Raw genomic sequence first — 115343 nt, 5'->3', positions numbered from 1 at the left:
CGCCACCCGGCCCCTGCCTCCCCAGGCCGGGGAGCCCAGGACCACAGCCGCGGAGCCCACGACCGCGGCCGCGAGGGCCGGGACGGCCGCAGATCCCGGGGCCGGGGGGGACGCGGGCGGGACCCTTCGCGGGTCGGCCCGGCCGCGTCGGGCGGGGGAGACGGCGTGAAGGTCTACGTCCTGGTCGCCCTCATTGCCGCCGCCGTCACCTACCTGTCGGTTCCCGTGGTACGCCACATTGCGCTGGTGGCCAACGCGCTGTCCCCGGTGCGCTCGCGGGACGTGCACGTCACCCCCGTCCCGCGCCTGGGCGGGCTGGCCATGTACGCGGGCTTCACCGTCGCCATTACCGTCGCCAGCCACATCCCCTACCTGGCCGGGGTCATGAACTCCAGCGCCTGGGCGGTGGTCCTGGGGGCGGGGCTGGTGTGCCTCCTGGGCGTCATCGACGACCTGTGGGAGCTGGACTGGATGACCAAGCTGGCCGGGCAGGTGCTGGCCGCCGGGGTCATGGCCTGGAAGGGCGTCCAGCTCATTACCTTCCCTATCGGCGGGCTGACCATCGGCTCGGCCAACCTGAGCCTGGGGACCACGATCGTGGTGGTCCTGGTGGCCATTAACGCCGTGAACTTCATTGACGGCCTGGACGGCCTGGCGGCGGGCGTCATCGGGATCGGCGCCACTGCCTTCTTCCTGTACGTCTACGTGCTCACGCGCTTTACCTCCCCGGGATCCTTCAGCTCCCAGGCCGCCACCCTGGTGTGCGCCCTCATAGGGATCTGCGTGGGCTTCCTGCCCCACAACTTCAACCCCGCCACCATCTTCATGGGCGACTCCGGCTCCATGCAGCTGGGCCTGATCTCGGCGGCCGTGACCATTATCGTCACCGGCCAGGTGGACCCCGCCAGCCTGCCGACCACCAGCGCGGTGGGCGTGTTCCTGCCCATTATCATCCCGGTGGCGGTGCTCCTGCTGCCCCTGACGGACATGGTCATGGCGGTGGTGCGCCGTACCCGGGCCGGGCTCAGCCCCTTCCACCCCGACCGCATGCACATGCACCACCGGCTCCTGGCCCGGGGCCACTCCCACCGCCGTGCCGTCCTGGTCATGTACATGTGGACGGCGATCACCGCCTTCTCGGTGGCCTCCCTGTCCTTCTTCCCGGCCCCGGCGGTCGGGGCGGCGACGGTGGGGGCGGTGCTGGTGGCCGTCCCCCTGACCAGCAACCTCGTACCCGGCCTGTTCCTGCCGCTGCCGCGCAGCATGCCCGGCCGGCACGCCCCGCCCCGCACGGGGCGCCGCACCCACCCGGCCAAGGAGAGACAATGACAAAGCCCACCACCCGGTCCCAGGACGCCCGGGCCACCCAGACCGCCCGGACCGCTACCGGGACCGGCACCGGGCTCGGTGCGGGGCCCGGCGCCGGACCTGGTGCCGCCCGCCCGGCCCTGACCGGGGCCGTGGCCCGCCTGCGGCGCCTGCTGCTGGGAGCCTCCTGCGTCCTGGTCGCCGCGCAGGTGGCCTGGACCCTGCTGGGAGAGCCGCGCCGCCCGCTGCCCACCCTCCTGGTGTCCGCCGTGGCCACCACGGCGCTGCTGTCCTCCATCTGGCTGGTCCTGGGGCGGATGGTGCGCTCCGGTACCGGGCTCGTGCCAGCCTGGGTGGCGGCTGGCTACGTCCTGCGCCTGGGGATCCTGGCGGCGGCCGTGGTGGTCGGGAAGGTCGCAGGCCTGGGCACCCGGATGATCGGTACCTCACTCATTGTCGCGGTCCTTACGGGGCTGCTCGCCGAGACCGTCGTGCTGGCACGCACGCGGATCCTCGTGGTGGAGCCTGACGCGGGCCCCCGCCCCTGAGCGACGCCCTGGCAGGCGAGGCAGGGCTGGCCCCCACGCCAGGCCCGCTCGGCCCCTGAGCGCCCCCGGGCGGGGCCAGGCGAGCCCACCGAGTGCCCGGGGCCAGCCGGTGTCCGCCTCGCCGCGGGCCAGGCCCTGGCTCTGCCCAATTTATCCTTCCCGGTGCCAATTATCCGTTTCAGTGAATGCGCGGACGCCGAGGCTGGTACCATGGGGGCCGACACACGACCTGGACCCAGGCCCGACTCGTAGACTCAGGAGGACGTCCTGTCCATGCAGACAGTCACCGACGATACCGTGACACCTCGGGTGGTACCCAAGGCGTATGCTAAGCCACGCTGGTACTGGGTCCTCGTGGTCCTCCTGTGCGCGGTCATCGTCGTCACGGCCGTGCCGGCCTTCAGCACCCAGCCGCACAGCCCCAGCGTGGAGGACTTCTTCCCCCACGCCATCGTGGGCGAGGGGACCTTCTACGAGCTCAACCGCCTGATCCTGGCGCGGATCGTCATGGGCCTGGCCCTGTGCCTGGTGGTGGTCCTGGGGGTGCGTCGCCTGACCATGGTCCCCGGCCGGGGGCAGGCGGTGCTGGAGCTCGCGGCCGACTTCGTGCGCGGCGGTATCGCCGTCCAGCTCCTGGGTCCCAGGAACGGCAAGCGCTTCGCCCCTATCCTGGCCACCCTGTTCTGGGCGGTGCTCGCCATGAACATCGCGGGCATTGTCCCGGGCATTGACATTGCCGCCTCCTCGGTGGTGGCCGTGCCCATGACCTTCGCGGCCCTGACCTACGTGGTCTTCATTGGCGCGGGCATCCGCGAGCGGGGGCTGGGCCGCTTCCTGGCCTCCCAGCTCTTCCCCCCGGGCCTGCCCAAGGGCATGTACCTGCTCATCACCCCCATCGAGTTCCTCTCCAACCTGGTGGTGCGGCCGGTCACCCTCACCCTGCGTCTGCTGTGCAACATGGTCTCGGGCCACCTGCTGCTGGGCATCACCTACTTCGGCACCACCAGCCTGCTGCTCCACCTCCAGGCCACCTCGCCCCTGGGCGCCCTGACCGGTGCGGCCATGGTCATCATGACCCTCTTTGAGGCCTTTGTGGCCGTCTTGCAGGCGTATATTTTCACCATCCTGTCCGGCGTCTACATCAAGCTCTCCATCGAGGCCCACTGACGTCGGCGGCTGGCGGCCCACCGACCTCACCAGCCGTCCCTACTGTCCAACCCAACACCCACCCACGGGTGGGGCAACACAAGGAGGAACTACATGAACGGCGTTAACCTTGTGGCCGCCTTTGCGTACATTGGCTACGGCCTGGCCACCCTGGGGCCCGCCCTGGGCATCGGCGTCCTCGTGGGCAAGACCCAGGAGGCCACCGCCCGCCAGCCCGAGGTCGGAGGCCGCCTGTTCACCAACATGATCATTGGCGCCGGCATGGTCGAGGCCCTGGGCCTGATCGGCTTCGTGCTGCCGCTCATTGTCAAGTGATGCTCCCGGTCATTGCCGCCGCCGCCGCGGAGGAGAGCGGGGGGACGGCGTTCATCCTGCCTCCCGCCTACGAGATCTTCTGGGCCGCCGTCGTCCTGCTGCTCATTGTCCTGGTGGTGGGCAGGTACGGCCTGCCGCGCATCTACCGGCTCCTCGACGAGCGCGCCGAGCGCATTGAGAAGGGCCTGGAGCTGGCGGCAAAGGCCGAGGAGGGGCAGGCCGACGCCGAGAAGCGTGCCGAGCGCCTGGTCCAGGAGGCCCGCCTGGAGGCGGCCCACATCCGACAGGACGCCCAGAACCAGGCCAAGGAGATTATCGCCCAGGCGCGCCAGGCCGCCCAGGTCGACGCCGCCGCCATCCAGGAGGGCGCCAGCCGCCAGATCCTGGCTGAGAAGCAGGCTGCCCAGATCTCCCTGCGCACCGACGTCGGTCTGCTCGCCACCGCCCTGGCCGAGCGGATCGTGGGCGAGCAGCTGCGTGACACGGACCTGAGCGCCCGGGTCATTGACCGCTTCCTCGACGAGCTCGAGAAGGCCCCGACCTCCCACGGCATTGACAACGGGGCCGCGGTGGAGGAGCTGCGGTGAACACCGGGACCGCCGCCACCCGTGCGACCGTGCGCCAGGCCTGGGCCCCGGTACTGCGCTCCGCCGGGGCGCAGGGCCAGGAGCTGGGCCAGCAGATCCTCGACGTCGCCCACCAGGTGGCCGTCGCCCCGCTGCGCGGCCCCCTGACCGACCCCGGACGCAAGCCCGACGACAAGGCCGACCTGGCCCGACGGCTCTTCACCGGCAAGGTCGACGACCGGGTGGTGGACCTGCTCCAGGCCATGGTGCGCGGGCGCTGGTCCCGCCCGGTGGACCTCATCTCCGCCCTGCACGACCTGGGGATCGAGGCCATCCTCATTGGCGCCCACGCCGACGGCACGGTGGGCGACATTGAGCAGGAGGTCTTCGCCGTCGCCGACCTGCTGGCGGCCGACCCCGCCCTGCGCCAGGCCCTCCAGCCCTCCAAGCGCACCAGCACCGAGGCGCGCGTACGCCTGGCCGAGCGGGTCTTCGCCGCCCACGTCTCCGCGCCCGCCATGAGCCTGGTGCGCTGGTGCGTGCGCCACCAGCCGGAGATCGCGGTCGGCGGGGTGCCCTACAACCTGCGCCGGGTGGCCGAGCGCGCGGCCGCCATCGAGCACCGCACCATCGCCGACGTGGTCACCGCCCAGCCCATGACCACGGCCCAGGAGAGGCGCCTGCGCCTTATCCTGACCCGCAGGCTGGGCACCGCCGTGGATCTCAACACGGTGGTGGACCCCGCGGTCATCGGGGGGGCGCGCATTACCGTCAAGAGCCACGTCATCGACCACACCGTACGCGGCACCATCGCCGACGTGCGCGCCCGCCTGGCGGGATGAGCCCGCCCGGTCGCGCCGCCGGTACCCAGACCACACACCAGTACACTCAAGGAGACGACAGATGGCAGAGCTGACCATCAGGCCCGAGGAGATCCGCTCGGCCCTGAACGAGTTCGCCGCGTCCTACAGGCCCGCGCAGGTTGCTGCCGAGGAGGTCGGGCACGTTGTCTTCGCCGCCGACGGCATCGCCCACGTCGAGGGCCTTCCCGGCGTCATGGCCAACGAGCTGCTCACCTTCGAGGACGGCACCGCCGGGCTGGCCATGAACCTCGACGAGCGCCAGATCGGCGTCGTGGTCCTGGGCAACTTCGGCGGCATCGACGAGGGCCAGGTGGTGCGCCGCACCGGTGAGGTCCTGTCCGTGCCCGTGGGCGACGCCTACCTGGGGCGCGTGGTGGACCCCCTGGGCAGGCCCATTGACGGCCTGGGGGAGATTCAAGCCGAGGGGCGTCGCGCCCTGGAGCTCCAGGCGCCCGGGGTCATGTCCCGCAAGTCTGTCCACGAGCCCCTCCAGACCGGGCTCAAGGCTATTGACTCCATGATCCCCATCGGCCGCGGGCAGCGCCAGCTCATTATCGGTGACCGCCAGACCGGCAAGACGGCCGTCGCCCTGGACACCATCCTCAACCAGAAGGCGGCCTGGGACAGCGGGGACCCGGACAAGCAGGTGCGCTGCATCTACGTGGCCACCGGGCAGAAGGGCTCCACCATCGCCGCCGTGCGCGGCGCCCTGGAGGAGCGCGGCGCCCTGGAGTACACCACCATCGTGGCCTCCCCGGCCTCCGACCCGGCCGGCTTCAAGTACCTGTCGCCCTACACCGGCTCCGCCATCGGGCAGCACTGGATGTACTCCGGCAAGCACGTCCTGATCGTCTTCGACGACCTGTCCAAGCAGGCCGAGGCCTACCGGGCCGTCTCCCTGCTGCTGCGCCGCCCACCGGGCCGTGAGGCCTACCCCGGCGACGTCTTCTACCTGCACTCCCGCCTGCTGGAACGCTGCGCCAAGCTCTCCGACGACCTGGGGGCCGGGTCAATGACCGGCCTGCCGGTCATTGAGACCAAGGCCAATGATGTCTCGGCCTACATCCCCACCAACGTCATCTCCATCACCGACGGGCAGATCTTCCTCCAGTCCGACCTGTTCAACTCCGACCAGCGCCCGGCCGTGGACGTGGGCATCTCGGTGTCCCGCGTGGGCGGTGCCGCCCAGGTCAAGGCCATGAAGCAGGTGGCCGGCACGCTCAAGCTCACCCTGGCCCAGTACCGCTCCATGCAGGCCTTCGCCATATTCGCCTCCGACCTGGACGCCGCCACCCGCGCCCAGCTCACCCGCGGCGAGCGCCTCATGGAGCTGCTCAAGCAGCCCCAGTACACGCCCTACCCGGTCGAGGAGCAGGTCGCCAGCGTGTGGACCGGCACCAACGGCTACCTCGACGACCTGGAGGTCTCCGATGTGCTGACCTTCGAGGCCTCCCTGCTGGACCACCTGCGCCGCAACTCCACGGTGCTGGAGACCGTCCGGAGCACCGGCGTGCTGGACAAGGACACCGAGGAGGCGCTGCGCCAGGCCGTGGAGTCCTTCCGCACCAGCTACCTGTCCGGAGGCCAGATGCTCGGCGCCCAGGCCGCCGCCCCCGAGGAGCCCGCGGGGGCCGAGCACACGGTCGAGCAGATCGTCGTGAGCAGGAGCTGACGTGGCCGGCAACCAGCGCGTCTACAAGCAGCGTATCCGCTCCACCCAGACCCTCCAGAAGGTCTTCCGGGCCATGGAGCTCATTGCCTCCTCCCGGATCGGGGCGGCACGCCGCAACGCGCAGGAGGCGGGGCCCTACGACGACGCCCTGAGCCAGGCGGTGGCCGCCCTGGGCACCTACTCCCACCTCGACGACCACCCCATCACCCGCAGGCGCACCGACACCCAGCGGGTGGCGGTCCTGGTGGTCACCTCCGACCGCGGCATGGCCGGGGCCTACTCGGCCACCATCCTGAGGGAGTCCGAGAAGCTCCTGGAGCAGCTGAGCGCGTCGGGCAGGGAGCCGATGGTCTTCACCTTCGGGCGCCGCGCCCAGAGCTACTTCTCCTTCCTCGGGCGGGCGGTGGAGTACTCCTGGGTGGGGGAGTCCGACCGCCCCAGCGACCACTCCATCGACGAGCTGGCCAGGGTGCTCCTGGAGTACTTCCTGGCCCCCGTCTCCGCCGGCGGGGTGGCCGAGCTGCACATCGTCTTCACCCGCTACGTCTCCATGGTCACCCAGGTGCCCGAGGTGCGTCGTATGCTGCCGCTGAAGATCGTGGACGTCACCGGCCCCGGCGAGCTCGACCGCTCCGAGGACGCCGACGCCCAGACCTTCGACTCCTCCCCGCTGTACGAGTTCGAGCCCAGTCAGGACGCCGTCCTGGACGCCCTGTTGACCCGCTACGTGTGCTCACGCATCCGCAACGCCCTCCTCCAGGCCGCCGCCAGTGAGCTCGCCAGCCGCCAGCAGGCCATGCACACGGCCACCGACAACGCCGAGGAACTCATCACCACCTACACGCGCCTGGCCAACGCCGCCCGCCAGAGCGACATCACCCAGGAGATCACCGAGATCGTCTCGGGGGCGGACTCCCTGGGCCCGGAGTAGCCGAGCGGGGCGCGCCGCTCAGCCGGGCGCCCGGCGTCGGGCCCCTCAGACCTACCTGCCACAACGGACACGGAAGAACGCACCATGGCTGACACCACCTCACCGACCCCGGGAACGGGGCACATCACCCGGATCATCGGCGCCGTCGTCGACGTCGAGTTCCCCCCCGAGGCGATCCCCGCGATGTACAACGCCCTCAAGGTGACCGTCCAGGCCACCGGTGAGGGCACCCACGCGCACGAGATCACCCTGGAGGTGGCCCAGCACCTGGGCGACAACATTGTGCGCACCATCTCCCTGAACCCCACCGACGGGCTGGTCCGCGGCACCCAGGTGCGTGACACCGGCGCCCCCATCTCCGTGCCGGTGGGCGACGTCACCAAGGGGCACGTCTTCAACGTCACCGGCGACGTGCTCAACCTGGCGCCCGGCGAGGTCCTGGAGGTCAGTGAGCGCTGGCCCATCCACCGCCAGCCCCCGGCCTTCGACCAGCTGGAGTCCAAGGAGCAGATGCTGGAGACCGGCATTAAGGTCATCGACCTGCTCACCCCCTACGTCCAGGGCGGCAAGATCGGCCTGTTCGGTGGCGCCGGCGTGGGCAAGACGGTCCTCATCCAGGAGATGATCCAGCGTGTGGCCCTCAACCACGGCGGCGTGTCGGTGTTCGCCGGCGTGGGCGAGCGCACCCGTGAGGGCAACGACCTCATTGTGGAGATGGGGGAGGCGGGGGTCTTCGACAAGACCGCCATGGTGTTCGGCCAGATGGACGAGCCGCCGGGCACGCGCCTGCGGGTGGCCCTGAGCGCCCTGACCATGGCCGAGTACTTCCGTGACGTCCAGCACCAGGACGTGCTGCTGTTCATTGACAATATCTTCCGCTTCACCCAGGCCGGCTCAGAGGTCTCCACCCTGCTGGGGCGCATGCCCTCCGCGGTGGGCTACCAGCCCAACCTGGCCGACGAGATGGGTCTGCTCCAGGAGCGCATCACCAGCGCCGGCGGGCACTCCATCACCTCCCTGCAGGCCATCTACGTGCCCGCCGACGACTACACCGACCCGGCCCCGGCCACCACCTTCGCCCACCTGGACGCCACCACCGAGCTGAGCCGTGAGATCGCCTCCAAGGGCATCTACCCGGCCGTGGACCCGCTGGCCTCCACCTCCCGCCTGCTGGCGCCCCAGTACGTGGGCCAGGAGCACTACGACGTGGCCACCCGGGTGAAGTCCATCCTCCAGAAGAACAAGGAGCTCCAGGACATTATCGCCATCCTGGGCGTGGACGAGCTGGGCGAGGAGGACAAGGTCACGGTGGCCCGGGCCCGACGCCTGGAGCAGTTCCTGTCCCAGAACCTCTACATGGGAGAGAAGTTCACCGGGGTGGCCGGCTCCACGGTGCCCCTGTCGGAGACCGTCGAGGCCTTTAAGCGCATTGCCGACGGCGACTACGACCACCTGCCCGAGCAGGCCTTCTTCAATATCGGTGGCGTCGAGGACCTGGAACGCCGCGCCGCCGAGCTGGAGAAGGGGTGAGCGCCGTGGCCCTGAGCGTCCAGATCGTCTCCCGGTCCAAGGGCGTGGCCTGGAGCGGGGAGGTCTCGCAGGTCTCCGTGCCCCTGGTCGACGGCGAGCTCGGGGTGCTGCCCGGGCGCGCCCCCATTGTGGCTATCCTGGGCACCGGGCGGGTCCGCCTGACCCCGCTGGAGGGTGAGGCGGTCGCCGTCCCTGTCCGGGGAGGCTTCTGCTCGGTGGACCACGACACGGTCACGGTGGCGGCGGACGAGGCCGGTGACGAGGCGATGGCCCCCGAGCCGTCCCCGGCATCGGGAACGGAACCGGCCTCAGGCGAGGCCTACTGAGAGGAGAGCGGTCATGAGCAGTCAGGCGTGGTTGGGTACGGTCCTCGCCCTCGCCCTGCTGGTGCTGCTCGCCCTGCTCTTCGTCGTCCGCCTGCGCTCGGTGGCCGGGCGGCTGGGCTCCTTTGAGTGCGCCTGGAGACCGTCCCACACCACCCGCTGGAGCAGCGGGGTCGCCATGTTCACCAATGACGCCCTGCGCTGGTACCGGCTCATGTCGCTGGCGCCGTCCCCGGCGCGCATATGGGCGCGCGGCTACCTGGAGATGGGCCCGGCCAGGCGCCGGGGGGCCGGTTCCAAGGTCGTGGAGGTGCCCTGTACCTCGGGGGACGTCGTCTTCGAGCTGGCCATGCACGAGGACTCCCACTCCGCCCTGGTGGCCTGGCTGGAGTCCACGGCACCCAGGTAGGTGGGGTCAGCCGCCAGGGACCGCGCCCTCCTCAGCCCGTCGAGCCCGCAGTGCCCAGGTTAGGTGGGGTCAGTGAGTCCGGTCCCACCGTCAGGGCGCGTACTCCCCGGTCCCAGGCAGGCGTCGGCGCTGTCCTGCGCGTGGGTTCGGGGGCAGGGTAGAGCCGGCCCTGGCCTGCCCTGCTCCGGTCTGCCCTGGGTGCGTAGGGCCAGCTCCGAGCGCGACAGCCTCAGTACGGCGACGGGTCCGGGTGCGTGGGCCCGGGTCCCTCCCGCTAGAGTGGCCTGGTGCGTGTCGTCATTGCCTCCTGCTCCGTGGACTACTCCGGGCGCCTGGACGCCCACCTGCCCCGGGCCACCCGCCTCATTATGATCAAGGCGGACGGCTCCGTCCTGGTCCACTCCGACGGCGGCTCCTACAAGCCCCTGAACTGGATGAGCCCGCCCGCGCACATGACCGAGACGCAGCCCGACGCCGACGACGTCAGGGCGGGGGTGAGGGCGTGCTGGGAGGTGAGCGCCGCCAGGACCGACGACCGCCTGGTCATCCGCCTCTACGAGATCCTCTCCGACGTCAGCTACGACCTGGGCGTGGACCCGGGGCTGACCAAGGACGGGGTGGAGGCCCACCTCCAGGAGCTCCTGGCCGAGCAGATCGAGCTCCTGGGGCCCGGGTACCGCCTGGTGCGTCGGGAGTTCCCCACCGCCATCGGGCCGGTGGACATTATGGCCAAGGACCCCTCGGGCGGGAGCGTGGCGGTGGAGATCAAGCGCGTGGGCGGCATCGACGGCGTCGAGCAGCTGACCCGCTACCTGGAGCTGCTGGGCCGCGACCCCCTGCTGGCGCCCGTCCAGGGGGTCTTCGCGGCCCAGACCCTGAGACCGCAGGCGCGCGTCCTGGCCCAGGACCGGGGCATCCGCTGCGTGGTGCTGGACTACGACGCCATGCGGGGCATGGACGACCCTAGCTCCCGCCTCTTCTGACGGGCTGCCGTTCGTCGGGCTGCCGGGGGCGTGCGTTGGCCGGTGGGCTGCCGTTTGTCGGGCCGCCGGGGACGTACGTTGGCCGGTGGGGACGTACGTTAGTCACCGAGGACGTACCCTTAAGGCACGTCCCCGCCAACGAAGGTACGTCGTCGCCGATGAGGGTACGTCGTCGTCGGTACGCCAGCCCCGCCGTCCGCGGCCTGCCGGGAAGGCCCAGCTAGAATCCTGCCCCGCACCAGAGGACACTCCGTGAGAGGACGCACCCGTGCCGGTCTCCCTGCGCGACATGAGCCTGGCCCGCATACTGGCCCAGGGGCTGGTGGCCGCCACCACCGCCCCCACCCCCGTCGAGGCGGTGCGCCGCCAGCTCGCCGTCCAGGGCCAGCAGGTCTCCGCCGTGCCCCACGCCCTGGTGGCGCGCTGCGCGGGCGCGGGCGGCAGCGACGTCGAGGCGGCCTTTGAGGCCGGTGAGCTGGTGCGGTCCTGGCCCATGCGCGGCACCGTCCACGTCACCACCGCCGCCGACCACCACTGGCTGCGTGCCACCCTCATGCACCGCAGCGACGCCTGGACCAGGCGCACCGAGGCCGAGCTCGGCATGGACGAGGCCCTGTGCACCCGGGCCGCGCAGGTCGCCCTGGAGCTCCTGGCCGAGCACGGGCCGCTGCCGCGCGCGGTGCTGCTCCAGGCCTGGGGCCAGGCCGGGCTCATGGGGTCCGCCGAGGAGCGGGACGTCATCTCCTACCGACGCCGCCACCTGCTGGTACGTCTTCAGCGTGAGGGCGTCCTGGTCCAGGGCCCCAGGCGCGGTAACGAGCACCTGGTGGTGGACGCCCGCTCCCTGCCCGACGCCGACCACGGTCCCGCGGGTGCGGACGTGCGTCACGGGGGCGCCGGGCACCGTGCCGCCTGCGCCGAGATCGCCCGCCGCTACGCCCTCGGGCACGGGCCGGTCAGCGTCGCCGACCTGGCCCGGTGGACCGGCCTGCCCCGCTCGCAGGCCGCCCAGGCCCTGGAGGACGCCGTCGAGCTCACGAGTTCAGCCGCCTACACCACCGACACGGCCAGCGGACAGGTGCCGGTAGTGCGGGTGGACACGGCCCTGCGGCCCCTGCCCGCGGTGACCGGCAGGAGGCCCGCACCCGGTACCTGCTACGCGCGCGCCGACCTGCCTGACCTCCTGGCCGCGCACCGCCGCAGTGCCCAGGCCACCCTGTTTCTGCCCTCCTTCGACGAGCTCCACGTGGGCTACCAGGACCGTACCTGCCTGACCGACGCCGCCGGTGAGCGCCTGATCTGCCCCGCGTCCAACGGCATGTTCCGGCCCCTGCTGGTGGACCGGGGCAGGCTCGTGGCCGTGGCCCCGGTGGCCCAGGGGCTGACCTGGCTGGGCGGGTCCCCGCCGTCGGCCCGGGTGGAACGTGACGTAGCCCGGGCCCTGGAGCGTGTGCGCAGGCGCCTGGCCGCCTGAGATGGGCAGGCGGCTGCGGCTGCCATGGCATGGTCGCCCCTGACTCCGCCCGCTGGTCGGGCGCTCGCGGCGGCTACGGGTGGGGTGGGCCCGTGCCGCGGCTCCGCAGTCCCGACCCGCGGGACCGCCGGCAGGGACGTAGGACGTCTGACAATGCCAGGGCGTCGCGCTAGCATGACCCCATGAGCAGCGTTGCCACGACCGCCTTGCGCGGACGAGTCGTCACCCCCCACGAGATCCTTGACGACGGACTGGTCGTCGTCACCGACCGTCATATTGCCTGGGTCGGCCGGGCCCAGGATGCCCGGGGCGCCGGGTTCGGCCGGGCCCTGGAGACCGCCTCCCCCGCCCCCGAGGGCGGCTACCTCCTGCCGGGCCTGGTGGACGTCCACTGCCACGGCGGCGGCGGGGAGTCCTTCCCCAATGCCGAGACCGCCGAGCAGGCCATGACCGCCGTCCTGGAGCACCGCCGCCACGGCACCACCAGCCTGGTGGCCTCCTGCGTCACCGCCAGCGGCGAGGTGCTGCGCGAGCGCACGCGGGTGCTGGCGGACCTGTGCGAGGCCGGGGAGCTGGCGGGCATCCACTTCGAGGGCCCCTTTGTCTCGGTGGAGCGCTGCGGCGCCCAGGACCCCACCTACATTGTCGACCCCGACGCGGCCCTGACCCGCGAGCTCATTGAGCTGGGGCGCGGGCACGTGGCCACCATGACCATCGCCCCGGAGAAGCCGGGCGTCACCGGTGACGACGGCGTCGTGGCCGCGCTGATCGACGGAGGAGCCCTGCCCTCCTTCGGGCACACCGACTCCGACGCCGCCCCCGTGCGCGCCGCCCTGGCCGACGCCGCCGCGCGTATTGCCGCCCGCCAGGAGGCGGGTCTGCCGGTGCGCTCGCCCCGCTCCACGGCCACCCACCTGTTCAACGGCATGCGCCCCATGCACCACCGCACCCCCGGCCCGGTGCCGGAGTTCCTGGCGGCGGCCCGGCGCGGGGAGTGCGTGGTGGAGATGATCGGCGACGGCGTCCACCTGGACCCCGCCATCGTCCTGGACATGTTCGAGACCCTGGGGCGGGACGACGTCGTCCTCATTACCGACGCCATGGCCGCGGCCGGCATGCCCGACGGCGACTACGTCCTGGGCTCCCAGCCGGTCACCGTCACGCACGGGGTGGCGCGGCTGACCCAGGGCGGCTCGATCGCCGGGGGCACCGCCCACCTCCTGGACGTGGTCCGTACCACCTGGAGGAACGGGGTGGGCCTGGTCGACGCCGTCTACGCGGCCAGCGTCCAGGGCGCGAGGATCCTGGGCGACCCCAGCATTGGCGCCCTCCTGCCGGGCCTGTGGGGCGACGTGGTGGTCACCGACGCCGACCTGGCCCCGGTGCGGGTCCTGCGACGCGGGCAGGACGTGGACCTGACCAGCCCGGCGGCCTGAGGGCCGTGGTCTGTCGGGTCCCGGCTCCGTCCGCCAGGGCTCCCGTGCCCGGGAGGACGTAACCTGCCTGGCTCCAGACCAAACCCCGCGCGTGGGGGCCTGCCCTGCTGGGAAGCCCGAGCTCCCGACCGGGCAGAGACCAAACCCTGCGCGTGGGGGCCTGCCCTGCTGGGAAGCCCGAGCTCCCGACCGGGCAGAGACCAAACCCTGCGCGTGGGGTTTGCCCACCTCCGGGTACGGGTGGGTGAACTTCAGGCCAGCCCGCACGTGGGGCCTGCCCGGGACCTGCTCCTGTCCAATAGCCTGCGTGGCCCGAGGGACGGCGATAGACCCGTTGCGCTCGGACCTGGCCGTACGCACGTCCTGCTGGCATGGCGGTAGGTGTGCGGCCCGGCGTGTCCGCCAGCGGGTGCTGGCCCGGGGTCGGGTGCTGACCGGGATGCTGCCCGGCCTCCTACCCGGTGGGGCCGGGAGCGCTGGGGGCACCAGGGACACCGGGTCCGCCAGCTGGCTCCCCTACCCGGTGGGGCCAGGGCTTGGTGGGGGCGGGCTGGAGGTATTAGGGCTACTGGCTCCCCTACCCGGTGGGGCCGGGGGCCTGCGAGGTACCTCGGATCCGGACCTGCACATTCATTTTACGATCAGCGATCATAAAATGGCGGGATCATGCGGATCCTTGTAGTGGTGTCGGGTCCGAGAACCAGGATGAATGTGCAACGGCGGCCGAGTTGCACATTCATCCTGTCCCAGGGTCCTGCTCGGGGAGGTAAAACGTTGAAATGACGCCAGCGCTCCGTCGGCACCTCCAGGATGAATGTGCAACACCGCCGGCCGCGGCCCCGTGCGGGACAGGGCGACGAGCACCCGAACGCTGGGTGAGGGTCCGGGCGCGCTCAGCCCTGGCGGGCCTTGAACCGGGGGTTCCTCCTGTTAATGACGTAGGTGTGGCCGCGGCGGCGCACCACTGTGGAGCCGGGCTGCCTGGCCAGGGACCGGATTGAGGCGCGGACTTTCATAAGTTCTCCTTATCTGTGCGACCAGTACGGTGCTGTCGAGGGGACGTGGTGGCTCAGCGCCTGCGCTTCCCGTAGCGGCGCTCGAACTTCTCCACCCGCCCGGCGGTGTCCAGGATGCGGCCCTGTCCGGTCCAGAAGGGGTGGGAGGCGCTGGAGACGTCCACGTCCACCACCGGGTAGGTCCTGCCGTCCTCCCACTGGATGGTCTGGGAGGAGGTCATGGTGGAGCGGGTCAGGAAGGCGAAGTTCGCGCTCTTGTCGCGAAAGACGACAGGATGGTAGTCGGGGTGGATACCGGGTTTCATAAGGTTCCTTCGTGGGTACGGACGGAGTGGTGGGCTGGGCGTGGGTACGGGCGGGCCGGAGGGGCCGGAGCGGGCGGCGGGCAGGGGCCGGAGGCGGCCGAGGTGGTGGCTGCTGGCGGGGTGGCCAGCCTGCTGCCGCACGGCGGAACCGGAGTGTTGACTCCGTGGGGTGGGCCGGGTGGCGGCCCACAAGTATGGGTATGACGCGGTCTGGCCCGTCGCCCGCGGGGCTGGTGCCCTACCAGGAGGACTTGACGATGCCGGGGAGCTGGCCGTGCAGCGCCATCTGGCGGAAGCGCACCCGCGAGGTGCCGGTGACCCGCAGGTAGCCGCGGGGTCGGCCGTCCACGGCGTCGCGGTTGCGCAGACGTGTGGGGGAGGCGTCGCGGGGCAGGGCGTGCAGGGCGGCCATGGCCGCGTCCCGCTCGGCCTGGGTCAGGTGGGGGCTGACCGAGGCCCTCCTCAGCTCGGCCCGTCGCTCGGCGTAGCGGGCGACCACTTTCTGGCGCCGCAGCTCGGCGGCAATCTTGGACTTCTTGGCCATTAGCGGGTCTCCTTGTACTCCACGTGGCGGCGTACGACCGGGTCGAACTTGCGCAGGACCAGGCGCTCGGGGGTGTTGCGGCGGTTCTTGCGGGTCACGTAGGTGTGGCCGGTGCCGGCGGTGGAGACCAGCCTGATCACGGGGCGCAGGTCCTTGGACTTGGTGGCCACTAGATCCTCTCCCCACGTGCCAGCATCTGGGCCACGACGACGTCGATGCCCTTGGCGTCAATGATCCTGATGCCCTGGGTGCTCACCGTCAGGCGGACCGTCCGGCCCAGCGAGGGGACCCAGTAGCGCTTGGACTGGAGGTTGGGGTTCCAGCGTCGACTCACCCGGCGGTGGGAGTGGGAGACGCTCTTCCCGAACACCGGGCGCTTGCCCGTGACTTGGCAGTACGTGGTCATGCAGTGCATGATAAGAATGGTTATCATTCATGGTCAACTTGGAGGTCCCGTGAGCCGCCCCACCGTCCACCGTCTGGCCCTGGTCAGCGCCGTCGACCCGGTGCTGCTCGACCTGACCGCCCTGAGCCTGTCCGGCCAGGAAGCCCTGGTCCTGACCGCCACCCTCCACAGCGGCCAGCGCCCTGACCAGGACGGCCTGACGGGCCCTGGTGCGTGGGATGCGTCTGCGCGCGGCCAGCGTGCGGACCCGCCCCAGGTGACGGGCCCTGGTGCGTGGGATACCTCCGGGCAGGAGGCCGAATGGCTGGGAGCGGACCAGGAGGTGCCCGGCCGGGAGGGGGCCGGCTGGGAGGAGGCCGGACCCCGTGACAGCGGTGGCTGGGACGTCCCCGGCTGGGAGGAGGGGCCCGGCTACGGCGTGGTGCGGCTGACCGGGGGCGCCTGGCATGAGCCGGTCCACCTGGACCTGCCCATGCGCCACGCCTGCCTCACCTGCTCCCTGCGTGACGCCCTGGCGGAGCTCGCCTGCTCCCGCGCCCAGGACGACCCCGGTGGCGCCACCATCGTCCTGCTGCCGCCCACCGTCGAGCTGCCCCACCTGGTGCCCGGGCTCGCCCACGCGCTGGAGGAGGAGCCGGGGGTGGCCCTGGCCGGGGTCGCCCACGTCATTGACACCCAGCGGGCCGTGGCTGACGTCCTGGGGCACCAGAGCCTGTCCGAGCTCGGTCTGGCCCTGACAGAGGGGGACCAGCGCTGCACCGGCGAGGTGCACCTGGTCAACCTCGGCTACGCCGACGTCATCCTGGCCCTGGGAGCCCAGGAGCCCGGCCGCGCCACGGGGGCGCGAGTACGACCAGTAACCGCACCCGTTAGCGAGCCAAAGTTCGGCCGCGCCACGGGGGCGCGAGGCGGGAGCAGGGGGACCGGGGAGCCCGACAGGGCCGGGTGCGAGTCTGTGGCCGGGTCCGGGTGCGGGTCTGGGCGTGAGTCTGAGGCCGGGTGCGGGGCTGGGTATGAGTTTGTGGCCGAGACTGAGGCCGGGTGCGGGTCTGGGCGCGAGTCTGTAGCCGAGATCGAGATCGAGATCGAGGTCGGGGCCGGGGCCGGGTGCGAGTCCGTAGCCGAGGCTGGGTGCGGGTCTGGGCGCGAGTCTGGGGCCAAGGCCGGGTCTGGATCCGGGGCCGAGGCCGGGCGCGAGTCTGTCGCCGGGTGCGGGTCTGGGACTGGCTCGAGGTCAGGCCCCGGCCAGGTAAGGGGTGGGGGACGGAAGGACGGAGGGTCCGGAGCCGGGTCCGCGCAGGCTGTACGGGCCGAAGATCCCGGGGCGGGGAGCTCGGCGGGGGCCGAGCTCGTGGAGCACCTGCGCCCCCACGACACCCTCCTCCTGCCCGGCCTGGAGCACCCCCTCGCCCAGGTCCTGCTGTCCCTGCGACACGATGCGACGGCGGCCCTGGCCCGCGTCCACCCGGCCACCACCCAGGCCTGGGGCGGGCCGCAGGTGCACGGGGCCTGGACCCTGGACCTGTCCTCCAGCCTGCCCTTCCACCCCGGGCGCCTGCGCGAGCTCGTCGCCGACCTGGCTGGCCAGGGCGTGTGCGCCCGCGGATGCTTCTGGCTGCCCAGCCGCCCCGGGCGGGTGTGCGTCTGGGAGCTCGCCGGGGGCGCCCTGACCGTGGGCGACGCCGGGACCTGGAATGACGTACCGCTGCGTGAGGGCCAGGAGCCTGGTGAGCCCCGCTGTCACCTGGTGGTCACCGGTCTGGGCAACCCCGGGGTCCGCGACCGGGTCCGGTGGGCCTTTGAGAGGATCCTCCTGCGCCAGGACGAGCTCGCCCTGGCCATGAGCTGGATCGGGGCCGACGACGGCCTGGGGGACTGGTTCGGGGACCGGTAGCCCGGCCGGGGGCGGTTAGCCCGGCCGGGGGGCGGGTAGCAGCCGGGGACAGGTAGCCCGGCTCCCGGCGCTGTGGGGCTCGGTGCCGTGGAGTGCGGTGCGGACCTGTTTGGCCCGGGCGGCCAGGGGGCACCCTGCTGGTGGGCCCGGTAGCGGCGTCTGCTGGTACCGGTTCCCACGGCGCAGGCCCACCGGCTCCGGACACCGTTGTGAGCGCGCGGTGTCAGCCCTCCAGGCCCAGCAGGCGCCGGGAGTAGACGGCCTGACCCGAGTGCTGGGCGGCGTCGTCGACAATGGAGACCAGGCGCGTGATCCGGGTGACGGGAGGGTTCCAGGAGGTGTCGATGACCTCCTCCAGGCAGGCCGGATCCAGGGTGCGCAGGTAGTCCTCAGCCAGGGCGTAGGCAGCATCCAGGTACTCCGTGAGGAGGGAGGTGCTGGTGACCCGGACCTGGGCCGCCAGGTCGGGGGTGTGGTGCCAGTCCTCGGTGTCGTCGGGCAGGGGGAGGGCAAAGCGCTGACTGAACCCCGCGGCGGTCCACAGCGGCTCGGTGCCTCGCAGGTCGCTGACCTGGAGGTCGATCTCGCGGGCGGTGTGCCACGCCAGCCAGGCCAGGGAGTCGATCCGGGGTGCCTTCAGGGGCTCGGGCTGGGTGTTCGCCTGCTCGGCGGTCACCCCGTCGAGCGCCCGGCCCAGGCGCTCCCGGGAGCGGGACAGGGAGTCAATGAGGACGTTCTTAAGGCTCATGGGACCAACCATAGGAGATCCGTGCCACTGGGCGGGGTCGCGACGCCGCTGGCGGGGTCGCGACGCTGCCGGGGCCGGGGACGGCTCAGGACGCTCTGCTGTTGTCTGCGCCAGACCAGGAGCCCCTGGCCAGCTAGGACCAGCCCGGGGGCGCCTGCGCCTACCGGGGTCGTCATGGAAGCCGGGCGGATGATCGCGTCGGTGTGGGGGGCGCCTGCGCCTACCGGGGTCGTCACCATGGGTTGAGACCGGAGGTTGAGGCCGGACCAGCCGGAACCGGTCTGGCGCCTGCTCGCCGGGGCGGCCAGGCCTGTTCGCGCTGTACCACCGGGCGAGGCCCGGCGTCGGTCAGCCTCCCCTACAGAATCTGACCGACGCCGGGGTGGTGCGCGGACAACCCCGGATGTGTCCGCACGCCACGACTGTGCTCGCCAGCCCCGCGCCCTAGGGCCTCAGGTCGTGCTGGCGGCGTAGATGCTCTCAATGGTGGAGGCCAGGGCGGCGTCGAAGGTCTCCTGGTCCTGGGAGTCGGCCAGGTCCTCCAGCAGCGCCCGCGAGAAGCTGGCAATGAGGCCGGGGTTACGGGCCAGGCGCTCGTTGGCCTCCTGACGGGGGTAGCCGCCGGAGAGCGCCACCACGCGCACCACCCGCGGGTGCTCCATGAGCGGGGTGTAGAGGCCGTCCACGGTGGGGATGGAGACCTTGAGCAGGACGTCGCGGCCCTCGGGCAGGGCGTCCAGGTGCCTGGTAATGGCCGCGCGCAGCAGCTCCTCGGCCTCCGCCTTGTCCGGGGCGTGGATGTCCACCTCCGGCTCGATAATGGGTGCCAGACCCGCGTCGAGGATCTGGGAGGCCACCTCGAACTGCTGGTCCACCACCTGGTCCACGCCCGCGGGGTCGGCCCCCAGGATGACCGAACGCATCTTGGTGCCGAAGATGTGGGCTGCCACGGCCCGCTCCAGCAGGGCGTCCAGGCCCTCGATAGGACGCATGAGGCGGACGTTGTGCTCGGGGTCGGCCAGGCCCTTGTCCACCTTGAGGAAGGGCACGATGCCCTTGACGTCCCACAGGTAGTCGGCCGTCGGGCGGCCCTCGACCTGGGAGTCCATGGTGCGCTCGAACAGGATCGCCCCCAGGATGCGCTTAGAGGTGAAGGCCGGGCTGGTGATGACGCGGGCGCGCATGGCGTGGACCAGGGCGAACATCTCCTCGTCCGTGGAGTAGCGCTCCGGGCCGATCCCGTACCCCTTCAGGGCGCGGGGCGTGGATCCTCCCGACTGGTCCAGGGCTGCGATAAAGCCGGCGCCGGTACGCATCCGGTCCAGCTGCTGGGTGTTCACGGTTCCTCCTGTGCGACGTGGTGTCGAGTGGGTGACGGTGTGGATACCATCAGTATAGTTGATAATCATTATCGAGCAAAGTGTGAGATGTGACATATTGAGATGGTGGGTCGGGCGTGTCGAGGTGGTCTGCCTGTATACGGTGCGTCCTCCCTTGCCCGTGGGGTGGTGGCCGCCTGGCTGGCTGACTGCCGCTGGCGGGCCGCCGCCCCCGGCTGGCCGCCGCTGGCCGCCGCCCTGGAGGCCTGTATTCGTTCGCGGGGCGGTCGGCTCGCGCAGGTCGGCCAGGCCCGGGCGGCCGTCGGTCCGCCCTCGCCCGTGGGGTGGTGGCCGCCAGCGCGACAGCCGTCCGCCCTCGCCCGCGAACTCGGCTCGGATGCTGGCGCGGGGTCGGCTTCGGGGCTGTCCTGCTGAGTGCGCTCCTCGTCATGGGTCTCGCGCCGCGTCCGCCAGGGGTCCGGCGTCGCCCTGGGTATGGTCCTCCTCAGTCTGTGGACGTCTGGGCGTGCGCCGGGGCCGCTCGCGCCGGGCTCGCTCGAGCTGGACGCGCTTAAGGCCGGGTGAACGTGCTCTTGCGTATATGAACGCTGCCAGGAGGCACGTTCACCCCAGCGACAGCGCGTTCACCTGCTCTGAGGCGCGTTCACCTGGGTGGCAGCGCGTTCACCCCCGCTGGGCGCGCGGTACCGTTGTCCCCGCCCGGGCTGCGGGAGGGCTGCTCGGTCGCCACCGCACGCTCACGCCGCTGGCGCGCTCGCCCGGGCTGCGGGGGTGCTTGCGCGCCGTCGTCCAGTTTGCCCGAGGTCAGCCCGATGGTCGCACCTCTGCGGATCCTGGTACCGTGGATCTCCGACCCGTGACCGGGGCGGTATCCGGTGCGGGCGCTCAGGGCGGAGTCAGGAGCTGATGACCAGGACCGGAGCCAGAAGGCCCTACCACGTCGGCCTCACGCCTACGGCGATTATCGACGTCGCCGTCGAGGCCACGCGCGGTACCGGGCTCGATTCGTGGTCGGTGCGCGATCTGGCCGGGCGCCTCGGTGTGGCCACCTCGACGCTGTACCACCACGTCGGCGGGCAGGAGCTGCTGCGTCAGCACGTCGTGGAGCGGGTTCTGGCTATGGTCGGCTTCCCTACGACGGTCCTGCCCTGGCGGTGCCGGGCGGATGTTTTGTCGCAATCTGAGGATCAGAGCCGACCCCACCCCGTCCCAGGCTTTGTGCGCCCAATGTCCACGCAGGTCAGAAGCCTGAGCCTCGACACGCCTGAGGGTGCCTACCTCCCTGATCCTCAGATTGCGACACGCATGCGGATCCGGGGCGGCAAGCGCGTGGGAAAATACCCGAGGTGCCGCATAAACCAGGCTTATGCCGGGAGACACGGCGGGCACCCGACGCCCCTTCCGTTCTCGCGAGCAATAAGTACCGTTCTCGCGGCGAATAAGTACCGTTCTCGCGGAGGAGGGGGCGGGAGGAGGGGGCGGGGCGGGCGGTCGCCCTCAGGCGAAGACGACGGTGCGCTGGCCGTTGAGCAGCACGCGGTGCTCGGCGTGCCAGCGCACCGCCTGGGCCAGCACCCGGCGCTCCACGTCCTGCCCCTTGGCACGCAGGGACGCCACCGAGTCCTCGTGGGTGGCCCGGGTAACGTCCTGCTCGATAATGGGGCCCTCGTCCAGGTCCGCCGTCACGTAGTGGGCGGTGGCCCCAATGAGCTTCACCCCCCGCTGGTGGGCCTGACGGTAGGGGTTGGCGCCCTTGAAGCTGGGCAGGAAGGAGTGGTGGATATTGATCACGCCCCCGTGCAGCCGCTCGCACAGGGCGGGGGAGAGGATCTGCATGTAGCGGGCCAGGACCACCAGCTCGACGCCGAGGCCGTCCACCAGCCCCAGCAGCTCGGCCTCAGCCGCCTCCCTCGTGTCCCGCGTGACGGGCACGCAGGTGAAGGGCGCCCCGTAGAACTCCGCGACGTCCCGCAGGTCCTCGTGGTTGCCCACCACGCCCACCACGTCAATCGGCAGCCCCTGGCTGCGGGCCCGGAACAGCAGGTCGGTCAGGCAGTGCCCCTCCCTGCTCACCATGACCAGGGTGCGCAGGGGGCGGCCGACCTCGTCCAGGCTCCAGGTCATCTGGTAGGCCCCGGCGAGCTCGGCGAGGTCCTTCTCCAGCTCTGCGCGAGGCACGGTGGTCAGGACCTGGACGCGCATAAAGAACAGGCCGGAGTCCTCGTCGCCGAACTGCTTGGACTCGGTAATGTTCCCGCCACGGCGGGCCAGGGCCCCGGAGACGGCGTGGACGATGCCGGGCCGGTCAGGGCAGGACAGTGACAGGACCAGGTGGCAGGCGGGGTCAGACATGGCCCTAAGCCTATCCGTCCCGCTGCGTGGTCAGTCGCCCGCGGGCCCCGGGGGCTGGCCAGGGAGGGGGCACGCAGCTGGGTGGGCCCTCGCAGTCGGGGGTGCAGGGCCGCAGAGAGGCCCTCTGCCTGGGGTCGGCGGCGGTCGCCCTCGGCCCCGCGGGCTGGGCCCTGGGGGAGGCGGGCCTGACCATGCACGCGGCAGTCGCCCTCGGGCCCCGGGGCGCAGGCCCGACGCTGCCGTCCTCCTGGTCGCGGAGCGTGAGCCGGCCGCCGTCGGGCGCCCAGCTCGGCCGGACGGGCCGCTGGCAGGATGAGCCGGCCGCCGTCGGGCGCCCCGTGACACGCGATACCCTGTGCCCCCGCCCCTGAGGCTAGGATGGCCCTGCCGGCGCGACTGGCGAGGGTGGTCCACCACCGGGGAGCGGCGGCAGCGGGGGCGCCTGGCCGTGCCCGTGCACCGGGGTACCTGGCCGCCCGCCTGGGCCGAGGCCCGCCGCGAGTCACCAAGGAGAACCATGACCGCTTCCGGCAACAGTCCTGTCAACAACCAGCCCCTGGCCGAGCTCGACCCCGAGATCGCCGAGGTCCTCACCGGCGAGCTCACCCGCCAGCGCGAGACCCTGGAGATGATCGCCTCGGAGAACTTCGTGCCCCGCGCGGTCCTGGAGTGCCAGGGCTCGGTCCTGACCAACAAGTACGCCGAGGGCTACCCCGGGCGGCGCTACTACGGCGGCTGCGAGGTGGTGGACGTGGCCGAGAACCTGGCGATCGAGCGCGCCAAGGCCGTCTTCGACGCCGAGTACGTCAACGTCCAGCCCCACTCCGGGGCCCAGGCCAACGCCGCCGTCCTCCACGCCCTGGCCACCCCCGGCGACACCCTCCTGGGCCTGTCCCTGGCCCACGGCGGCCACCTCACCCACGGCATGAGGATCAACTTCTCCGGCAAGAACTACCACGCCACCGCCTACGGCGTGGACGAGACCAGCATGCGCATTGAGATGGACCAGGTGCGCCAGGCCGCCCTGCGCGAGCGCCCCACCGTGCTCATCGCCGGGTGGTCCGCCTACCCCCGCCACCTGGACTTTGCCGCCTTCCGCTCCATCGCCGACGAGGTCGGCGCCGCCCTGTGGGTGGACATGGCCCACTTCGCCGGGCTCGTGGCCGCTGGACTGCACCCCTCCCCGCTGCCCTACGCCGACGTGGTGTCCACCACCGTCCACAAGACCCTGGGCGGCCCCCGCTCCGGCATGATCCTGTCCAACCGGGCCGAGCAGTGGGGGAGGAAGCTCAACTCCGCCGTCTTCCCCGGCCAGCAGGGCGGCCCCCTCATGCACGTCATCGCCGCCAAGGCCGTGGCCATGAAGATCGCCGGCACCCAGGAGTTCCGCGAGCGCCAGGAGCGCACCGTGCGCGGCGCCCGCCTCCTCGCCGAGCGCCTGGGGGCCGACGACGTGCGCACCGCCGGGATCCGCCTGGTCACCGGCGGCACCGACGTCCACCTGGTGCTCGTGGACCTGCGCGAGGCCGCCCTGGACGGCCAGCAGGCCGAGGACCTGCTCCACGCCGCCGGCATTACCGTCAACCGCAACGCCGTCCCCTTCGACCCCCGCCCCCCGCGCGTGACCTCCGGGCTGCGCATCGGTACGCCGGCGCTGGCCACCCGCGGCTTCGGGGAGGCCGAGTTCACCGAGGTCGCCGACATTATCGCCACCACCCTGGTGGCCGGTGCCGCCGGGAGGGCCGACGAGGAGGTCCTGGCCGGCCTGCGCGGGCGGGTCAGGACACTCACCGACGCCTTCCCCCTCTACCCGGGACTGGGCCAGTGAGGGCCCCCTGGGCCGGTCCGGCCCGGGTCCTGGACGGGGCGGCCACCGCCGCCGCCCTCAAGGCCGAGCTGCGCACCCGCGTGGAGGCGCTGCGCGAGCGTGGTCTCACCCCGGGCCTGGGCACGGTCCTGGTGGGCCAGGACCCCGGCAGCCTCAAGTACGTGGCCGGCAAGCACGCCGACTGCGCCGAGGTGGGCATCGCCTCCATCCGTACCGACCTGCCCGCCACCGCCACCCAGGCCCAGGTGGAGGCCGCCGTCGACCGTCTCAACGCCGACGACGCCTGCACCGGCTACATCGTCCAGCTGCCCCTGCCCGCGGGGATCGACACCAACGCCGTCCTGGAGCGCGTCGACCCGGCCAAGGACGCCGACGGGCTGCACCCCACCAACCTGGGACGCCTGGTGCTGCGGTCCTCCGGCCCCATTACCTCGCCCCTGCCGTGCACGCCCCGGGCCTGCATCGAGCTCATGACCCGCCACGGCATCGACCTGGCGGGGGCGGACGTGTGCGTCGTGGGGCGCGGGATCACCGTGGGCCGCTCCATCGGCCTGCTGCTGGGGCGCAAGGACGTCAACGCCACCGTGGACGTGTGCCACACCGGGACCCGGGACCTGGCCGCCCACGTGCGCCGGGCCGACGTCGTCATCGCGGCCGCCGGCAGGCCCGGTATTGTGACGGCGGACATGGTGGCGCCCGGTGCCGTGGTCCTGGACGTGGGCGTCTCACGCGTCGTGGACCCGGCCACCGGCAGGGGCCGGATCGCCGGGGACGTGGCCGACGGCGTGGACGAGGTCGCGGCCTGGCTCTCCCCCAACCCGGGCGGGGTGGGGCCCATGACCCGGGCCCTGCTGCTGGCCAATGTGGTGGAGGCCGCCGAGCGTCGCCTGGCCAGCCGCGACCAGGGCTGAGACGGGGCCGGTCCACCCGCGGCCCACGTCGCGCAGGGCAGGATAGTGCTGGCGCAGCTTGGGCAGGCTCAGGATGCGCGGCCCACGTCGCGCGGGGGGCAGGAACTGGTCTCCCCAGGGGCTCGATTCCGCTCTGGGCGGGTGCTTGGATATGCCCATGACCCACATCCCCGGCTCAACCGGTCCCGGGCAGACGGCTGAGCAGTCCCTTGACCACCTCATCGCGGAGGCCGCGTCGGCGTCCGATACCCGCAGACGGCGTCGACGTCGTCCCAGGCCGCTGGTGGTGGTCCTGGTCATGGCGCTGCTCGCCGGCCTGGGAGCGGGCACGGGCTGGCTGGTGGGCAGGTTCGTGCCCCGGGGCAGCCTCCAGGACCCGCCCACCGTGGTCTCCATTGTCGACTTCTCCATGGTGGGAGACGGCGAGCAGATCGAGGCCACCGGTGACCCGGTGCTGCGCTCAGGGAGCACCGCGGTCATGCGTCTGCGCGACGGCGAGCGGGATCTGCTCAGCGCCGTGGACGTGGCGGGCTTAACCAGCTACCCCCGGTGGACCGCGCCCCTTCCCGCGAACGCGGGCCCGTGCGCGCTGGACGGGACGGTCGTGCGCTGCGGCGAGGGCTTTGCCCTGGACGTGGACAGGGGCCGCCCCCAGGCCTCTGGTGGTAACGCCTCCGCCCCAACGTCCCCCGGAAGCTCCACCCCCGCTCCGCGCCATGCGCCCTCCGTCCCGACGGCTGCCAGCAGCTCCACCCCCGCCTCGGCAGCCTCCGGCAACGCTACTTCAGCCCCGGGAAGCGCTACTCCGGCCCCGGTAGTCCCGGGAAGCGCCACCCTGGCGGGGGCGGCCAGCGACCAGGTCCCCTACGCCCTGGGGGCCGACGGCTCGGTGACGGACCGGTCAGGCGCCGTCGTGAGCGGCCTGAGGCTGGGATCCCCCGCCTGGGTGCTGCCGGCCCAGGCGCCGCGGAGCCTGGGAGCCGTGCCCCTGCCGGGGAAGCGTGACGTCTGGGTCGTGTGCGACGGCACCACCCTGGCCGCGCTCGAGGGCGCCGACGTGCTGTGGACGGTCACCCTGCCCGAGGGCACGGCGCAGGTCAGCGGGTTCACCGAGGGCGGCTCCCCGCACTGGCTGGTGGGTGACACCCTGGTGGTGGGCACACCCTCGGGCGTGGTGGCCCGGGACCTGGCCGACGGCAGTGAGTCCTGGAGGGTTGACGTCCCCTTGAGGTCGTGGACCTCGGACGACCAGTACCTCTACCTGTGGTCCCACAGCTCCCTGAGCGTTGCCGACCTGACCCGGCCCGTCGACGCCTCGGTCACCCAGGTCACTGCCGTCGCCCAGCACCAGGGGGAGCCGGACCGGGCCCCGAGCGCCGAGGAGCTGAGGAACGCCACCCTGGAGGTCCCCGAGCGCTGCGGCCTGCGGGTCTCACCCAGCCAGGCCTCCGAGCAGGGCCGGGAGCGGGTGACCTTCGTGGACGGCCAGGCCTCCGGCGGCTCCCAGCAGAACGCGAGGACGACCATTAAGGAGGTCGTCACCACGGTCTTCGAGGGGCGGCCCGCGGCGGTGGTCCGGGCCAACTGCTCCTACGGCGGCGCCTACGAGGACGACTTCATTATGGTCTACGACCCCGACCACAAGCTCGTGGCCGCCCTGGACCCCGTCCCCCACAAGCAGGAGCTCGGCGGCAGTATCTCCGACTTCACCATTACCTCCCTGAGCGTGTTCGGGGGGTCCCTCCACCTGTCCTGGAACAATATCGCCCTGTACGGGGACGAGGACTACCACGCCAGCCGCAAGTCCGGCAGCGCCGACGGCGACTTCGTCTGGGACGGACAGAGGTTCGTGGCCACCGACCTCGTCTTCCACACCGGGCAGGGCGACGTGCGCCTGCCCCGCCTGGAGGCGGTACAGGACTTCGTGGACGCGGTGGTCGCCCATGACGACGCCAGGGCCGCGCAGTGGGCCGTACCGAGTCTCATGAGCGCCCTGGACCGCAACGCCCCCTACAGCGGCTTCACCGTCCGGGAGTCCTACTTCCCGAAGGGGTCCACGGTCGGGGAGTGCATCCTCCTGCCCGCCGTCGGGTCGCCCAACATGCTCGGCATGAGCACCGTGTACTTCGGCAACGGCCGCAAGGCCTCGATCCGTGCCGGTGACGCCTCCCAGATCGTCCAGGAGGGCCCCTACCGGTCCGGCGACATTATGTGCGGGCTGGACCGTTCGGCCGACCACTCCGACAGGTTCAGCACCTGGATTATGCTCCGTGGCAGACCGGACGGCAGCGTGGAGGTCTACACCCCCGGACCCGGCAGCGACTGAGGCCCCGGGCCCGCTGGCGGGGCCCCTGCCGGCCTCCAGGCCGCATCCTGACCGCCCGGCTCCCCGGCCCCGCTGGCGGGGCCTACACTGTGTGGCTGGCGCACGCTCAGGTCACCCCGGCTTCCCGGGGCCGCTGGCGGGGCCGGTGGTGGCTGAGGCTGCCGCCCCGGATCCTGGGACGTGCCGGCAGTAGGTTACGGTGGCGCCCATGGAACGACTTGCCGGAGCCCGCCAGCGCTACGACTGGGGCTCGACGACGGCCGTCTTCGACTTCCTGGGCCAGGAGCCGGACGGCCAGCCGTGGGCCGAGCTGTGGCTGGGCGCCCACCCCAACGGGCCCACCCACCTGGTGGACGCCTCGGGGCACGCCTCGCCCACCACCTTGGAGCAGCTCGTCGCCGCCGAGCCCCAGCGGCTCCTGGGCGCCGACGTGGTGCGCCGCTTCGGCCCCCAGCTGCCCTACCTGCTCAAGGTGATCGCCCCCGGCCAGGTGCTCTCCCTCCAGGTGCACCCCTCCCTGGAGCAGGCCGCCGAGGGCTACGCCCTGGAGAACGAGGCCGGGATAGCCCCCTCCCACCCTCTGCGCAACTACAAGGACCCCAACCACAAGCCCGAGATGGTCCTGGCCCTGGAGCACTTCGAGGCCGTGGCCGGGTTCCGGGCGCCACGGCGTGCCGCGGAGGTCCTGGCGGGCCTGGAGTCGCGCCTGGCACGGCGGATGCGCCGCTCCCTCGTCCTCAACCCCACCCGCTTCGGCATCCGCCAGGTCTTCTCCGACCTGGTCTCCGTCGGGTCGCGGCCCACCAGCCAGGAGGTCGACGACCTGGCCGCCGAGCTCGCGGGACGTCTGGGGCGGGGGGAGTCCCCCTCCCGGCGGGTGGACGCCAACGCCGTCGCCATGGCCCGCACCTTCCCCGGCGACCCCGGAATCGCGGCGGCGCTCCTGCTCAACCCGGTCACCCTGCGGCCCGGTGAGGCGCTGTTCGTGCCCGCCGGCAGCGTGCACGCCTACGTCTCCGGCCTGGGCGTGGAGATCATGGCCTCCTCGGACAACGTGCTGCGCGCGGGCCTGACCACCAAGCACGTCGACGTCCCGGCCATGCTGGCCTGCGTGGACTACGTGGCGGCCCCGCCGGTGCGCCCCGCCCCCGAGTACCTCTCCCACGCCACCCGGGCCTACTACGCCCCCGTGGACGACTTCGAGCTGCTGGTCACCGACGTGGTCCAGGCTGACGGGCGGGTGCAGGTCCCCGGCCGCGGGCCCCGCATCGTCCTGGGCCTGGCCGGGAGCGTGACGGTGACGACGCCGTCGGGCCAGGAGGTCCTGGCCCGCGGCCAGGCGGTGTTCGTGGGTGCCGACGAGCGCACCCTGGCCGTCGAGGGGCAGGGGACGGTGGTCCAGGCCGACGTGCCGTGAGCGCCGTCCCCGGCCTCCTGGGGCCCTGCCCGGGCCAGTCTGCCTCCCGCCCGGGGGTCAGCCTGCCCCCTGCCCGGGGGTCAGCCGTCACCGATCAGCGCCTGCCCCTTGGTGATCGCTCAGGCTGCCCCCGCCCCGGCTCAGCCCACCAGCTCCTGGCGACGCGCTGCTGCCAGGACGTCCTCACCGGCCTGGGGCGACACCAGGACGGCGGCGCGCCGCTGCCGCCAGGCGCCCAGGACCAGGGGCAGCGCCTGGTCCAGGGGGCCGGTGCGGGTGAGGGGGACCCGCTCCGGGCCCCCCGACGGCCCCTGCGCCAGGGTCGCGCGGTCCAGCCGGGTGACGGCCCGGGGCGGGGCGTCCCCGGGACCAGCCCCGGAGCCGGCGAGGGGGCCGGGACCAGCCCCGGGGCCGGCGCCGGCGTCGGCCAGCACGGTCAGGGCGGGCGCCCGGCCCTGCGCCGCTGCTGGCGGGCAGTAGTCGGGGTAGGCCATGACGTCGGCGACGCCGTCGAGCACCAGCGGCGGCAGCTCACGCACCTCGCCCCCGCCGCCGTCCCAGCGCAGGGCCAGCGGCGAGCCGGGCAGGAGCACCTGGAGCTCGGCCTGCGCCAGGTCGTCGGGGACGAGGGCGACCGACAGGCCCACCTCCACCACGCCGGCGTCCACCGCCCGGGTGACCGTCCCGGCCCGGCCCAGGACCACCTCGCGGCCCGCCCACCAGGCCCCGGCGCACCACAGGACGGTCCTCCAGTGGGTCGCGCCGCCCACGTGGACCGCGCTGCCGGGCCAGGTCTGCTCCTCCAGGAGCCCGGCCGCCTTGCACACCCACATGGCGGCCACGTGACCGGTCAGCTCCACGCGCTCCCCGCCGGGCCCGTACCACACCAGCCAGGGTCGGTCCTTGTCCGCTTTGGACGGAATCTGTGAGGCGAGCAGGTCGGGTCCCATGGCCTGATTCAAGCACGACCGCGCCCCTGAACCCGGAGACGGAACCGCGTCGGCCTGCGGTTTTGTGACCATACTGTGACCTGCGCCAGGGTATGGTGGGGGCTGTTGAGCGGCCCGGGGACCACCCGGAGCCGCTGCGTGAGACGCCCCTCCTTGGCTTGACGAAACCGGTCGGCGCCCGTGTAATTCTCAGTAGTTCGTTGTCCTCAATACTGCGAAGGGACGCCATCGTGTGGAACATTCTCGGCGACGGTCCGCTCACCCGGCCTGAGCCCGCCGCCGACGCCGAGATCCTGGCGATCTTTGGTGAGGTCAGGGAGAGTGGCCCGCTGGCCTGGCAGGAGCGGGCCCTGTGCGCCCAGACCGACCCGGAGGCCTTCTTCCCGGAGAAGGGCGGTTCCACCCGTGAGGCCAAGCGCGTGTGCGCCGCCTGCGAGGTCCGTGAGGAGTGCCTGGCCTACGCCCTGGCCAACGACGAGCGCTTCGGCATCTGGGGGGGCCTGTCCGAGCGGGAGCGCCGCAAGCTCAAGCGCCGTGCGGTCTGAGCGCCCCGGAGTGGTGAGGCGGGCATGAGCTCAGGGCGCACGGGCGTCCTCGCCGTCCTGGTCACGGCGGGCAACACCCCCTACCTACGGCGTACCCTGGTCGCGCTGGCCCGCCAGGAGGTGCCGGCCAGCGCGGTCCTGGTGGTGGACGTCGCCTCCCGGCGCAACGGCCTGGGGGACGGTACCCCGGTGGAGGACGTGGTCGAGCTCTCCGGGATCGACGCGGTCAGCCGGGCGCGCATCCTCCACGTCAGCGAGGCCTTCTCCTTCGGTGACGCCGTGCGTCGCGGCCTGCTCGCCCTCCAGGAGGACGGGCGCCTGCCAGCGCCCTCCCACCCCTACCTCTGGCTGCTCCACGACGACTCCGCCCCCGCCCCCGGGTGCCTGGCCAGTCTGCTCAACGCCGTGACCTCGGCCCGCTCGGTGGCCCTGGCCGGGCCCAAGCAGGTGGACTGGGACAACCCCGAGCAGCTGCTCGAGGTGGGTCTGCGCACCACCGCCTCGGCGCGGCGGGCCAACGACATCGTCCCGGGGGAGATCGACCAGGGCCAGCACGACGGCCGCTCCGACGTCCTGGCGGTAGGCACTGCCGGGGCGCTCGTCGACCGCGCGGTGTTCGACGAGATAGGTGGCATATCACCGGCCTTCGGTGCCTTCGGTGACGGCCTGGAGCTGTCTCGTGCCGTCCGTCTGGCCGGGCACCGGGTGGTCGTGGTCCCCGACGCCGTGGTCGCCCACCGCCGGGCCGCCTTCCTGGGGCGGCGGGGCGTGCGCCACGGCCTGCGCAGGGACCCGCAGGACACCGAGGGGCTCTCCTGGCAGGAGGCGACGGCGCGCAGCTACCGCGCCCGCCGCACCGCCCAGCTGCGCGCCTGGGCCACCTTCTCCTCCCGCCCGGTGTGGCTGCTGCTGTCCTGGTTCCTCCTCCTGGCCTGCCTGCGGGCCCCCTGGCGCCTGCTGACCAACTCCGTGGTCCGCGCCAGCGACGAGATGGGCGCGGCCCTGGCCGTGGCCTCCCGCCCCGGCCTGATCCGCCGAGGACGACGCCGTCTGGCCGCCCACGCCACCGTCCCCCGCTCCGTGCTGACCCGCCTGTACGTGGACAGCGCCGAGATCCGGGCCCTGCGCCGTGACCTGGTGCGTCAGGAGCGGGAGCGGGCCGCCCGCGAGGAGGCCCCCAGCGAGCTCGAGCTCCACGAGCTGCGGGCCCTGGCCCGCCGACGCCGCTACGTGCTGACGGCGGTCCTGCTTCTCACGGCGGGGGCCGGGCTGCTCGCCCTGGGGGGGACCCTGGCCAGCCGGGGCCTGACCGGGGGCGCCCTGCCCAGCCTGGACACCGCTCCCGGCCGTCTGTGGGAGGCGGCCTGGAGCACCTGGGCTGCCTCCGGGGACGGCTACGACTCCCCCCTGAGCCCCTTCCTGGCGGTCCTGGCCCTGCCGGTGGCCCTGGGACGGGTCGTGGGCCTGGACGGGCCCCTCATGCTCCACGCCCTGGTCCTGGTGGCGGTGCCGCTGGGGGCTCTGGGCGCCTGGGCCGCGGCCGGGACCGTGACCCGGCGGACCCACCTGAGGGCCTGGGTGGCCCTGACCTGGGCCCTGGCCCCGGCCGGGCTGCTGGCCGTGGGGCAGGGGCGCCTGGGTCCTCTCCTGGTCCACGTCCTCCTGCCCTGGGCCCTGACGGCCCTCATGCGAGGCCTGGGGGCGGACCGGCGCGACGTGGTCCTCTCCGGGATGGTCGGCGCCCACCACCTGACCGACAGCGAGCGCGCCGAGCTCGACCGCCTCTCCCTCCCGGCCGACCTCCCCCGACAGGGGGCGGCCGGCGCCCAGGGGACTGACGCCGACGGCCTCAGGGGCACCGAGCCCGACGGCGCTGAGGACGGTGGCGTCAGGGGCGCTGAGCCCGACGGCGAGGACGGCGACGGCGCCGAGGAGGCTGCCGAGGACGGCGGGGACGTGACGGGCACCGGGACCGCCGAGGCCCCGGACGCAGGAACCACCCTGGACGCAGGAACCACCCCGGGGAGCCCCGGGGAGCCCCGGGACGCCTCCCGGGCCGAGGCACGCGCCGCCCGGGCCCTGACCGGGGTGCCGGCCGAGGCGGACCACGACGGGAGCACAGGCCACGACGGGGGCGCGGACCACCTGGACCAGGAGGCGCCCGCGACCATCTCCTGGGACGAGGACGAGGAGCGCCAGGCGTCAGCCGACGCCGAGCCCGCTGGCGCCGAGCCCACCAGCACCGGGTCCGCCGAGTCCCCCGAGCCCGCCGGTGCTGAGTCGGCTGAGTCCCCCGAGCCCGCCGGCGCCGACTCCGCCGAGTCCGGCGCCGGGCCGGACGCCCGGGGGGACCAGGAGGACGACCAGGATCCCGCCGCGCAGGAGGACGAGTCCCCCAGCGAGCGCTCCCTGGCCCGTGCCGCCGCCGTACGGGCCGCCGCCACCGAGCAGTACGGGCCCGGCTCCCCGCGCGCCGCCGCCCTGGCCGGGCTCCTGGGGGCCGGGATCGTGGCCGCCGTGCCGGCCACCGCCGTCGTGCTGCTGCCAGCCCTGGTCCTGCTCATGGTGCGCCTGCCCCGACGGGCCGGGCGCCTGGCCCTGACCGTCCTGCCCGTCCTGGTGACCGCCCTGCCGGTGTGGTGGGGCGCCTGGCACATTGCCCACTCCCTGACCGGCACCGCCCGCCTGCTCCTGGCGGACACCGGCGTCCCGCTGGGCGCCCCCGCCCCCAGCGCCACCGAGGCCCTGCTGGGGCTGCCCCAGGGCCTGGACACCCTCCTCCCGGCCTCCTGGCTGGCCGGGGTCGTCATGGTGCTCCTGGCCGTCCCCCACGTCCTGGCGCTGGTGGGACTGGCTGCCCCCGGCCGCCTGGGGGCGCGGGCCCGCGGCGGCGTCCTGCTGTTCCTGGGAGGGCTGGCCCTGGCCCTGGTGGCCCCCCGCGTCGTGGTGGCCCTGGGCACCGGCCTGGAGGGGACCGGCAGCCAGCTCGTGGCCGCCTGGCCCGGACCGGGTGCCTCCCTGGCACTGGCCGGGCTCCTGGGGGCCGGCGCGGTGGGCCTGGACGCCGGCGGGGTCAGGCTCCTGGAGGCCCGGGCGTGGTGGCGCACCGCCCTGGTACGTGGCGTCGGCACCCTGGTCCTGGTGGCCCCCCTGGCGCTGGGAGGTGGCTGGGCGGTAGCCGTGGCCACACGGGCCTCCTCCCCCCTGATGCTCCTGCGCCCGGCCACGTCCCAGGTGCCCCTGATCGCCCTGGAGATGGAGACCGCCCCGGCCGCGGGCCGCGTTTTGGCGCTGGCGAGCACCGACACCTCCGAGGGGACCGTCCTGAGCGTCTCCCTGTGGCGGGGCGCGGGCACCCAGGTCACCGACGTCGTCCCCGGGGTCCTGGCCTCCCAGCTCACCGACAGGATCAAGGACGCGGGCTCCCCGGACGCCGCCGACGTCTCCGGCTCCCCGGGCCTGGTGCGCCAGGAGCTCAGCGACGCCGCCGACGCCGAGCTCGCCCACCTGGTCACCCGCATGACCACGACCTCCGCCAAGGACGCGGCGGGGGCGCTGGCCAGGCACGGCATCTCCGTGGTGGTCCTGGCCGACCGCGACGGTGACGAGCTCACCTCCACGACCAGGGCCGCCCTGAGCTCGACCCCCGGCATGGAGGACCTCGCCCGTACCGCCACCGGCACCGCCTGGCGGGTCTCGCCCGACGGCGCCGAGGTGGCCCGCGCGGCCCTGGTCGGCCCCGACGGGACGAGCCTGACCCTGCCCTTTAACGGCACCGCCGTGCGTACCGGTATTGAGGCGGGGGCGGCCGGGCGCACCCTGGTACTGGCTGAGCGCACCAGCTGGCGCTGGCGGGCCACGCTCGACGGCGTCGCCCTGGAGCCCACCACCCTGCGGGAGGGGGCCTGGCGGCAGGCCTTCACCGTGCCGGCCTCCGGCGGCCAGCTCGTCGTCACCCCGGACCGCCCGACCACCTCCCTGGCATCCTGGCTCGTGCGGGCCACCTGGGCGCTGACGGCCGTGGTGGCGGTCCTGGCCAGGCCCCGTCGTCGCTCCCGGAGGATCCCATGAGCAGTACGCGACCACCCGCCCCCGCCTGGCGGCACCGGCTCTACCAGGCCTTCCGCGTGGTGTCGGCGCTCGTGCTCCTGTCCGCCGCCGCCGTCCTGACCCGGTGGGGCGCCGCCCCGGCAGCCCCCAGGGCGGACGTCGGCGGCCTGACCCTGGACGCGCCGAGCACCGACGTCCTCCTGACCTGCCCGGCCGCCCCCGCCAACACCCTGGAGGCGGTCAACCTGGGGACCACCACCACCCGCACCACCGTCACGCCCCTGGGGGACTCCCAGGTGAACCTGGACGGCAGCGCCCTGGCCGTGGGCGCCCCCACCTCCACCGACACCGCCAGGGGCGGCGTCCTGACCGTCCCGGCGGCCCACCGCACGGGTTCCGGCGCCCTGGGCCTGGTGACCACCTCCACGCCCGACGGGGACCTGCGCGGGCTCACCGCCGCAGCCTGCGTGCCGCCCTCCACCGTCTCCTGGATCGTGGGCGGCTCGGGGGCCGTGGGCTCCTCCGCCGAGCTGCGCCTGACCAACCCCGGCACCACCACCGTCACCGCCCGGATCAGGCTCTACGGCTCCACCGGTGAGCGCCCGCTGCCCGCCCGCGGCCAGATCAGCCTGGCCGCCGGCAAGAGCGGCTCGGTGCTCCTGGAGACGGCCGGGGCTGACGAGCGCCTGGCCGTGTCCGTGGAGGCCACCGGCGGCTCCCTGGGTGTGGTCATGGTCACCGAGTCCCTGGACGGGGAGACCCCCACCGGGGTCGAGGTCCTCACCCCAGGACCGGCCCCCTCCACCGACCAGACCGTCCCCGGCGTCGTCCTGACCGCCCCCGAGAGCCAGGGGGAGGTCGCCGACGCCACCACCGGGGCCGTCTCCTCCCAGGCCCCCGTGCTGCGGGTGGTCAACCCCGGTACGGGTACCGCCACCGTGTCGGTGTCCCTGGTGGGGGCTGACGGGCAGACCCCCCTGCCCGGGGCCCAGGAGGTGCGTATCGACCCCGGTGCCGTCTTCGACACCTCCCTGGCCGGCTCGGCCCCCGGGCCCTACGGTGTGCGTGTCACCTCCGACCAGCCGGTGGGGGCCGCCGTGCGCCTGGTGCGCAGCGCGGGGGAGTACCCGGCCAAGTCCGGTGCCCTGGCCGGTGACGTGGCCTGGATCCAGGCCGGCCACGACGGCGCCGTCACCTCCGGGACCCTGGTCGTCCCCCAGGGTGAGGGGCTGACGAGCCAGGTGGTGGTGACCAACAGCGCCACCACGGAGGCCACGGTGACCCTGACCTCGGCCGACGGGACCTGGAGCCAGGACGTGACCGTCCCCGCCTCCACCACCCTCGTGCCCGACGTCCCCACCACCGTGGCGGCGCTGACGCTGTCCTCCCCGGCGCAGGGCCCCTCCCTGAGCGCCGCCGTGGTCACCACCCAGGAGGTCGGCGGGGACGTGCCGGGGACGCTCATTGCCGCCCTGCCGGCCGTACCGGACTCCGCCGTCCTGGCCCAGCGCACCCTCCTCATGCGCTAGGGCCGCCGTGACCAGCGCCGGGACCAGGGTGCGCCAGCCTCGGCAGCCCCACGCGCCAGGGCCGGCGTGCCCTAGGCGTCAGGGTCGATCTCCTCAGGACGGCGTCCCAGCATGAGCGCCACCTGCTCCACGACCACCTGGTGCACCAGGGCGGGGAGGTCCTGGGTCCCCCGCGCCCGGGAGGTGATGGGACGCCGGTAGAGCACCACCCGCGCGGGCAGGCCCGCCCGCGGCTCGGCCTGGAAGCCCCGCCCCAGGACCACGCCCCGTTCCCAGGGCGCCGGGTCCGAGGGCGGGACGTCCTCGACGGCGAACTGGACGGCCTCCACCTGCGGCCAGCGCCTGGCCAGCTCGCTGGCACTGGCTACCACCATCTCGTCAAAGCGCTCGGCGCGGGTGCGCCAGGCGGGCAGCGCGGGCGGCAGCAGGGGTCCCCGCAGGCCCCGGCCGTGCCGGTCACGACGGTGGACGGCGGGCGAGGTGGGGACCGGAGCGGGGGAGGACGGCACGGTGCACACCCTATTCGCTCCGCGGTTCGCTCCTGGCCTTCATACTGGGGCGTCGGTAGGGCCTCCACCCTGCGTACACGGTAGCCTGCTAGAGTGCGAAGTGTCAGACCGTGCCGACGATCCGGCTGTGAGAACCCCGCTGTGGCGACCCTCACCAGCGTCTACGCCGACTCGACAATCGTCCTGGGGCCTTTGTCCACCGAACGTGAGCCGGAGGCCTACGACCTGTGCCAGAAGCACGTGGACTCCTTTACCGCCCCCCGCGGCTGGCAGGTCATCCGCCTGGCCACGGACCTCGCCCCGGCCCCGCCCAGTGAGGACGACCTCCTGGCCCTGGCCGACGCCGTCCGGGAGGCCTCCCGGACCCCCCGCCCCGTGCCCAGGCGCGCCGAGCGCAGCTCACGCGGCGGGATCTCCCCCGTGCCGCTGACCGAGGTGGCTGACACCCTCCCCTGCCAGGTCCGGGACATGCCGGGGATCACCTCCCCCGGCAGCGAGGACGAGATCATCCGCCGCGGGCACCTGCGCGTACTGCGCGGACACAAGGAGGGCTGAGGTGGGAGACGTCACGTCCCGGGCCGGTTCGGTGCCCCAGCCGGGGCAGGCCGTGGCCCCCTGGCTGCGCGCCCTCCTGCGCTGCCCGGTCACCGGCCAGGAGCTGCTCGACGTCGTCCTGCCCGGTGCGGGGCCCTGCCTGCTGTCACCCGGTGCCCGCCTGGCCTACCCGGTGCGCGACGGCGTGCCGGTGCTCCTGGTCGACCAGGCCCTGCCCGCGCCCGCGGGGGCCGGCCAAGCGGGAGCCAGCCGAGCAGGGGCCGCCTGAGCACAGCTGAGCGGGGGCCGGCCCAGCAGGAGCTGGCCGAGCAGGAGTAGTCGAGCGGGGCCGCCAGCCGCCCCGGCGCCCCCCGGTAGTACCCGGCGCGGCGCCCCCCGGTAGCGTCGCGGGGAGCCAGGCTGGCCCGGACGCCGGTGAGCCCGCCGTGGTACGCACCCGGCTCACAGCAGGGACGGGACGGTCTCCTCCTCGGCCTGCCGCTCCTGGAGCTCCATGAGGAGCTCGCGGTCCCGGCGCTCGGCCAGGACCGCGGCCAGGAAGCGCTCGGGGTGGGTGCGCGGCGGCGGGGGAGGGCTCACGCAGGTGGCGACCTGCGCCGCCAGCTCGGTGGCCAGGTGCGCCCGCACCGCCGGCTGGAAGGAGGTGGTCCGCGACAGGAACGTGCGCACCACCAGGGCGAGGTGGCCCGGGAGCCCGCGGATGTCGGCCTGACGGGCCCACGCCGCCAGCTCGGGGGGCATGAGTACGGGCGGGGTACGGCGGGCGGCGGCGCGCTCCTGGATGACGTAGGTGCCGGCCAGCACGTCACCCAGGCGCTTGTTCCGCCTCGTGGCCACGCACGTGATCAGGCACAGGACCCCCTGGGTGAACCACACCTCGATGACGCTGAGCAGGACCCGCACCAGGCTGTGGCGCAGCCGCACGCTCCCGCCGTCGTCGCGCACCACCCGGGTGCCCATGACCAGGCGCCCCAGGCTGCGCCCGTTGCTGGCCGACTCAATGAGCAGGGGCAGAGCGACCAGCCAGGTGAAGACCACCAGGGAGAGCACGGCGGCCAGGCGCGCCGTGGTCATGGAGTAGTCGTTCTCGACGGCCAGCGAGAACGTCGCCAGGGACAGGACCAGCCCCACCAGCATCGTGCCGTAGTCAATGATCCCTGACAGCAGGCGCGACCCGAGAGAGGCCGGGACGACCTCCAGGGCCACGGCCTCCCCGATGACCATGAGATCCTGTTCAATCCTCCGCTCGGAGGAGGACGGTTCGGTACTCACGGTGTCACACTCCTGAGGTGGATATCGATGCCTTCGTCGCGGCGCACCAGGACCAGTGGGAGCGCCTTGACACCCTGGTAGACAGACGCCGTCTGAGCGGGGCGCAGGCTGACGAGCTGGTGGGCCTGTACCGGGCCGCCGCCCGGCACCTGGCGCAGGTGACGGCGCAGGCCCCCGACCCCGTCGTGCTCGCCGAGCTCTCCACCCGGGTGGTGCGGGCGCGCGGGCGCGTGACCGCCGCCTCCTCCTCGTGGGTCACGGGTCTGACCCACCTGGTGGCGGTGAGCATGCCCGCGGCCCTGTACCGGGTGCGCTGGTGGACGCTGGGGGTGAGCGCGGTGGGCCTCGCCCTGGCGGTGGTCACGGCCCTGTGGACCCTGCACTCGCCTGAGGCCATGGCCTCCCTGGGCAGTCCCGCCAAGCTCGACCATTACGCGGACCACGCCTTCTCCTCCTACTACTCCACCTACGACCCCCAGGACTTCGCCGCCCAGGTGTGGACCAACAACGCCCGTATCGCGGCCCTGTGCGTGGCCGGGGGGATCACCGGGGTGCTGCCGGCGGCCGTGCTCTGGTTCAATGTCGTGCACCTCGGCCAGGTGGCGGCCATTATGGCCGACCACCACGCCCTGCCCCAGTTCCTCTCCCTCATCGCCCCCCACGGGCTGCTGGAGCTCACCAGCGTCTTCGTGGCCGGGGGCGCCGGCCTGAAGCTGTTCTGGACCCTCCTGGTCCCGGGCCCGCGCCCCCGGGGCCGGGCCCTGGCCAGCGAGGCCCGTTCCCTCATGACGGTGTCCGTGGCCCTGACCGTGGCCCTGGCCGTCTCCGGGCTCATTGAGGCCTTCGTGACCCCGGCGCCCATTCCGTGGGCGGTCAAGGTCGCGGTGGGCGTCCTGGCCCTGGCGCTGCTGTGGGCCTACACCATCGCCCTGGGCCGGCGCGCCGTGGCCACCGGGGTGACCGGTGACCTGGACGAGCACGACGCCGGCTACCAGCTCCCCGTGGCGGCCTGAGGGCCGCGCTACCGCCCTCACAGGCGCCCCGCGGCCTTGAGCGCCAGGTAGGCGTCCGCCAGGGACGGGGCCAGGGCGTCGGGGTCGGACTGGACCACCTTGGCACCTGCGCGCTGGAGGAGCTCGGCCACCCGGTCGCGCTCGTGCTGCTCGGCCTGGGCGGCTGCCGCCACGTAGACCTCCTCGGCGGTGGAGTGCCGCGAGCGCAGGACCTCCAGGTCGGGGTCGGTGGCGGAGGCCACCAGCAGGGTGTGCTCGCGGGCCAGGGGCGCCAGGGCCCGCGTCATGCCCACCCCCGCGCCGTCCAGGCCCGCCAGGACGACCACGAGCGCGCGCTGGGGCAGGGCCTGGCGCACCGTGGCGCTGACGGTGCGCCAGTCCGTCTCGGTCAGCTCGCTGTCCAGGGGGGCCAGGGCCTGGGCCAGGGCGCTCATGAGGGCCGGTCCCGCCTGGCCGCTGAGGCGGGCACGCACCCGGGTGTCCATGGCCAGGATGCTGACCCGGTCCCCGGCGTGGGTGGCCAGGGCGGCCAGGAGCAGGGCGGCCTCGATCTGCGCCTCGAGCCGGGGGGCGTCCCCCAGGCGGGCGGCGGCCAGGCGGCCGGTGTCCACCACGATGAGGACCCGGCGGTCCCGCTCCGGGCGCCAGGTGCGCACCACCACGTCCCCGCGCCGCGCCGTCGAGCGCCAGTCGATGGAGCGTACGTCGTCGCCTACCACGTACTCGCGCAGGGAGTCGAACTCGGTGCCGGCGCCGCGCACCATGACGGCGCTGCGCCCGTCGAGCTCGCGCAGGCGCGCCAGGCGGCTGGGCAGGTGGCGGCGCGAGGAGAAGGCGGGCAGGACCCGCAGGCGGGCGGGGCAGCTCAGGGAGACCTGGCGGCCCGCGAGCCCCAGCGGCCCCCGGCTGCGGACGGTCACCAGGTCCGCCTGGCGGTCCCCGCGGCGCGTGGGGGTCAGCGTGGTGCGGTGCCGACGCCGCTGGCCGGGCGGCAGGCTGACGGTGGCGCGCTCCCCGACGGCCCCTGCCGAGGGGACCCAGGCGTCACGCAGTTCCACGTGGAACGCCCGGGCCGTGGGGTTGTGCAGGGTCAGGGTGTCCGTGGTGGACTGCCCCAGGCGCACGGAGCGCGAGACCCGCCGCTCGGCGCGCAGCTCACGCGGGGAGGGGGCCAGGATGACGTCCACCGCCACGGCGGTGAGCACCACCAGCACCCAGATCCCCACGGTCAGCGGGCGCGGCCAGGCCAGGACGGGGACCGCGCCGGCGGCGAGCAGCCAGACGGTGCGCATCCTGAGGAACACGGCTCCTCCTCACAGGTGGTTCGACGCCGTCGCCGCGGCGACGGCCGGCCCCGCGGGGCCAGGGGGTCAGCGGGGGACGGTGACGGTGCGCAGGACCCCGTTGACGACGGACTCGGTGGTGACCCCCTCCATCTCCGCCTCGGCGCGCAGGGTGATGCGGTGGCGCAGGGTGGGCAGGGCGAGGGCCTTGACGTCGTCGGGGGTCACGAAGGCCCGTCCCCCCAGCCAGGCCCAGGCGCGGGCGGAGGCCAGCAGCGCCGTCGCCCCGCGGGGGGAGACCCCCAGGGCCACCGACGGCGAGCTGCGGGTGGCGCGCACCAGGTCCACGATGTAGCCCAGGACCTCCGGGGAGGCCCCCACGGTGCGCACCTGGGCGCGGGCCGCGGCCAGGTCCGCCCCCGAGGCCACGGGCCCCAGCCCGGCCCCGGCCAGGTCGCGCGGATCGAAGCCGGAGGCGTGGCGGGAGAGCACCTCGACCTCCTGGGCCCGCTCGGGCACGGGCAGGACGAGCTTGAGCAGGAACCGGTCCAGCTGGGCCTCGGGCAGGGGGTAGGTGCCCTCGTACTCCACGGGGTTCTGGGTGGCGATGACCATGAAGGGGTCGGGCAGCGGGCGGGGGCGGCCGTCGACGGACACCTGCCGTTCCTCCATGGCCTCCAGGAGGGCGGCCTGGGTCTTGGGAGGGGTGCGGTTGACCTCGTCGGCCAGGAGGAGGTTGGTGAACACCGGCCCGGGGCGGAAGGAGAACTCGGCGCTGCGGGCGTCGTAGACCAGGGAGCCGGTCACGTCACCGGGCATGAGGTCGGGGGTGAACTGGATGCGGGTGGTCCCCACCTCCAGGGCCCGGGCCAGGGCGCGCACCAGGAGGGTCTTGGCCACCCCCGGCACCCCCTCCAGGAGCACGTGGCCGCCGGAGAGCAGGGCGATGACCAGGCCGGTGACGGCGGCGTCCTGGCCCACGACCGCCTTGGAGACCTCACCGCGTACCGCCACCAGCCGCCCGCGCGGGTCGGCCCGGCCCGGGGCGTCGGGCGGTGCGGCGGGGTGGGCGTCGGGGTCCTGCCCGTAGGGGGTGGAGCTCATGAGTGAACCTCGCTCTCAAGGTGGTCGAGCTGGGAGGCCAGGTCGGTCAGGGCCTGGTTGTCGTGTGGTGGGGGACCGGCCAGGAGCTGGTCCAGGTAGGGCTCGGGCAGGCCGGTGACCCGGGCGGCGGCCTGGGCCACGAGGGCCGTCTCGCAGTGGCGGGGCAGGCCCAGGCGGGGACGGAGCCGGGCCAGGGTACCGGCCCGCAGGACCCCGGCGGCGTGGGCGTGGTCGTGGGCGCGCCGGTAGAGGTGCCCGCGCCCCAGCGTGGTCTCGGTGGAGCGCACGACCACCGGCAGGGGGTCGGGCACCAGACGCCCCATGCGTCGCCCCCGCACCCCGGCCAGCGCCGCCAGGACCGCCAGGGACAGCAGGACCAGGACGGGCAGCTGGCGGGGCAGGTCGGGGGAGTCCCACAGGCTGGTCGCGTCACGGTAGTCGGCGTCGAACCAGACGACCTCACGGTGGTGCCCCAGGGCCCGTACGGCCAGGGCGGCCGCGCCCTGCTGGGCCAGGGTGGCGTTGGTGACCAGCTGGTTGTCGGCGATGACCCGCAGCGTCGCGCCCGAGGGCAGGGGGGCGGTGAGGTAGGCGTAGGAGTGCTGGGAGGAGCCGGCGGAGGGGCCCAGGGGGAAGCAGCCGGTGGCGCCGGGGATCTGGTGGCCGGACGTGTCGGTGGCGGTCACCGAGCCGCGGACCCCCGGCAGGCGGGCGGCGGCCAGGGCGTCGGGGTCCTGGCAGCCGGCCTCCAGGACGGTGTCCTTGGATGTCGAGGCCCCTGTGACGGTGGCCTGGGTGAGCCCGGCCAGGCTCTGGTACAGGTCGGACAGGACCACGACGTCCCCGCCGGCGCGGGCCAGGTCCTCCCGCTCGTCGGGGCTCAGGGACTTAGGTGAGACCAGTGCGAGCGTGGCCCCGTCCTGGGAGGCGGTCAGGGCGTCGGACCAGGAGCTGGTGGAGCGCACCGAGACGCCCTGGGCGCGCAGGAGCTCGGCCAGGGCCATGGCGCCCGTGGAGGTGGGGTTGTCGATCGCCAGGGGGACCTTGGAGACCTGGGGACGCAGGCTCAGGGTGCCCAGGACGACGGCGGTCAGCAGGAGCAGGGCCAGGACCACGGGACGGGCGCGGCGCAGGCGGGTGCCCAGGGGGTCGCCCACGGCCTGGCTGGTACCTGCTGGCCGGTTCGTCCCGGCCCCGGCGGCGGGAGCGGTCCTGGTGTCGGTAGCGGGGGCCGGGCTCATACCTGTCCCTTCTGGGTCTGCGTCGGGCGCAGGGAGGCCACCTGGCCTGCCAGCTGGCGTATCCACTCGTCCTGCTGCCTGGTGGCCTGGACGTGCCCGTAGCGCACCGAGTCGAACAGGGCGGCGGCCTGGAGCAGCTCCTGCCTCAGCGACCGCAGGGCCCGGGCGGCCAGGGTGGCGGCCTCCCGGGCGGTCATACCGGGGTAGTCCTCAATGAGCCCGCGCTCGTCCAGGGAGCGGATAATGGCCCGGAAGCGCTCGACGACGGCGGTGGCCCAGTCGCCCGTCCCGGCCGCGGCGTCGGCGGCCCGGGTCAGGGAGGCGGCGTCACGGGGGTCCTCGAAGAGGCGCCTGGAGCCGAGCCGGGCCCGTCTGGCCCAGGTCAGGTACCTGAGGACGTAGACCAGGCCGGCCAGCAGGGCCAGGGCCGCGACCAGGGTGACGACCACCGAGACCCAGGCTGGCACCCCGGGCACCAGGTGGGTGGGGGACAGGTGCTCCTGGAGCCAGTCCCAGATGAGCTGGGCGAGGCTGGGGCGCTCCTGGTAGACGGCCTTGGAGAGCTCCTCCTGGGCGGCGCGCCGGGCCTCCTCCGCGCTGGGGGTGGCGGGCACGTCCACGGGCCCGGGCGCCGCCAGGGGCGTCAGGGCCAGGCAGGCCGCCAGGAGGCCCGGCGTCCCCCGACGGCTGCCGCCGGCGCTACTGTGCGGCGGCACGACGCAGCTCAATGTCCAGGCCCTCCTTGCGCATCCGCAGGTCGATGTAGATCAGGGCGGCCACGGAGGCGGTAAAGGGCATGACCAGGGCGGTGGCGAGGGTGGAGGCGAGCATGACGACCGAGGCGGCCACGGTGGCGGACCCGGGCTGGAGGACCGTCACCACGCCAGCTCCGACCCCGGCCACGATGCCGATGGCCCCGGCCACCAGCCAGGCGATGAGCCCCATGAGCACGAGGGCTCCCAGGACCCGCCAGAAGGAGCCCCGGGTCAGGGTCCAGGAGCGCCGGATCGAGCTGGCCACCGAGGTGTTCTCCAGGATGAGCGCGGCGGGGGCCAGGAAGAGGCGGACCACGAGGAAGACCGTGATGAGGACCCAGACCAGCAGCACGAGCAGGATGACGAGGATCACCAGGAGGACCTCCCCCGACGAGCCGGTGTCGACCGTCCTGTCCCCCAGGAGCTGGCGCAGCAGCGCCGTGGCGCCCAGGGTGGCGCCAGCGGGTGGGACCGTCTCGATGAGGGTGATCAGGAGCGCCTGCCCCAGCAGCGCCCAGATGCGTCCCCTGGTCTGCGCCCAGGCCTGGCCCGGGCTGGCCACCCGCCCCAGGACCGCCCGTGAGACCGTGACGATGAGCAGGCCGGTCAGCAGCCCGTTGGCGACAATGGACACGACGGTCGCGATCAGGGTCGAGGGGCTCAGCGTGACGAGGGCCGGCAGGATGAGGAGCGTCTCGGCCGCCCCCTGCGTCGTGCGGCCGTCCAGGTTGATCAGAGTGGCGCTCTGCAGGGCGTAGGTCAGCACGGCGCTGACCCCGCCCAGGACGCCCATGACCAGCAGGGCGGGCAGGAACATGGCCCGGGGGTTGGCCCGCAGGGCGGCGAAGGCCCCGCCGATGATCTCCGAGACGGTCAGGGGGCGCAGGGGGATGATCCCGGGCTTGGGGGCCAGGAGGAAGTCGGTGGGGACGCCGTAGCCCGGGACCCCGAAGGCGGGTGCCCGCTCCGGCCTCATCCCCTGGACGTTCTCTGCCGGGGCCTCCGGCTCCTGGGGGGGCTGGTCGTCGAGCGGCTGGGAGGGGGGCTGCCAGCCGTCGGGGGGCGGTGCGCTCATGGCCCCATGCTGACACGTCAGGGGGGTCGGGGTCCTCCCCCTCCAGGAGGAGATCGGCCCTGGGGGGTACCCCGCCGGCCAGGGGCCGATCGGGGGAGAGCCGACCAGGTGAGGGGCCTGGGACCCGTTGTGACTGACGTAGCGTGCCCGGCGTGCCAAGATAGGACACATGACCGTGCGTATCCTCGTTGTTGACGACGACCCCGCGATCTCCGAGATGCTGAGCATCTTGTTGGAGAGCGAGGGGTACACGCCAGTCACCTGTGACACCGGTGACGGTGCTCTGGCCCTCTTCCGCGCCCACCACCCCTCCCTGGTCCTGCTTGACCTCATGCTCCCGGGGATCGACGGGGTGGAGGTCTGCCGCCAGATCCGCCGCCTGTCCGACGTCCCGGTCATTATGCTCACGGCCCGTACCGACACCGAGGACGTCGTGGCGGGGCTGGAGGCCGGGGCCGACGACTACGTCACCAAGCCCTTCCAGACCACCGAGCTCCTGGCCCGGGTGCGGGCGCGCCTGCGCCACCTGTCCACCGCCGTCACCCCGGAGGTGCTGCGCGCCGGGGACCTGGACATTGACGTCGCCGCCCACCGCGTCCTGCGCGGGGCCCAGACCATTGCGGTGACCCCGCTGGAGTTCGACCTGCTGACCACCCTGGCCCGCTCGCCCTGGAAGGCCTTCACCCGCGAGGAGCTCCTGGACGCGGTGTGGGGCTACCAGCACGGCGCGGACACCCGCCTGGTCAACGTCCACGTCCAGCGCCTGCGCTCCAAGGTGGAGCCGGACCCGGAGCGCCCCCGCATCGTGGTGACGGTCCGGGGCGTGGGCTACCGCATTGGCGACGCGGTCTGAGCCCGGGCGCCGGTCCCCCGTGGCCGGCCTGGCGGGCCTGCGGGCGCTCATGCGGCGCTCCCTTATCCTGCGGGTCACCGTGGCGGCCCTGGTGGCGGGGGCCGTGCTCATCACCGTCCTGCTCGGGGTGGTCACGGTCACCATCCGCGAGTCGGTCTTCAGCGACAAGCGTGACGCCGTGCTGGCTGACGCCATGGAGCGGGTCAGGACGGCCCAGGCGGTTCTGGACGCCGCCACCGTCACCAGCCCCGACGAGGTGGCCTTCCTGGCCCAGACGCAGGTGACCTCCATCCGGGGCTCCTCGGCCGGGGCCGGCGGGGTCGGCGTCGCCCTGCGCCGCAGCGGCAGCGAGTCCTCCTCGGTGGCCATTAACGACCTGTCCACGGACGCGGCCATGGACGCCCTGGTCACCCACGACATTACCCAGGCCGTGGAGGACGCCCCCGCCGGGACGCTGGCCTGGCGGCCCACGCAGGTCCCCGCCAGCATCGGCACGCAGGGCGGGTCGGGCCAGGAGCCGGGGGTCCTGGTGGGCACCCGCCTGAGCCTGCCCGTGGCCGGCCAGTACGACGTCTACGTCCTGTACACCCTGGCCCCCGAGCAGCGCCTGGTGACCGTGGCCTCCCGCGCCGTGATTACCGCGGGCGTCGGCTTCGCCCTGGTGACCGTGCTGGGGGTCTGGACCGTCACCGCCAGGGTCCTGCGGCCGGTGCGCCAGACCTCCCTGGCCGCCCAGCGCCTGGCCTCGGGCACGCTCTCGGAGCGCATTGAGGTCCGCGGCGAGGACGAGCTGGCGGGGCTGGCCACCTCCTTCAACACCATGGCCGCCTCCCTCCAGGCCCAGATCGAGCGCTACGCCGCCCTGTCCACCGTGCAGCGCCTGTTCGTCTCCGACGTCTCCCACGAGCTGCGCACCCCCCTGACCACCATCCGCATGGCCTCCGACCAGCTCTACGCCGCCCGCACCGAGATCGAGGACCCCCTGGCGCGGCGCTCGGCCGAGCTGCTCAACGACCAGGTGGACCGCTTCCAGACCATGCTGACCGACCTGCTGGAGATCTCCCGGATCGACTCGGGCCGGGTGGAGCTGCGGGTCAGCCAGGAGGACCTGCGTGAGGTGGTCCGGCGGGTCCTGTCTGCCGTCGAGGTCCACGTCACCGCCTCAGGGGCCCAGGTCCACCTCGACCTGGGCGACCAGCCCGCCACCGCCCAGATGGACGTCACCCGCGTGGAGCGGATCGTGCGCAACCTGGTCACCAACGCCATTGAGCACGCCGAGGGCAGCGTCATCGACGTCACCGTGGCCACCTCCTCCAACGCCGTCGCCCTACGGGTACGTGACCACGGGGTGGGTATGAGCCCCGACGTCGTGGCCAAGGTCTTCGACCGCTTCTACCGGGCCGAGCCCTCGCGCCGACGCACCCTGGGAGGCACCGGGCTGGGGCTGTCCATCGCCCTGGAGGACGCCCACCTCCACGGCGGCACGCTGACGGCCTGGGGGTGGCCTGCCGACGGCTCCTCCTTCCTGCTGGTCCTGCCCCGGGTCCTGGGGGAGGACGGGACCCCGGGGACCCTGACGGGGGCCCCGCCCCTGGAGGTGGTGCCGCCCGACGCCCCCGCCGTGGCGCGCACCAGCGCGGGGCACACCAGCGCGGGCCAGTGGCCCGGGCCCGTCTCCCGGCGGACCGGGCAGCCCGGCAAGAGCGCCCGACGCCTGAACTCCACCCTGCCGGACCCGGCCGTGCGCCGGCGGGGCCCCCTCCAGCCCCTGGACGGCGGCGCGGGCCAGGACGGGGCCCGGCCCCAGGAGGGCCGGCCCGGGCAGGAGGAGGGGCAGTGAGCCCGGTGGACCGGTACGCGCCCGGCCGGGCCCGCGGGGCCGTCCGGCACCTGAGCCGTCGCGCCCTGCTGGCGGCTCTGGGCGCCCTGGCCTGCGGCTGCGCCCGCCTGCCCACCTCCGGGGCCGTCCACACCGCCACCGTGCCGGGGGCCGACCCCGACTCCCTGGTCCAGACCGCCCCCGGACCCACCGAGGGGGCGGGCCCCGAGCTCATTGTCACCGGCTTCCTGCGGGCGTGCACCGCGGGCTTCTCCGACGACTTCGCCACCGCCAGGTCCTTCCTGCTGCCTGACGTCGCCGCCCGCTGGAGCCCGCGCGACCTGGTGCGCGTCTACCAGGAGGCCGACGCGCCGGTGGTGGCCCGGGCCCCGGACGGCTCGGTGAGCGTCAGCACCACCGTCATCGGCACGATCGCGCCCTCGGGGGCCATGACCCGGGCCCCGCTGACCCACACCGAGACCAGGTTTTCCCTGGCCCGGGACGTGGCCGGCCAGTGGCGCGTGGCCGAGCCCCCCGAGGGGACCCTGCTCGCCGACTCCACGGTCCGCCTGAGCTACGCCGCCCGGTGGCTGTGCTTCCCGTCCTGGGACGGGCGGCGCCTGGTCCCCGAGCTGCGCTGGGTCCCGTCGGGCTGCGAGCTGGAACGGCTCGTGGAGCTGGTGGTGGCCGGCCCCTCGGACTGGCTGGCCCAGGGTGTGGACAGCGCCCTCCCCGCCGGGACCACGGCCGAGGTCAGCCAGTCCGGGCAGGTGGTCACGGTGCGGCTGACCGGCACGGGGTCGGCCCTGGAGGGCGCCCGGGGCGACCTGGCCGTGGCCCAGCTGCGTGAGACCCTGCTCCAGGTCAGCTCCGTCAGCTCCGTGCGGGTCCTGGCCGAGGACCGGGACCTGGGCTCGGGCGCCAGCCTGCAGGCCGTCCTGAGGGCCCCGGGTGACGTGCTGGGTATGAGCGGGGGCGACGTCGTACGCGGTACCGGGACCGCCCGCACCGTCCTGGCCCGGGCCCAGGTCCTGGGCAGCGCCAGCGGGCGCTGGCCCTTCCTGGGCCAGGACGGGCGGCTCACGGTCGTCTCCGGGCCCAGCCTGGTCCAGGTCCCCTCCGGGGCCGGGAGCGCCTCGGTGATCCTGTCGGCCGGTACCGGCACCGGCGGCGGGCTGACCGCCCCCGTGGCGGACCGGACCGGCTGGGTGTGGACCGCCGAGGACGGGGTGCTGGTGGCCGTGGACGCCGCCGGGCTGCGGGCGCCCCTGACGGCCACCTGGCTCCAGGGACGCACGGTCCTGGCCGTGGACGTCTCCGCCGAGGGCGAGCGCCTGGTGGTGCACCACCGGGGGGAGGGCCAGGACCAGGTGGACGTGGCCGTCATTGTGCGCGACGCCAGCGGGCGCCCTACCGCCCTGGGCCGGGCCCTGGCGCTGCTCCCCGAGGGGGCCCCGACCGTCCTGGGGGCCCCGTGCTGGTACGACCCGGTCAACGTGGCCCTGCTCCTGCCCGCCCAGGACGAGGGCGGCGCCCCCCGTATCCACCACCTCCAGGTGGGGGGCCTGAGCAGTGACCAGACCGGCGCCCTGGGCGCCACCCAGGTCGCGGCCAACCGGGTGGACGGCACGCTGAGCCTGACGGACGCCTCCCAGCAGGTCTGGCAGCGCTCGGGAGCCACCTGGCGCGTGGTGGACACCGACCTGACGGACCTGTCCTACCCGCTTCCCTGAGCGCGTCGCCCCGGGGATAGCGACCTGCCCGGGACGAGCCCTGCCTCTGGGCGCTCCGCCTCTGGGCGGGAGCCCGGGCCCCGGGGCCGCGCCGCGTCCGGGGACAGGGCGCGGCCCCGGGGAGCGCCTAGCTCACGGTGACGTCCAGGCGGATGACGCCGTAGGTCCAGCCGTGGCGGCGGTAGACCGCGCAGGGCTGCCCGGTCTCCTTGTCAATGAACAGGTAGAAGGGGTGGCCCACCAGCTCCATCTGGTCCAGGGCCTCGCCGATGGTCATGGGGCTGGCCGGGTAGAGCTTCTGGCGCACGATCACCGGGGAGTCGCCCAGCTGGGCCTCCACCGCCACCCCGCGCTCGGTGGGGGCGTGGGGGGAGTCCTCGATGGGGGCGTCGTCGGTGTCGGGGATCTCGGGCTCGGGCACCGGTGCCACGGCGGCCTCCTCCGGGCGCAGGACCACGGCGTAGCGGTGGTGGTCCTTGACGCGGTCGCGCGCGCGGCGCAGGCGCTCGGTCAGCTTGCCCATGGCGATGTCCACGGCGGCGTAGCGGTCCGAGGAGCTGGCCTCGGCCCGGATGACCGGGCCCTTGGAGATGACGGTGATCTCGACGCGCTCGGCGGTGTCGGCCTGGCGCGGGTTGCGCTCGTGGGTGACCTCGACCTCCACGCGCTGGACGCGGGGGTCGAACTGCTCGACCTTGGCGGTCTTCTCCTCGACGTAGTCGCGCAGGCGAGAGCTGATCTCGGCGTTGCGACCGACGACGGTGACGTCCATGACGGACCCTCATTTCTGTAAGTCATGATCCGGGCTCAGCGGATCGTTGGGACGGGTGCCCGTCGCCTCGGTGCGGCGGGCCCTGGGAGTGCCTGACCACCTCCTCGGCGACAGGGACGGAAGGCCCGTCCCCACACGACTTCCGTGTGTCCTGTGACACACAAACTACACTATCTCCCGGGGCTGTGCACGCATTACACCGCTGGTCAGAGGCGTTATCGCCGTCGGCGGACGCGGTGCCACCCGGTACCGTCCCCACCGGCGCCAGCAGGCTGCGGCGTCGCCGGGGCGCGGGCGTGGCGGCCAGGGTCAGGGCCGCCAGGACCCGGGCGCCGCCGCGGGTCAGGGCGCGCTGGCAGGCGGCCAGGGTCGCCCCGGTGGTGACGACGTCGTCCACCAGCAGGACGGCCCGGCCCTCCACGCCGGCGAGCAGGCGCAGGTCCCCGGAGCGGTTGCGCCGCCGCCCCCGGCTGGAGCTGCCCGCCTGGTGGGCCCGTCCCGCGCCCAGCAGGGGGCGGCGCAGGAGGTCGACGCTGCACACCCTCAGCCTCGTGCCGGTCAGCCCGTGGGCCACCCCGCGGGCGACGCCGTCAGCCAGGCGGGAGGCGACCAGGCGTCCGGCCAGGCGCCGTCTGAGCCCCGAGGGGGCGGGCACCACCAGCAGCCCGCCGCACCCGGCCAGGAGGTCCACGGTCCCCGGGTCCAGCCCCGCCGCCCAGGTGAGCCCCGCGCGCCGGCCGGCACCGACCATGGCCTCCTCCAGATCCTCACGGGCCCCGTTCTTCCAGGCCAGGACCAGGCGGCGGGCCACGCCCCGGTAGCTGGCCAGGGCCCACACGGGCAGGTCCCCCAGGGCCTGGGCGTGCGGCACCGGCCGCAGGGGGCCGGCCAGCACGGCGCGGCAGGAAGGGCACAGGCGGGTCTCCCAGGTCCCGCAGCCCGCGCAGGAGGACGGCAGGACCAGCCTCAGGCACGGTCCCGCCAGACGGTTCCACCAGGCGCGAAGCCAGGACAGGTAGCGGCGCACGCCTCCAGGGTGGACCCGCCGGCCCCCGCGCGCCGCGACTGTCCACAGAACGTTGTGAGGCCAGCCTCAGCGGGGCCTCCTGTGGGCTGAGCGGGCCCCGGAACGACGCCGCTTCGAAGGGCGGGCGGCCCGCGGGGCGGGGCGGGGGCGCACCACGAGGGCGGTAACGTCTACTAGCATGAGGCCGGTGCGCGCCCACGGCGCCCCGGCGCCCGGCCCACCGCCGCACCACACGTCAACAGCCAGGGAGAAGCCAGCGTGTCGATCTTCGACTGGATCCTTCGTATCGGTGAGAGCCGTACCGTCAACAAGCTCGACTCCCTGGCCGACCAGGTCGAGGAGCTCGCCGAGACCTACCGTGACCTCAGCGACGAGGATCTCAGGGAGATGACCGACGAGCTCAGGGAGCGCTACGAGAAGGGCGAGACCCTGGACGCCCTCCTGCCCGAGGCCTTCGCCACGGTGGTGGAGGCCGCCGACCGGGTCCTGGGGATGCGCCCCTTCCACGTCCAGATCATGGGCGGTGCCGCCCTCCACCTGGGCAATATCGCGGAGATGAAGACCGGTGAGGGCAAGACCCTGGTGGCCACCATGCCCTCCTACCTGCGGGCCCTGACCGGCAAGGGCGTGCACGTGGTGACCGTCAACGACTACCTGGCCGAGTACCAGTCCGACCTCATGGGGCGCGTCCACCGCTTCCTGGGCCTGACCACCGGCTGCATCCTGGTGGGGCAGACCCCCGCCGAGCGTCGCGAGCAGTACGCGATGGACATCACCTACGGCACCAACAACGAGTTCGGCTTCGACTTCCTGCGCGACAACATGGCCCAGCGCCCTGAGGACCTGGTCCAGAGGGGCCACGCCTTCGTCATCGTCGACGAGGTGGACTCCATCCTCATTGACGAGGCCCGCACCCCCCTCATTATCTCTGGGCCGGCTGGCGGGGACGTCAACAAGTGGTACAAGGAGTTCGCCGTCATCGCCGAGCGCCTGCGCCGGGAGCGGGACTACGAGGTCGACGAGAAGAAGCGCACCGTGGGGGTGCTGGCCCCCGGCATCGAGCGGGTCGAGGACTACCTGGGTATCGACAACCTCTACGAGTCCGAGAACACCCCGCTCATTGGCTTCCTCAACAACGCCCTGCGCGCCAAGGAGCTCTTCCACCTGGACAAGGACTACATTGTGCGCGACGGCGAGGTGCTCATCGTGGACGAGCACACCGGGCGCGTGCTGCCCGGGCGCCGTTACAACGAGGGCATGCACCAGGCCATCGAGGCCAAGGAGAAGGTGGAGATCAAGGCCGAGAACCAGACCCTGGCCACCATCACCCTGCAGAACTACTTCCGCCTCTACCCCGAGGGCTCGCGCTGCGGCATGACGGGCACGGCCGAGACCGAGGCCGCCGAGTTCGCGGGCACCTACAAGATCGGCGTGGTGCCCATCCCCACCAACAGGGACATGCAGCGTGAGGACTGCCCGGACCTGGTCTACTCCACCAGGGCCGCCAAGCTGGCCGCCGTCGTGGACGACATCGCCGAGTGCCACGAGACCGGCCAGCCGGTCCTGGTGGGTACCACCAGCGTGGAGAAGTCCGAGGAGCTCTCGGCCCTGCTGACCAGGCGGGGCATCGAGCACACCGTGCTCAACGCCAAGCAGCACGCCCGCGAGGCCGGGGTGGTGGCCATGGCCGGCCGCAAGGGGGCCGTGACGGTGGCCACCAATATGGCCGGGCGCGGTACCGACATTATGCTGGGCGGCAACGCCGAGTACATTGCCGTGGCCGCCCTCAAGGAGGCCGGGCTGGATCCGGAGGAGACCCCCGAGGAGTACGACGCCGCCTGGCCCGAGGCCCTGGCCGCCGCCAAGGAGTCCTGCGCCGCCGAGCACGAGGAGGTCGTTGAGCTGGGGGGCCTGTACGTGCTGGGCACCGAGCGCCACGAGTCGCGGCGTATCGACAACCAGCTGCGCGGCCGCTCCGGGCGCCAGGGGGACCCCGGGCGCTCCCGGTTCTACCTGTCCATGGAGGACGACCTCATGCGCATGTTCGCCTCGGCGGTGGCCCAGCGCCTCATGGCCTCGGGCGCCTACCCCGACGACGTCCCCCTGGAGTCCAAGGTGGTCACCCGCGCCATCGCCTCCGCCCAGAGGCAGGTCGAGGCGCGCAACTACGAGATCCGCAAGAACGTCCTGAAGTACGACGACGTCATGACCGAGCAGCGTGAGAAGGTCTACTCCGAGCGCCGCCGCGTCCTGGAGGGCGAGGACCTCGAGCCCCAGCTGGAGCACTTCCGCGCCCAGGTGGTGCGCACCGTGGTGGCCTCTCGGACCTCCGAGGGCCGCCCTGACGAGTGGGACCTGGACGCCCTGTGGGACGACCTGGCCCACATCTACCCCGTCTCCCTGACCAAGGACGACGTCGTGGACGCCGCCGGCGGCATCGACCTGCTCACCCCGCAGGCCCTGACCGAGGCCCTGACCGGCGACGCCGCCCTGGCCTACGAGCAGGCCCAGGAGCACCTGGACGCCAACCCGCTGGCCCGGGCCCAGCTCGGCGAGGAGCCGATGCGGACCCTGGAGCGGCGGGTCCTGCTGAGCGTGGTGGACAAGCGCTGGCGCGAGCACCTCTACGAGATGGACTACCTCAAGGAGGGCATCGGCCTGCGCGCCATGGCCCAGAGGGACCCGCTGGTGGAGTACGCCAACGAGGGGGCGCACATGTTCCGTGCCATGATGGAGGGCATCCGCGAGGAGACCGTCGAGCAGGTCTTCGCCAACGCGGGCCGCTTCGAGGCGGCCGCCAGGCGCGCCGAGGCCGAGGGCACCCTGGAGGCGGCCCGCACGGTGGCGGACTCCGACGGACGCGCCGCCGCAGGCGTCTCGCTGGGGCGCACCGGGCGGCGTGCCGCCGGCTCCGTCCTGGGCGACACCGGTCAGGAGTCCATGAGCCGGCGGGTGACCTACTCAGGTCCTGCCGAGGACGGTGGGACCAGCGAGTCGGGGCCCGACGCCTCTACCGGTAGCCCTGCCTCCGCCGGTAGCCCTGCCTCGGCTGGCACCTCCGCCTCCCCCCTGGGCCCCCGGCGCTCCGGGAAGCTGGCACAGGCGGCCCAGGGCAACCGCGCCCAGCGTCGCCGCCGCTCCAAGCGCAGGCACTGAGGGCCCCGCCGCCCCCCACCGCGAGAACGGTACTTATTGCTCGCGAGAACGGTACTTGTTCGTCGCGAGAACGGTACTTGTTCGCCGCCAGGGCGGAGGCGCTCAGGTCCGGGACCCTGAGCGCGTGGACGCAGTCCAGGTGAACGGCCCGAAGCCCGCGGGCAGTGGCCGGGCCGTGGCCTGTGGTGGTCGGCGCGTACGCGTGGTGCCGAAGCCCGCGGGCAGTGGCCGGGCCCCTGGGGCGCGTGGACGTAGTGGGGCGTGAGGGCCCGGCCTCCTGCACCGGGCGCCCTCCTCGCCGACTGCGCCAGCTCCTCCTTAGAGGCCGGTGAAGGTGAGGACGAGGGCGGTGATGCCCTGGGTGACCTGGGAAGGACCGGCGGAGGCGGGGACGAGGGCCCTCAGGCCATCTCCAGGTTGGTCAGCAGCCAGTGCCCGTTGCAGGGCTCCAGGCGCGCCGCGGCCGCGTGGACCCGGGTGCCGTCGTCGAGGACCACCACGACCTCCCTGGCGCCCCCGGCCAGGGCCTGGACATGGGTGGAGCGTGCCCGCATACGGGGCGCCGCCTCCCGGCCCAGGATCCTGCGGGCCAGTCCGGCGCGCCGGGTCAGGGCCTCCATGAGCGCCGGCGTCGTCCAGCGTGCCAGGTGCTCGACCGGGCGGCGTCCGGCCAGCACCTCGCAGGCGGCGCACACCACCACCCGGGCGTGCCGGGCCACGTCCGGCAGGGGGCGCGTGGGCTGCTCCAGGGCCGCCCCCGGGCCCAGGGCGGCCTCCGGGGACGGGCCGGGCCACCGCCTGGCGGGCGCCGGGGAGAGACAGGTCCGGGGCGGGTGGAGGCGTACGACGTTCCAGCCGGGGGCCTGGGCCCCGCTGAGGGGCTCGCGCCTCAGGGGCCGCCCGTCCCCGGGGCGGGCGGTGCCCCGGGACGGGGCGGCTGGTCGTGGTGCCGGGGCGCGACGGCGGCCCCTGGCCTCGCCGGGGCGACGTGACAGACGGGGGGTGGCGGTGGTGACGGCGCTCATGACAGCTCCTGGTGGTGCGTGGTCGGTCGCGAACAGGACGGCGGCCAGCTCATAGGCCGCTGGTGGTGCGTGGTCGGTCGGTGGGTGGCCGGGTCGTTCCCGGGCCGGTGGGGCGGGCGGCGGGCGGCTGCGCCCGCGAGGGGGTCGTTGTTCCCGGGCCGGTGGGGGGGACCGGGTGGCCCCAGGCCCAGGCCAGAGGCCGGGGCGGCGGACGTAAGGTCCCGGTCGCGGTCCTCAGGCCGGGAGGAGGGCCTCGGGGACCTGGAGGACCGTGCCGGGGCGGATGAGCCCGGGGTCGCGCCCGACCACCACCCGGTTGGCGGCCCACAGCGTGGGCCAGGCCGAGGCAATGGCACCCCGGTCGGTGGTGTGCAGCAGGTCGGCGGTAATGGACCACAGGGACTCCCCGGGACGGACCGTGTGCGAGCCGGTGGCCCGGGTGCCGTGGGACGCCCCGGTTCCCGCGGGCGCCGACGCGGTGGCCTCCTCCTCGGCCCCGGGGGCGGGCGACCCCTGTGCCCCCGGTGCACCCGATGCCCCCGGATACCCCGGTGCCCCCGGTGCCCCGGGTGGGGCGCCCTGCGGCCCCGGGGCGGTGGGCGCTGAGGTGACGGTCCCAGACGGGACGCCCCCAGGCGGCGCGGCCCCGCCCGGGGCCGTCCCCGGGGCCGCCGGGTCGGCGGGGGAGGGGCCCGCGGTGTCCTCAGGGGCCGGCCCGGTAGCAGGATCCCCGGCGGCAGGATCCCCGGTAGCCACGTCGTCCGCGGCCTGCGGGGCGGGCGCCGGCGCGGACTGCGTAGGCCGCCAGCCGAGGTCGTCAGGGGTGGGCACCGCCGCGAGGGCGGGTGCGGTGACCGCGCTCAGGCTGAGCGTGCCCACCAGGATCCGCCGTACCCACGGGGCGCCCCACCGCGCCAGGAGACGCTGGGCGGGTGCTGCCGCGCGACGTCGCCCGCGGGCGGGCAGGACCAGCAGGGCCAGGAGGGCGGACAGGGCGTGCCAGGCGGCTCCCGCCGCCCCGGCGGCGCTGGCCAGGGCCACCAGGGCGGCGGAGAGCTGGCTGGGGCCCCACCAGGACGTGGGGACGGCGACCAGCGCGGAGACCGCCTGCAGGCAGGTGAGGACCAGGGCGAGGGCCAGCAGCGAGGCGGCGGTGGCGAGGACCAGAAGACGAGGACGGGCGCTCATGAGGGGCTCCAACGACGGTGGTGGTGTGAGAAGAGCATGCCTGAGTCTAGAGGTTCTGTCAAGCGTTTACGTCATGTTTAGGCATCTTGTCCCTGTGGGCGAACTGTGCTGAGGTTAGGCCTGTGGACTGGGATGTCATGCTCGCGGACCTGGAGAACCGTTTTGAGGCCGAGCAGCGCACGCAGGTCGTGGCCCAGAGCCTGGACCTGGCGGAGGCGGAGGCCTCTGCCGTGCGCCTGGTGGACCGGCTGCGGGCCGCTACCGGGCAGTGCCTCAGCCTGCGGACCCGCTCGGGGGCGCAGCTGGAGGGGGTGCTGCGCCGGTGCGAGAGCGCCTACCTGCTCCTGGAGGAGGAGGTGGGCCTCCAGGCCCTCGTCCCCGTGGCGGCCCTGGCGGTCGTCTCCCCGCTAGGCAGGCCGGCCCCGGGGGTGCAGGGGCGTCGGGCCGTGAGCCTGCCCATGGCCCTGCGGGAGATGGTCAGGCGCGGCACCCGGGTGCGGGTGGTCCTCCTGGGCGGGGAGGTCGTGGGCCGCCTGGCCTGGGTCGGGGCGGACCACCTCGACGTCATCGTCGACGGCGTGGGCGGGCGCGGGGCGTGGGCCCCCGGCTCCTCGGCCCCGGGGGTGCGGCGGCGTGTGAGTGTGCTCCTGGAGAGCATCGAGGTCATGCGCAGCCGGTAGCACCGATAACTCTGTCTTATTAATCACAGGTGCAAAAGCGTTCGCTCATAGATGAAAATCCTGGTCCGGACAGACAGAGTCGGCCTCCTGTCTGGCACAGTGGTGTGCCAGACAGGAGGCTGTGGATCAGGACACGTCACGGGCCCGGCGGGCCCGCGACCAGGACGGGTCAGGCCTCGTCCGGCAGGCCACCTGCGGTGACCTTGGTACGAGTACTGGCCAGCTGCCGCTCAATGTACTCATCCAGGGCGGTGTCCTCGATGCGCCACAGGTGGCGGGCTCCGACCTGGATCGCGGGGAGGTCCCCGGAGTGGATGAGCGCGCGTACGGCCTGCGTCGAGAGCTGGAGGCTCTCGGCGACGTCGGCGATTGTCAGAAAGTTCCGTGCCATGAACCAATATTCCCATAGTTCTAGCCCTACGCGCCACCTCTGACGTAATCTGTGGATACCCAAACCCCGGCAACGGACGTTGAGGTCCGTGCAGTGGCTCAGGAGAGAACGTGACCACCAGCCTTGCGGGATCCCGCACCCCCGTCCCATCCACCCCGACCGTCCGCTGGCGCCGTGCGACGTGGCGCGACCCCCGCCTGGCCGGCGGCCTGGCCCTCGTGGGCTGCGCCGTCGCGCTGGGGGCCTGGGCGGTGGACGCCGCCTCCGACACCCAGCAGATCTACGTCCTGGCCCGCGACGTCGCCCCGGGCACCGACCTGACCGCCGAGGGCGTCCTGACCCTGGTCGCCTCCCACCCGGGCAGCGGCTCCTACGTCAAGGAGGGTGACCTGCCCCAGGAGGCCGTCGCCACCCGCTCCATGGTAGCCGGGGAGCTCCTGCCCACCGCGGGGGTGGGCAGGGCCTCCGACGTCTCCCTGCGGTCGGTGGTGCTGACCGTGGCGGGCGGTCTGCCCGCCACGACCGGTACCGGTGACACGGTGGAGCTGTGGCGCCTGCCCACCGTGCAGGAGAACAGCCGGGTCCCCTCCGCCGCCCAGGAGGCCTCGGCCGACCAGACCCAGGGGTCCACCCCGGTCAAGGCGCAGTCCGTCGCCTCCGGGCTCGTCGTCGTCACCGTCAAGGAGTCCGGCTCCAGCCTCATTGGCGCGGCCACCACCACCGTGGAGGTCCTGGTGCCCCCCGAGTCCCTGGAGCAGGTCCTCACCGCGGTCGGCAGCGGCGCCCCGCTCGTCCTGGTCCCCACGGGGCAGGGCACGTGAGCGCCGCGGTGGACCAGGGGGTCCTGCTCGCGCTCAGCGGCGAGGACGCCCCGCTGGTGCGCTCCCTGGACGCCACGGGCAGCGGCCTGCGGGTCGTGCGCCGGTGCGCGGACCTGCCCGAGCTCCTCAGCGCCGGCCTGGCCGGCCTGGCCTGCCTGGCCGTCGTGGACGCCGCCTTCGCCGACGTGGACCGCACCGTCCTGGACCGCCTGGGGCGTGCCGGGATGCGCGGCGTCCTCCTGGTGCCCGATCCCGACAGCGCGCCCGTGCTCGACGACGGCTGGGTCGCCATGTGGCGGGGGGCGGATCCCCAGCAGATCCGCTCCCGGCTCCAGGGCCTGGTGCGTCAGGACGGCGCTCTCGCGCCCCCGGCGTCCGCACGCCCCGGGGACGTGGTGACCACTCCGACGGGGACGGCCTCGCCTCCGGCCCCCACCGACCCCTGGGTGGAGCAGTGGGAGGAGACCTGGCGCACCTCCGTTGGTGACGACGACGACATCGGCGGCCTCCCCTGGGGCGGCAGCCTCCCGGGAGGTCCCGCACCCGGTCGGCTCCCTGCCGGTAGCGCCGACGGCCGGCCCGGTCAGGGCGGTCGCCTGGTGGTGGTGTGGGGGCCGCACGGCGCGCCGGGCCGGACCACGGTGGCGGCCTCGCTGGCGCACGGCCTGGCCCGCGGCGGCCAGGCGCTGCTGGTGGACGCCGACCTGGAGGCCCCGAGCCTGGTACAGGTCCTGGGCATGCCGGAGGACTCCTCGGCGCTGGCCACCGCCGCCCGGCTGGCCACCCACGCGCGCCTGGACGCGGAGGCCTTCGAGCGGATCCTGGCCCCTGCCGGACCAGGGACACGTCTCCTGTCGGGCCTGGGACGCGGCGGACGCTGGCGTGAGCTCCCTCCCGCCTCCATGGCCGAGGTCTGGCGCCGGTGCCGGCAGACCGCCCCCTGGACGGTCGTGGACGTGGCCGGGGGCCAGGCCGTGGACGATGTCGACGACTTCACCCTGGAGCCCGGGCGCACGGCCATGGTCGCCGCGCTGCTCAAGGAGGCCGACGTCGTGGTGGTGGTGGGGGCCGGTGACCCGGTGGGGGTCCGCCGCCTCATTGCGCACCTGGCGGACGCCGAGACCGGGACGTGGAGGGGACGGGTCGAGGTCGTCGTCAACCGGGTGCGCGCCTCCGTGGCGGGCCCCTCGCCCGAGCGGGCCGTCCGCGAGGCCCTGGGCCGTTTTGGGGGCGTGGTCAGCCCCGTCCTCCTGCCTGACGACCAGGCCAGCGCCGACCGCTGCCTGCTGGAGGGCTCCAGCGTCCTGGAGGGCGCCCCCGGCAGCGCGCTCGGCGCGGCGCTGGCGGCGCTCGTGGACCGGGTGGATCCCGGGGCGCGGTGCGTTGACTCCCTGTCACGCTCACGTCGGGGTCTGTGGCGACGCCGGGGCGGCGGGAGGAAGACGGAGCCTGCCCGCACCCGGGACGGTCGGGGTGGCCGGGGTGCCCAAGGCGGCCGGGACCCCCGGGACGCCCAGGCCGGTCGGAACCCCCAGGTCGGTCAGGACGCCCAAGGCGGCCGGGACGGCCGGGACCAGAGGGCGGTGCCGCTCCCGCCTCGTGGACCGCAGCAGACTCCGGCCCAAGGGGCGCAGACTCCGGCTCAGAGCGCGCAGCAGGGACTGCCCCAGGGGGTGCAGCAGGTTCTGGCCCGTGGGCCTCAGCAGGCTCCGGCCCAGGGTGCGCAGGGCCCGGGAGCCTCCGCCCTCCCGCCGGAGCTCCAGGACACGGTGGTACGCAGGCCGGCCCGCAGGACGCCCGGGGGCCCGGCCCAGCCGGCCGCGGCCCAGCAGGCCCAGTTCCCTGCCCAGGTGCCCGGCCCCGCCCGCAGCCCGCTCCCGCCGCCAGCACCTGCGCTGCCGGGTGGGGCAGCGCCCCAGGTGCCAGGTGGGTCGGCGCCCCAGGTGCCGGGCTGGGTCCCGGCCCCGCCCGGGTGGACCGCCCAGGAGCCGCCCCCACCGCCCCCGCCGACCGGGGCGGCCCCGGCCCCCGAGGACCCCGGCTCCTCCCGACGGTCAGCCCGTCACCGCGCCTCCCGGGCCGGTAAGAGGGACCGCCGTCGCCGTCACTAGGAACCGGCTGCCTGCCGTCTACGGGTGCTGGCTGCGGGCCCCGCCCCGGGCGTCGTGGCAGGATGCCACGGGGGGCGCCTGGCAGACTGGGGTCATGCGTGTCTACCTGCCTGCTACCGCCGCCGACCTGACGGCACCGGCTCTCTCACCGCGGACGGCCCACGCCCCCACCGCCGCCCTGGCTGCCGCCCTGCCCGAGGAGGACCAGGAGGGCCTGGAGGTCTCCGCCAGCCTGTGCGCGGCCGACTCCTCCCTCGTGCGCCTGTCCCGCCCGGAGGCCGACGGCCTGGCGGACCGGCGCGTGGTTGTCGCCGCCGACGTCGTCCCTGAGCACGTCAGGGAGCTAGCCCCTGACGAGGACGTGCTCCCCGGCACCGTCCAGGTGACCGCGCCGGTGCCCTGGGACGATGTCGCCTCCCTCCTGGTGGACGAGGCCGCCGCCGAGGCGGACGTACGGGCGGCCCGGGGAGGGGACGAGGCCGCCTTCGAGCGTGCCGCCGAGGCGGACCTGCTCTGGTACGACGTCTGCGAGCGGGAGCACCTGGCGGCTGGCCTTACCCGGCGCCCCTAGCCGCGGCGTCCTCAGGGCACGTCCCGGACCGCCCTCACGCCTCTCCCACTCCTGTCGTGCTGCCCGCACTGCCTGCCCCGGCCCCACCGTCCGCCCCGCCCGCCCTGGCCTGGCAGTAGTGCAGGACGGCGGCGAAGCTCAGGGTCAGGACGCCCATGGCGCCGCTGTAGGCCAGGGCCGCCCCGAGCAGGGCGTGGGCGGGCACCAGGGTCAGGCACAGCGCGGTCATGACCAGGGCGGCCAGGGCGTACCCCAGGAATATGGTCCTCTGCAGGCGCATGGTGGCCAGGGCGTAGTAGAGGACCACGCTGGCGGCGTTCATGGCCCCGCCGGCCACGAGCACCATGAGCTCGACCGAGAAGGCGGACACGTCCTTGCCGAACACGAGGGCGAGCAGCGGGGGCCCGGCCACGTAGGTAATGAGCGCCACGACCCCGAAGGCCGCCAGGGCGCTGACCAGGCCGCGCCTGACGAGCCGGGTGAACGCCGGGCGCGCGCCCCTGGCCCACAACGCCGCCATGGGCGTCAGCAGGGGCCGGAAGATGACCAGGGACATGAGGTTAATGGTGACGGCGGGCATGAACAGGATCGCGAAGTAGCCCTGCTGGGTGGGGTCCAGGTAGCGGTCGATGGCGAACCTGGGGGCGTTGGACAGGTACATGGATATAAAGGACGCCCCGAACAGCGGCAGGCAGGCCAGGAGCACCTGGACCACGGGCCCGGGGTCCCAGGTGGGCCGCAGCGGGAACAGCCCGCGGGACGGCGGTAGGTAGACCAGGACAGTGGTGAGCACGGACAGGACCAGGGTCGTCACGGTGGAGGTGAGCAGGCTGCCGGTCAGGGCCAGGGTGAGGGAGAAGACCACCGTGGTGGACAGCGCGCGCCAGAAGCAGGCCCGGCCCCCCAGGTCCAGGCGCCCGACCCGCTGGAGCTCGCACACGTAGACGTCCTCGAAGGCGTCGAACACACGCAGGGAGGCCACGAGCGTCACCAGGACGCAGTGGTGGACGTCGCTACTGGAGAGGACGGCGTAGGTGGTGATACCCACCAGCATGAGGGCCACGGTGACAATGCGGGTGGCCAGGTAGGTGCCGAAGGTGAACCGGTGGGTGACGTCGGTGACGTGGTAGGCCCTGACCTCGTACATGCCCAGGGTCTGGAACTGCTGGCCCACGGCAATGGCCAGGGAGTAGACGCCGGCCGCCCGGATCCCCGCCGTGCGGGTGACCACCAGGAGCATGACCACGGTCGCCAGGGCGGTCATGAACGACGAGGCGGTGTTCCACAGGTAGTCGCGGCTGGTCTGGGAGCGTGCTTGGTGCATCTGCCCGCACTCCTTAACGACGGTGGTCTGGGGCCGGTGCCCCGGGGGGCTGGGGTACCCGGCGTGCGCGTTCACCCGTCGGCGTCCTGGGGCCGGTGCCCCCAGGGCCGGGAAGGACGGTTCCCGGTACTGCGTAGAGGTACGGTCGCGGGCCGGTGCCCCCGGAGGCCGGGAAGGACGGGGACAGGGAGCCGGGGACGGGGCCGGCCGGGCCCGGCAGGGTGCCGGGGCCCGGCCGGTAGGGACGGGGCGGGGTCTACCCGACCGGGGCCGTCTGCCGGCGGAAGCGCAGCTCCCTCCAGTCCGGGGTGGCCGCCAGGACGGTGGACACGAGGATCACCACGCAGCAGCCGACCTGCCGGAGGGTGTCGGAGGTGAGGAGCGAGGCCGGCTCTGTCGCCGTGGGGTCCAGCAGGGTGGGGGCGAGGGCCGTCAGGACCAGGGTGAAGACCACCGTCCACGCCGAGTAGGAGATGTTCAGGGCCATGCCCCGGGAGGCGCCGATGGTGTCAATGGCCTTGTAGTAGAACAGGTACGAGGCCGTACCCGCGACGGCGGCCAGGGCGAGCACCCCGGTGCCCAGCGACGTCGAGGCGTGGAAGGTGAAGTCCAGGACCCCGGCGAGGGGCGCGACGACCAGGAGGTAGACCAGTCCGGAGGTCGTCTCGCGGATCTGCAGGGCGGTCTCGTTGTCGACGTCGTTCTTCATGCCCCACGCCAGGATGACCGCCTCCGAGCCCCACCCCAGGACGCACGCCAGGGCCCCCAGGACGCCAATGAAGGACGAGCCGCTCGTGGCGTCGTCGGTGGTGGAGGAGTAGCCGATGTAGACAATGGCCGCCAGGGCGATGACGAGCGCGACGACCTGGTGCAGGTGCATCCGCTCCTTGAGGAAGACAAAGGCCAGGAAGGTGCCCACCGCCGGGTAGAAGGTGGAGATAATGGCCGTGTAGCCCGGGCCGATGTTGTTGATCGCGACCAGGTAGCCGCTCATGCCAATGGGCCCGCCCAGCAGCGCGCCCAGGACCACGGCCAGCCCGGAGCGGGTGCGCGCCGCCCTCCAGGTGTCGCCCAGGCGGCCGCGCACGCCCATGTAGACCAGCAGGATGAGGGCGCAGGACACGTCGTGCAGGACCGCGCTGGCCAGGGAGGCCTCGTCGGCGCCCAGGAAGGGCACCAGGGCCGTGGCGACGGCGAGCACGACGGTGTCCAGGCCCCACAGGGCACCGCTGAGGATCCCGTACCTCATGAGTCGCTCCTCACATTGGTGCGCCCGGTGCGCGCGGCCGGCGCGTGCTCCAGGGGCGTGTCGGACTCGTAGGACTCCAGGAGGGCGTCCACGTAGTAGGCGGCGTGGCGGTAGTAGATGAACAGCCACTCCCCGATGTCGTCGCCCTCGGCCTCCTTCAGCAGCGCCCACACGTACCAGCACCAGCCGGCGAACACCACGTAGGACCAGAAGTGGCGCCGCTCCTGGGGGGTGGGGGTACGGCCGAAGTAGTAGCCCAGGGCGTCCTCGGCGCGCTCCCCGGAGATCTGGGTGCACACGACCATGGTCCCGAAGTCGCTGGCGACGTCGGACATGCCCGAGTACTCCCAGTCAATGAGGTCGATGTGCCCGTCGGTGCCCACCAGGAAGTTGAGGGGGAAGAAGTCGTTGTGGCTGGGTGCCACGGGGAACCCGTCGGCGGTGGCGTGGTCCTTCAGGCGCAGGACCTTGGAGCGCAGCGTGCTGTAGCCGGGGACGTCAATGGGTCCGTGCCCCTCCAGGAGCCGCTCGTACTTCAGGCCCTCGGTAATGAAGTCGAAGGTCCTCGACAGCCGTGCGTCGCTGTCGTGCAGCTCGCGGTCCATGGTCATGGCCCGACGGAGCTCGTCGTCACTGGTCATGTCGAGGTTGCGTGCGTCGGTGATGAAGCGGGAGATCTTCCAGCCCTTGGTGGGGTCGCCCGCCAGGAAGGTGTGGTCCAGGCCCAGCTTGGCGGCCAGGCGCAGGGCCTCCAGCTCGGCGCCCCGGTTGACGATCTTGTCCGTCCCAATACCCGGGTGGCGGTAGACGTACTCCTGGTCGCCCACGGAGAAGTGGCACGACAGGTTGGTAATGCCCTGCTTGAGCGGGTAGAAGTCGTGGATCTCCGTCTTGGGGCACCCCAGGACGGAGGAGATGTTGTCGAACACCTCCGAGTCCACGTTCTCCAGGAACATGGGGTCGAAGTCACGGATCTCGTTGACCGAGTCGAACTCGTTGATGACGCCCTCGGGGTAGCGGCGGATCACCATGTCGAGCTCCTTGACGTGCTCGATGTAGATCGACTCCCACAGCTTGGGCGCGGTCTCGGGGAGCGTGTAGACCTCCTCCAGGATGCGGCGGAAGGTGGTGGAGAAGGCGCGGTCGAAGTAGACGTGGCCCAGCATGGTCCAGGCGTCCGCCCCGCCCACGGTGGCCCCGGTGATCCGGCCGTTCGCGCCGGTGACCAGGCACCACTCGGAGGTGGGGCCCGCCACGTACTGGGCCGAGTAGTAGGCCTGGTACACGTGGGACTCAAAGGGGTTGGTGGTGAAGTAGTCGTCGGAGGAGCACACGTAGGTGTTGCCCAGCTCCTTGCGTACCACCCACAGGGAGCCGTTGTTGTTCCGGGTGACGTAGTCGTCGTTGACGACGATCCGCACCCCGAGCCGCTCGGCCAGGGAGAAGAAGTACTCCTTCTTGTAGCCCACCACGAGGATAATGTCGTTGATCCCGGCCTCGCGCAGCTGCTTGATCTGCCGCTCGACCAGTATCTCCCCGTGTACGCGCAGGGTGCCCTTGGGGCGCTCGTAGGAGATGGGGGCGAAGCGGCTGGAGAGCCCGGCGGCCATAATCACCGCGTTGTCCACCCGGTAGGGCTCCAGCGCGGCCCGGCCGGCCTGGGTGAGGACGCGGTCGGCGACCAGGCCCAGGGCCTCGCACTCGCGGACCACGGTGTTGACGCTGCCCAGGGACATGCCGGTGGCGGCGTGGATCTGGCGCTGGGTCAGGGGGGAGCTGGCTCGTAGCAGACAGTAGAGGACGTCGAACTGGGGCTGGGAGAGTGCCTCAGGCACTGGCACCACCATCCGTTCAGTAAGGGAGTGGTTTCTTGCGCGTTCGAGGATAGCGAGCAAGACAGGAAAAGTGAACTCCTGGTGGTGTCTCCTCCGTCTCACCGAGGTCACGGCGCGCAGGGAGGTGGGTGGGACGCCGCCGCCTGCGTGCCGGCCCGGTCAGGGGACGTCGTAGGTGGCGGTGGTCCGGACGGTGGAGCCGGTCTTCCCCCGACGCACCTCGATCCGGTCGGGGATCTGGCGGCGCAGCTCGGCCACGTGGGAGACGATGCCCACGGTGCGGCCCCCCTCCTGGAGGCGTCCGAGCTCGGCGAGCACGTCCTGGAGGGTCTGCGGGTCCAGGGTGCCGAACCCCTCGTCAATAAACAGGGTGTCCAGGCTCACACCCCCGGACTCCGCCGAGACGACGTCGGCCAGGGCCAGGGCCAGGGCGAGCGAGACGTAGAAGGTCTCCCCGCCCGAGAGCGTCCGGGGATCCCGGCTGCGCCCGACCCCGAGGTTGTCGGTGACGGCCAGGCCCAGGCCCTGGCGGCGCCCGCGCTGCCCCGCCTCCTGGTCGACCCGGACCAGCTCGTAGCGTCCCGAGGACATCTGCGCCAGGCGCTCGTTGGCGAACACCAGGACCTCGTCGAACCGGGCCTGGAGCACCCAGGTGGCCAGGGGCGTGCCCGTCGGGTTGTCGCCCCGGGCCAGGGCGGTCACCTCCAGCAGGGCCGCGCTGGAGCCGACGGCGGCCTGGTAGGCGCTGGCGGCCTGCTCCACCTCGGTGCAGGCCCGGTCCAGCTGGGCGTGCGAGGCCTCGGTGCGTGCCCGGGCCTCACCGGCCCGCTCCGCGGCGGCCTGCGCCTTCTCCAGGGCCAGGGCCGCGGGCCCCAGGTGGTCCTGTCCGTCCAGGTCCTCCAGATCCGGGGCCTCCAGCCCCGCCCGGACGCGCCTCCGGGCGGCGTCGGCCTGCCTGACGGCCTCCTCCAGGGCCTGTCGGGCGTCATGGTCCAACCGTGCCGCCTCAGCCTGCCCGACGTCGGTGAAGCCCTCCCGCCCCAGGGCCTCGGCCAGCTCGGCACGGGCGCTGCCGTCCTGCTCCAGGGCCGAGCCAGCCTCGGCCACCTCCCTGCTGGCCGCCTCCGCCTCCAGCGCCCCGGCCAGCAGCGCGGCGCCCCTGGCGGCCACGCTCGGCCAGGTCCCGCGCCCCTGCTCACAGCGTACGACGTCCCGCTCCAGGGCCTCCCGGTCCGCCTCCAGGCGGGAGAGGGCCGCCTGGCGGTCCAGGCGGGCGGCGTCCACGGCCTGGTGCTCCTGGGCGGTGGCGGCGTCGAGGGCCTTGAGCCGGGCCGCCAGGTCCTCCGCCTCCTGGGCCGCCTGACGGGCGGCGTCCACGGCGGCGTCGGCCTCCTGCCGGGCCCTGGCGGCCTGCGCGACGTCCATGCCGTCGGCGTCGTGGCGCGCCCGGGCCAGGCGCTCGGTGACGGACTCAAGCTGCCCGCGGGCCGCGGTGAGCGCCCTGTCGGCCTGGCCCTGGAGGACCTCGGCCTGCTCCACCTGCGCCCGGCTGGCGCCCGGGGCGTCCCCGGAGGCGGGGAGGGGGTGCTCCCGCGAGCCGCACACCGGGCAGGGCTCGCCGCTCCTCAGCTCACCGGCCAGGGCCCCGGCGGTGGAGGAGATCCACCTCAGGCGGGTGTCCAGGACGTCCTGGGCCGCCTCCTGGGCCGCCTGCGCGGCCCGGGCGCACTCCTGGCGGCAGCGCTCCTGCTGGTGCGTCAGCTCCTGGACGCTGAGCGCCGCCCGATGCCGCTCGTGGGCCCGGGTGCGGCGGTCCTCCAGGCCCTCACGCTGACCGCCCAGGCGGGCCTCCTCCAGACGCCGGGACAGGTCGGCCCGCTGGGCGGTGCGCTGGTCGAGGTCCGTCAGACGTCGCGATATCAGCCTCTCGGCGTCCGCCAGCTCCTGGCCGCGCCGGTCCAGCGCCCGGGAGCGCTCCGGCAGGGCCGCCTCCAGCTCCATGAGGCCCTCCAGCTGGCCGTGCTCACGGCGGCAGCGGTGCGCCAGGGCGTCGAGCTGCGCGGTACCGGGTGTGCTGGGCGTGCTGGCTGGTGCGGTACCGGGTGTGCTGGGCGTGCCAGCCGGTGCGGTACCGGGCGTGCTGGGCGGTGCGGTACCGGGCGTGCCAGCCGGTGCGGTACCGGGCGTGCTGGCTGGCGCGGCCTGCTGGGGCCCCGGGCCCGGGGGACGGTCGGGCAGGAGGGCCGCGGCGTGGTCGCCCGCGCCCGCCAGGTCCTCCAGCACCCGCCGGGCCCGGTCGTGCACGGGCCCGACCAGGGCGCTCACGGCCTGACGGATACTGTCCTCCGGCCCGTCGGGTGCCTCCTCGGGCCGCCTGGGCCCGGCTCCCTTAGATCCGTCTGGTTCGGTCCTCTCGGGCCTGACGGGCTCGGTCCCCTCGGGTCCGTCTGGCCCGGCTCCCTCGGGCCGTCCGGCGGCTATACCGGCCAGCGCCGCCACGGCCTGCTCGGCCCGGGCCCGGGCGGCGCGCTCGGCCCGCACCAGGGGCCTGACGCGCTCGGCCCGCTCCGCGGCCCGCAGTCGCTCGGCGTCCCGGGCGTCCTGGTCGGCCTGCTCCTCCAGGCACCGCCACTCCTCCACCAGGGCCCGACGCCGCTCCAGACGGTCGTGGACCTCGCGCGCCCGCTCGTGGTCCTCCCGGGCCCGCTCCAGGGCGTCGGCGGCCTGGAGCGCCAGGGCCTGGCAGCACCTCAGGGCCTGCCCGGACTCCTCGCGGGCCCGGGCGGTGGCGCGGCCGAGCGCCTCCAGGTCGGGGACGGGGTGCTCCAGGGCGGCCATGAGCTCGGTGTCCAGGCGCCGGGGCCCCTGGCCGTCCTGGCCCTCCGCCTCCCGGTCGGCCAGGCGAGGGTGCCTGACCAGGACGCCCACCTGGGCGCGCAGATCCGTCGCGGCCTGGTCCACCTGCCTGTTCCTGGCACGGGAGGCCTGGATGAGGCAGTCCTGGATGGCGTCGTATATCCCGGTGCCGAACACGTCCCTGAGCAGGCCCTGGCGCTGGGAGGACTCGGCCCGCAGGAAGCGGGCGAACTTCCCCTGCGGCAGGACCACCGTCTGGGTGAACTGCTCCCGGCTCAGGCCCACCACGCGGGCGATCTGCGCGTCGGCCTCCCCCACCCGGGTCACCGGCTCGTCCAGCGGCTCCCCGCCCACCCGGGCCAGGTGCCACAGCCTGACCGTGGCGTTCTGGGTGGTGGTGCCCTGGCCGCGCCGCTTGGCCCGCTCGTAGGCGGGGGTGCGGCGCACCCGGTACACCCCCGCGCTGGTGGAGAACACCAGCTCGACGGCGGTGGGATCCTGCGGCCCGGCCAGGGTGGAGCGGATGCGCTCCCGGGAGGAGTCCGCCGGGTCCGCCACCTCCCCGTACAGGGCGAAGACGATGGCGTCGATAATCGTGGTCTTGCCCGACCCGGTGGGCCCGGTGAGCAGGAACCGGCCCGAGGCGCCCACGGCGTCGAAGTCAATGCGCTCCTTGCCGGCGTAGGGGCCGACGCCGGTCATGGTCAGGTGGTGGATCCTCATCTCTCGCTCCGCTGTGCCGCCAGGGCGGACTCGTAGGCCTGACGCAGGACGGCGCGCTCGGCGTCACCGGGCGGGTGGGCCCCGACGTCGTCCAGGAAGTCCTCGGCGATCCGCAGCGGGTCCGCCGCCGCGGTGACCGCCACCTGGCGTCCGGGCTGGCAGGGTGCCTGGTGGTGGAAGGCCAGCAGCCCCGGGAAGCGGTCCTTGAGGACGGCCAGCGCCCCCGGCGGACGCCGACCGTGCAGGACGACGCGCACCCAGGCGTCCCGGGCGTCGTCGAAGGTGCCGGAGAGCAGCTCGGTCATGGTGCCCTCCACGGTACGCACCCGGTGGTGTACCGGCACCGCTATGCGCTCCAACGACGTGACCCCGTCCGCGGACAGGTCCAGCAGGACCGAGGACTTGGGGCGGGCGTCCTCGGCCTCGTCAAAGGAGAAGGGCAGCGGGGAGCCGCAGTAGACCAGGCGCGGCCCGCCCCCTGGGGCACCCGGGGTGCCGCCACCCGGGGCACCCGGTGCGCCGGTACCGGTGCGCTGGTCCTGCTCTCCGCGCTCCCCTCCGCGGTGGGGGCCCACCTCCTGGGGGCGGTGGAGGTGGCCCAGGGCCACGTAGTCCAGGCCGCCGCACTGGGACGCCAGCGGTGATCCGCCCATGGTGGTGAAGATCTCTGAGGGGACGCAGTCCACGCCGCCCACGCGGATGTCGCGCTCGGACTCGCTCGCCCTGCCGCCCACCACGAAGGCGTGCGCCATGAGCAGGCTGGGCAGGCGCCGGCTGCGCCCGCGGCGCACCCGCCGCAGGTCGGCTGCCACCAGGCGCAGGGCGGCCGAGACGACCGCCTCGTGGGAGCGGGGCAGCAGGGGTGCGCGCGGTGCGGCCTCGGCCCCTCCGCCCGCCCGACTCCCACCGGTGGCGGCCGGGTGGCCCTGCTCCCCGGGCGCGTCCTGGTCGGCGCCCCGGCCGGCGGGCACCACCTCGCCCAGGCGCTCTTGGAGCAGCGGCGGCAGGATCTCCCGGGCGGCGTCGGGGTCCAGGTAGGGCAGGGCGTGCACGACGGCGGCCTCACGCCCCTGGGAGTCGGGCAGGATAATGCCCCGGTCCAGCCCAGCGGTGCGGGCGCGGATGACCAGGCCCTCGCGCATGAGGTCCGCCGCGAACCCCAGACGGCGGGCGGAGTCGTGGTTGCCGGGGGTCAGGACCACCCGGGTGCGCTCGCTCAGGCGCCGTAGCGTCTCGTCCAGCAGGGCCACGGCGTCGTTGGGCGGGATCGCCCGGTCGTAGACGTCCCCGCACACCAGGACCGCGTCCACCGACTCCGTGCGCACCAGGTCCACCAGGTGGTCGGCGAAGGCCGCGTGGTCCTCGCCCAGGAGGCGCCCGTGGAAGGTACGTCCCAGGTGCCAGTCGGAGGTGTGCAGGATCCTCATGGCAACCCTTTCACGGCGCCCCGGCGGTGCCCCGACACAGGCCCGAGCCGGCGTCGGGGCGCTTGCCGGTGCCGGGGCGCCCACCGGCTCAGGCCGGGTCCAGGCCCCCCAGGACCAGGCCCACAATGACCATGCCCAGGGCGACGCGGTAGACCAGGAACCCGGTGAACTTGTTGGAGGACACGAAGCGCAGCAGCCAGGCGATGGTCGCGTAGGCCACCACGCCGGAGACCACGGTGGCGACGCCCGTGGAGACCCAGCCCGGCCCGGAGGCAATGTCCCCGGCCGCGGTGACGGCCTCCAGCAGACCCGCCGCCACCAGGGCGGGGATGCCCATAAAGAAGGACAGGCGGGTGGCCGTCACCCGGTCGAAGCCGCGCAGCAGGCCCGCGGAGATGGTGGCCCCCGAGCGGGAGATACCCGGCAGGACCGGGGAGAGGGCCTGGAAGGAGCCGATGACCAGGGCGTCCCTGATCCCTACCTGGCTCATGCCCTTGCCCAGGGAGGCGTGCGCGGCCCCGGGCGGGCCCCCGGAGTGCTGGTCCGCCCACCACATGACGGCGCTCCACAGCACCAGGGCCGCGGCAATGACCCACAGGGAGCGGGCCGTGACCTCGATAAAGTCCTTGAGCAGCAGGCCCACGACCGCGACCGGCACCGAGCCCAGGATAATGCCCCAGCCCAGCGTGTAGTCGGGGTCCTCACGTGCCTCGTGTCTGACCAGGCCCTTGAACCAGGCGGTGACGATGCGGACGATGTCACGCCAGAAGTAGACGATGGCCGCCAGGATCGCGCCGATCTGGATGACGGCCGTGAAGGCGGTCATACCCTTGTCGTCGATCTTGTAGCCCATCAGCTTCTCCACGATATTGAGGTGTCCCGTGGAGGAGACGGGCAGGAACTCGGTAATGCCCTCCACGATGCCGAGGACGACGGCGTGCAGCCAGTTCAATGGGACTCCCTGTGGTGTGGAACGTGCGTCAGGAACAGTAGCCGGTGCGCGAGGGTCGCTACCGCGTTGGCCGGTGTGACGCCGAACTCAGTCGGTCTCCTGCCCCAGGTGCTCCAGGACCGCCTCGTGCAGCAGGCCGTTGGTGGCCAGCGCGTCCCCTCCCCAGGGGCCGGGCACCCCGGCCAGGGAGGTCAGGCTCCCGCCCGCCTCGGTGACCACGGGCACCAGCGCCGCCATGTCGTACAGGTCCAGCTCGGGCTCGACGGCGGCGTCCACCGCCCCCTCGGCCAGGAGCATGTAGGACCAGAAGTCGCCGTAGGCGCGTGTGCGCCAGCACGACTGCATGAGCCCCAGCATCCCGCGCAGGCGCTTGCGCCGCACCCAGCCCGGCAGGGAGGAGTAGGACAGGGAGGCGTCGTCCAGGTCGCTCACGCCGCTGACGTGCAGGCGGCGCGCGGTGGGCAGGGAGCGGCCGGTCCACGCCCCGTTGCCGCTCATGCCCCACCACCGCCTCCCCAGGGCCGGGGCGGAGACGGTGCCGATAACCACCTCGCCGTCCTCCACCAGGGCGATGAGGGTGGCCCACACCGGCACGCCCCGCACGAAGTTCTTCGTACCGTCAATGGGGTCGATCACCCACAGGCGCCCGGAGTGCTCTGCGGCGCTGCGGGCGGCGTGCCCGCCGTACTCCTCCCCGTAGATAGCGTCACGGGTCCGGGCACGGCTCAGGTGCTCACGGATCATGCGCTCGGCCTCACGGTCGGCGGTGGTGACCGGGGACAGATCGGGCTTGGACTCGACCTCGAAGTCCTGGGCGTCGAAGTGGGTGGCGGTGAGGCGGTCCACCTGGTCGGCGATGGTGTGGGCCAGGAAGAGGTCGTCGCGCCAGCGGCGCTCAGAGGGAGGGGGGAGGCTCATGACCCTAACCTACCGTCCGGCCCCTCCGGGCGGCCCCTGGGCGGGCGGAGTGTTGCGGCAGGCCGCCGGTCACGCTACCGGGGCTGACTCCGGGTACGCGGCGGGAGCGGGGCGCGGGGTGCGGAGCCTGGGGCGCGCGGCGGGAGCGCACGGGCCTGTGGCGTGTGGGCCTGTGGTCCGGGTGGCGCGGGTCAAGAGGTCGGAGCAGGCACGGTCGACGGGCCGGTGGCCCACGGGCCAGGTGCCTCGGCCCACGGGCCCGGCGTACGGTTCCGGCCGGTGCACGGGGCCCGTACCGCACGGGGCCCGGGTGGCCCTGACAGTCCCTGGTGGTCCCCGGTAGCGCCTCCTACCCTGGGGCTACCGCAAGCCTACCCACCGAGGAGAGAGCCGTGAGCACCCCTACCACCATGCGCGGCGTCGTCATGTACGGTCCCGGCGACGTCCGCGTCGAGGAGCGTCCCGTACCCCACGTCATTGAGCCCACCGACGCCGTCCTGCGCGTGGAGGCCGCCTGTATCTGCGGCTCGGACCTGTGGCCCTACCGCGGTATCGACGCCGAGTTCCCTCCAGGGGGCCGTCCCATGGGCCACGAGTACGTGGGCACCGTGGTCGAGGTCGGGGCCCAGGTGCACGGCGTCGCGGTGGGGGACCTGGTGGTGGGCTCCTTCTGCACCAGCGACAACACCTGTGAGATCTGCGCCTCTGGCTTCCAGTCCCGCTGCGTTAACGGCGGCTTCATGGGCGACACCCAGGCCCAGTACACGCGCGTGCCCCTGGCCGACGGCACCCTCGTGCCGGTCCCCGGCGGTATGCCGGACGACGAGGACGTCCTGGCCTCCCTCCTGGCCGCCTCCGACGTACTGGGCACCGGGTGGTTCGGGGCCGTGGCCGCCGAGGCCGGCCCGGGGCGGACCGTGGCCGTGGTCGGCGACGGCGCCGTCGGGCTGTGTGCGGTCCTGGCCGCTAAGGCCCTGGGGGCCAGGCAGGTCATCTCCTTCTCCCGCCACGCCGACCGGGCGGCGCTCGCCCGCGAGTTCGGCACCGACGTCGTCGTCCCCGAGCGGGGGGAGCAGGGCGCCGCCAGGGTCAGGGAGCTCACCGGCGGCTACGGCGCCCACGGCGTGGTGGAGGCCGTGGGCAACCAGGTCTCCATGGACCAGGCCATTGCCAGCTGCCGTCCGGGTGGGCACGTGGGCTACGTGGGCGTCTCCCACGGGGTGAGCCTGGACGGGCAGCGGCTCTTCTTCTCCGAGGTCAGCCTCCTGGGCGGCCCCGCCCCCGTGCGCCGCTTCCTGCCCGACCTCATTGACCGCGTCCTCAGGCGCGAGATCAACCCCGGGAGGGTCTTCACCTCCCGCCTGTCCCTGGCCGACGCCGCCGCCGGCTACCGGGCCATGGACGAGCGCAGGGACATTAAGGTCATGCTCCGCCCCTGGGGCTGATTCTTTAGTCGGCGGGGACGTACCTTAGTCGTCGGGGACGTACTTCCAAGATACGTCCCCGCCGACTAAGGTACGTCTACGGTGAGGTCCTCCAGGTGTCCCAGGGGTTCACTCAGCCCACAGGCGCCCGACAGGCGCAGGTTGTCCACAGGCGGGTCGTCACCCCTGGCGCCCTGCCCCCCTCCGGCCGCACCCTGGGCCCATGACAGCCCTCCCGTCACCTCCTGGACCGCTCCCCGTCGTCACGGCGGCCCGGGGCCCGGGTACCCTGCCCAGGACCGCGGTCCGCCTCGCCAGGGGCCAGTACCTCCTGCCGACGGTCCCCCCGCCTGTGTGGCACCAGCAGTACGAGGTCAGCTTGGCCCGGATCCTCGCCGTCCACCGCACCCACCCGTCCCTGAGCGCCTTCACCCACAGCTCCGCGGCCCTTCTCCACGGGGCCCTCGTCCGTGACCACGAGCCCGACGTGCACGTCACCCAGCCCTGTGCGGCACGCCGCTCGACCCTTCCCCTCCCGCGCGTCGTCTACGGGGCGCCCCTGGTCTGGGGCCGTCAGGGGGCTCCCCCTCCGCGGGGACACCGGCTCCAGCGGGGCGCCTCCTGTCACCTGCGCAGGCACCGCCGCAGGCTCCCGGACGACGAGGTGACTGCTGTCGCAGGTCTCTCGGTGACCACCGTGCCCCGCACGATCGCTGACTGCCTGCTGGACCTGCCGCCCCGGGACGCCGTCGTGAGCGCGGACTCCCTCCTCCGCGGGGCGGTCCTGCCCGACCGCTTCGCCCCCGGTCCGGAACGCGCGCGCACCGCCGAGGTGCTCGCACAGGTCGGTGAGCAGCTGCGCCGCGCCGGGCCGCGCCAGCACGTCAGGCGGGCCCGGGCCCTGCTGCCCCTGCTGAGCCCCTGGGCGGAGTCCCCTGGTGAGAGCGAGCTGCGTTACCTCCTCCTGCGGGCGGGACTGCCGGAGCCCGCCGCCCAGGTCGGGGTACGTGTCGGCGGGAGCCTGTACTTCCCCGACCTCGCCTGGCCTGACCTGCGGCTCGGGGTGGAGTTCGACGGGAGGGGGAAGTACGCCGAGCCCGGTGCCTACTACCGCGAGAAGCGGCGTGGCGACGAGATCGAGGAGGCGGGGTGGCGGTTGACCCGCGTGTCCTTTGAGGATCTCCAGGACGTCCAGGCCCTGGTGGGGCGGATCCTCCGCAAGGTCCCGCCCGGGAGGCCCTTCCCGGTGCGGCCCCGGCAGGTGATCGCCTGAGGGGCCACCGGGGTGCCCGGTGCGGTGACGTATGTGCGACGTCGGTGACGTACCTTAGCCGCCGGTAACGTACGTTAGAGTACCTCTGAGGCACGTCCCCGATGGCTAAGGTACGTTCCCGGTGGTCAGGGTACGTTCTCGCCGGCCAGGGTACGTCGCCGGTGGCTAGAGCACGTCCCCGGCGCGGGGTCCGCTCACCGGGCCGCAGGGCGCGGGGCCGTCAGGACGTTGGCGTACTCCCGGGCGCGCGCCGCCAGGGCCTCGTCCGGGATCGACAGGGCGCCGGTGGTGGCGAAGGGCTCCAGGTAGGTCAGGTGGCACAGGTCCGCGGTGGCCTGGAAGGGGAGCAGGAGCTCGTTGACGGAGTAGGAGTCCCCTCTGCCGTAGCTGTCCGCGCCGGTGGACACGGCGACGAGCAGCTCCTTGCCCGCCAGCGCCCTGCCGGTGGAGCCGTAGGCCCAGCCGTAGGTCAGGACGTCGTCCTGCCACTGCTTGAGCAGCGCGGGCGAGGAGTACCAGTACATGGGGAACTGCAGCACGATCCGGTCAGCGGCCGCCAGGGCGGCCTGCTCGGCGGCGACGTCGATACGGCCGTCGGGGTAGAGGTCGTAGAGGTAGCGCACGGTCACGTCCCGGGTGCGCTCGGCGGCCGCGGCGAGGGCGGCGTTGACGCGCGAGGACCTGAAGCGGGGATGGACGACGATGACGAGGGTCTGCATGTCTCTGATCTCCTTAAGGTGGTGGGGTGGGGCCGGTCCCTGAGGCCGATGTGCCGTCCGACGGCGGGGTGTCTGGGGCACCTGGCGGGGCGTCCGACGGCGGTGGCGCGCCTGGCGGGGCGCGCCCTCCGCCGGGAGCCTAGCGCCCCGGCCAGCAGGATCCAGGCCGGGGCCTGGCGGGCAGGGGGGTACTGGCGGGGCCTGGCGGGCGTGCTGGGGGCTGCCGGGTGCGCTGGGGCCTGGCAGGTGGGCCGGGGCCTGGCGGGCGCGCCGGTACCTGCCAGCCCCCTCGCTGCCAGCCGAATCCGTGTCAGCTCGCGGATCTCGGCCGGGTAGGGCGATAGCCTCACACCATGCCCACCGACCCGCAGCGCGCCGTCGTCTCCGGCTTCCTGACCTCCCGGCGGGCCCGGCTGACGCCCCGGGACGTCGGGCTGCCCGACCTCGGGGAGGACCGGCGCGTCCCGGGCCTGCGCCGCCAGGAGGTGGCCGCGCTGGCGGGGGTGAACCCGGACTACTACACGCGCCTGGAGCGCGGCCGCATCCGGGGCGCCTCCGACTCCGTCCTCAACGCCCTGGCCCGGGCCCTGCGCCTGGACGACGTCGAGCGCGCCTACCTGTTCGCCCTGGCCCACGGGGGCCAGGACACCCCGGAGCCCCGGGATCCGGCGCCCTCCCTGCGGGCGGTCCTGGCCCACGTCGCGGCCCCGGCGCTGGCGACCACCGCCGCGCAGGACATTATCGGCGCGAACCTCCTGGGACGTGCCCTGTACGACGCCGTGTACCAGGAGTACCCCGGCCGGACCCCGAACCTGGCCCGCTTCGCCTTCACCGGGGCGGCCGCCCCGGAGTTCTACGGGGGGCGCCGTGACCGGGCCCAGGTGATTATCGCCGCCATGCTGCGCATGGAGTCCGCCCGTCACCCCGCCGACCCGGCCCTGGCCGCTGTCGTCGCCGAGCTCACCGAGGACTCCGAGGACTTCCGTACCGCCTGGGGGCGCCACGACGTCCACGAGCACCGCAGCGGGACCAAGACCTACCACCACCCGGCCGTCGGGGACCTGCCTCTGACCTACGACGTGCTCACCCTCCCGGGCGTGCCGGGCACGGGCGTGACCGTCTACGGCCCCCAGGCGGGGACGGACGCCCACGAGCGCCTGGCCGCACTGGCCGACTGGGCCCGCTCCCAGGACTTCGCCGCCACCGGGCGCTTCCCCTCCCTGGCCGACGTCGTGGGGAGCCAGCTCGTGCCGCCCGCCGCGGACGTACCCTAGGGATCCGGGACGTACCCTAGGGATCCGGGACGTACCCTAGGGATCGCGGACGTACCTTAGTCGGCGGGGACGTATGACTAGGGTACGTCGCCGTCAGCTAAGGTACGTTGCCGTCAGCTAAGGTACGTCGCCAGTGACTAAGGTACTTCCACGGCGGCTTAGGTGCGGGCGCGGCAGCGGGAGCACCAGGGGCGTGCCGGTCAGGGGGTCGGAGATGACCTGGACCGGCAGGCCGAACACCTCCTCCACCACCTGGGCGGTGACCACCTCGCTCGGGGCGCCGTGGGCCACGATGGCGCCCGCACGCATGGCAATGACCTCGTCACCGTACCGGCAGGCCTGGTTCAGGTCGTGGAGCACGGCCACGATCGTCGTGCCCAGCTCGGCGTTCAGCTCGCGGCACAGCTCCAGGACGTCGACCTGGTGGGCCAGGTCCAGGTAGGTGGTGGGCTCGTCCAGCAGGAGGACGTCGGTGCGCTGGGCCAGGGCCATGGCCACCCACACCCGCTGACGCTGCCCGCCGGACAGGGAGGAGACGCGACGGGCGGCCAGGACGTCCACGTGGGTGCGCTCCATGGCCTCGCTGACCGCCTCGTCGTCGGCGGCGGACCACTGGTGCAGGATCGACTGGTGGGGGTAGCGCCCGCGCGCCACCAGCTCGTGCACCGTAATGCCGGCGGGGGCGATCGAGGACTGGGCCAGCAGCCCCACGCGCCGGGCCAGCTGCTTGGGGGCCAGGGTGGCGATGTCCCGGCCGTCGAGGACCACCTGCCCCGCGTCCGGGGAGATGACCCGGCTCAGGGCGCGCAGCAGCGTGGACTTCCCGCAGGCGTTGGGGCCCACGATCATGGTCACCGCCCCCGGCGTGACCGCCGTGGTCAGGTCCTCGATGACGGGGTGGGCCGGGTGGTAGGACAGGCGGACGCCCCGCACGCCCAGGCCCGGGGTGCCGCTGGCGTGCGGGGACAGGGTGGTGCCAGCGTCCAGGCCCGGGGTGCCGCTGGCGTGCGGGGACGGGGTGGGGGGCGCGGCCACCTACCTCACCGTCTCGGAGACCTTGGTGAGCACGGTGCGCGCCGCCGTCGGGCCCGCGTTGAGGAAGAAGGGGTCGTCGTCAACCGCCACCGCGTGCTGGTTGGAGACGGCCTTGAGGGCGGGCCACAGGTCCATGGAGGTCAGCTCCTCCTCCTTGCCGCCCTGGACGGCGTACAGGAGCCAGTCGGCGTCGGCCTGCTGCTGTCCCTGGCCTGCGGACTCACCCTCAACGCCCTGGCCCTGGGGGAGGAGCAGGCCAGGGCCCTGGGGGTCAGCCCGGCACGTGCGCGCCTCCTCGTCCTGGTCTCCATCACGCTGCTGTGCGGTGCCTCCACGGCCGCCGTCGGCCCCATCTCCTTCGTCGGACTGGTGGTGCCCCAGGTGCTGCGCCTGACCCTCGGCGCCGACCACAGACGCCTGCTGGCCGTCTCCCTCATCGCCGGGCCGGTCCTGCTGCTGGTGGCCGACGTCGTCGGGCGGGTGATCATCCGCCCCGGCGAGATGGAGGCCGGGGTGGTCACCGCCTTTATCGGCGGGCCGGTCCTGCTGGCCGCGGTCATCTGGCGCTCGGGAAGGGGCGTGCTATGAGCCTAAGGCGCGGGAGTGCGCGCCCGGTCGCCGGCCGCCTGGGCCCGCCGGCCTCACAGCGGCCCCTGTCCCTGGGGGGCGGACGCTCCCTCCTGCTCCACCGTCGCACCCTGGTGGTCACCTGCCTGCTGGTCGCGGCCACCGTGGTGCTCATGGTGGTCACGGTACTGACCGGGGCCTACGAGATCTCCGCGGGCGGCGCCCTGCGCACCCTGGGCGGGCAGGGGAGCGACCTGGACCGCTTTATCGTGCTCGGCCAGCGTCTTCCGCGCACGCTCGCGGCCGCGCTGGTGGGGGCGATGCTGGCCCTGTCGGGCGCGGTCTTCCAGAGCCTGTCGCGCAACCCCCTGGGCAGCCCCGACATTGTCGGCTTCACCACCGGCGCCTCCACCGGGGGGCTGGTGGTGATCCTGCTGAGCGCCACCTCGACCACCCTCCAGGTAGCCACGGGCACGATCCTGGGGGGCTCGGCCACGGCCGCCGTGGTCGCCCTGGTGGCCTCGGCGGCCATGGGGTCCCTGGTCCTGGTGGGGGCCGACCTGCTGGCCCAGCGCCTGCTCGCCCCCTTCCAGATCCCGGTGGGGCTGCTGTCCGCCGCGCTGGGCGGCCTCTACCTCGTCTGGCTGCTGGTGGTCTCCTCCGGGCGCCCCTGAGTCCGTGGCGCGCTTACCTGGGCCCGCAACGGGCTGACGGGCGCCCCTGGAAGGGGCGCCCGTCAGGTGTCAGGGACTCAGCCGTGCCGACGGCGGCGGGCGACCAGGAGACCGGCGCCGAGCACGAGGCCGCAGGCGGCCGGGACGAGCGCCGTCAGGGAGGTACCCGTCTTGGCCAGGGGCTGGGAGGCCGAGGGGCTCGGCGAGGCGGAGGGCTCGGGCGCCGGGGCCGGGGCCGGGGCCGGGGCCGGCTCAGGCTCGGGTGCTGGCTCGGGCGCCGGGGCCGGGGCGGGCTCAGGCTCGGGTGCCGGCGCCGGGCCGGGGGCCGGAGGGACCACGGGGCCAGTGGCCGTGACGGTAATGGGCGCCTGGTCGACCCCCTCCAGCACGGTGGCGGTGGCCGACTCCCCGGTGACGTCAATGGTGTAGGTGCCTGGCGTGTCGGAGACCTTCACCTTCAGGGCCAGGCTCACCGAGCCCGAGGCGGGGGCGGTCAGGTCGGACCAGGTCAGCTTCTGGCCGCTGACCACAGGGTCGGTGGTGGTGGCCCCGGTGGTGGTGCCGGGCACGTAGGAGAAGCCGTCCGGCAGCTCCACACTCACCTGTGACAGGGCCACCGGTGAGGTGTTGGGGTTGGTGACGGTCACGGTGTAGCCGTTCTGGGCGCCCGCCTCGCTCTGGTCGGCGTCGGCGGTGGCGGCGGTGGACAGGGGGCGGACCCCCTCAGGGGAGAAGACGTTGACGTTGCTCACGTTGACGGAGCCGCCGGCGGGCACCGTGACCGGCCAGGCGATGGCGATGCCGTTGTCGTGGTCGTGGCTGACGGTGGTGTTGTTCAGGGGCTGCCCGGAGGCCACGGCCCGCCAGACGTCGCCGTAGTAGGCCTCGAGGTAGGTCGAGCTGGCGCTGCCCGGGTAGAGGCTGATGTACCGGTTGGGGTTGGGCGAGTTCGGCTTGGCCATGCAGGTGGGGGCGACGCCGTCCAGCACGGTGCCGGTGCCGTAGTCGCTGTCCTGGAGGTAGCAGTCCCCGGCCCGGTAGACGCGCACGTCGATGGGGGTGGCGCCGGTGGAGCTCAGGATGACCGACGTGTTGTAGGACTCCCGGCCGGTGACGTAGGTGTCCACCTGGGTCAGGGTCAGGCCGGTGCTCCCCAGGGCCACGGTGGTGGTGACCTTGAAGGGGTCGGCGGCGGTCCCGCTGCCGGTCGGCCCCTCCTGTGACACCGGGGTGTAGGCCGTCGTGGTCGAGTCGTAGTAGCCCGACGCCGGCGTGTCGGTGGGCCTGTAGAGCCTGCCGTCGGCGAACACGTAGGTGCCGCTGGCGTAGTCGCCGTACCACTGGCTGCTGGAGTCGCCGGTGTGGTAGACGCTCGCGTTGAGGGTCCTGCCGATCGCGATACTGGTCAGGGGGCCGGAGGAGGTGATCTCGGCGTGGCCGCCGGGCGGCGGGGAGGCCGGGAGGGTGAGGGCCTGGGCGGTGGTGGCGCTGACCAGGGCCAGGAGCAGTCCCAGGACCAGGGACGTCAGGGCCTGTGCGCGCCAGCGGGCGCCGTGGGCGGGGAGTGACATGGGCATTCCTCGGTGTTCAACAGGTGTACTGGGGAGCCAGGGGATAATCCGGTAGGAGCCGTGAATAACGACCTGGACACGGGCAGGCTAGCAGCTGCTCGTACAGGACGCCATAGGTACGTACTATGAACGCGGGGCCCGTTATAGGTAGTAGCTCACACCGTGCGGTCAGGTATAAGACCAGGTAGAGGCAGGTTTCACGGTTCCCGCAGTCCCGGGCGGGCTCAGAGGTAGGCGCGCCCGGGCGGTCCCGGGCGGGCAGGCTGTCCCGGGCGGGCTCAGGTACCCGCCGCCCTCGACGTCGCCCTGCCCCAGGCCAGGCGCGCTCAGGCGGGCTGGTAGGCGCGGGCCCCGCCTGCCAGGCTGAGGAGCTCCCCGGGGTACCCCGCCTCCCGCAGGGCCTGGACGGCCTGGGCCGAGCGGAGACCGGAGGCGCACACGACCACCGTGGTCCGGCCCGCGTCCAGCTCGCCCGCGCGGTCCACCACCTGCCCCAGGGGGATGTTCCGCGCGCCGGGGAACGGGTCCAGGGCCACCTCCACCTCCTCGCGCACGTCCAGCAGCGCCGGGGGCTCAGGGGCCTCTAGCAGCTCCTTTAAGCGCGCGGGCGTCACTAACGCCACCCCGGTACCCGGTGCCGACGTGGCGCCCGTAGAGCCCGCCCGCCGGCCCGGGGCGGTGGCGCAGGAGCCGGCCCCCGGGGCGTCGGCCAGGGTCGTGATGCTCGGGTGCTCCCCGCACACCGGGCAGGCCGGGTTGCGCGAGACGGTGAGCTCACGCACGCTCCCGCCCCAGACGTCGAGCATCACCAGGCGGCCGATGAGCGGCCGTGCGCCGCCGATAACGAGCTTGAGGGCCTCGGCCGCCTGCATGGAGCCGACGACCCCCGGCAGCACCCCCAGCACCCCGGCCTGGGCGCAGGAGGGCACCGAGCCGGGCGGCGGGGGAGCCGGGTGCAGGCAGCGGTAGCAGGGGCCGCGGGCGGCGTCGAACACCCCGACCTGCCCGTTGACGCCCAGCACCGCCCCGTGGACCAGCGGCAGCCCCAGCATGACGCAGGCGTCGTTGACCAGGTAGCGGGTGGGGAAGTTGTCCGAGCCGTCGACGACCACGTCCCAGCCCTCCAGCAGCCCCAGGGCGTTGGCGGCCGTGAGGCGCTCGCGGTGGATAACGACCTCCACGTCCGGGTTGAGGGCCCGGACCGCCGCGGCCGCGGAGTCCGCCTTGGGGGCGCCCACCGCGGCGGTGGTGTGGACGACCTGGCGCTGCAGGTTGGACACGTCCACGACGTCGTCGTCCACGACCCCCAGGGTGCCCGTGCCCGCGGCCGCCAGGTACAGGGCCGCCGGGGAGCCCAGGCCCCCGGCGCCTACGAGCAGGACGCGGGCGGCGCGGACGCGCTGCTGGCCGGTCACCCCCACCTGGGGTACCAGGGCGTTGCGACGGTAGCGCTCCAGCTCGGCCCGGCTGAGAGGGCGCAGGCGGTCGTCGGCAATGACCGAGGGCGCCAAGGGCGCGGCGTGTTCCACGAACGCCTCCGCAGGGTCGGTACGGGCTGCTGTCACGGCCGATTGTGCCGCAGACGCCCCGCGGCGCGCAGCCCCGGCCGGCGCCGGGCCTGGGCGCGGGCCCTGTGTCGCGGGCGGCTCGCTCGGCCGTCACGGCGCGCGCGGGCCTGGGCGCCCATGCTATGACCTGTCTAACAAATGCGGGGTCTTGTCGGTACGGGAACGTGCGGACTACCATTTGTTACACATTGTAACTATGTGGTGCGGGTGTTTCTGCCGTAGATCCCGGAAGGAGCTGTGACGTGAGTGCACGGACGCAAGACGAGGGTGCCCACCAGGGGGCGCGCGACGGTTCGCCGCAGCGCAGGCCTGCGTCGATGAGGCTGGGCAGCAGGGACCTGATCACCCTCGGCGTCTACAGCGTGCTGTACGTCGTGGTCATGCTCGTCGCGGGCACGCCCTTCGCGTTCAGCCCGGTGCTGACCTACGCGCTGCCGGTCTCGGCGGCGTTCTTCTGCGCCCCCGTGTACCTCCTGCTGGTGGCCAAGGTCCCCAGGCGCGGGGCGGTCGCGGTCCTCGGCGCGGTAGTCGGCCTGGTGCTGTTCGTCACGGGCATGTTCTGGCTGTGGGCGGTGGCGGCACTGGCGCTGGGCGTCGTCGCCGGGGAGGTCGCCGCGCTCAGGCGCTTTAGGAGCCCGGGGCTGAACACGGTCAGCTACATGGTGTTCGCCCTCGCCCCGCTCGCGAGCTACGTCATGGTCTGGGTCAACCAGGAGTCCTACCGCGCCTACCTCGTCGGGAAGGGCACCGACGCCGCCTACATGGACTCAATGTTCGCCGCGGCGAGCTACTGGCTCCTGGTGGCGATCACCGTGGGCACCCTCCTCGCCGCCTGGCTCGGCACGCTGCTGGGGCGGCGGATGCTCGCCCGCCACCTCACCCGCGCCGGTATCGTCGCCTGAGACCGGCTTCAGTGGGTAAGGACCGTCAGGGGCGGTGGGGCCTGCGCCTCGACCCGCGCACCAAGCTGGTCGTCCTCGTGCTCGTCAACCTCGCGCTGACGATCGCCGTGCGTCCCGGCTACGCCCACGTCCTGGTGGCCGCGGCCGTCCTCCTCGCGGCGGCCTGCGGAAGGCTGAGGACGGCACTGGTGGCCGCGGCCGCCTACGCCCTCGTCGCGGGCGCGCAGGTGCTCGGGGAGAGGTACCTTCCGCCCGCGGCCCAGCTGTTCGTGGTCACGTTCTTCCAGATCATTGGCAAGGTGTTCCCCGCCGGCGTCACCGGGGCGGTCATTGTCCAGACCACCCGTGTCAACGAGTTCGTCGCCGCCCTGACGCGCTGGCACGTGCCGCGCGTCCTGGTCACGCCCTTCGCCGTCGTCTTCCGCTACTTCCCGGCCATGCGCGAGCAGGCGCGTAACCTGCGCGATGCCATGGCGGTCCGCGGCCTGAGCCCCACGCCGCTGTCCCTCCTGCGTCATCCCCTCGAGGTCACCACGAGGCTCTACGTCCCCATGCTGGTCAGCGCCACGGTGATCGCCGACGAGATCGCCGACGCCGCGCTGGTGCGAGGCATTGACAACCCCGCTCCCAGGACCTGCCTGGTGGACCTCGCACTCGGCGCGGCCGACGTCGTCGTCATCCTCGCCTTCGTCGGCCTGTGCGCAGGGGGGATGGTCAGATGATCGAGTTCTCGCACGTCTCGTTCCGCTACGCCGCCGCACCCGCCCGGGCTCTTGAGGACGTCTCCTTTAGGGTCGGGGCCGGGGAGCTCGTGGTCCTCACCGGCCGCAGCGGCTGCGGGAAGAGCACGCTGACCAGCCTCGTCAACGGCCTCCTGCCCAGGCACGAGGCGGACGAGCTGAGCGGCAGCGTCACGATCTGCGGCCGCGACGCCTCCTCCATGGAGGGGTACGAGATCGCCCGCCTCGTGGGATCGGTCTTCCAGAACCCCAAGTCGCAGTTCTTCAACCTCGACACCGACAGCGAGATCGCGTTCGGGCTCGAGAACGCCGGGGTCCCCAACCCCGCGCTGCGGGACCGGGTGGAGGAGACCATTGACGAGGTGGGTATCCGGGCGCTCGCGGGTAGGAGCATCTTTAAGATGTCCGGCGGGCAGAAGCAGCAGGTGGCGATCGCCGGGGCCTACGCCCTGGGACCGGAGGCATTCGTGCTGGACGAGCCCTCGGCGAACCTCGACCACCAGGCGACCGTCCATCTGGCGGGACTGCTCCGCAAGCTGAGGTCGCAGGGCAAGGCCCTGCTGGTCTGCGAGCACCGCCTCAGCTACCTCTCCGACCTGGCGGACCGCTACGTCGTGCTCGACGCCGGGGCGGTGGCTGGCATCTACTGCGCGGACGAGTTCAGGGCGCTGTCCCCGCAGCAGCGGCACGCAATGGGGCTGAGGGCCCTCGACCTGGCGGAGGCGACCCGGTGCGAGGCGCGTCCCGCCGCCCTTAGCGGCCAGCCGCCCGCTGTCGAGGTGACGGGCCTGACGGTGTCCTTCCGCGACCGCACCGTGCTCAGTAACGTCTCCCTGCGGCTCGCCCCCGGCGAGGTCGTCGGGCTCATCGGGGACAACGGCGCGGGGAAGACCACGCTCCTGCGCGCCCTGTGCGGGCTGCAGAAGGCGGGTGCCGGGGCGTTCGCCCTCCAGGGCAGACCCGTCCGGCAACGGGACCTCAGGGGCAGGGTCTTCCTCGTCATGCAGGACGTGAACGCCCAGCTCTTCGGGGAGACCCTCGCCGAGGAGTGCGCCATAGGACTGCGGCACCCCTCACAGCCGGACATTGACAGGGTCCTGGAGCGCCTCGGCCTGCTGGAGCTGCGCGACCGCCACCCGCTCTCGCTCTCCGGCGGGCAGAAGCAGCGGGCGGCACTCGCCAGCGGCCTGTGCAGCGCCCGGGGCGTCCTCGTGCTCGACGAGCCCACCAGCGGGCTCGACCGCGAGTCCATGGTCGCCATGAGCGACCTGGTCCTTACCGCCGCCGAGGCGGGCACGGCCGTCCTGGTCGTCAGCCACGACGTCGAGTTCCTCGCCCTCGTCTGCACGCGGGTCGAGGAGCTGCGCGGCGGGCAGCTCCAGCCGCCCACGGGGCAGGACCCGTCCGCCCGGCTCAGGGAGTTCTTCGGCAGGAGCGGGGGAGAGGCGACAGACGGACCGGGCCCGGCCAAGGGCGCCGAGGCCGTGGACACCGCGCGTGGCAGCAGCCGGCTGCTGACGCAGACGAAGGAGGTACCGTGAGGTTCTGGGATCTGATCGGCCCCGTGCGCGGGCTGGTCGTCAGCGGCGTGACGCTGCAGGGACTGGGCGCCGTCGCCGGCCTGGTCCCGATGGTCGCGAGCGTGCAGCTCTCGACCGCCCTGGTGGACCGGGCGCCGGCGGGCGAGACCTGGCGCTGGCTGTGGGTGGCCCTGGCCGGGATCGCGGTCAGGACGGTGCTCATCGGCACCGGGCTCATGCTGACGCACCTGGCCGACGCCCGCCTGAACCGTGACCTGCGGGTCCGGCTGACCGCCCACCTGGGGCGCATCCCCATCGGGGAGGCCTCCCGGCGCTCCTCGGGGCGGGTCAAGAAGCTGGTCACCGACGACGTGCACGCACTGCACACCCTGGTGGCGCACGCGGGCGGCGACATGGTGGTCGGGGTCGTCACCGCGGTCGCCGCACTCGCCGTGCTCCTCCTGTACAGCTGGCCGCTCGCCCTGGTGGCCCTGCTGCCGCTGGCGGGCTTCCTGACCGTGTTCGGCTCCATGATGGGCAAGGCCGCCACGCAGTTCCGCGACTGGGACGAGGCCAAGGCGCGGGTCAGCAGCGCGACGGTGGAGTTCGCGCACGGGATCGCGGTGGTCAAGACGTTCGGGCAGGCCGGGCGCGCGTCGGCGGACTACCGCCGGGCGGTGGACGACTACGCGGACTTCTTCGGCAGGCTGATGGTGCCCATGGTCGGGGCGTCCTCGCTGGGGCTGGCGATCGTGTCGGCCCCGAGCGTGCTCGCGACCATGGGGCTGCTGGGCCTGCTCCTTCTCCAGCTGGGGTGGGTGGACTTCACCGGGTTCGTGGCGGGCCTGGTGCTCGGGGTCGGGCTGGCCGGCCCGCTCACGCAGATGGACTCCTACGACGTGCGGCTGCGGGCCGCGCGTGAGGCCGCCGCCCGGATCGGGGAGTTCCTGGCCACCCCCGTGCTGCCCGTCCCGGACGCCCCGGCGGCGGCCGAGGGCGGCGAGGTCGTCCTCGACGACGTCAGCTTCGCCTACGACCCGCACGGGCCGGACACCCTGTCCCAGGTGGCCATGAGGATCCCCCAGGGCACGGTGACGGCGCTCGTGGGCCGCTCGGGGGCAGGCAAGTCGACCCTGGCGGCCCTCGTGCCCAGGTTCTGGGACGTGCGGGACGGCGCGGTCCGGGTAGGCGGGCAGGACGTGCGCGACCTGGAGCCCGCGGCCCTGTACCGGAGCGTCGCGTTCGTCTTCCAGGGCACCCGCCTGGTGCCCATGAGCGTGCGCGACAATATCCGCCTCGCCCGGCCCGGTGCCGGTGACGAGGAGGTCGTGGCCGCGGCTTCAGCCGCGGGCATCCACGACCGTATCGCCGCCCTGCCCCGGGGCTACGACTCCGTCGTCGGGGTCGATGCGCTGCTCTCCGGCGGGGAGGCGCAGCGCGTCACCATCGCCCGCGCCCTGCTCGAGGACGCCCCCGTCCTCGTGCTCGACGAGCCCACCTCCTTCGCCGACCCCGAGAACGAGGTCCGTCTCCAGGCGGCGGTCGCGCGCGCGGCCGAGGGCAGGACCGTGCTGGTCATCGCCCACCGGCTGACGTCGGTCACCGCCGCGGACCAGATCGCGGTCATGGAGGCGGGCAGGGTCGTCGAGGTCGGCACCCACGCGGAGCTGCTCGCCCGGGCCGGGGCCTACCGCAGGCTGTGGCAGGCCGGTCACGTCAAGGAGAACGCAGCATGACCCGCACACTCGTCAACCTCGTGCACGTCGCCCGCGGGAGCGTCCGCCTCCTGCCGTTCCTCGTGCTGGTTACCGCCTTCGCCCTCGCCCAGGGGCTCGCCTTCCTGGCGCTCATCCCGGTCGTGGACGCCGTCGTACGCGGCGACGTGCACGCGGCGTGGCCCGCGGCGGGAGCCCTGGCCGCGGCCGCGGCCGGGGGCGCGCTGCTGTACTTCCTCCAGGCGCGCACCGGGTACGGCATCAGCCTGGGGCTCATGCACAGCCTGCAGCACCGCATTGGCGACCACGCCTCCGTCCTGCCGCTGGGCTGGTTCGACCGCGCCCGCGCCGGGGAGCTGGCCCAGCTCAGCAGCAAGAGCGCCGAGGACGCGGGCTCGGTGACGGCCCACCTCCTGCAGCCGATCGTCTCGGCGGTCCTCACCCCCCTGACCGTGGTCGTCGGCCTGCTCTGGTGGGACTGGCGCGTCGCCGCGGCCGGCGCCGCCTTCCTCCCGGTCGCCGCGCTCATCGGGTGGCTCGCCCCCAAGCGGACCGCGCGGCTGGACGCCGTCCTGGACCGGTGCACCGCCGAGGTCAACGAGCAGGTCGTCGACTTCGCGCTGGCCCAGCCCGTCCTGCGGTCGGCCGGGCGCACCGTCGGGAGCTACCCGCCCCTGGACGAGTCCCTTAACCGGCACCACCGGACGTCGGAGCGCATCTTCTGGCGCACTATCCCCGGCGTGCTTATCAGCACGGTCGCCGTGCAGCTCTGGCTCGTGCTCCTGCTGGTCACCGCGGTCGGCCTCTCCCTGAGCGGCCGCCTCCAGGTCCCGGCGACCGTCGGGCTGCTCGTCGTCTGCGTCAGGTTCGTCGGCCCGCTCGCGGACCTCTCGGAGTACACCACCGCCATGCGCACCGTCGGGGACAGCCTCGAGCGCATCCGCGCCCTCCTGGACACGCCGACGCTGCCCGAGCCGGCCAGCCCCGCCACCGTGGCCAGGACCGGCCTGTCGGTGGAGCTCGACGAGGTCAGCTTCAGCTACGGGGCGGGGGACGTCCTCCACCGGGTGTCGTTCCGGCTGGAGCCGGGGACGTTCACCGCCCTGGTGGGGCCCAGCGGGTCGGGCAAGACGACCGTCCTGCGTCTGGTCGCCAGGTTCTGGGACGCCACCAGCGGCAGCGTGCGCCTGGGCGGGGTGGACGTCCGCCAGCTCGGCTCCGAGCAGGTGATCGAGCGCGTGGCGGTGGTCTTCCAGGACGTCTACCTGTTCGAGGGCTCCATCCTGGACAACGTCCGCGTGGGCCGCCCGGAGGCGAGTGACGAGGAGGTCGCGCAGGCGATCTGTGCCGCCCGCCTCCAGGAGGTCGTGGACCGTCTTCCGGACGGGCTGGACACGCCGGTCGGCGAGGGCGGCGCACGGCTCTCCGGCGGTGAGAGGCAGCGGGTCTCCATTGCCCGCGCCCTGCTCAAGGACGCGCCCGTCGTGCTGCTCGACGAGGCCACCGCCGCGGTGGACACCGAGACCGAGGCGGCCCTCGCGGACGCCTTCGCCGCCCTGGCCACGGGCCGCACGGTGATCGCGATCGCTCACCGGCTCGAGACCGTCACGGGCGCCGACCGCATCCTCGTCCTCGACGACGGGGCCATTGTCGAGGACGGCGACCACGAGTCCCTGGTGAGGGCGGGCGGACGCTACGAGGCTTTCTGGCGGGCCAAGACGGGCTCGGCGGGCTGGCGGATCGTGGGGGACACGCGGTAGGGCCACCCGCCCGGCGGTCACCCCGAGGACGCCGTGAGCTCGGCCTCAATCCCCGCGAGGATAATCTCGAGCTTGTCGTCCGACCACACGTTAGGGCCAGCCGAGAAGCGGTCGTGGAACGCCGCGCGCAGCCCGGGGTCATGGGTGCCGTCGGGGTCCGTGAGACGGGTGAACCCGTCCTGCCCGGCATGCCGGGCGATACGGTCGCGCCGGATACGGCTGTCCGCGGCGAAGTCGGCCACCATGTCGGCGGCGACGAGCGCGAGCTGCCGGGGGAACCCGAGGGCGACGAGATTCTCGGCCATCTCGATCGCGGCCAGGATGAGGCGCTCGGGCATGGGCCACACCTGGTTGTAGATCAGGTCCATCATCCCCGGGTAGCGGCCGCACTCGGTGTCGATCGCGCAGGCGACGGCACGCAGGTAGTCCTGCCAGCTGCCCACCGGATCGGGCCACCTCGTGGTCTCCATAAAACGGTCCGCGACGGCGCGCAGGAGGTCGGGGCGGCCGTTGACGTGACGGTACAGCGCGGGGTGCCTGACCCCTAGGCGGGCCGCGAGGGCCTGGAAGGTGAGGGCGTCGACACCGGCCTCGGCAATGAGCTCGATGGCGGCGTCGGCAATGGTCTCCCGGTCAATGCGGTTCGGGCGGCCCGGCCGACGGCGTGGTGTCGTTCTGTGCGCCATGACCCGACCCTACCCGGCCGTCCTGGGCGACAGTGCCGGTGCCGGCAGCGCCCGTGCCGTGCCGCTCGCCGTGCCGTCTCCCCGCGCGCCGGGGCACGACGCGCACCGCGACGGCCTTAATGACGCACCACAGCTCCTGGCCCGGCGCTATCCCCATCTCGGCGAGCGCGCCCGCGGTCACGGTGGCGTGGACGACCTGGCCAGGGGCCAGGGCCACGTCCACGCTCACCAGGGCACCAGAGCGCTCCACCCCGGTGACCGTGCCGGGCAGGACGTTCCGGGGGGAGCCCTGGGGCGCCTGACGGTACAGGGCCACGGCGTCGGGCGGCACTAGGGCGATACCGGGGCTGGTGGGGGCCGGTACCGCTGGCCGGGGGACGTGGCCGGCCGGGGCGATATCGTCCTCCCAGGGGCGCCCGTAGAGGGTCACCCCCCGGGGCAGGACCAGGGCGGGGGCGTCGCCGTCCCCGGCCAGGTCACCGGCCAGGACCGCGGTCCCAGTCAGGCGCGCGGCGAAGTCGGAGCTCGGTGAGGCCAGGACCTGCGCCGTACCGCCTTGCTCCACCACGCGCCCCGCCTCCAGGACGACGACGTCCTCGGCCAGGGCGGTCATGTCCAGCACGTCGTGGGTCACCAGCAGCAGGGTCAGGTCCTCCTGCGCGGTGCGGCGTGCCACCAGGCGGCGCATCTCCTGGCGCGCGGTGACGTCCAGGGCGCTCATGGGCTCGTCCAGGACCAGCAGGCGCGGGGCGGTGGCCAGGGCCCGGGCCAGGGCCACGCGGGCCGCCTGCCCCCCGGAGAGCGCCCCGCCGGAGCGGGAGGCCAGGTGGAGCGCCCCCACGGCGGCCAGCTCGGCGCGGGCCCGCACCCGGGCGGCCGAGCGCCCCACCCCCTGGCAGCGCAGGGCGAAGACCACATTGCCCAGGACCGACATGTGGGTGAACACCCCCGGGTCCTGGCTGAGCAGGGCCACTTCACGGCGTCCGGCGGGCACGAACCCCTCCGGGCCGTCCAGCACCCGCCCGCCCAGGGCCACCCGCCCGCCCGCGGCGTCCAGCAGGCCCGCCACCACCGAGCAGACCGTGGACTTGCCCGACCCGTTGGGCCCGATGAGGGCCACGGTCCGCCCGGCCGGCACGGACAGGGAGACCATGACGTCGCGCGAGTCCAGGCGGAAGGAGACCTCCAGGTCCCTGCCCCGCCCCTGGCCGTCAGGCACGGCGGGGGAGGTGGCGTGCACGCCGGTGGTGGGCGCGTCAGGGGCCCCTGGTGCCGGTACCTCGTCCTCGGCGTCCCCGTGCCCGGCAGCGTCATAATGCCCTGGGCGCCACAGTGTACCCAGAGTGCCCCAACGCACGTTAGTGGCACCGACGATAATGAAGGACAGTACAATGAGTACCACAGTCAGGGCCAGGGCGGTGGAGGTGTCGCTCTCCCGCTCCAGGTAGATGGTCAGCGGCATGGTGCGGGTCACGCCCTCCTTGGAGCCGGCGAAGGCGATGGTGGCGCCGAACTCCCCCAGGCTGCGCCCCAGGGCCAGGGCGGTGCCGCGGGCCAGGGCCGGGGCCGCCAGCGGCAGGGTAATGCGCACCAGGACCCGCCACGGGCCCGCCCCCAGGGTGCGGGCGGTGGTCTCGGCACGGGTGTCACGGCTGCGCAGGGCCGCCTCCAGGGTCACCACCAGGTAGGGCATGGACACGAAGACCTGCGCCACCACCACGGCGGTGGTGGTGAAGGCGATACCCACGCCCCAGGCGTCCAGCCGCGCCCCCAGGACCCCCTTGCGCCCCAGGGTGGACAGCAGCGCGATACCGGCCACCACCGGGGGCAGCGTCATGGGCAGGACCGCCAGGACGCGGGCGACCCTCACCCCCGGCCAGCTCCTGGCCAGCGCCAGGGCCAGGGGCACGCCCAGGAGCACGCTGACGGCCGTGGAGGCCAGGCAGGTGCGTACCGACAGCCACAGGGCCGCCTGCGCCGACGGCGTCGAGAGCAGCTGGGGCAGCTGGCCCCAGGCCACACGGGTGCCCAGCCCCACCAGGGGCAGCACGATCGCGCAGCCCCCGCAGGCGGCCAGGACGGCGACGAGCACGGGCAGGGGCGCGCGGGCGGCCCGCGCCCGCCCGGCCCGGCCGCGTCGGGCGGGCCGGGCCGGGGACGGCGTCTGGTCCACGACCGTACGTCCGTTCACCACGGGCAGGGTGCCGACGGCGTCAGCTGCTGCCGGCACCCTCCTGGTGCGTACGCCGACCTCACGGCGTGCTGGTCCCGGTGGGGGCGGACCCGGCCTCGGGGTCCTTGGAGGTGGGCGCTGCGGCCGGGGTCGCCGGTGCGCCCGAGGCCGGGGTGCCGGTGGGGGCGCCGAAGCCGTACTTGGCCAGGACCTTCTGGCCGGTCTCGCCGGTGACGGCGTCAATGAAGGCCTTGGCGCCCTCGGGGTTGGCCGGCTTGGCCGTGGGGGCGATCGGGTAGTGGTTGACCACGGTGTTGTCGGGGATGTCGATCTTGTCCACCTTGTCCTTGGCGGTGGTGGCGTCGGTGACGTAGACCAGGCCGGCGTCGGCCTCACCGGACTCGACCTTGCCCACCACGTCGGTCACCTTCTGCTCCTCGGAGACCGGGTTGAGGGTGACCCCCTTGGCCTCGGCCAGCTCGCGGGAGGCCTTGCCACAGGGGACCTCGGGGGCGCAGATGACGAGGTCGACGCCGTCCAGCGAGGAGTCCAGGCCGGTGATCCCCTTGGGGTTGCCCTTGGGGACGATGAGGGTCAGGACGTTGGTGGCGAACTCGGTCTGCTCGCCCACCAGGTGCTTCTCGACGGCCTTGGTCATGGTGGAGTTGTTGGCGGTGGCCAGCACGTCGGCGCTGTTGCCCTGGTCCAGGGAGGTCACCAGGTCCTGGGATCCCTGGAAGTCGAACTTGATGGTCAGGTCGGGGTTGTCCGCCTTGAGCTGGTCGCCGATCTCCTGGAAGACACCCTTGAGGGAGGCGGCGGCCAGCACGGTGATCTCACCGCTGAGCTTGCCCGCTGCCGCGGTGGTGGACGGGGCCTCGGCAGGGGCGGAGGAGGAGGTCGTGGTCGAGGAGGTTCCCCCGCACGCGACGAGCGAGGCGGCGGAGAGGAGGGAAAGTGCGGTCATAGCCAGGCGTCGCGAGAGGCGCATGGGGATCCTTTCGGGTTCAGTAGGGTTGCGAGGCCGGGTCCGTGGGCTCCCGCCCCGGTGCCGGGCCCCCCGGGCTCCGCCCCCCGCCGTGCTGGCGTGCACGAGGCCGGACGGCGCCGTCTCCATCGTAACTGACGGATCCGGATAAAATCCGCGTCCTGGTGGGGGACGTGAGCCGTCCGTACGCCGCGGCGGCGTGGGAGCTTGAGCCCGGGCCCTCAGGCCCCCTGTGAGGGGGCGACGTCGTCGGCCCCCTGGTTGCCGGTGCCCTGGGTGCGCACCGGTGCCCACCCCCGCCGGGTGCGCGCCGTGGAGGTGGCGCCCTCGCGGGAGCGGTAGACCACGTAGGGGCGGGTCACGTAGCCCACGGGCGCGGAGACCGCGTGGACCAGGCGGGTGAAGGGCCAGATGGCGAACAGCAGGAACCCGGCCACAATGTGCAGCTTGAAGGCCAGGGGCACGTCCGCCATGAGCTCGGGGCGGGGGCTGAGCAGGAAGATCGAGCGGAACCAGGGGCTAATGGTCTCGCGGTAGTCGTATCCGCCGTGCAGGCCGCCCAGCAGCTGGGTGGAGATAGTGGCCCACGCCCCCAGGCAGATGGGGACGGTCAGCAGCACGTACATGACCTTGTCGTTGCGCGTGGTGGCCAGGCGCACCGACTTGACCACGAAGCGGCGGTAGAGCAGGCCGGACAGGCCCACCAAGGTCATGAGCCCGGCCAGGGAGCCGGGGATGACGGCCATGAGGTGGTAGACGTGCTCGGGGACGCCAGCGGCCTCGGTGAGGGACTTGGGCACCGCCAGGCCCATGACGTGCCCGGCGGCCACGAACAGGACCCCGAAGTGGAACAGGGGGGAGGCCCAGCGCAGGATGGTCGACTCCTGCCACTGCGAGGAGCGGCTCGTCCACCCGTACTGGTCGTTGCGCCAGCGCCAGGCCAGCCCCACCACCAGCAGGACGAGGGAGACGTAGGGCAGGGCGGTCCACAGGACGGACTGCTCGAGAGCGCTCATTAGCGGGCCTCCTGGAGGGTGACGGGGCGGGGCAGGGTCGGCAGGGGGTTGTGTACCGGCAGGCTGGGGAAGGGCAGGGTGTCGGTCACGCCCACCGTCTCGGTGGGTGGCCCGGCGGCCACCAGGGCGCGCACGCGCTCGGCGGTGGCCTCGTCAATGCGGGGCAGGGTCGCTGAGACGGCCTCCACCAGCCCCGCGTAGGGGGAGCCGGCGTCGACCAGGGCGGCGCGCAGCACCTCAATGCCCTCCCGGTGGGAGGACAGGAGCACGTCGGCCACCTCGTCGCCGCTGCGGGCGCTCAGCTCCAGGACCACCGGCAGGTAGTCGGGCAGCTCGTCGGCCGCCATCTCGTAGCCCGCGGCCGCCAGCGCCTGCTTGAAGGCCAGCAGCGCCGCCCCCCGGTGGCGGGTGTCGCCCACCGTGTAGTAGGTCAGGTACAGGCAGCAGCGCCGACGCCGGTCAAAGGTCTCCACGTAGTGCTCGGCCAGGCGCCGCGCCCCCCAGGCCCGGGCCGTGGCCACGAACTCCTCGATAGGGGTGGCCACCGCCGCGGGCGGGGCCTGCGGGCCGGCCAGGGCCGCGCTGGTCGCCGCCAGGGACGTCCCCAGGCGGTCCTCGTCCGGGTAGTCCAGCAGCAGGGACGCCGCCATGTGCACCACCGCCCGCTGGGGCGTGGTCAGCGCCACCGGCTCCGGGGCCGGCAGCCGGCGCGGGGCGCGCACGAAGGAGGGTGTGCGGGCCACGTCAGCGGCCCCTGCCCGGGGCGCCCGCGCCAGCCAGATCCGGACTGGTGGCCAGCCCCGGGCCGGCGGCCGGGACCGGGGGGCGACGCACCGTCGGCATGGGCAGCGCCACCGGGGCGGAGGCGTCCTGGCCGTGGAAGGCGGCGACGTCGTGGCAGCCCGCCGGCGCGCCCTGGCCCAGCAGCGCGCGCACGTCCCCACCCATGGCCTGCATGCCCCGGGGGACCTCCGGCTTGGTGGTGGGGATGACGTAGCGGTCGTCGTACTTGGCAATGGCCAGCAGGCGGTACATGGCCTCCAGGCGCTCCCCGCTCGTCCCCACCGAGGCGGCGACAGCCGGGTCGGGCTCGCGCCCCAGTCGGACGTCGCGCATGTGGGAGCGCATGGCGGCCAGGCGGCGCAGCACGAGCTCCACCGTGTTGGTCTCACCGGCGGTGAACAGCCCCGCCAGGTACTCCAGGGGGATGCGCATCTCGGACACGGCCGTCAGCAGCACCCGGTGGTCCTCCCCGTCCAGGCCCGCGGCGGCCACCTCGTCCACCACCGGGCTCAGCGGCGGGATGTACCACACCATGGGCATGGTGCGGTACTCCGGGTGCAGGGGCAGGGCCACCTCGTAGGTGTCAATGAGGTCCCACACGGGGGAGGCCTGGGCCGCCTCGACCCAGGTGTCCGGCACGCCCTCGGCGCGGGCGGCGGCCACCACCTGCGGGTCGTGGGGGTCCAGCAGGATCTCGCGCTGGGCCGCGTACAGGTCCTGCGGGTCCTTGACTGCCGCCGCCTGGGAGACCCGGTCGGCGTCGTAGAGCAGGACCCCCAGGTAGCGCAGGCGCCCCACGCAGGTCTCCGAGCACACCGTGGGCTCGCCGACCTCCAGGCGCGGGTAGCACAGGGTGCACTTCTCGGCCTTGCCGGTGTGGTGGTTGAAGTAGACCTTCTTGTAGGGGCAGGCCGACACGCACATGCGCCAGCCGCGGCAGGCGTCCTGGTCCACCAGCACGATGCCGTCCTCGGTGCGCTTGTACATGGCCCCCGACGGGCAGGCCGACACGCAGGTGGGGTTCAGGCAGTGCTCGCAGATGCGCGGCAGGTAGAACATGAAGGCCGACTCAATGTCCGTGCGCACCCTGGTGCTCATGGCCTCCAGGACCGGGTCCTGCTGGAGGGTCTCCGTCGAGCCGCCCAGGTCGTCGTCCCAGTTGGGCCCCCAGGTAATGGTGGGCATGTGCTCGCCCGTGATCTGGCTCCTGGCCCGGGCCACCGGCAGGGCCGGGGAGTCCTTGGGGGCCGAGAGCAGGCGGTCGTACTCGTACGTCCACGGCTCGTAGTAGTCCTGGACGCCCGGCATGTCCGGGTTGGCGAAGATACTCGCCAGGCGGCGCAGGCGCCCCCCGGAGCGCGGCCGCAGGCGGCCTGTGGCCGTGCGCTCCCAGCCTCCCCTCCACCGCCCCTGGTCCTCCCAGCCGCGCGGGTAGCCCACCCCGGGGCGGGTCTCGACATTGTTGAACCACATGTACTCGGTGCCCTCGCGGTTGGTCCACGCCTGCTTGCAGGTGACCGAGCAGGTGTGGCAGCCAATGCACTTGTCCAGGTTCATTACCATGGCGACCTGGGCCATGACCTTCATTAGAACGTCACCTCCTGGTTGCTGCGACGGCGGATGAGGGTGACCTCGTCGCGGTTGTTGCCGGTGGGGCCGATGTAGTTGAAGGCGTAGGACAGCTGGGCGTAGCCGCCGGCGAAGTGGCTGGGCTTGAGCACGATCCGGGTCAGGGAGTTGTGCGTCCCCCCGCGCCGCCCGCTGCGCTCGGTCAGGGGGGTGTTCATGGTGCGCTCCTGGGCGTGGTGCATAAAGACCATGCCCTCGGGAATGCGGTGGGAGACGATCGCCCGGGCCGCCACAATGCCGTTGCGGTTGTAGGCCTCCACCCACTCGTTGTCCTTCACGCCCACCTTGTCCGCGTCCTGGGGGCTCATCCAGATGGTCTGCCCGCCCCGCCCCAGGGTCAGCATGTAGAGGTTGTCGTAGTACTGGGAGTGGATGGCCCACTTGTTGTGCGCGGTAATGTAGCGCACCGCCACCTCGGCGGTGCCCTCAGGGCTGGTGCCCACCTGCCCCGGGGCGGCCTCCCCGTACAGGGCGTGGAAGTCCAGCGGGGGGCGGAAGACCGGCAGGGCCTCGCCCATGTCCCGCATCCAGTCGTGGTCCAGGTAGTAGTGCATGCGCCCGGTCAGGGTGTGCCAGGGCTTGGCGTGCTCCACATTGACCACGAAGGCGCTGTAGCGCCTCCCCCCGTGCTCGCTCCCGGACCACTCCGGGGAGGTAATGACGCCCTGGGGCTTGACGCGGGTGTCGGCGAAGGTAATGAGCTTGCCCGCCTCCTCCTCGCTGAGCTCCACCAGCGGGGTGCCGGTGCGCCGGGACAGGGTGTCCCAGCCCTCGGTGGCAATGCGCCCGTTGGTGGTGCCCGACAGGGCCAGGATCGCGTCGGCGGCCCGGACGTCGGTGTCCACCAGCGGCCGCCCGGCCGCCACGCCGTCAGTGGAGAGCCCGTGGTTGCGCCCCAGGCGCCTGATCTCCGGGCCCGGCTTGAGCGCAATGCCCTTGCAGGGCAGGCCCAGCTTCTCGGCCAGGGGGCCGACGGCGTCGAACTTGGCCCGGATCTGGGTGTAGTCGCGCTGGGTGGGCACCAGCTTGGGCATGGTCACCCCCGGGATCCACTCCTGGGGCAGCCCGGAGACGTCCCCGTGGGCCATGGTCAGGGCGTCGGGGGTGTCGTGGGTCAGGGGGGCGGCCACGACGTCGGTCTGGGTGCCCAGGTAGCGCGGCGCCCAGTCGGAGACGAGGCCGGCCAGGGCCTGGTAGATCTGGAAGTCGGTGCGGGCCTCCCAGGGTGGGTCGATGGCCGCGTTGAAGGAGTGCACAAAGGGGTGCATGTCCGTGGAGGAGATGTCGTGCTTCTCGTACCAGGTGGCCGCCGGCAGCACGACGTCGGAGTGCAGCGTGGTGGAGGTGTTGCGGAAGTCCGCCGTCCACATGAGGTCCAGCTTGCCCACGGGGGCCTCGTCACGCCAGGTCACCGAGACCGGACGCTGCCCCGGCGGGGTCTGGACGGCGTTGACGTCGTTGTCCGCCCCCACCATGTGGCGCAGGAAGAACTCCGTTCCCTTGGCCGAGCTGCCCAGCAGGTTCGTGCGCCAGGAGGCCAGGATGCGCGGGAAGTTCTCCGGGGCGTCGGGGTCCTCGGCCGCGAAGCGCAGCGTGCCGGCCCTGAGCTCCTTGACCACGTAGTCGGCCGGGCTCATGCCCGCCTCCGCGGCCTGCTGGCCCAGCAGCAGGGGGCTGCGGTTGAAGGTCGGGTAGGACGGCGTCCAGCCGCGCTTCATGGCCTCCACCATGACGTCCGTGGTCGTCATCCCGGCCAGCGTCCCCGCCCCCAGGGGGGAGGCCAGGCGCTCGGCGCTGGTGGCGTCGTAGCGCCACTGGTCGGTGGTGATGTACCAGAAGCCGGTGGAGATCATCTGGCGGGCCGGACGGTGCCAGTCCAGGGCGAAGGCGTACTGCTGGAACCCGGACAGGGGGCGGACCTTCTCCTGGCCCACGTAGTGGGCCCAGCCGCCGCCGTTGACGCCCTGGGTGGCGCACATGGAGGTCAGCGCCAGGATGGTGCGGTAGATCTGGTCGGCGTGGTAGTAGTGGTTAATGCCCGCGCCCATGACGATCTGGGAGCGGCCGCCGGACTCCAGGGAGTTGAGCGCGAAGTCGCGCGCCACCCGGATAACGGCGGGCCCGGGCACACCGGTGACCTCACTGGCCCAGGCGGGCGTGGCCGGCACCGTGGCGTCCTGGTAGTCCTCGGGCCACTGGCCGGGCAGGCCCGGGCGCCCAACCGCGTACTGGGCCAGGAGCAGGTCGTAGACGGTGGTCACCAGGCGGTCCCCGACCCGGGTGACCGGCACCCCGCGGCGCACCGTCCCGCCGCCCACGCTGCCGGTGGGGGTGGTGGAGCCCGGCAGGTCGAAGCGGGGCAGGAGGACCTCGGCGGCCTGCACCCTGGGGGCGCCGGGCAGGCCACGCAGGTCCAGGATGCTCATGACCGGGTCCACGCCCTCCATGAGCAGGTTCCACCTGCCCTCGCCCTCGGGGGTGAAGCGGTCCGCGAGCGTCCCGCCGGGGTCGGCCGGGCCGCGCTCGCGGTCCCACACCAGGGGCCGGAACTCGTTCCTGGGGGCGTCCTCGGCCACGCCGTCGACGTCGGAGGCGGTCAGGAAGCGGCCGGGCACGTAGGCGGTCCCGTCGGGGTGGAGCTCCAGGCCGACCAGGAAGGGGGAGTCGGTGTGGCGGCGCATGTAGTCCAGGAAGAAGGGCTCACGCCGCTCCACGTGGAACTCGGAGAGGATGACGTGGCCCATGGCCGTCGCCAGGGCGCCGTCGGTGCCCGGGGCCACCCGCAGCCACTGGTCGGCGAACTTCGTGTTGTCCGCGTAGTCGGGGGAGACGGCCACCACCTTCTGGCCGTGGTAGCGGGCCTCGGTCATGAAGTGGGCGTCGGGGGTGCGGGTCAGGGGCAGGTTGGAGCCCCACATAATGAGGAACTGGGAGTTGTACCAGTCGCCGGCCTCGGGCACGTCGGTCTGGTCGCCGAAGACCTGGGGGGAGGCCGGGGGCAGGTCGGCGTACCAGTCGTAGAAGGAGAGCATGGTGCCGCCGATGAGCTCGTGGAAGCGCCCGCCGGCGCCGTAGGAGACCTGGGACATGGCCGGGATGACGGAGAAGCCGGCGCAGCGGTCCGGGCCCCAGGTGCGGATGGTGTGCACGTAGGCCGCGGCGATGATCTCCAGGGCCTCGTCCCAGCCCACGCGCACCATGCCGCCCTTGCCCCGGGCCGACTTGTAGGCCCGGGCGGTAGCGGGGTCGCCGGTGACCTGGGCCCAGGCGGCCACGGGGTCGCCGTCGGTATCGGCCTTGGCGGCGCGGAAGGCGTCCAGCAGCACGCTGCGTACGTAGGGGTAGCGGATGCGGGTGGGGGAGTAGGTGTACCAGGAGAAGGCCGCGCCGCGGGGGCAGCCGCGCGGTTCGTACTCGGGCATGTCCGGCCCGGTGGTGGGGTAGTCGGTGATCTGCTTCTCCCAGGTGATAATCCCGTCGGTGACGTAGACCTCCCAGGCGCACGAGCCGGTGCAGTTGACCCCGTGGGTGGAGTGGACCATCTTGTCGTGGCTCCACCGGTGGCGGTAGAAGGCGTCGGCCTGGCGCCCGCCGGTCAGGAACAGGCGGCGGGCGTCCGAGCTGGCCCGCCCCCGGCGCAGGTAGGAGCCCAGGGTGAGCAGGGCGGGCGCGGTCTCGACCTTCTGGTCGGGCCCGGGGACGATGCCCGGGCCGGTGGGCTGGGAGCCGATGCTCATTGCTCTCCTTAGGGTCTCTTCCGGTGGTCTGCGGTGGGGCCCGCGGCGGGCCGGGTGCCGGGCTGGTTCCCGGGCCGGCCCGGCGTCGGGGTCAGCCCGGGAAGGGCGCGCCGGGGCGGGCGTAGCGGATCCAGCAGATGACCGCGCACAGGACGCAGTAGGCCACGGAGATCCAGTACCAGGTGGTCGCTCCCAGGGAGGCAATGGCCACCCCCACAATGAAGGGGCCCAGGGAGGCGATGGCGGCGGTGAAGCCGATGGCGCCCCCGGCCTGGCGCTTGGGCATGATCATGGGCATCTGCTTGAAGGTGCCGGCGTTGCCCAGTCCGGAGAAGAAGAACATGGCCAGCATCGCCCACAGGAAGCCCGGGAACTGGGAGGGGTCGGTGGGGTGGAGGAAGAAGGTGGTCGCCGCCAGGGTGGCGCCCATGCCGAGCAGGGAGACGAAGGTCCAGACGGCGCCGCCGAACCTGTCGCACAGCGGCCCCCAGCACATGCGCACCACCGAGCCGATGAGCGGTCCCAGGAAGGCGTAGGTGGCGCCCAGCGGCAGGAGGGAGGCGTCGAAGGTAGCGGCCAGGGCCGAGCTCGGCCCGTAGGTGTTCTTGATCAGCAGGCCGAACTGGGCCGCGAACCCGGAGAACAGCCCGAAGGTGGCCACGTACATGAGGGTCATGTACCAGGTGTCGGGGTTGGAGAAGATGTCGATCTGCTGGCGGACGTTGGCCTTGACCGGGACGTCCTTGAGCAGGGTGAAGGCCAGGAGGGCGGCCAGGATTGTCCAGGGGACGAAGAAGACGGCGACGTTGTGGACCCACACCGGGCCCCCTTCGGCCGTCTGGGGGGCGATCCAGGTGATTCCGAACAGGCCGAACCCCATGAGCCAGGGGCCCATGAGCTGGATAATGCTCATGCCCATATTGCCCACGCCGGCCTGGATGCCCAGGGCTGTTCCCGACAGGCGCTTGGGGAAGAAGTAGCCGGTGGAGGGCATGTAGCCGGAGAAGGACCCGCCGCCGATGCCGCAGGCGAAGGCCAGGGCCAGCAGCACCCCGTAGCCGGTGGTGCTGTCCCGGACGGCGAAGAACCAGCCCAGCATGGGCAGGGCGTAGAGCAGGGAGGAGTAGGCCACGAGCCGGCGGGTGCCCACGATGGGCGGCAGGAACATGTAGACGAAGCGGATGAGGCCGCAGGCCAGGCCCGGCATGGCGGCCAGCCAGTACAGCTGGGCCTCGCTGAGGCGGAAGCCGATCTCGGTGAGCTTGGGGGCGATGGCGCTGGGCAGGAACCACACGCAGAAGGCCAGGACCATTGAGTAGGTGGTAATGACCAGGGTCCGCCAGGCGATGGCGGGGGACCAGCGCTGCGGGTCCTCTGGGTCCCAGTCCTGGAGGACTCTTCCGCTGGCGGCGGGGGCGGGTCGGGCGCTCATGGGGCTCCTGCGGGCTTGAGGTGACGGATGACGTCTCGACGGCGGTGTAACTGGCGTCCTCACCATGATGCAGGTCCCGGGAGCCCGGCGGGGGCAGGTTGCGTTCTGCCTGGAACGACGGGGTGCCGGGGGACAGAGTTTGTTATGGGACGAGCCATATAAAGGAAGGGTGGTGTGGCGTAATTTACCCCGACGTCGGCCCGGGCCCGGGGTGCCACCGGGGCCGGCCGGGTGCGGCGGTACGCACTGGGACATCGACTACCGTATGCACCATGAGCCACACCACATCATCCGAGGGCGCCGCCTACGCCCCGATCGCCCAGAAGGGCCTCCACCCCCTGCCCGAGCCCGTGCGCGGCGCCGTCATTACCGTCTCGGACCGGTGCTGCGCCGGGACCCGCGAGGACGTCTCCGGCCCCCTGGCCGTCCGGCTCCTGGCCGAGCACGACGTCATCGTCAACGAGGTGGTCCTGGTGCCCGACGGTGCTGACAGCGTCCGCCAGGCCATTGAGGCGGCCATCGCCCAGGGCGCCCGGGTGGTCCTGACCACCGGGGGCACCGGCGTCACCCCGCGCGACCTCACGCCCGAGGGGACCGCCCCCCTGCTCGAGGTCCGCCTGGAGGGGCTGGAGGCGCAGATCCGCGCCCACGGCCTGACCAAGACGCCGCTGTCCGGCCTGTCACGGGGCCTGGTGGGCGTCACCAGCCGTGAGGCCGACGGCGTCCTGGTGGTCAACGCGCCGGGATCGCGCGGCGGGGTCAAGGACACCGTGGCCGTCATCGGCCCGCTCGTGCCCCACGTCCTGGAGCAGCTCGGCGGCGCCGACCACTGACCCGCCCGCCCAGCCGCCCCGCCCCGACCCCGGCCCACCCCACAGACCGTGAGAACGGTACTTGTTCGTCGCGAGAACGGTACTTGTTCGTCGCGAGAACGGGTCCGGGGCCGCCGCTCCTACCTGGCACGAGCACGGCCGACTGGTCAGCCAGGCCAGCGGGTCGGGGCGCCGGGCTCCTGCTCGGTACGGCGGATTCGAGACCTGCTCAACGCACCTGCCGATCCCGCTCCCACGCCCGGATGGTACGGCGGATCAGCGTGGTTCCCCCATCCGCGCCTCCGGGGCCGCGGGCCGCGCCTCCGGGGCCGCGGGGAGGGCCGGCAGGCTGGCCCCGGGACCCGCCGCCTGCTCCTGGTCCCACCGGGCCACGTCCTCCCAGGTGTCCAGGTCGCGCAGGATCCAGGTGTCGGCGGGGGTGAGCGTCTTCAGTGACAGGACCGCCATGGCCCGCCTGACCGACACGTCACGCAACGGCACGCCGCCCGGGGCCACCCCGGCCGCCAGGGGAGCCGGACGGTAGACCCCCAGGAGGTGCTGGACGTAGCCGCCAGCCCCCGCGGTCCTCACGCAGACCCCGTCGGTGCCCACCCCGGCCCGGGCCAGGGCGTCCAGCAGCCCAGGCAGCGCCCTCCAGGAGCCGGGCGCGTCGCAGGTCAGCAGGGCAACGGCGGGGCCGGGTGCGGCAGGACCGGTCCCCGCACCCGTCTCGGCACCCGTCCCGGGCGTGCCCGCTCTGGCGCCCCCCGACCCGGGAGCGCTCGCCCCGGATACCGCTGTGCCGTCGGCACCGGACACGTACCTGGTCCTGCTCCCGGACCCGGTGCGGGGGCCCAGGAGCCCCAGGGCCCCGAGACCCGCAGCCACCCCGGCTACCGGACCTCCCAGCGGCGGATCCTCCAGGGCGCGCAGGACGCCGTCGGGCAGCGCCACCTGCTGCGGCGCCACGACGACGACGCGCCCGTCAGGCAGGCCCCGGCCGCGGAGTCCGGCCACGCCGTCGAGCACGTGGTCCAGCATGCGCCGCCCCGCGACCAGGACATCGGGCTTGCAGGCCCCGCCCAGACGCCGCCCGGTGCCCCCCGCCAGGACAATGACATCCAGGACGCCCCCGGTCGTGTCCGTCGTGTCCGTGCCTCCGCTCACGCCTGTGCTCATACCTGCGCCCCGCTCATACCCGCGCCCCCTGGGCCGGACGCACCCACGTCCCTGAACGGCCCCCCGACTTGGCCGTCACCATGGCACGGCGGAGGGTCACCTCCCGGTCCACGCCCTTGACCATGTCCACCACGGCCAGGGCCGCCACCGTCACCGCCGTCAGGGCCTCCATCTCCACCCCGGTGCGGTCCGCGGTACGCACCGTCGCCTCAATGCGTACGCCCCAGTCCTCCACGCCCAGGTCCACCCGGGCCCCGTGGACGCCGATAACGTGGGCCAGCGGCAGCAGGTCAGGCACCTTCTTGGCCGCCGCGATCCCCGCGACCCGGGCCACGGCCAGGACGTCGCCCTTGGGGACGGTGCCCTGGCGCAGGGCCGCCACCACCTGCGGGGAGCAGGCGACCTCAGCGCAGGCGGAGGCGGAGCGGACGGTCGGGGTCTTGGCGGTGACGTCAACCATGTAGGCGGCGCCCTCGCTGTCAAGGTGGGTCAGGCGGATCGGGGTACTCATGTCCGTCAGGCTCTCTGCCACGGGGCGGTCAGGGACGGGCGGGGGCGGGCAGGGGCAGGAGGCGCAGGGGCTGCCCCAGCTCGACGGCGGGCACATCCTCGTCCACCACGGCCAGGGCCTGGGCCTGGGGCAGGGAGGCCACCAGGTGGGAGCCCGAGCCCAGCCGGTGGGTGGGAGCCACCCAGGTGTCCTCCTGCCCGGGGTGCCCCGCAGGCGCGGGGACCAGGCGCACGGGCACGTGCTGGCGCCGTCCTACGGGGGACGACCAGGCGCTCGCGGCACGCGCGTACCCGGGCAGGACGGCGGGTGTCAACGGCTGGAGCCCCGCCAGGCGCGCCAGGGCCGGACGCACGAGGCTGGTGAAGGACACCAGGACGCTGACCGGGTTGCCCGGCAGGGCCAGGAGCGGGACCCGGCGTCCCCTGACGTCAATGTACCCGTGGGCCTGGGGCTTGCCCGGCTGCATGGCGAGGCTGGCGAAGGTGAGGTGGACCCGGGCGGACTGCCCGTCCGTGGCGGCCCCGGCAGGCTCCTGGTGCTGGGCGGCCAGCATGGTCAGGGGGTCGAAGGCCCCGGCGGAGACGCCGCCGGAGGTCACCACCAGGTCCGCGTCGGCGGCTGCCTGGAGCAGGACCTCGGCCAGGGAGGCGGAGGTGTCAGCGGCGCGCCACGTCCCGGCGCAGTGCGCCCCCACCTCCGTCAGCAGGCCCGCCAGCAGGAGGCTGTTGGAGTCGGGGACGTGGCCCGGCGCCAGGGGCTGTCCCGGCTCACTCAGCTCGGCGCCGGTGGACACCACGGCGACGCGCGGCCGGGGGCGCACCAGGACCGTCCCGTGACCGGTGGAGGCCAGGGCGGCCAGCTCACGGGCCCCCAGGAGCGTGCCCCGCCCCAGGACGGGGGCCCCGCAGACCGTGTCCTCCCCGGCGTGCCGGACGTTGGCGCCCGCCTGGGGCAGGACGCGCACCGTCACCTGGTCGGGCAGGGGCCGGGGGCCGGGCTCCTGGTCGGTGTCCTCGACCCTGACCACGGTGTCGGCGCCGGCTGGCAGGGTCGCGCCGGTCATAATGCGGGCGGCCGTGCCTGGCTCCAGGGGGGTGGGGACGCTGCCGGCGGGGACGTCCTGGGACACGGGCAGGACCACGGGGGCCGCGCCGCCCAGGTCCTGCCGGCGCAGCGCGTAGCCGTCCATGGCGGAGTTGGTCCACGGCGGCACGGCCAGCAGCGCCCGGACGTCCTGGGCCAGCACGGTGCCGTGGGCCCGGGCCAGGGGCAGGGTCACCGGGGCCAGGGGCTCCAGGGCGGACAGGACCGTGCGCAGGTGGTCCTCGACAGGTGTCAGCGGTGACATGGGGCCTCCCTGGGTGGGTCGGTTCGACGGCGGTACAGGGCCTATCATGCCGCCCGGTAGCGCCAGGACGCGCCTAAGCTGGCCAACCGCCGGGCGATTGAGCTCTTCGTGCCGCCCGGTGGCGCCGGGACGCGCCTAAGCTGGCCCGACCGGCCGGGCGATCGAGCTCTTTATGCCACCTGGTGGCGCCGGGACGCGCCTGGTGGCAGGCTACGGAGCGTCCTCGGCCGGTACCCCAGAGAGGCCCCAGCATGCCCGTCACCGACCCCGCACCCTGGTCCCGGCCGCCCACGGCCGGGGAGGCCGATGGTGCTTCTGCAGCTACCGCCGACGGATCTGGCGCGGCCAGCGTGGGCAAATCCGGCGCGGTCATTGTGTGCTCGGGGGTGACGATGCGGCCGGTCAGCGCCACGGAACTGGCTCGTCAGGTCTCCTGTGCGGCCGCCGGGGCCGTGGTTACCTTCGAGGGCGTGGTACGTGACCACGACGACGGACGGGGAGTGAAGGGCATTACCTACAGCGCCCACCCAGTGGCCGCCGACGTCATGACCCAGGTCGCTGCCGACGTCGCCGCGCACCCGGGCCTGCGGGCCCTGGGCGTGGTCCACCGGGTCGGTGACCTGGTCGTGGGGGATACCGCCCTGGCGGTGGCCGTGAGCGCTGACCACCGGGCGGAGGCCTTCGCGGCGGCCAGCGCCCTGGTGGAGCAGGTCAAGGCGCGCCTGCCCGTGTGGAAGCACCAGCTCTTCGCCGACGGCACGGCCGAGTGGTCCAATATGGCCTGAGCCGAGTGCCTCCGGCGGGGCAGACGAGCGGGGCGGTAGGTGACTAGGACGTCCCGCCCTGGTCCTTGAGAGCGTGACGGGGCGCTCTGCCGACCTCAGCCTCCGGTAAAGAGCGGCAGCTCGGCCTCTGGTTAGGGCCGGTAGCGAGGCCTCCGGTGGAGGGCCAGCAGTGCGGCTTTTCGGACGCACCGGGTGACCGGAGGCCAGGACCCGGGGGCTCACGCACCCCACCGGCGCCCCCTGGACGCACCGGGTGACCGGCGCCTCAGCCTCCGGCGAAGGGTGGCAGCACGTCGACCCGGTCGCCGTCGGCGAGCTCCTGCAGGCCGTCGGCGGGCGCGCTCAGGGAGTTCACCAGGTAGCTCGACAGCCCGATGACGCGCGCCATCTGGGTCCCGCGCCCGGCCAGCGCCTCGCGCAGGGCCGCCAGGGTGGTACCCGGTGCCACCTCCAGGTGCTCGTGGGTGGTGCCAGCGGCCTCGGCGGCGGCGGCGAAGTAGCGGATCTCAATGGCGTTCACGTCTCTCCCGGGCTGGTGGGTGCAGTAGACGGGGACGAGGCTACCCGGAGCCTCCGCGGCGCGGCCTCCCAGGCCGGCCAGGGGAGCGACCCTCGACCCCGACGCCCCTGCCTCCCATGACCGGCCACACGGGGGCAGCACGCCAGCCACACGCTCGGACCGTCCACGCCCCCGCCCCTGACCGGCCACAAACAGGCGGCGTTGCACATTCATCTTGGGGGCGGTGACGAGGCGTTGGCGTCATTCCAACGTTTTGTCCCCCGGGTACGGGGCCCAGGACAAGATGAATGTGCAACGGTGCCCGCGTTGCACATTCATCCTTGTTTTAGACCCCGGACCGCTGACATGATCCGCGTGATCTCGCGCTTCATTAATCGCCGATTGTAAAAAGAATGTGCAACTCCGCGCCTGGCCCGCCCGGACCTGCCCGCCTCAGCCGCCGATGGCGCTCATGGTCCGCCCGGGGCGCTCAAAGCCGTCGGGCGTGCGGGCGGGCGTGTCCGAGCCGTGCGCCAGGGGCTTGGTCCAGGTGGCCTGGCGCCAGGCCCCGATAAGGTCCTCGTCGCTGGCCCCGCCGCGCAGCAGGGACCGCAGGTCGGTCTCCGTGGGGGAGAACAGGCAGGTCATGAGGCGGCCGTCGGCGGTGACACGGGTGCGGTCGCAGTCGGCGCAGAAGGGCTGGGAGACCGAGGCGATGACACCCACGCTCCCGGCGGGGTGGTCCGTCCCGGCGGCCACGTGCCACAGGGCGGCGGGACGGCGGTCGGGGCGGCCCGCCGGGGTCAGGGTGAACCCGGCTCCGCGCAGGACGTCCAGGATCTGCTCGGCGGTGACCACAGACCCCGGGCTCCAGGTCTGGCGCGGCCCCAGGGGCATGTGCTCGATAAAACGCAGCTGCCACCCCCGGCGCAGGCACTCACGCAGCAGGTCGGGGGCGTGGTGGGTCAGCCCGGGCTGGGCGACGGCGTTGACCTTGACCGGGCACAGGCCCGCCGCCTGCGCCCCGGCCGCACCGGCCAGCACGTCGGGCAGGCGGTCCCGGCGGGTCAGGGCGGCGTAGGCGTCCGGGTCGAGGGTGTCGATGGAGACGTTGACACGTCGGAGCCCTGCGGCGCGCAGGGCGGGTGCCCGCCTGTCCAGGCCCAGGCCGTTGGTGGTCAGCCCCAGGTCCACGGGGTGCCCGGCAGTGGTGCGCAGGGGAGCGAGGGTGCGGACTATCTCCTCCAGGTCGCGGCGCATGAGGGGCTCGCCGCCGGTCAGCCGGATCCGCTCCACCCCCATGCGGGTGACGGCCAGGCGCGCCAGGCGGGCGATCTCCGCGGTGGTGAGCAGCTCAGGTGTGGGCAGCCAGTCCAGGCCCTGGGCCGGCATGCAGTAGGTGCAGCGCAGGTTGCAGCGGTCGGTGACCGACAGACGCAGGTCACGCACCGTGCGCCCGTGGCGGTCCAGCAGGGGGGCCACCGGCCCCCGGACGGAAGGGGCCCGCTGGGGCGGGGCTGGGAGCGTGCGGACGGGGGCCGCCGGCCCCTGGGCGGTCGGGGCCACGGGCTGGCGGACGGCTGGGACGGGGCGCAGGGAGGGCAGGCCCAGGAACGTCGTCGCCCGGGTCGTGGGAAGCGGCCGGGTCGAGGGCACCGTGTCCAGGGCTGTCATAGCGCAGAGGATAGCGGGGCCGCCGCCCGACGGGGGCTGGCGTTGGGCGCTCCTGGGCCGCCCGACGCCGCCCACCGGGCACGCCACCTGCCCGGGGGCGACGTCGGGCTGGCGGTGTCCGTGGCGATGGTCCCGTGGGCACGCCACCTGCCCAAGGGCGGCGGGCTCTGCCCACGGCCTCCAGGGGGCCCTGCGGCAGGCGCGCCACCTGCCGGAGGGCGGCAGGCGACGACCCGCGGGCGGCAGAGCGTGGGCGCGCCACCTACCCGGGGCCGGCGGACCGCGCGCCGCCTGCCCGGGGGCGACGGGGCGTATCTCAGGCAGTGCGCAGGATCTCCACGCGGGCGTAGCCGTCCTCGGCCTCCAGCAGGGTGTGCTGGAAGGTCATGGGCAGCTGCTGGTCGATCTGGACCAGGAGCGGGGTGGGCACGTGGGGCGCCACCAGGTCGAGGCCCTCACCCACCTGCAGGCTGGAGACGGCGCCGATGACGGCGGCGTGGCGCAGGCGGTGGGGGATCGCGCGGGCGTCCAGGGTCAGGCGCTCGGGGTCGTGCTCGCCGCAGCCACAGCTGTGGCCGGTACGACGGATCTCGGTCACGGGGATGAGGTTCGGGTCCTCGCTCATGGGTGCTCCTTACGGGAGGTCAGGCACATAGTGCTCGGTGCTGGCCGACGGGCCGGGGCACCTGCGTCCGGGTAGGACGTTGAAAGGTGCGGTCGCAGTTTATTACGGTTGCCGTTGTGGATAACAAGGCCGACCTGGTGCGGGCCCTGACGGCCCTGGGGGGACCGGGGTGAGCCCCGCGCCGTCCTCACCGCCACGTCGTCCCCACCGCCGCACCACCCAGGTGCGCCGCAATGCCGTCGTGGTGGGCTGGCTGGTGAGTGCCGCCGTCCTGGCCGTGCTGGTCCTGGGCGGGCCCCTGGCCTCGTGGGGGACCTGGCTGCCCCTGCACGCCCTCCTCCTGGGCGGCATCGGCAGCGCCATCACCGTGTGGTCCGCGCACTTCGCCGACACCCTCCTGCACCGCCCCGCCCTGGGCGGCGCCGCCCTGGTCAACGTCCGGCTGGGTGTCCACGGCCTGGGGACGGCCACCGTCCTGGTAGGGATTACGGCGGCCCGTCCGGGGCTCGCCCTGAGTGGGGTGGGGCTGGTGGTCCTCGCCGCGCTCACCGGTGTGGCGGCCATAAGCGTCCAGTACCGGCGGGCCGTGGCCCCGCGCCTGGGCACCCTGGCCCTGGCCTACGTGGTGGCCCTGACGCTCCTGGCGGTGGGTGCCACCCTGGGATACCTGACGAGCTGGGCCGAGGACCGCGGTGCCTCCGGGACCGCCGACCGCCTCTACGTGGCCCACACCATGACCATGCTCCTGGGGTTCGTGGGGACCACGGTCCTGGGCACGCTCACGGTCCTGTGGCCCACCATGCTGCGCACCAAGATGCAGCCCGAGGCGCCCCGGTGGGCCCTCCGGGGGCTGCCCCTGCTGGTGGCGGGGACAGCGCTGGTGGCCTGCTCCGGGCTGTGGTCGCCCCTGGGCGGTATTGGCGCCCTGGTCTACCTCACAGGAGCAGGCGGGGTGGTCCTCCCCGCCTGGCGCACCGCCCGGCGCGTGCCGCCGACGTCCTTCGCCACCGCCTCGGCAACCGCGGCCGTGACCTGGTTCCTGGGCTGCGTGGTGGTGCTCGGGGCGGGGATCACCGTCGCCGGTCCCGACGCCGGGGCGTCGGGGGCCCGTGACCTCATCCACGCCCTGCGGGTGGCCCTGGGGGCGGGCTTCGCCCTGCAGATTCTCGTCGGTGCCCTGAGCTACCTCACCCCGGTCATGCTCGGCGGCGGCCCCAAGGCGTCGCGTGCCACGAACCTCGTCATGGACCGGGCCGCCGCCTACCGGGTCACCGCGGCCAACTCCTGCCTCCTGCTGGCCCTTATCCCGGCACTGCCCTGGGAGGCGCGTCTGACCTGCGGGGCCACGGCGGGGTGCGTCACCCTGTACGCCCTGGTGGGTATGGTGCTCTCCGCACGTGAGGTGCGTCGTCGCTCCCGGGACGGTGCGGCCTCGCGCTCCCGTCGTCAGCCCTAAGGACCACCATGAGTGACAAGCACGAGCCCGACCCCCGTGGACCAGGGTCGGTACCGTCTGCGGGCGCCGGGCCCGGCCCGGCCAGCGGCACCGGTCCTGCCCCGGCTGGCGACGCGGCTGGTAGCGCCAGCTCTGTCCCGGCCAGCAGCACCGGTCCCGCCCCAGCCCGCGGTGCGGCCAGCAGCACCGGTCCCCGTCCCGGCCGGACGCCGTCGCCACCCCGCCGCGCGGTGACCGCCGGGACCGCACCGGCCACCGGCAGACCGGCCACGAGCAGGCCGGATGCGGCGCGCGAGGCCGGGAACCAGGGCGCGTCCCGTCGTCAGGCCACCTCCCCGGAGCAGGAGCGCCTTCGGGAGGTGGACCGGCGTGGGGTGGTCCTGGGCCTCATGACCGCCGGGGCGGCTGTTGCCGTCGGGAGCATTATCGCCCTGTGCTCCCAGGTCGGGGGTCCCGCGGTCGATGAGTCCATACCGGCCACCGGCCGGGTGGTGGAGGCCACGGTCACCGTCTCGGGCATGCGGTTCGTGCCCGACACCGTGGACGTCGCCCCCGGGGACCGCCTGGTCATCACCCTGGACAACACCGCCAACATGGTCCACGACCTGGTCCTGGAGAACGGCGCCACCACCGGCCGGGTGGCCGCGGGACAGCGTGCCGAGCTCGACGCGGGCGTCATTAGGGGGCCGGTGGAGGGCTGGTGCTCGATCGCCGGGCACCGTGCCCACGGCATGGTCTTCCACGTCACCACGGGCGCCGCACCCGTGGCGGCGCCCGGTGGGAGCGCGAGCACGCCCCCCGGCGCCGTCCCCGACTACGAGGCGCCCCTGCCGCAGGGCTTCACCGCCTTCGACGCCGCCCTGGCACCCGCGCCCTCCCAGACCACCCACCGCCACACCTTCACCGTCACCGAGGTCCCCATGCCCGTGGGCTGCGGGGTCACCCAGACCCGCATGACCTACAACGGGCAGGTCCCCGCGCCGGTCCTGCGTGGAAAGGTGGGGGACACCTTCGAGATCACCCTGGTCAACAACGGGACCATGAGCCACTCCCTGGACTTCCACGCGGGCGTGGTCTCCCCGGACGCCGCCATGCGCTCCATCAGCCCCGGTGAGAGCCTGGTCTACACCTTCACCGCCCAGCGCAGCGGCATCTGGCTGTACCACTGCTCGACCATGCCCATGAGCCTCCACCTGGCCAGCGGCATGCACGGGGCCGTCATTATCGACCCACCCGCCCTGGCGGAGGTGGACCACGAGTACCTGCTCGTCCACTCCGAGATCTACCTGGGCCCGGAGGGCGGTCCCACCGACGCCGCCAAGGTGGTCGCCAAGACCCCGGACCTGACCGTCTTCAACGGGGTCGCCTTCCAGTACGTCCAGCAGCCGCTGACGGCACGCACCGGTCAGCGGGTGCGCTTCTGGGTGCTCGACGCCGGCCCCTCCCTGCTGTGCTCCTTCCACGTGGTGGGCCTCCAGTTCGACACGGTGTTCTTCGAGGGCGCCTACCAGCTCGGGGGTCCCGAGGGGATCGGGACGGCGTGGAACGGGGGCTCCCAGGCCCTGGGACTGCACCCGGCACAGGGCGGGTTCGTGGAGACGGTCGCCGGGCCGCCGGGCAGCTACACGTTCGTCAACCACTCCTTCGCGGACGCGGAGAAGGGGGCCACGGGGATCCTGCGCGTCAGCGAGTGAGTCCCGCGCGCTAACTCCCCACGCCCGCAGGGCTGAGCGGCCGTTTACGAGGTGTGTGAGTCCCTCGCGCCCTAGCTCCCCACCCTAGTTCCCCACCTGGAAGCTGGTGCCCCGCACCGCGTCCGGGCTCACCTCGGTGACCCGCACCCCGGTCACCCTGGACCACCGGGGCCCCCGGTGGAGCCAGGCGATCAGGGCGTCCACCCGGTGCCGGGGCCCGTGGGCGAGGACCTCGACGTCGCCGTCGTCGAGGTTGCGCACCGTCCCGGCCAGGCCCAGGCGCTGGGCCTCCTCCTGGCAGTAGTAGCGGAACCCCACCCCCTGCACCGTCCCGGAGACCAGGACGTGGACGCTGCGGGTCCCCGGCGCCCGACCTGCCCGCCCCGCCGTCGGATCCTCCTGCCCGGGCCCCTGCGCCGTGGTGGCCCCAGGGCCCTCCGGCATCGGTACCTGGGCGTCGGGTTCCTCCTGGGGTGTCCGGGCCTGGTGCCCTCGTCGCCACCAGTGGCTCATGCTGCCTCCTTACGGGAATCAGTTCCTGGCTCCAGGCGCACGTGGCAGCCGTCGGCCTCCATGACGGTGAGTGTGAGCCGGTCCCCGACGCCGTCCTGGTCGTCTCCCGCCTCCCGGCGGCCCTCCTCGGCCGCTGCGTGCAGGTAGCCCTCGTGCATGGCGCACACCAGGGGGTGGGGGCGTCGGTCCCGTGCCACCAGCGGGCAGGTGGTCAGGACGACGTCACCGGTCCCGTCGTCCACGTGCGGGGTGAAGCCCATGGACATGAGCCCGGGCATGAGGGAGGCCAGGGGCTCGGGGAGGTCATCCGTGTCGGCGGGCCCGGCCGCGGTGCCGGACTGCTCCACGGTGCCGGACTGCTCTGCGTCACCGGGATCCGCCGAGTCACCGGACTGCTCCGTACCGTCAGGTCCTGGGGCCGGGGCCCCCGCATTGCCGGGAGCCACCGCGTCGGCGCCGGGATCCGCCATACCGTCGGGAGCCGCCGCGGCGTCGGCGGGCCCTGCCGCGGTGCCGGACTGCTCTGTGGCGCCGGGCTGCGCCGTACCGTCGGGATCTGCTGTCACCCCGGGCTGCGTGGCGCTCTCGGCCGCCCAGCGCCGCCCGATGGTCAGGGCCACCTGCCGGGCCTCCTCGCCCTCGCCCAGGGTCCGGGCGACCGCGTCCAGGAGCGTGGTGTAGGACACCAGCACCTCCACAGGGTCCGGTGCCGTGACCTGGTAGCGCAGGGTGGGCCGTCCCCGGCGTCCGGTAGAGACCGGGGTCATACTGACCATGCCCTGCTTGACCAGGGACTCCAGGTGCTCGCGTACCGTGTTGTGGTGCAGGCCCAGATCCTGCGCCAGCTCTGCGGCGCTGACGGGCGACGCCGACTCCTGGACCGCCCTCAGCACGCGGCGCCTGGCGGGGGAGAGGCCCGCGCGTGCTACGAGACTGGCCCAGGCAGGCTGGGGAGCTTGCTGGGCTTGCGACTCGGTCATGGTAGGAGAATATGCCGTGGCGCAAGGACCTTGTCGCCCCGGCGTAGTCTGCGCCTCATGCGTATTGCCACCGTCAACGTCAACGGTATCCGTGCTGCCGCGCGCAAGGGCATGGACCAGTGGCTCCGCTCCAGCGGCGCGGACGTCGTCCTGCTCCAGGAGGTCCGTGCCGAGGAGCCCGTCGCCGCCTCGCTCCTTCCCGGTTACGAGGCGGTCACCTGGCCCTGCCGCGTCAAGGGGCGTGCGGGGGTGTCCGTCGCGGTGCGCCAGGGTGGTCCCGTGCGCCTGGGCCAGGTGCGCTACGGCGTGGCGCCTCCCGGCACCCAGGAGCCCGACGTCGACTCTGGCCGCTGGCTGGAGGCGGACCTGCTGCCCGCGTCCCCCGGACCTGACCACGTGGACGGACCCGACCCGGCTCAGCACCCGGTCGCGGGGCGGGCGACGCGACCCGGCCCGGGTGCTCCCGACCCGGCTCCCGGCCCGGGTGCTCCCGGCCAGGACCCCGGTGGTCCCGGTACGCCCTCCGAGTCGGCCCGGCCCCTGCTCACCGTTGTCTCCGCCTACTTCCACGCCGGCCAGGTTGGCACTGAGAGGATGGGCCAGAAGTACGCCCACCTGTCCCTGGTGGACGCCCGGATGTCCGCTCTCCTGGCGTCCGCCGCCGACGGCCCACAGGTCCTCGTGGCGGGGGATCTCAATATCGTCCACACCGCCTCCGACATTAGGAACTGGCGCTCCAACCACAACAGGACCTCCGGGGTCCTGGACGAGGAGATCGCCTACCTGGACACCTGGTTCTCCTCGGGCTGGGTGGACACGGTGCGCCGTCTGGCGGGTCCGGTCCAGGGGCCCTACACCTGGTGGTCCCAGCGCGGTTCCGCCTTTGAGAACAACACCGGCTGGCGCATTGACTACCACCTGACCACCCCGTCCCTGGCCGTTCTGGCCCGTTCCTTCGCTATTGACAAGGCCGACCGGCGCTCCGGGCGCTGGTCCGACCACGCCCCCCTCGTCGTGGACTACGACCTCTGAAGACCGCTCAGTGGCGTGCGGGAGAGGGGCGGGGCCACACCTGGTGCGCGCCCCGGCCTGCGTCCCGCGGGAGGGTCGGGCCGTGGTCGGGTTGTGGTCGGGCCGTGGTCCGCAGGCGTCCAGGTGCGGGCTATTCTCGTGTCTTGTGCCCTAGCCCCTCAGGGCCCGACCGAAGGAATCCCGTGCGCATCGTCATCGCCCTGGGTGGAAACGCCCTCCTGCCCCGCGGCGCCACCCCAGACACCGCCATCCAGGTGGCCAAGGTGCGTCTTGCCGTCGCCTCCCTGATCCCCCTGGCCCAGGAGCACGAGCTGGTGCTCACCCACGGCAACGGCCCCCAGGTGGGGCTGCTCGCGGCGGCCACAGCCTCGGCGCAGGTGCCTGCCGACGCCTACCCGCTGGACACCCTGGTGGCCCAGACGCAGGGCATGATCGGCTTCTGGATCCTCCAGGCCCTGGCGGACGCCCTGCCCGGGCGTCAGGTGGCGGGCCTGCTGACACGGGTCCTCGTGGACGCCGACGACCCGGCCATGAGCCGCCCCACCAAGTTCGTGGGCGCCGTGCTCACCGAGTACGACGCCCAGCACCTGGCCTCGGAGCGCGCCTGGTCCATGGCCCGTGACGGGCGGCACTGGCGTCGGGTGGTGCCCTCCCCGGCGCCCCGCCAGGTCCTGGAGGCGGGGAGCGTGCGTACCCTGCTCGACGCCGGGGCGGTGGTCGTGTGCACCGGCGGTGGCGGGGTCCCGGTGCGGGCCTGGCCCGACGGCACCCACGAGGGGGTGGAGGCCGTGGTGGACAAGGACCTGGCCTCAGCCGTCCTGGCCCGCCAGATCGGGGCGGACCTGCTTGTCATCCTCACCGACGTCCCGGGCGTGGTGGTGGGGTACGGCACGCCCGAGGCCCGGCTGCTGGACGCCGTCACCCCGGCCGGGCTGCGTGACCTGGGGCTGCCTGCGGGCTCCATGGGGCCCAAGGCGGAGGCGGCCGCGTCCTTCGTGGAGGCCACCGGCGGGCGTGCCGTCATTGGCAGCCTGGGGCAGGCCGAGGATCTTGTGGCCGGTCGGGCAGGTACCCAGGTCCGCCTGGGCCCCGGTCCGGCCCTGTCGTAAAGGCCCTGACCCAAGA

At 73.4% G+C, this 115343-nt stretch carries 97 protein-coding genes and 1 pseudogene (1 of these 98 only partly in view); 50 read left to right on the top strand and 48 right to left on the bottom strand.

Annotation, left to right across the window (positions count from 1 at the left end):
- The 15 genes from C3V41_RS05595 to C3V41_RS05525 all read left to right on the top strand — a co-directional run.
- Positions 1-169 carry the 3' end of an L-threonylcarbamoyladenylate synthase gene (locus C3V41_RS05595; RefSeq protein WP_106109443.1) on the top strand. The gene continues 746 nt to the left of window position 1, outside the view, so only the last 169 of its 915 coding nucleotides appear in the window; its start codon lies off the left edge, out of view; its stop codon occupies positions 167-169.
- Entirely contained in the window at positions 166-1329 is a 1164-nt protein-coding gene (locus tag C3V41_RS05590) for an MraY family glycosyltransferase (RefSeq protein ID WP_106109442.1), read from the top strand. Before C3V41_RS05595 ends, C3V41_RS05590 begins: the two co-directional genes overlap by 4 nt.
- A complete protein-coding gene (locus C3V41_RS05585; protein WP_254423697.1) occupies positions 1326-1856 on the top strand; it encodes a pseudouridine synthase in 531 nt (176 codons plus the stop codon). Before C3V41_RS05590 ends, C3V41_RS05585 begins: the two co-directional genes overlap by 4 nt.
- 273 nt (positions 1857-2129) lie before the next feature.
- Positions 2130-3023 (top strand): F0F1 ATP synthase subunit A, encoded by an 894-nt coding sequence (gene atpB / locus C3V41_RS05580; protein WP_106109441.1) that lies wholly within the window; start codon positions 2130-2132, stop codon positions 3021-3023.
- A 93-nt stretch (positions 3024-3116) separates the two neighbouring features.
- Entirely contained in the window at positions 3117-3338 is a 222-nt protein-coding gene (atpE, locus tag C3V41_RS05575) for an ATP synthase F0 subunit C (RefSeq protein ID WP_106109440.1), read from the top strand.
- Positions 3338-3925, top strand: a complete 588-nt coding sequence (locus tag C3V41_RS05570; RefSeq protein WP_106109439.1) for a F0F1 ATP synthase subunit B — start codon at positions 3338-3340, stop codon at positions 3923-3925. The genes atpE and C3V41_RS05570 overlap by 1 nt, the downstream gene beginning before the upstream one ends.
- Positions 3922-4746, top strand: a complete 825-nt coding sequence (locus tag C3V41_RS05565) for a F0F1 ATP synthase subunit delta (protein WP_106109438.1) — start codon at positions 3922-3924, stop codon at positions 4744-4746. The genes C3V41_RS05570 and C3V41_RS05565 overlap by 4 nt, the downstream gene beginning before the upstream one ends.
- A gap of 61 nt (positions 4747-4807) precedes the next feature.
- Positions 4808-6439, top strand: coding sequence for a F0F1 ATP synthase subunit alpha (gene atpA / locus C3V41_RS05560; RefSeq protein WP_106109437.1), 1632 nt, complete (start codon positions 4808-4810; stop codon positions 6437-6439).
- A gap of 1 nt (position 6440) precedes the next feature.
- A complete protein-coding gene (locus tag C3V41_RS05555; protein WP_106109436.1) occupies positions 6441-7370 on the top strand; it encodes a F0F1 ATP synthase subunit gamma in 930 nt (309 codons plus the stop codon).
- An 84-nt stretch (positions 7371-7454) separates the two neighbouring features.
- Entirely contained in the window at positions 7455-8900 is a 1446-nt protein-coding gene (gene atpD / locus C3V41_RS05550; protein WP_106109435.1) for a F0F1 ATP synthase subunit beta, read from the top strand.
- Entirely contained in the window at positions 8897-9226 is a 330-nt protein-coding gene (locus C3V41_RS05545) for a F0F1 ATP synthase subunit epsilon (RefSeq protein WP_348641488.1), read from the top strand. The genes atpD and C3V41_RS05545 overlap by 4 nt, the downstream gene beginning before the upstream one ends.
- A 13-nt stretch (positions 9227-9239) precedes the next feature.
- Positions 9240-9632, top strand: a complete 393-nt coding sequence (locus C3V41_RS05540) for a DUF2550 family protein (protein WP_106109434.1) — start codon at positions 9240-9242, stop codon at positions 9630-9632.
- A gap of 287 nt (positions 9633-9919) precedes the next feature.
- On the top strand, positions 9920-10615 hold the full coding sequence (gene nucS / locus C3V41_RS05535; RefSeq protein ID WP_106109433.1) for an endonuclease NucS: 696 nt from the start codon (positions 9920-9922) through the stop codon (positions 10613-10615).
- 289 nt (positions 10616-10904) lie between these two features.
- Positions 10905-12089 (top strand): winged helix DNA-binding domain-containing protein, encoded by a 1185-nt coding sequence (locus tag C3V41_RS05530; RefSeq protein ID WP_106110693.1) that lies wholly within the window; start codon positions 10905-10907, stop codon positions 12087-12089.
- 182 nt (positions 12090-12271) lie between these two features.
- Positions 12272-13525 (top strand): N-acetylglucosamine-6-phosphate deacetylase, encoded by a 1254-nt coding sequence (locus tag C3V41_RS05525; RefSeq protein WP_106109432.1) that lies wholly within the window; start codon positions 12272-12274, stop codon positions 13523-13525.
- Between the two features lie 893 nt (positions 13526-14418).
- Here the strand turns inward: C3V41_RS05525 and C3V41_RS05520 are convergent.
- The 5 genes from C3V41_RS05520 to rpmB all read right to left on the bottom strand — a co-directional run bounded on the left by C3V41_RS05520 (position 14419) and on the right by rpmB (position 15796).
- Positions 14419-14541 (bottom strand): ribosomal protein bL36, encoded by a 123-nt coding sequence (locus C3V41_RS05520; RefSeq protein WP_106109431.1) that lies wholly within the window; start codon positions 14539-14541, stop codon positions 14419-14421.
- 53 nt (positions 14542-14594) lie between these two features.
- On the bottom strand, positions 14595-14846 hold the full coding sequence (locus C3V41_RS05515; RefSeq protein ID WP_106109430.1) for a type B 50S ribosomal protein L31: 252 nt from the start codon (positions 14844-14846) through the stop codon (positions 14595-14597).
- Between the two features lie 238 nt (positions 14847-15084).
- Positions 15085-15390, bottom strand: coding sequence for a 30S ribosomal protein S14 (gene rpsN, locus C3V41_RS05510; protein WP_106109429.1), 306 nt, complete (start codon positions 15388-15390; stop codon positions 15085-15087).
- On the bottom strand, positions 15390-15560 hold the full coding sequence (gene rpmG / locus C3V41_RS05505) for a 50S ribosomal protein L33 (protein ID WP_106109428.1): 171 nt from the start codon (positions 15558-15560) through the stop codon (positions 15390-15392). The genes rpsN and rpmG overlap by 1 nt, the downstream gene beginning before the upstream one ends.
- The gene (gene rpmB / locus C3V41_RS05500) at positions 15560-15796 is read right to left on the bottom strand and encodes a 50S ribosomal protein L28 (protein ID WP_165271584.1); all 237 of its coding nucleotides are present in this window, start codon (positions 15794-15796) and stop codon (positions 15560-15562) included. Before rpmB ends, rpmG begins: the two co-directional genes overlap by 1 nt.
- Positions 15797-15845: 49 nt before the next feature.
- Between rpmB and C3V41_RS05495 the strand changes: the two genes are divergently transcribed.
- On the top strand, positions 15846-17690 hold the full coding sequence (locus C3V41_RS05495; protein ID WP_254423696.1) for a GTP-binding protein: 1845 nt from the start codon (positions 15846-15848) through the stop codon (positions 17688-17690).
- 223 nt (positions 17691-17913) lie between these two features.
- Here C3V41_RS05495 and C3V41_RS05490 read toward each other — a convergent pair whose 3' ends face one another.
- The 3 genes from C3V41_RS05490 to purU all read right to left on the bottom strand — a co-directional run bounded on the left by C3V41_RS05490 (position 17914) and on the right by purU (position 22130).
- The gene (locus C3V41_RS05490; protein ID WP_106109426.1) at positions 17914-18438 is read right to left on the bottom strand and encodes a mycothiol transferase; all 525 of its coding nucleotides are present in this window, start codon (positions 18436-18438) and stop codon (positions 17914-17916) included.
- 452 nt (positions 18439-18890) lie between these two features.
- Complete coding sequence (locus C3V41_RS05485; RefSeq protein WP_106109425.1) at positions 18891-19778, bottom strand: fructose bisphosphate aldolase; 888 nt, start codon at positions 19776-19778, stop codon at positions 18891-18893.
- Positions 19779-21275: 1497 nt separating this feature from the next.
- Positions 21276-22130 carry a formyltetrahydrofolate deformylase gene (gene purU, locus C3V41_RS05480; protein WP_106109424.1) on the bottom strand — a complete coding sequence of 285 codons (855 nt, stop codon included), beginning with the start codon at positions 22128-22130 and terminating at the stop codon, positions 21276-21278.
- A gap of 517 nt (positions 22131-22647) precedes the next feature.
- On the opposite strand from purU, the gene glyA reads away from it, so the two are divergent.
- The 4 genes from glyA to manA all read left to right on the top strand — a co-directional run bounded on the left by glyA (position 22648) and on the right by manA (position 28612).
- Positions 22648-23958: a serine hydroxymethyltransferase gene (gene glyA / locus C3V41_RS05470; protein WP_106109422.1), complete on the top strand. Its 1311-nt coding sequence runs from the start codon at positions 22648-22650 to the stop codon at positions 23956-23958.
- Positions 23955-24869 (top strand): bifunctional methylenetetrahydrofolate dehydrogenase/methenyltetrahydrofolate cyclohydrolase, encoded by a 915-nt coding sequence (locus tag C3V41_RS05465; protein ID WP_106109421.1) that lies wholly within the window; start codon positions 23955-23957, stop codon positions 24867-24869. The genes glyA and C3V41_RS05465 overlap by 4 nt, the downstream gene beginning before the upstream one ends.
- Positions 24870-25026: 157 nt before the next feature.
- The gene (locus C3V41_RS05460; RefSeq protein ID WP_106109420.1) at positions 25027-27195 is read left to right on the top strand and encodes a hypothetical protein; all 2169 of its coding nucleotides are present in this window, start codon (positions 25027-25029) and stop codon (positions 27193-27195) included.
- Between the two features lie 208 nt (positions 27196-27403).
- Positions 27404-28612 carry a mannose-6-phosphate isomerase, class I gene (gene manA / locus C3V41_RS05455; protein ID WP_106109419.1) on the top strand — a complete coding sequence of 403 codons (1209 nt, stop codon included), beginning with the start codon at positions 27404-27406 and terminating at the stop codon, positions 28610-28612.
- A 140-nt stretch (positions 28613-28752) separates the two neighbouring features.
- Here manA and C3V41_RS13075 read toward each other — a convergent pair whose 3' ends face one another.
- A complete protein-coding gene (locus C3V41_RS13075) occupies positions 28753-29562 on the bottom strand; it encodes a TIGR03089 family protein (RefSeq protein ID WP_165271583.1) in 810 nt (269 codons plus the stop codon).
- Positions 29563-29852: 290 nt separating this feature from the next.
- Here C3V41_RS13075 and C3V41_RS05440 point away from each other — a divergent pair, with 290 nt between their 5' ends.
- From C3V41_RS05440 to C3V41_RS05430, 3 genes are read left to right on the top strand one after another with little or no spacing between them, the layout of a single operon-like run.
- Complete coding sequence (locus C3V41_RS05440) at positions 29853-30107, top strand: WhiB family transcriptional regulator (RefSeq protein WP_399544290.1); 255 nt, start codon at positions 29853-29855, stop codon at positions 30105-30107.
- Between the two features lie 24 nt (positions 30108-30131).
- Complete coding sequence (locus C3V41_RS14155) at positions 30132-34178, top strand: glycosyltransferase (protein WP_106109415.1); 4047 nt, start codon at positions 30132-30134, stop codon at positions 34176-34178.
- The gene (locus C3V41_RS05430; RefSeq protein ID WP_106109414.1) at positions 34175-35686 is read left to right on the top strand and encodes a DUF5719 family protein; all 1512 of its coding nucleotides are present in this window, start codon (positions 34175-34177) and stop codon (positions 35684-35686) included. Before C3V41_RS14155 ends, C3V41_RS05430 begins: the two co-directional genes overlap by 4 nt.
- Before the next feature lie 71 nt (positions 35687-35757).
- Here the strand turns inward: C3V41_RS05430 and C3V41_RS05425 are convergent, their stop codons facing one another.
- Positions 35758-36195 carry a metallopeptidase family protein gene (locus C3V41_RS05425; protein ID WP_246742129.1) on the bottom strand — a complete coding sequence of 146 codons (438 nt, stop codon included), beginning with the start codon at positions 36193-36195 and terminating at the stop codon, positions 35758-35760.
- A gap of 141 nt (positions 36196-36336) precedes the next feature.
- Here C3V41_RS05425 and C3V41_RS05420 point away from each other — a divergent pair, with 141 nt between their 5' ends.
- Together C3V41_RS05420 and C3V41_RS05415 are read left to right on the top strand one after the other, a co-directional pair.
- Complete coding sequence (locus C3V41_RS05420) at positions 36337-36750, top strand: DUF3499 domain-containing protein (RefSeq protein ID WP_246742128.1); 414 nt, start codon at positions 36337-36339, stop codon at positions 36748-36750.
- Position 36751: 1 nt separating this feature from the next.
- Positions 36752-37018, top strand: a complete 267-nt coding sequence (locus tag C3V41_RS05415; protein ID WP_106109412.1) for a Trm112 family protein — start codon at positions 36752-36754, stop codon at positions 37016-37018.
- Positions 37019-37191: 173 nt separating this feature from the next.
- On the opposite strand, the gene C3V41_RS05410 is transcribed toward C3V41_RS05415, so the two are convergent.
- Positions 37192-38022, bottom strand: coding sequence for an RDD family protein (locus tag C3V41_RS05410; protein WP_106109411.1), 831 nt, complete (start codon positions 38020-38022; stop codon positions 37192-37194).
- Positions 38023-38039: 17 nt separating this feature from the next.
- Between C3V41_RS05410 and C3V41_RS05405 the strand changes: the two genes are divergently transcribed.
- Positions 38040-39035, top strand: coding sequence for a stage II sporulation protein M (locus C3V41_RS05405; RefSeq protein WP_106109410.1), 996 nt, complete (start codon positions 38040-38042; stop codon positions 39033-39035).
- Between the two features lie 17 nt (positions 39036-39052).
- Here C3V41_RS05405 and C3V41_RS05400 read toward each other — a convergent pair whose 3' ends face one another.
- From C3V41_RS05400 to C3V41_RS05380, 5 genes are all read right to left on the bottom strand, one after another.
- Entirely contained in the window at positions 39053-40339 is a 1287-nt protein-coding gene (locus tag C3V41_RS05400) for a DUF58 domain-containing protein (protein ID WP_106109409.1), read from the bottom strand.
- 66 nt (positions 40340-40405) lie between these two features.
- Positions 40406-41422 (bottom strand): AAA family ATPase, encoded by a 1017-nt coding sequence (locus tag C3V41_RS05395; protein WP_106109408.1) that lies wholly within the window; start codon positions 41420-41422, stop codon positions 40406-40408.
- The gene (locus C3V41_RS05390) at positions 41419-42663 is read right to left on the bottom strand and encodes a DUF4350 domain-containing protein (RefSeq protein ID WP_106109407.1); all 1245 of its coding nucleotides are present in this window, start codon (positions 42661-42663) and stop codon (positions 41419-41421) included. Before C3V41_RS05390 ends, C3V41_RS05395 begins: the two co-directional genes overlap by 4 nt.
- The gene (locus C3V41_RS05385; RefSeq protein ID WP_254423695.1) at positions 42660-43379 is read right to left on the bottom strand and encodes a DUF4129 domain-containing protein; all 720 of its coding nucleotides are present in this window, start codon (positions 43377-43379) and stop codon (positions 42660-42662) included. Before C3V41_RS05385 ends, C3V41_RS05390 begins: the two co-directional genes overlap by 4 nt.
- Positions 43363-44493 (bottom strand): glycerophosphoryl diester phosphodiesterase membrane domain-containing protein, encoded by a 1131-nt coding sequence (locus C3V41_RS05380; RefSeq protein ID WP_165271582.1) that lies wholly within the window; start codon positions 44491-44493, stop codon positions 43363-43365. Before C3V41_RS05380 ends, C3V41_RS05385 begins: the two co-directional genes overlap by 17 nt.
- A gap of 169 nt (positions 44494-44662) precedes the next feature.
- On the opposite strand from C3V41_RS05380, the gene mtrA reads away from it, so the two are divergent.
- The 3 genes from mtrA to C3V41_RS05365 are packed head-to-tail and all read left to right on the top strand — an operon-like array spanning position 44663 to position 48898.
- Entirely contained in the window at positions 44663-45346 is a 684-nt protein-coding gene (mtrA, locus tag C3V41_RS05375) for an MtrAB system response regulator MtrA (RefSeq protein WP_106109405.1), read from the top strand.
- On the top strand, positions 45330-47186 hold the full coding sequence (gene mtrB, locus C3V41_RS05370; RefSeq protein WP_254423694.1) for an MtrAB system histidine kinase MtrB: 1857 nt from the start codon (positions 45330-45332) through the stop codon (positions 47184-47186). The genes mtrA and mtrB overlap by 17 nt, the downstream gene beginning before the upstream one ends.
- Positions 47183-48898 (top strand): GerMN domain-containing protein, encoded by a 1716-nt coding sequence (locus tag C3V41_RS05365; protein WP_106109404.1) that lies wholly within the window; start codon positions 47183-47185, stop codon positions 48896-48898. The genes mtrB and C3V41_RS05365 overlap by 4 nt, the downstream gene beginning before the upstream one ends.
- A 127-nt stretch (positions 48899-49025) precedes the next feature.
- On the opposite strand, the gene hpf is transcribed toward C3V41_RS05365, so the two are convergent.
- Both hpf and C3V41_RS05355 read right to left on the bottom strand, forming a co-directional pair.
- The gene (gene hpf / locus C3V41_RS05360; protein WP_106109403.1) at positions 49026-49670 is read right to left on the bottom strand and encodes a ribosome hibernation-promoting factor, HPF/YfiA family; all 645 of its coding nucleotides are present in this window, start codon (positions 49668-49670) and stop codon (positions 49026-49028) included.
- Between the two features lie 22 nt (positions 49671-49692).
- A complete protein-coding gene (locus C3V41_RS05355) occupies positions 49693-50697 on the bottom strand; it encodes a ComF family protein (protein WP_106109402.1) in 1005 nt (334 codons plus the stop codon).
- A gap of 258 nt (positions 50698-50955) precedes the next feature.
- Between C3V41_RS05355 and secA the strand changes: the two genes are divergently transcribed.
- Positions 50956-53853 (top strand): preprotein translocase subunit SecA, encoded by a 2898-nt coding sequence (secA, locus tag C3V41_RS05350; protein WP_106109401.1) that lies wholly within the window; start codon positions 50956-50958, stop codon positions 53851-53853.
- 401 nt (positions 53854-54254) lie between these two features.
- Here secA and C3V41_RS13600 read toward each other — a convergent pair whose 3' ends face one another.
- Positions 54255-54878 (bottom strand): Rv3235 family protein, encoded by a 624-nt coding sequence (locus tag C3V41_RS13600; protein WP_129591485.1) that lies wholly within the window; start codon positions 54876-54878, stop codon positions 54255-54257.
- A gap of 234 nt (positions 54879-55112) precedes the next feature.
- The gene (locus C3V41_RS05340; RefSeq protein ID WP_106109400.1) at positions 55113-56066 is read right to left on the bottom strand and encodes a LysM peptidoglycan-binding domain-containing protein; all 954 of its coding nucleotides are present in this window, start codon (positions 56064-56066) and stop codon (positions 55113-55115) included.
- A gap of 122 nt (positions 56067-56188) precedes the next feature.
- Here C3V41_RS05340 and C3V41_RS05335 point away from each other — a divergent pair, with 122 nt between their 5' ends.
- The gene (locus C3V41_RS05335; RefSeq protein ID WP_106109399.1) at positions 56189-56746 is read left to right on the top strand and encodes a Fis family transcriptional regulator; all 558 of its coding nucleotides are present in this window, start codon (positions 56189-56191) and stop codon (positions 56744-56746) included.
- Between the two features lie 169 nt (positions 56747-56915).
- On the opposite strand, the gene C3V41_RS05330 is transcribed toward C3V41_RS05335, so the two are convergent.
- Positions 56916-57137, bottom strand: coding sequence for a helix-turn-helix domain-containing protein (locus tag C3V41_RS05330; RefSeq protein WP_106109398.1), 222 nt, complete (start codon positions 57135-57137; stop codon positions 56916-56918).
- A 110-nt stretch (positions 57138-57247) separates the two neighbouring features.
- On the opposite strand from C3V41_RS05330, the gene C3V41_RS05325 reads away from it, so the two are divergent.
- From C3V41_RS05325 to C3V41_RS05315, 3 genes are all read left to right on the top strand, one after another.
- Positions 57248-57958 (top strand): hypothetical protein, encoded by a 711-nt coding sequence (locus tag C3V41_RS05325; RefSeq protein WP_254423693.1) that lies wholly within the window; start codon positions 57248-57250, stop codon positions 57956-57958.
- Entirely contained in the window at positions 57955-60069 is a 2115-nt protein-coding gene (locus C3V41_RS05320) for a hypothetical protein (RefSeq protein ID WP_129591484.1), read from the top strand. Before C3V41_RS05325 ends, C3V41_RS05320 begins: the two co-directional genes overlap by 4 nt.
- A 94-nt stretch (positions 60070-60163) precedes the next feature.
- A complete protein-coding gene (locus C3V41_RS05315; RefSeq protein WP_106109396.1) occupies positions 60164-60640 on the top strand; it encodes a DUF6912 family protein in 477 nt (158 codons plus the stop codon).
- Positions 60641-60674: 34 nt separating this feature from the next.
- Here C3V41_RS05315 and C3V41_RS05310 read toward each other — a convergent pair whose 3' ends face one another.
- From C3V41_RS05310 to C3V41_RS05280, 7 genes are all read right to left on the bottom strand, one after another.
- Positions 60675-61964 (bottom strand): lipopolysaccharide biosynthesis protein, encoded by a 1290-nt coding sequence (locus C3V41_RS05310; protein WP_254423692.1) that lies wholly within the window; start codon positions 61962-61964, stop codon positions 60675-60677.
- Positions 61965-62220: 256 nt separating this feature from the next.
- Complete coding sequence (locus C3V41_RS05305; protein WP_106109395.1) at positions 62221-63213, bottom strand: DMT family transporter; 993 nt, start codon at positions 63211-63213, stop codon at positions 62221-62223.
- Complete coding sequence (locus tag C3V41_RS05300) at positions 63210-65060, bottom strand: phosphotransferase (protein ID WP_106109394.1); 1851 nt, start codon at positions 65058-65060, stop codon at positions 63210-63212. Before C3V41_RS05300 ends, C3V41_RS05305 begins: the two co-directional genes overlap by 4 nt.
- 147 nt (positions 65061-65207) lie before the next feature.
- Positions 65208-68627 carry an AAA family ATPase gene (locus C3V41_RS14150; RefSeq protein ID WP_106109393.1) on the bottom strand — a complete coding sequence of 1140 codons (3420 nt, stop codon included), beginning with the start codon at positions 68625-68627 and terminating at the stop codon, positions 65208-65210.
- Positions 68624-70054 (bottom strand): metallophosphoesterase family protein, encoded by a 1431-nt coding sequence (locus tag C3V41_RS05290; RefSeq protein ID WP_106109392.1) that lies wholly within the window; start codon positions 70052-70054, stop codon positions 68624-68626. The genes C3V41_RS14150 and C3V41_RS05290 overlap by 4 nt, the downstream gene beginning before the upstream one ends.
- 88 nt (positions 70055-70142) lie before the next feature.
- Entirely contained in the window at positions 70143-71006 is an 864-nt protein-coding gene (locus C3V41_RS05285; protein ID WP_106109391.1) for an undecaprenyl-diphosphate phosphatase, read from the bottom strand.
- Positions 71007-71093: 87 nt separating this feature from the next.
- The gene (locus C3V41_RS05280) at positions 71094-71924 is read right to left on the bottom strand and encodes an inositol monophosphatase family protein (RefSeq protein WP_106109390.1); all 831 of its coding nucleotides are present in this window, start codon (positions 71922-71924) and stop codon (positions 71094-71096) included.
- 410 nt (positions 71925-72334) lie between these two features.
- Between C3V41_RS05280 and C3V41_RS05275 the strand changes: the two genes are divergently transcribed.
- Both C3V41_RS05275 and C3V41_RS05270 read left to right on the top strand, forming a co-directional pair.
- Entirely contained in the window at positions 72335-73369 is a 1035-nt protein-coding gene (locus C3V41_RS05275; RefSeq protein WP_106110688.1) for a zinc-binding dehydrogenase, read from the top strand.
- 202 nt (positions 73370-73571) lie between these two features.
- The gene (locus C3V41_RS05270) at positions 73572-74621 is read left to right on the top strand and encodes a hypothetical protein (protein ID WP_129591483.1); all 1050 of its coding nucleotides are present in this window, start codon (positions 73572-73574) and stop codon (positions 74619-74621) included.
- Between the two features lie 194 nt (positions 74622-74815).
- Here the strand turns inward: C3V41_RS05270 and C3V41_RS05265 are convergent, their stop codons facing one another.
- Entirely contained in the window at positions 74816-75340 is a 525-nt protein-coding gene (locus tag C3V41_RS05265; RefSeq protein WP_106109388.1) for an NAD(P)H-dependent oxidoreductase, read from the bottom strand.
- Positions 75341-75693: 353 nt separating this feature from the next.
- Between C3V41_RS05265 and C3V41_RS05260 the strand changes: the two genes are divergently transcribed.
- Complete coding sequence (locus C3V41_RS05260) at positions 75694-76614, top strand: helix-turn-helix transcriptional regulator (RefSeq protein WP_106109387.1); 921 nt, start codon at positions 75694-75696, stop codon at positions 76612-76614.
- Between the two features lie 117 nt (positions 76615-76731).
- Here C3V41_RS05260 and C3V41_RS05255 read toward each other — a convergent pair whose 3' ends face one another.
- Entirely contained in the window at positions 76732-77583 is an 852-nt protein-coding gene (locus C3V41_RS05255) for an ABC transporter ATP-binding protein (protein WP_441299722.1), read from the bottom strand.
- Between the two features lie 255 nt (positions 77584-77838).
- Between C3V41_RS05255 and C3V41_RS05245 the strand changes: the two are divergent.
- Both C3V41_RS05245 and C3V41_RS05240 read left to right on the top strand, forming a co-directional pair.
- Positions 77839-78237, top strand: a pseudogene (locus C3V41_RS05245) (FecCD family ABC transporter permease); the annotation flags it as partial.
- Positions 78234-78890 carry an iron chelate uptake ABC transporter family permease subunit gene (locus C3V41_RS05240; protein ID WP_106109386.1) on the top strand — a complete coding sequence of 219 codons (657 nt, stop codon included), beginning with the start codon at positions 78234-78236 and terminating at the stop codon, positions 78888-78890. The pseudogene C3V41_RS05245 and the gene C3V41_RS05240, both read left to right, overlap by 4 nt.
- 77 nt (positions 78891-78967) lie before the next feature.
- Here the strand turns inward: C3V41_RS05240 and C3V41_RS05235 are convergent, their stop codons facing one another.
- Both C3V41_RS05235 and moeB read right to left on the bottom strand, forming a co-directional pair.
- Positions 78968-80461: a DUF11 domain-containing protein gene (locus C3V41_RS05235; RefSeq protein WP_106109385.1), complete on the bottom strand. Its 1494-nt coding sequence runs from the start codon at positions 80459-80461 to the stop codon at positions 78968-78970.
- Between the two features lie 326 nt (positions 80462-80787).
- Positions 80788-81990 (bottom strand): molybdopterin-synthase adenylyltransferase MoeB, encoded by a 1203-nt coding sequence (gene moeB / locus C3V41_RS05230; RefSeq protein ID WP_174714801.1) that lies wholly within the window; start codon positions 81988-81990, stop codon positions 80788-80790.
- A gap of 281 nt (positions 81991-82271) precedes the next feature.
- On the opposite strand from moeB, the gene C3V41_RS05225 reads away from it, so the two are divergent.
- The 5 genes from C3V41_RS05225 to C3V41_RS05205 are packed head-to-tail and all read left to right on the top strand — an operon-like array spanning position 82272 to position 88666.
- Positions 82272-82931, top strand: a complete 660-nt coding sequence (locus tag C3V41_RS05225; RefSeq protein WP_217350957.1) for an MptD family putative ECF transporter S component — start codon at positions 82272-82274, stop codon at positions 82929-82931.
- Positions 82932-82942: 11 nt separating this feature from the next.
- Entirely contained in the window at positions 82943-83653 is a 711-nt protein-coding gene (locus tag C3V41_RS05220; protein ID WP_165271581.1) for an energy-coupling factor transporter transmembrane component T, read from the top strand.
- Complete coding sequence (locus tag C3V41_RS05215; RefSeq protein WP_106109381.1) at positions 83650-85212, top strand: ABC transporter ATP-binding protein; 1563 nt, start codon at positions 83650-83652, stop codon at positions 85210-85212. Before C3V41_RS05220 ends, C3V41_RS05215 begins: the two co-directional genes overlap by 4 nt.
- On the top strand, positions 85209-86927 hold the full coding sequence (locus C3V41_RS05210) for an ABC transporter ATP-binding protein (protein ID WP_106109380.1): 1719 nt from the start codon (positions 85209-85211) through the stop codon (positions 86925-86927). The genes C3V41_RS05215 and C3V41_RS05210 overlap by 4 nt, the downstream gene beginning before the upstream one ends.
- A complete protein-coding gene (locus C3V41_RS05205) occupies positions 86924-88666 on the top strand; it encodes an ABC transporter ATP-binding protein (RefSeq protein WP_106109379.1) in 1743 nt (580 codons plus the stop codon). Before C3V41_RS05210 ends, C3V41_RS05205 begins: the two co-directional genes overlap by 4 nt.
- Positions 88667-88683: 17 nt before the next feature.
- Here C3V41_RS05205 and C3V41_RS05200 read toward each other — a convergent pair whose 3' ends face one another.
- The 8 genes from C3V41_RS05200 to C3V41_RS05165 all read right to left on the bottom strand — a co-directional run bounded on the left by C3V41_RS05200 (position 88684) and on the right by C3V41_RS05165 (position 101110).
- Positions 88684-89352: a TetR/AcrR family transcriptional regulator gene (locus C3V41_RS05200; protein WP_106109378.1), complete on the bottom strand. Its 669-nt coding sequence runs from the start codon at positions 89350-89352 to the stop codon at positions 88684-88686.
- The gene (locus C3V41_RS05195; RefSeq protein ID WP_441299719.1) at positions 89300-91543 is read right to left on the bottom strand and encodes an ABC transporter permease; all 2244 of its coding nucleotides are present in this window, start codon (positions 91541-91543) and stop codon (positions 89300-89302) included. Before C3V41_RS05195 ends, C3V41_RS05200 begins: the two co-directional genes overlap by 53 nt.
- Before the next feature lie 61 nt (positions 91544-91604).
- Positions 91605-92516 carry a molybdate ABC transporter substrate-binding protein gene (gene modA / locus C3V41_RS05190; protein ID WP_106109377.1) on the bottom strand — a complete coding sequence of 304 codons (912 nt, stop codon included), beginning with the start codon at positions 92514-92516 and terminating at the stop codon, positions 91605-91607.
- A gap of 218 nt (positions 92517-92734) precedes the next feature.
- The gene (gene narI, locus C3V41_RS05185; RefSeq protein ID WP_106109376.1) at positions 92735-93529 is read right to left on the bottom strand and encodes a respiratory nitrate reductase subunit gamma; all 795 of its coding nucleotides are present in this window, start codon (positions 93527-93529) and stop codon (positions 92735-92737) included.
- Positions 93529-94272, bottom strand: a complete 744-nt coding sequence (gene narJ, locus C3V41_RS05180) for a nitrate reductase molybdenum cofactor assembly chaperone (protein ID WP_165271580.1) — start codon at positions 94270-94272, stop codon at positions 93529-93531. The genes narI and narJ overlap by 1 nt, the downstream gene beginning before the upstream one ends.
- Position 94273: 1 nt before the next feature.
- A complete protein-coding gene (gene narH / locus C3V41_RS05175) occupies positions 94274-95899 on the bottom strand; it encodes a nitrate reductase subunit beta (protein ID WP_106109375.1) in 1626 nt (541 codons plus the stop codon).
- Positions 95899-99678 (bottom strand): nitrate reductase subunit alpha, encoded by a 3780-nt coding sequence (locus C3V41_RS05170; protein ID WP_106109374.1) that lies wholly within the window; start codon positions 99676-99678, stop codon positions 95899-95901. The genes narH and C3V41_RS05170 overlap by 1 nt, the downstream gene beginning before the upstream one ends.
- A 91-nt stretch (positions 99679-99769) precedes the next feature.
- Positions 99770-101110, bottom strand: coding sequence for an MFS transporter (locus C3V41_RS05165; protein WP_106109373.1), 1341 nt, complete (start codon positions 101108-101110; stop codon positions 99770-99772).
- 272 nt (positions 101111-101382) lie between these two features.
- Here C3V41_RS05165 and C3V41_RS05160 point away from each other — a divergent pair, with 272 nt between their 5' ends.
- A complete protein-coding gene (locus C3V41_RS05160; protein ID WP_106109372.1) occupies positions 101383-101943 on the top strand; it encodes a MogA/MoaB family molybdenum cofactor biosynthesis protein in 561 nt (186 codons plus the stop codon).
- A gap of 255 nt (positions 101944-102198) precedes the next feature.
- On the opposite strand, the gene C3V41_RS05155 is transcribed toward C3V41_RS05160, so the two are convergent.
- The 3 genes from C3V41_RS05155 to C3V41_RS05145 are packed head-to-tail and all read right to left on the bottom strand — an operon-like array spanning position 102199 to position 104960.
- Positions 102199-103089 (bottom strand): NTP transferase domain-containing protein, encoded by an 891-nt coding sequence (locus tag C3V41_RS05155; RefSeq protein ID WP_368033287.1) that lies wholly within the window; start codon positions 103087-103089, stop codon positions 102199-102201.
- 25 nt (positions 103090-103114) lie between these two features.
- Positions 103115-103612, bottom strand: a complete 498-nt coding sequence (gene moaC, locus C3V41_RS05150) for a cyclic pyranopterin monophosphate synthase MoaC (RefSeq protein WP_174714755.1) — start codon at positions 103610-103612, stop codon at positions 103115-103117.
- Positions 103613-103640: 28 nt separating this feature from the next.
- Positions 103641-104960 carry a molybdopterin molybdotransferase MoeA gene (locus tag C3V41_RS05145; protein WP_106109370.1) on the bottom strand — a complete coding sequence of 440 codons (1320 nt, stop codon included), beginning with the start codon at positions 104958-104960 and terminating at the stop codon, positions 103641-103643.
- 251 nt (positions 104961-105211) lie between these two features.
- Here C3V41_RS05145 and C3V41_RS05140 point away from each other — a divergent pair, with 251 nt between their 5' ends.
- Positions 105212-105745, top strand: a complete 534-nt coding sequence (locus tag C3V41_RS05140) for a molybdenum cofactor biosynthesis protein MoaE (protein WP_106109369.1) — start codon at positions 105212-105214, stop codon at positions 105743-105745.
- Positions 105746-106010: 265 nt separating this feature from the next.
- Here the strand turns inward: C3V41_RS05140 and C3V41_RS13575 are convergent, their stop codons facing one another.
- From C3V41_RS13575 to C3V41_RS05125, 3 genes are all read right to left on the bottom strand, one after another.
- Positions 106011-106265 carry a MoaD/ThiS family protein gene (locus tag C3V41_RS13575; protein WP_254423691.1) on the bottom strand — a complete coding sequence of 85 codons (255 nt, stop codon included), beginning with the start codon at positions 106263-106265 and terminating at the stop codon, positions 106011-106013.
- A 432-nt stretch (positions 106266-106697) separates the two neighbouring features.
- Positions 106698-107840, bottom strand: coding sequence for a GTP 3',8-cyclase MoaA (moaA, locus tag C3V41_RS05130; RefSeq protein ID WP_441299721.1), 1143 nt, complete (start codon positions 107838-107840; stop codon positions 106698-106700).
- Between the two features lie 394 nt (positions 107841-108234).
- Positions 108235-108543: a DUF2249 domain-containing protein gene (locus C3V41_RS05125; RefSeq protein ID WP_106109366.1), complete on the bottom strand. Its 309-nt coding sequence runs from the start codon at positions 108541-108543 to the stop codon at positions 108235-108237.
- A gap of 169 nt (positions 108544-108712) precedes the next feature.
- Here C3V41_RS05125 and C3V41_RS05120 point away from each other — a divergent pair, with 169 nt between their 5' ends.
- Both C3V41_RS05120 and C3V41_RS05115 read left to right on the top strand, forming a co-directional pair.
- The gene (locus C3V41_RS05120; protein ID WP_254423690.1) at positions 108713-109999 is read left to right on the top strand and encodes a hypothetical protein; all 1287 of its coding nucleotides are present in this window, start codon (positions 108713-108715) and stop codon (positions 109997-109999) included.
- An 8-nt stretch (positions 110000-110007) separates the two neighbouring features.
- On the top strand, positions 110008-111693 hold the full coding sequence (locus C3V41_RS05115) for a multicopper oxidase domain-containing protein (protein WP_106109365.1): 1686 nt from the start codon (positions 110008-110010) through the stop codon (positions 111691-111693).
- Between the two features lie 84 nt (positions 111694-111777).
- Here the strand turns inward: C3V41_RS05115 and C3V41_RS05110 are convergent, their stop codons facing one another.
- Positions 111778-112206, bottom strand: a complete 429-nt coding sequence (locus tag C3V41_RS05110; protein WP_254423689.1) for an acylphosphatase — start codon at positions 112204-112206, stop codon at positions 111778-111780.
- Positions 112203-113186, bottom strand: a complete 984-nt coding sequence (locus C3V41_RS13370; RefSeq protein ID WP_217350956.1) for a helix-turn-helix transcriptional regulator — start codon at positions 113184-113186, stop codon at positions 112203-112205. The genes C3V41_RS05110 and C3V41_RS13370 overlap by 4 nt, the downstream gene beginning before the upstream one ends.
- Positions 113187-113243: 57 nt before the next feature.
- Between C3V41_RS13370 and C3V41_RS05100 the strand changes: the two genes are divergently transcribed.
- Positions 113244-114218 carry an exodeoxyribonuclease III gene (locus C3V41_RS05100; RefSeq protein WP_106109364.1) on the top strand — a complete coding sequence of 325 codons (975 nt, stop codon included), beginning with the start codon at positions 113244-113246 and terminating at the stop codon, positions 114216-114218.
- A 182-nt stretch (positions 114219-114400) separates the two neighbouring features.
- Positions 114401-115327: a carbamate kinase gene (locus tag C3V41_RS05095; protein WP_106109363.1), complete on the top strand. Its 927-nt coding sequence runs from the start codon at positions 114401-114403 to the stop codon at positions 115325-115327.
- The last annotated feature ends 16 nt before the right edge of the window (positions 115328-115343 follow it).

Origin of the sequence: Actinomyces sp. oral taxon 897, assembly GCF_002999235.1 — a bacterium.
In the GTDB taxonomy this organism is placed as follows: Bacteria; Actinomycetota; Actinomycetes; order Actinomycetales; family Actinomycetaceae; genus Actinomyces.
Note: the sequence above shows the minus strand (reverse complement) of the source record. Positions and strands in the feature narration are given on the sequence as shown.

Coding starts and splice junctions, on each gene's coding strand:
- C3V41_RS05585 (WP_254423697.1), top strand. CDS start 1,326: ATGACAAAGCCCACCACCCGGTCCCAGGACGCCCGGGCCACCCAGACC.
- atpB (WP_106109441.1), top strand. CDS start 2,130: ATGCAGACAGTCACCGACGATACCGTGACACCTCGGGTGGTACCCAAG.
- atpE (WP_106109440.1), top strand. CDS start 3,117: ATGAACGGCGTTAACCTTGTGGCCGCCTTTGCGTACATTGGCTACGGC.
- C3V41_RS05570 (WP_106109439.1), top strand. CDS start 3,338: ATGCTCCCGGTCATTGCCGCCGCCGCCGCGGAGGAGAGCGGGGGGACG.
- atpA (WP_106109437.1), top strand. CDS start 4,808: ATGGCAGAGCTGACCATCAGGCCCGAGGAGATCCGCTCGGCCCTGAAC.
- atpD (WP_106109435.1), top strand. CDS start 7,455: ATGGCTGACACCACCTCACCGACCCCGGGAACGGGGCACATCACCCGG.
- C3V41_RS05540 (WP_106109434.1), top strand. CDS start 9,240: ATGAGCAGTCAGGCGTGGTTGGGTACGGTCCTCGCCCTCGCCCTGCTG.
- C3V41_RS05530 (WP_106110693.1), top strand. CDS start 10,905: ATGAGCCTGGCCCGCATACTGGCCCAGGGGCTGGTGGCCGCCACCACC.
- C3V41_RS05525 (WP_106109432.1), top strand. CDS start 12,272: ATGAGCAGCGTTGCCACGACCGCCTTGCGCGGACGAGTCGTCACCCCC.
- C3V41_RS05520 (WP_106109431.1), bottom strand. CDS start 14,541: ATGAAAGTCCGCGCCTCAATCCGGTCCCTGGCCAGGCAGCCCGGCTCC.
- C3V41_RS05515 (WP_106109430.1), bottom strand. CDS start 14,846: ATGAAACCCGGTATCCACCCCGACTACCATCCTGTCGTCTTTCGCGAC.
- rpsN (WP_106109429.1), bottom strand. CDS start 15,390: ATGGCCAAGAAGTCCAAGATTGCCGCCGAGCTGCGGCGCCAGAAAGTG.
- rpmB (WP_165271584.1), bottom strand. CDS start 15,796: ATGACCACGTACTGCCAAGTCACGGGCAAGCGCCCGGTGTTCGGGAAG.
- C3V41_RS05490 (WP_106109426.1), bottom strand. CDS start 18,438: ATGAGCCTTAAGAACGTCCTCATTGACTCCCTGTCCCGCTCCCGGGAG.
- purU (WP_106109424.1), bottom strand. CDS start 22,130: ATGTCTGACCCCGCCTGCCACCTGGTCCTGTCACTGTCCTGCCCTGAC.
- glyA (WP_106109422.1), top strand. CDS start 22,648: ATGACCGCTTCCGGCAACAGTCCTGTCAACAACCAGCCCCTGGCCGAG.
- C3V41_RS05460 (WP_106109420.1), top strand. CDS start 25,027: ATGACCCACATCCCCGGCTCAACCGGTCCCGGGCAGACGGCTGAGCAG.
- manA (WP_106109419.1), top strand. CDS start 27,404: ATGGAACGACTTGCCGGAGCCCGCCAGCGCTACGACTGGGGCTCGACG.
- C3V41_RS13075 (WP_165271583.1), bottom strand. CDS start 29,562: ATGGGACCCGACCTGCTCGCCTCACAGATTCCGTCCAAAGCGGACAAG.
- C3V41_RS14155 (WP_106109415.1), top strand. CDS start 30,132: ATGAGCTCAGGGCGCACGGGCGTCCTCGCCGTCCTGGTCACGGCGGGC.
- C3V41_RS05430 (WP_106109414.1), top strand. CDS start 34,175: ATGAGCAGTACGCGACCACCCGCCCCCGCCTGGCGGCACCGGCTCTAC.
- C3V41_RS05395 (WP_106109408.1), bottom strand. CDS start 41,422: ATGAGCTCCACCCCCTACGGGCAGGACCCCGACGCCCACCCCGCCGCA.
- C3V41_RS05390 (WP_106109407.1), bottom strand. CDS start 42,663: ATGAGCCCGGCCCCCGCTACCGACACCAGGACCGCTCCCGCCGCCGGG.
- C3V41_RS05380 (WP_165271582.1), bottom strand. CDS start 44,493: ATGAGCGCACCGCCCCCCGACGGCTGGCAGCCCCCCTCCCAGCCGCTC.
- mtrA (WP_106109405.1), top strand. CDS start 44,663: ATGACCGTGCGTATCCTCGTTGTTGACGACGACCCCGCGATCTCCGAG.
- hpf (WP_106109403.1), bottom strand. CDS start 49,670: ATGGACGTCACCGTCGTCGGTCGCAACGCCGAGATCAGCTCTCGCCTG.
- C3V41_RS13600 (WP_129591485.1), bottom strand. CDS start 54,878: ATGAGCGCCGTCACCACCGCCACCCCCCGTCTGTCACGTCGCCCCGGC.
- C3V41_RS05340 (WP_106109400.1), bottom strand. CDS start 56,066: ATGAGCGCCCGTCCTCGTCTTCTGGTCCTCGCCACCGCCGCCTCGCTG.
- C3V41_RS05330 (WP_106109398.1), bottom strand. CDS start 57,137: ATGGCACGGAACTTTCTGACAATCGCCGACGTCGCCGAGAGCCTCCAG.
- C3V41_RS05315 (WP_106109396.1), top strand. CDS start 60,164: ATGCGTGTCTACCTGCCTGCTACCGCCGCCGACCTGACGGCACCGGCT.
- C3V41_RS05310 (WP_254423692.1), bottom strand. CDS start 61,964: ATGCACCAAGCACGCTCCCAGACCAGCCGCGACTACCTGTGGAACACC.
- C3V41_RS05305 (WP_106109395.1), bottom strand. CDS start 63,213: ATGAGGTACGGGATCCTCAGCGGTGCCCTGTGGGGCCTGGACACCGTC.
- C3V41_RS05300 (WP_106109394.1), bottom strand. CDS start 65,060: ATGGTGGTGCCAGTGCCTGAGGCACTCTCCCAGCCCCAGTTCGACGTC.
- C3V41_RS14150 (WP_106109393.1), bottom strand. CDS start 68,627: ATGAGGATCCACCACCTGACCATGACCGGCGTCGGCCCCTACGCCGGC.
- C3V41_RS05290 (WP_106109392.1), bottom strand. CDS start 70,054: ATGAGGATCCTGCACACCTCCGACTGGCACCTGGGACGTACCTTCCAC.
- C3V41_RS05280 (WP_106109390.1), bottom strand. CDS start 71,924: ATGAGCCTCCCCCCTCCCTCTGAGCGCCGCTGGCGCGACGACCTCTTC.
- C3V41_RS05275 (WP_106110688.1), top strand. CDS start 72,335: ATGCGCGGCGTCGTCATGTACGGTCCCGGCGACGTCCGCGTCGAGGAG.
- C3V41_RS05270 (WP_129591483.1), top strand. CDS start 73,572: ATGACAGCCCTCCCGTCACCTCCTGGACCGCTCCCCGTCGTCACGGCG.
- C3V41_RS05265 (WP_106109388.1), bottom strand. CDS start 75,340: ATGCAGACCCTCGTCATCGTCGTCCATCCCCGCTTCAGGTCCTCGCGC.
- C3V41_RS05260 (WP_106109387.1), top strand. CDS start 75,694: ATGCCCACCGACCCGCAGCGCGCCGTCGTCTCCGGCTTCCTGACCTCC.
- C3V41_RS05240 (WP_106109386.1), top strand. CDS start 78,234: ATGAGCCTAAGGCGCGGGAGTGCGCGCCCGGTCGCCGGCCGCCTGGGC.
- C3V41_RS05235 (WP_106109385.1), bottom strand. CDS start 80,461: ATGTCACTCCCCGCCCACGGCGCCCGCTGGCGCGCACAGGCCCTGACG.
- C3V41_RS05215 (WP_106109381.1), top strand. CDS start 83,650: ATGATCGAGTTCTCGCACGTCTCGTTCCGCTACGCCGCCGCACCCGCC.
- C3V41_RS05205 (WP_106109379.1), top strand. CDS start 86,924: ATGACCCGCACACTCGTCAACCTCGTGCACGTCGCCCGCGGGAGCGTC.
- C3V41_RS05200 (WP_106109378.1), bottom strand. CDS start 89,352: ATGGCGCACAGAACGACACCACGCCGTCGGCCGGGCCGCCCGAACCGC.
- modA (WP_106109377.1), bottom strand. CDS start 92,516: ATGCGCCTCTCGCGACGCCTGGCTATGACCGCACTTTCCCTCCTCTCC.
- narI (WP_106109376.1), bottom strand. CDS start 93,529: ATGAGCGCTCTCGAGCAGTCCGTCCTGTGGACCGCCCTGCCCTACGTC.
- narH (WP_106109375.1), bottom strand. CDS start 95,899: ATGAAGGTCATGGCCCAGGTCGCCATGGTAATGAACCTGGACAAGTGC.
- C3V41_RS05170 (WP_106109374.1), bottom strand. CDS start 99,678: ATGAGCATCGGCTCCCAGCCCACCGGCCCGGGCATCGTCCCCGGGCCC.
- C3V41_RS05165 (WP_106109373.1), bottom strand. CDS start 101,110: ATGAGCGCCCGACCCGCCCCCGCCGCCAGCGGAAGAGTCCTCCAGGAC.
- C3V41_RS05160 (WP_106109372.1), top strand. CDS start 101,383: ATGAGCCACACCACATCATCCGAGGGCGCCGCCTACGCCCCGATCGCC.
- moaC (WP_174714755.1), bottom strand. CDS start 103,612: ATGAGTACCCCGATCCGCCTGACCCACCTTGACAGCGAGGGCGCCGCC.
- C3V41_RS05145 (WP_106109370.1), bottom strand. CDS start 104,960: ATGTCACCGCTGACACCTGTCGAGGACCACCTGCGCACGGTCCTGTCC.
- C3V41_RS05140 (WP_106109369.1), top strand. CDS start 105,212: ATGCCCGTCACCGACCCCGCACCCTGGTCCCGGCCGCCCACGGCCGGG.
- C3V41_RS05125 (WP_106109366.1), bottom strand. CDS start 108,543: ATGAGCGAGGACCCGAACCTCATCCCCGTGACCGAGATCCGTCGTACC.
- C3V41_RS05115 (WP_106109365.1), top strand. CDS start 110,008: ATGAGTGACAAGCACGAGCCCGACCCCCGTGGACCAGGGTCGGTACCG.
- C3V41_RS05110 (WP_254423689.1), bottom strand. CDS start 112,206: ATGAGCCACTGGTGGCGACGAGGGCACCAGGCCCGGACACCCCAGGAG.
- C3V41_RS13370 (WP_217350956.1), bottom strand. CDS start 113,186: ATGACCGAGTCGCAAGCCCAGCAAGCTCCCCAGCCTGCCTGGGCCAGT.
- C3V41_RS05100 (WP_106109364.1), top strand. CDS start 113,244: ATGCGTATTGCCACCGTCAACGTCAACGGTATCCGTGCTGCCGCGCGC.